This window comes from Boudabousia liubingyangii (genome assembly GCF_001907245.1).
Classification (GTDB): domain Bacteria; phylum Actinomycetota; class Actinomycetes; order Actinomycetales; family Actinomycetaceae; genus Boudabousia; species Boudabousia liubingyangii.
Genome location: NZ_MQSU01000004.1, coordinates 115,343 through 230,685, shown reverse-complemented (window position 1 = coordinate 230,685; position 115,343 = coordinate 115,343). Strand labels below are relative to the sequence as shown.

The window sequence follows — 115,343 nt, the reverse complement described above, 5'->3', positions numbered from 1 at the left end:
CCAACGTTCATCAGTGGTTCTGCTACTACCGCACGGTTTCGAGGGGCAGGGTCCGGACCATTCGTCCGCTCGAATTGAACGCTATCTGCAGCTTTGCGCTCAAGATAATATGCGTGTCGCGCAGCCGTCCACCCCGGCGAACCACTTCCATCTCTTGCGCGAACAGGCTTACCGTCGCCCACGCAAGCCGCTGATTGTCTTCAGCCCGAAGCAGTTGCTGCGCCTAGCCGCGGCCGTCTCTCCGATTGAAGACTTCACTTCTGGTTCTTTCCAGCCGGTCCTAGACGAAGTAAACACGCTAGTGACGGATCAGCGTGAGCAGGTGGATCGAGTACTTCTGTGCTCCGGCCGCTTGGCATACGATCTATTCAAGGAACGCGACCGCCTTGGCGATCATAAGACCGCGATCGTCCGACTTGAGCAGCTCTACCCGCTTCCGGAAGCAGAATTGGCTCAGGTTTTGGCTAAGTATCCGAATGCCGAGTTGGTCTGGGTCCAAGACGAACCGCGGAACCAGGGCCCTTGGTTCCACCTCGCGATGAACCTATCCCCGGAGACCTTGGGGAATCGTCAGCTACGTTTGGTATCGCGCCCCGAAGCCGCCGCCACCAGTGCCGGCACGATGCGTCTACACCAGGCGCAGGCTGCTGAACTTATCCAAGCTGCCTTCAGACGCTAAACTAAGCAGGTATGAAGTGTGCCCCAGAAAGGACTAATTAATGACTAGGTTGATTATCTTAGGAGATGAGCTGGTTAGTGCCAGTGGAGATGAACGCGGCCTAGGTTGGGTAGGACGTGCGGTAGCTCGTACCGAGTTTTCTAGTCCCACTCACGTGATTACCCTATCTGTCCCGGGAGAAACCACTACTGGACTGGCAGAACGTTGGCTACGGGAAGTGCAGCTTCGTCTTCCCAGCGACGATGAGCCGGTCTATGCGGCCGTGGGCATGGGCATTCACGACATTGCTGCAGGTATCTCGCCGGCCCGTACTCGCTTAAACCTTGCGAACGTACTGGATGGTTTGATCAAGCTCAATATTCCGACCCTCTTGGTGGGCCCGCCGCCGCTTCCCGGAGCAGACAGCGCTTCAGTCCGAGCCCTAGCGAAAATCGGTAAAGAGGTTGCTCAGCGTCGTAATGTCCCTTGGGTCAATACTTTTGATCCGCTGGTGGATCACGAGCAGTGGCGTGCTGAGTTCCAAAGCCAGGAAGCTATTCTGCCCACCCAAACCTGTTATGGACTACTTGCTTGGCTAGTCCTTCATGAAGGTTGGTACGAATGGCTAGCACGCTAAAGTGCTTAGCTAGCTACCGAGACTAAAAGCCGGGTTCCCCGTAAATGGGGAACCCGGCTTCTTTAAAGTGTAAAAACAGCTCAGGCGTTCGGACGACGACCGTGGTTAGCTGCATTCTTCTTGCGCGAGCGGCGCTTACGACCACGCTTTGACATGGCGTTCCTCCTTCAAATTGGCTGGGCCGCTGACACTAAAAGCCGTATCTGGGCGGCGACAAAGATCTTTAGGATTATCGCACATCACGACTATAGAAGCGAATGTTAGATCCGATTAAGGACCAATATCACCCCTAGTTATCGCGAAGATAGACCACGGTTTCTGAACTGGAAAAAGAGACTTGGTCATCAGAGATCGAGATTTCTTCCAAACGCGCATGCAACTTGGCTCGCAGGCCCTCTGGAGCCCGATTCATGCAAGCCGAACGAAGTAGCTGACGGAGGTGACGTTCCACATCTGCCGCATCGGCGCAGTGAGAGCATTCAACCGCATGCTGTTCGAGGATCGAAAGCTGCTTCTGGTCAAGTGCTCCCTGATCACCGTCTACGAATTCGTAGAGGCGATCAAAAAACTCTTTACAGTCTGCCGATTCGATTTCACTCATCTTTACTTCCAATCCCGTAGTCCGCTGCCAGGCCCTTTAGTTGTTCACGAAGCTGCCTTCTGCCACGGTTCAAACGTGACATCACCGTCCCCATTGGGATCTCTAAGGTCTGCGCAATTTCTTTGTACGACATACCTTCAACGTCAGCTAGGTAAACAACCATCCTTCTTTCAGCGCTGAGCGAATCTAAGGCTTCAACGATTTCTTCCGAAGGGAGCTTCGAAAGCGCCGCCGTTTCTGCCGATTCCAACAACTCCGGGTCGCGGTTGCCAGCTTGATAAAGCTGCCAGTCGGCAACCTCTTCATCCCCACTGGTCTGAGGGGCATGCTGCGCTTTGCGATAGTTATTAATGAACGTATTCTTCAGAATTCTTAGGATCCAAGCCCTAAAGTTGGTCCCCTGTTGATACTGATCGAATGCCCTAAAAGCTTTTAAATACGCCTCTTGGACTAGATCTTCAGCATCCGCACTGTGCCTAGTCAGGCGCAGTGCCGTCGAATAGAGGGTATCCAGCAGCGGTACTGCTAACTCTTCAAAAGTCCCAATCGCAGGGGGTGGAGTCTGTTCATTCATCCCCCTCAGGATAGTGCCAAAAGGACAATCCTGTCTGTCAGGTGCGATTCTTTTATCCCACAGAGCGAATTTACGGGAGCGTCCACTTTTATTTTCATCACTTTTGCGGTCAAATAGGAGTATGAATATTTTACGCACCATGATTCGTCCGTTAGTGGCCGCCCCCTTCATCGTCGAAGGCATCGATGCCATTAAGTCCCCCAAAGCCCACGCTCGTAAAGTGGAAAAAATTGCCCCCACCCTACGTCGCTTCCGTCTGGACTGGGTAGCTGATCACCCTCAGCTAGCTTCACGCGCTGCCGGCGCCGTCACCGTTTGCGCTGCCGGTGCCCTAGCCCTAGGTAAGGCACCTCGTACCGCCGCCACCCTGCTTACTGCAGTTTCCCTGCCCATCGCTTGCGCTCAGGTAGCCTCCGAAGAATCGATCTCAGAGAAGATTCAAACCGGCATCAACCGTGGAGCCCTAACCGGCGCCCTCGTGCTAGCTGCCCTTGACCGCCAGGGAGCTCCCTCGCTAATGTGGCGGGCCTCCAACTTCGCTTCCCGCACTGCCGACAAGGCTGCGGTCCAGGCTGAGCAGGTAAAGGCCGCGGCCCACAGTCAACTCGTAAGCGCCAAGAGCGCAATCGGGGTCAACTGAATCTATGCCCGCTTGGAACGCTCCCAGCGTCAATACCCCAATCGCAGGTGCACTCGCACTGCCCGGGTCTAAATCGCTGACCAACCGCTTCTTAATCCTAGCTGCGCAAGGTAGCCACGAGGTCACCATTCAGCAGCCTTTGGAAGCCCGCGACACCCAGCTCATGCAAGCTGCCCTTGGCGCGCTGGGAGCTTCCTTCGACTTTGATGATAAAACCCAAAGTCTACGGATTGTTCCAATTAATAAACATGCGGTACCCAAAGAGCTCACCATCGAGGGAGGGCTAGCTGGAACCGTAATCAGATTTCTTACCCCCCTAGCGCTGCAGTACTGCGAAAAACTCACTGTGCTAGGTGATCCCGCGGCCCGCAAACGGCCCATCCGTCCCCTGCTGAATTCACTCGCTCAGCTCGGGTACGACTTCGAAGTCTTCGAAGAACCAGTACCTGACAAGGCCGGCCCAGTCCCGCTTTTTGAGGTGCGCAAGTCCACCCCGCTTAACGCCGAAGACACCAGCCCTAACCGGGTAGATGTAGAAGCCAAAGCTTCCTCACAGTTCCTTTCCGCTCTGCTACTAAGTGCCGCCGGATGGCCCCAAGGCTTAGAAATCTGCGCCAAACGACCGATCATCTCTGGCACCCATGTCGATATGACCCTTGATTCTTTAACCCAGGCAGGCATTACCCTCCAGGTTGAAGAAACCGCCGAGTCAGTCACCTACCGAGTTGCCCCCGGCCGTCCACAACTAGATCAAATGACGGTAGAAGCAGACCTTTCCAACGCCGGCCCCTTTATCGCCGCAATCTGGGCCTGCGGCGGCAAACTTGCCATCCCCAACTGGCCCGCCCAGACCACCCAAGCTGGCGACTATTGGAGAGAGCTTTTTAGCATCCTCGGCGGAAAAGTCTCCACCGCCACCGAAGACCATGGACAAGGTGCGGTATTTACCGCCCCCGAAGGCCTTCGAACCAACGAAGAGTACCTAGAGTTTGACCTTCAAGCACACGGCGAACTAACCCCTACCCTGGCAGCCATGGCCGCCCTACGACAGGGGAAAACCAAAATTACCGGAATCGGTCATCTTCGAGGACACGAAACCGACCGCCTCGCCGCCATCGTGAATGAAGTAAAGCGCCTTGGTGGAGAAGCTGAAGCCGGAGAGGACTTCCTGCTCTTTCACGCGCCTGTCACCACTCCCGCCCAGGTACACGCCTACCACGACCACCGAATGGCTACCTTCGGGGCCATAATCGGCCTAGTTTTACCCGGAGTACAGGTAGACGATATCGACGCCACCACCAAGACCATGCCCACCTTCAAAGACCTCTGGGCCCAATTGGTAGCCCCCGCCGCGCCGGAACCCAACCTCCCAGAGAATTAGAAAGTACGGCACAGATGGCAAAGCGAGATATCGGCACCGACGACCCACGAGTTCGGGTCCGTCCGGGGAAAGGTTCCCGTCCCCGCACCAAAGTACGCCCTGACTACAGTGATGCTCCCAAAGCAACCGTAATTTCGGTAGACCGAGGACGCTTCCGCCTGGTCATGGACGAAGGGACCGCTGTTACCGCGGTCAAAGCCCGCGAACTAGGCAAAGGTGCCATCGTGGTTGGTGACCGAGTGTCAGTAAAAGGAGACGTCTCTGGTAAGCCGGATACCCTAGCTCGAATCGTGCAGGTTCAAGCCCGCAAAACCGAACTCCTACGAAGCGCAGAAGACGGTGAAACCAAGGGAAACTCAAAAGTTCTAGTGGCCAATGCCGAACTGCTCATGGTGGTGGTCGCCCTTGCTGATCCGCCGCCTCGAGTGGGCATGATTGATCGCCTACTAGTTGCCGCCTACGCTGCCGGCATGACGCCTATTATCTGTTTAACCAAAGCCGACCTTGCCTCCCCGGAAGCCTTCCGTGCCCTGTACGAGCCGCTGGGCGTGAGAATTTTTACCACGGCACTTGGTGATAGCGAGCATGCTAATCAGGACAACGCTAATGCTCTGCCTCAAAACCTTGACTATCAAGAGCTTCGAGAGTTCCTAAAAGATCGTGTGACCGTGTTAGTGGGACATTCTGGGGTTGGGAAGTCCACGCTATTCAATGCCCTGATTCCAGAGGCAAACCGCCCCGTCGGGCACGTAAATGAGAACACGGGCAAGGGACGGCATACCTCAACTTCGACCCTGACCATGCCGCTACCAGAAGGCGGCTACCTAATCGACACCCCCGGGGTGCGCAGCTTCGGCCTAGCCCACGTAACCGACGAGGGCCTGCTAGCGGCCTTTACGGACCTCTCGGAACTTGCCACGGCCTGCCCGAAAGGATGCCCCCACACAGCTACCTCGCCAAATTGCGAATTGGATGAGTGGTTAAAAGAAGCGAATCTTAGCGCAGAAGAAAAGAGTCGCCGAGAATCTCGAGTGGCTTCCTTCCGTCGCCTTTTAGAATCCCGCCAAAGCACTACCAATAACGCCTAAACATGCGGATTCTACATACATCAGACTGGCATGTAGGCCGAACTCTTCACGGCTTAGATTTAACCGAAGCCCACGAACTATTTTTCCAAAGCCTAGAACAAGACCTACGCGACCACCCCACCGATGCCCTGCTGATCAGTGGGGACCTATTTGACCGGTCAGTCCCAGCAACCGTCTCGCTTCAGCTAGTCGAAACTTGGCTAAGCAAGTTTTGCCAGCTGACCAAGGTAATCTTAAGTCCCGGCAATCATGATTCCCTCACTCGCCTAGGTTTCTTGTCTGACCTGATTCAGAATCCAAACCTGATTATCAAGGCCCATAAAGATAGCTTTGCAAAACCAACTATCTTGCAGGATGATTCGCAGCAATCGCTACTGGTCTATACCCTCCCCTATCTTGAGCCTGATCTTTGGCGGCATGAGCTTCCCAACCAGGCAGCACCAGGTGAACCACTACCTAGGACTCATAGCGCGGTTATCAGTGCGGCCCTGCAGATGATCCGTGAAGACCTAGAACAACGCCGTCAGAATGAGCCTGATATCCCCGCGATTGTGATGATGCACTTGTTCGTCACCGCAGCCCAAGGTACCGACTCTGAAAGAGATATTTCCGTTGGTGGAATCAGTGATGTACCACTTCAGATCCTGAAGACTCTAGGCGGCCAGCAGGAGGTTGATAATCTCTACTTTGCCCTTGGGCACCTTCATCGTCCCCAAACGATTGGCCAAGATGAACTAGTCCGTTATTGCGGATCACCCATTCCTTTTTCTTTTTCAGAAGCCGGGTATCGAAAGCAAGTCCCCATCGTCAACTATGCCCAAGGTTCCTTCTCTATCTCCCAGCTGGAAATCCCTCAGGTTGCACCCCTAAAGCGCTATCGGGGCGAGCTGGCAGAGATCCTTGCCCAAGTAAAGCAAGACTCGGAAGCCCAGCGTGCCTACGCGGAGGTAATTTTTACCGATGCCTCTCGACCGCCACAGGCGCGTGAACAGATTCTGGCTTTGCTTCCCGGGGCGCTGGTTATCAGGCATGAATCGACCCTGCTAGCACAAGCTGAAGCACCGCTGGCAGATCAGTCCGGACCCGACCTTCCGGAAATCGTAAAAACCTTCTGCGAAAACTACGGTGGGTTCACCCCAGATAGCACCCAGCAGCAGCTGATCACTGAGATTTACGAGGAAGCCCGAAAGGAGCTTGGAACATGCGACTGATTAATCTCAAGTTTCAAGGCATTGGGCCCTTTCCGGGAACTCACGAAATCGACTTTGAGTCTCTTGGAGCTGCCGGCTTATTCCTACTTCAAGGACCAACCGGGGCCGGAAAATCTACCATCCTAGATGCCATCACTTTTGCCCTCTACAGCCATGTGGCCGGACAAAAAGATTCTTCTACCGAACGATTGCGTTCTAGTTTCAGTGATCGAAAAGCTGAGAGCTATGTTGAACTGGTTTTCGAACTGAACTCAAAACGCTACCGAATTTATCGGACCCCTAAATATTCGCTTCCCGGACGTGCTACTCCGGTCTCTCCCAAAGCGACTTTGGAAGAACTGCATGGACAGGATTTTCTAAACCATAAGGCGCTAGCTTCTGGACAGCGCGAAGTGAACCAAGAGTTAAGCCGGATTCTGCCTTTGACGGCCGATCAATTCCTGCAGACCGTAATCCTGCCTCAGGGCAAATTCAAGAAGTTCCTTCAGTCCGAGCCGGCCGCTCGAGCAGAGGTCTTACAGAAGATTTTTGGGACTGAAATCTTTGATCGTTTCTCCACGCTCTTGCAAGAAAGAGCTAAACAAGCAGTAAATCTAAGCGCTGAAAGTCACCGTAAACTTGAGCAAGAAACCTCTGAACTAGAGCTTTCCTTCCAAACGCTACAAAACTCACTGACCGATTTTGAACAACTAATTACCAGTAGTGACATAGAGGCTTCAGTCGCTGAAGGGGAAACATATCCGCACCGCTTTACTCCCAATACGCAAGGCCTTATTACGCAAGCTCTTGATACGCAAGCTCTTGATACGCAAGCAATTATCGAGCTAATCCAAAAAATTAGCGGGTTTGGAGCTCCAGATCTTCCCTTGGGCAGTCATCAAGAAGCACGCCCGAAGTTGCTAGCCGCTTCCGCTACTTTGGAAGAAAAATTAGCAGGTTTGTCGGAAGCAGTCCGACACCATTCAAATGCCCAAGGCGATTTCTATGACCAGCTCATTGACGCACACCAAAAACAACGGTTACTGGTGCAAAACTGGGATGAGCGGCAGACAGCATCAGTACATTTAAACCAACTAGAGTCTCAAAGCGACGAGATCTCTAAGAAGCAACAACTCCTCTCACTTGATGAAAAGGCTCAGCCCGTACTCAGTTACGAGGCAGCTAAAAACGCAGACCAACAGCGTGCGGAGCAAGCCTACCGCGCCCTCGTTGATCAAAAAAGTAGCCTAAAAGAGCTCCTAGAATCCGAACTTACTACCAAGCTGGCTACAGAACTACCCCAGCCACTGATCTTTGAACCATTTAAGGTTCTTCCCCCAGTGGTCGCTACAGAAGCCCATGATTCGCAACTCCCGCCTGATCTAGAGGGTCTAAACCTACCGGGCACCGAAGATCTAAGCCGGCTGATCCAGCACTGCCAAAAGCAAGCTGATCAAATCGAGGATTTAACGGCTAAGATCGAGCAGCTTGCTGCGCACAACGCTGAGCTCACAAACGAAAACAACGATTTAAATCAGCAAAAATCAGCTGTCATGGAGGCCCAAGCCAAGCTTCCAGAACAACTTGCAGAAGCCCAATCGCGCCATGGAAAACTAAGTAAAGAAGCCGAAACCATTGCCGACCTAAAACTTACCTTAGCCACCCAACAGCAGCAGGTCCAACATTTGCTTTCCTATGAGGAACTACTGGCCCAAGAAGAGAGCATAAAATCCACGCTAGCAACGCATAATGCCCAGGCAGTTGCGGCCATGGATCGATACGCCAAAGCCTTCCAAACCTGGAGTGAAGGGGCAGCACTTCGCTTAGCCTCAGAACTTACCCCCGGGGAACCCTGTATGGTTTGCGGTTCTACCAGCCACCCACACCCCCAAACCGAGGCCAATCACCCGCAGCAAGACGAAATCACTGAATCTGAACTACAAAAGCTGCTTACCGCCCGCACCAATGCGGAAGCAACTGCCTCAACCACCAAGGCGCTGCTAGAAAAAATACAAACCGAGATTAAGACCCAAGCAAAGAAAAATGCCTTCGCTTCGGTCCCGGAAGCAACAGCAGCACTTAGCGCCACCGAAGCCAAACTAGCGGCAGCGCAAACCGCAAAAACCCAGGCAGTTGAGCACCAGGAAAAAATAGAAAACCTAACCAACCAACTACATGAGTATCAAAAACAGCTGCCCTTCGTCCTCGGCAAGCTTGAGTCAAACCAAAAACTACTTGCGCAACAAAGCAAGCAGCAAGAAAAAGACCAGGAACAGCTAAAGGAACTCGACTCCAAGTGGGGCTCGAAAGCACAGTTGCTGAAACTCGCCGAAGACCTCAAGCGGGTATCCGAACGTGCCGAACGGGCGGAGGAACAATACGAATTCGCTAGCGAGGCCCTAGTAGCGTCGAACCGGCGTTTAGAGGACTACCTAGCCCAGACGGTCTTTAAATCGCTCCCTGAGGCCAAAGAATGCCTTTTGCCGCCCGATAACCGAGCAGCTCTCAAGGCTGAGGTGGAATCCTATCAGGCCGAGCTAAAAAGCACTCAGGCAATCCTAGCCCGCCTAGCAGATGCAGATCTGCCCGCGGAACGTCCCATCTTCGTTGTCGAGGATGCTCAGGCTGCCGCCAGTGCCGCAAAGCAAAAAGCAGAACAAACCCGCACCCAAGAAGGACGCATCACAGCCGCTATAGAAGCCCTGCAGAAGGTCCTCGAGCGTCTGCTTGCCGACCATGAGCAAGTTATTCGCACCGATCAGCAGAACCTACCACTAGTGCAGCTGGCGAATCTAGTCCAGGGTAAGAAAGATACCAACCTCCAAGCCACACCACTGGTTAACTACGTCCTTATTGCCCGACTTGACCAAGTCTTAGCGGTCGCGAATCCCCTACTCTCACAGATGACAGACGGGCGCTTTGAACTGGCAAGAACGGGCAAAGAATCGGGCCAGCGTACCCGTGCTGAAGGTTTAGGCTTGGAAATCTTCGACTACACCTGTAACGCACGCCGGTCACCAAAATCGCTCTCTGGTGGTGAATCCTTCTGCGCTTCCCTTGCCTTGGCATTGGCCCTGAGCGAGGTGGTCTCTAACGAACGGGGTGGCGTAAGCATAGAGACGCTCTTTATCGATGAAGGTTTTGGCACGCTTTCTGCGGAATATCTGGATGCGGTTATGGGACAGCTATCGCAGATTACTGCTAGTGGGCGAAGTGTTGGTCTGATTTCGCACGTCAGTCAGCTAAAGGAAAGAATCCCGAACCAAGTACGAATCAGCAGATTAGCCAGCGGTGCTTCTACTTTGTCATTAAGGATTTAACAAAAGCTAGTTCGCTAACATCAAACCATTCTAGATAAACAGCCGAGAGTTCGTCCCACGCGGACTCATTTTCAACCGCGCGAGCAACCAGATCCCCCTGGGAGCTGGCATCCACATGCAAGGAAACAATCTGGGGCCAAGTAACCCTGCTCTTAAAAGTAGCAGAGCCAAATCCATCGTAGTCAAGATTGGAAATTAGGTCCTCTGCCACCTCTGCTGCGACTACCAAGCGTCTACCAAGCTTTTGGTTTGTTTCATAATCGCATGAAGCCATAGCTGCGTAATCCATGGCAATGCCTTCACAGTCCTCGTCATCATAGCCATATTCAGCCCCGAGTTTTGCCACCTTAGGTGTCATTGCGAAGACCTTAGTGGGCTCAAACTCTTCGTTTTCTAGGCTAGAAAAATCTAGTGGAATAAAAATGCGCAAAACTTCAACTTCTCTAGGAGGACTTTCTTGTAAATAGTTTATTCCGATAACCACGCTTTGGCATTCGTTGCTTGCGGCGCTGTCGCGCTTTTTCGATACCGGTTACTGCTTCCTTTCCAGTGCCTAGATTCTGAACCACCGAGGCAAGTAAGTTAAGTGCGCCAGCGAAAGGATCTTTGGGATTATGATCAAAAATTGAGATCCCCCGCAGTAAAGATTCCTCTACCTGCCGACTAAATGGGAGTATGAAAATATTTTCCTTAGCCGCAAGCGGGGCCAGTATCTTATATATTTCACCAGCCGGATCTTTTCCAGCGCTCGCTGGGGAAACCTGGTTTAGAGCTACATATTCGTCCTTGACCGGATAGTTTTTCAGTACCCGCACAAGCCTAGCGATACCTACTGGATTGGCCTTGCCAACGGTTATGCACTGATCGGCGAGATCTGCGGCGGTCTTTAGGATTTCAAGACGAGGATCAGTACTGAAATATTCGCTATCTTCCGCATATTCCCAAGCGGCAGTATCGATTAGTACCCAGTCAAAGTGTTGCTTGCAGACCTCGATCAGCGTTTTGAAATCGGAAGGCACAATTTCTTGCCAGCGATCGGCAGCATTTAAGCCAGATAGTAGATATCCTTCCGGTTGAAGCGTATGTAAAAGATCTTCCAAAGCCCGTTTATCAAGGTCATTTCTATTAGCTAAAGTGCAGGCCACGGCTATGCCTGACCACTGGGTGATGACTCCAGAGATAATGTGCAGTGAGGGTGCGGAAAGATCCGCATCGATCAAAACCGCTGACTGCCCTGAACGGCATAGTGAGCTCAGCAGCTCGATCGCAATTGTTGAACGTCCTGGAGCACCGCCGGTCCCACGGATTAGTATGCACTTGTGAACGTTCTTAGGTTCTGGCTCGTTCGCTTCTGCCGCTGGCCAGATTTCACCATTAGTAGAGTGGTTCGTATTTTGTATCGGCTTAGGTGGCGGAGGCGGGGGCAAGGTAGGTTCCTGCGGTGCGGTGGCAAGTTTCGCAGACTCCGACTCAGGCAACGGGTCACTATCGATCATTTCGCCAATTAGTGCTTCACCTGCGGAAACTGCCTGGAAGGACTTCAGCGCGGTTACGATTGCCGCAGCTTGGGGTTGGGTAATAACGAGATCGACTCCAAAGTGGTAGAGATCTGCGATCCGTTCTTCCGTGCCAATCACAAAAACTGTGGAGTTTAGCTGGTGAAAAATCTCGACGTGTTCTCTTCCAAGTTCGGGATCGTCTTGGATAAGCACTAGGTTTCCGATACCTGCGCTGGAGGCGGCAAGAGCCTCATTTAAATCGGCACATCTAACCTGCACACTGATCGTTGGTTCCGCTGCGACAGCTTTCAGGAAATCGATCTCTAGCGATCCACTCAAACAAAGAACAAGTTTTCTAGCGTCCACAGTTATTCTCCACTAGGGATTAAACTCAAGGAAGATTTACTGTTCGCAGCGCTTAACACTACTTTGATATCTGCTGCCAGGACCCCAATTTCAACCTTGTCTCCAGACACAATGCCAAAGCCTTTTTCTTTACTGGGAAGGGCCAGAATGACACTATTTTTCGCTACCAAGATAGGTTCTGAATCGGTAGCACCATTATCGCCAAGTCGGGTCTGCCAAAGGTCAACCCGGTCTCCTACCTTTATCGAGGCAGGCAGCGGCATCCCTAGGCTGATAACAATAGGTGACCTAAGCTCACTACCGACTTGGGTAGCACTCTTAGCCACTAATTCTCCCTGGTGGACAGCAGTTTTTAATACGGTATCTTTCGTTAGCTGCGCTGGTGAAAGGTAGCGCTCTGGGTTAGGTAGATTGGCTTTAACCTCAGTCAGTTTTGATGCTTCTAAAACTGTCCCGGGGGCTAGATCCACACTGGCTTCGTAGAAAACCTGCTTCTGGTTTTGGGCGGCAAACAGCCAGGCACCTAGAATTCCCGAGAGGACGATAATCAACACACCAAGCAAGAATCTTGGATCGCGGCTCAAGGAAGGCTTACCTTGCGCGAATAATGTCGTTCTTTTGAGCATCATAGAAACATTATTACAGGCAGGTACTAAAAAATCTGCCAATTTGGAGTTTTCCACAGGAAACGATTACTCTTCCCGTTAGATAGCATTTAATCCTGTTTGAGGTAGAATCGACATATGCCACGTTTTTTAACTCTAGCCGATGTCTCCGAACAGCTAAATCTAACCCCGGCTGCTACTAGAGCTTTGATCACATCAGGCGATCTGCCCGCAATTCAGGTTGGCCCCAGAAAACTTTGGCGGATTGAAGAATCTGAATTAGAAGCCTATATTCAGCGACTCTACCAAGAGAACGAACAACGAATTTCAGCTTTAAATAGCTCCCACCAGTGACATGAAGCTTACGGCTTCTCGATTTATCAAGATTTTCTTTTTCAAGCTTTCTTCAAGGATTTCAAACCAGTCCTTACCAACCGAAAGCACCCTACCGTTCCAGGTGGTATCGCCTAGGCGAAAACGCATTCTCACTTCACGCTCAGAGAGCTCACGAAGCAAGTGATTCAGACGTAGTGGAGTTGCACGTGGGACTAGGTCAACATCTTCCCTAGCTAAACCCAAAATCCCCTTGATTGCACCTAAGGGAATCAGAAAACTCTTCCCTTCAGAAAGAAACACAAACCAGTCGTCGCCCACTAAAGACATGGTTCCATTAACCACTGCATCCCCAGCTAGGTTTAAAACGAGGCTTTTACCATAGGCGCCCCGCAGGCGGTCCAAGAGGGAAATCTGCGCCAGATGGGCTTGCGCTAACTCTCCCCGAAGACCTTCGTCTTCTGCACGACGGGCAGAGCGATACCTAGATTCAAGTTCGGCAATCAGCATTTCAAGTTCCACAGCCGCAATCTTAACGGAAAAATCTACACCACAAAATTCGTATTTGATATCGTTTGACATCGTTTGATTATTTATGAGACTCTTAGGGCATGTTAAAAGTAAGTACCCAAATGTTCTACTTCAACAAAAGTGGACAGCTGAACAATGCAAGATTCGATTTCGCCGAGTCGCTTGGTAACGCGCTCCTAATCACGTTTCTTCTTGCCCTTGTTCTCCTAGCCTTCTGGCAAGGTTTTTGGGTGCTTTTAGCATTTTTCAGCCGTTGGCAGCAATCGACAGCGCTTCAGAGCCTGATTCATAAAAGAGGCACCAAACTTGCTAACCGGATTGCCGCTTTCACAATTGCTAGCTATGCCCTATCAGGGATTAGTAATCCAGCTTTTGCAACTACCTACCGGGATGACACTAATTCAAGCTCGGTTTCTAGACCCAGTGTCTCTCTATTACTCAAAGGTGAGAAGCAAACCGAATCAGACGCTCACCGTCTTAAGGGTCCAGTTTTACTACCAAAAGCAACTTCTTTAAATACCTATCGGGTTAAACCTGGGGACTCCTTATGGAAAATTGCGGAAAGCCTACTGCAAAGGAGCTCTCCCCAAGATCCCCCTTCTGCTAGAGAAGTTCAGGTTTTAGTGGAACAGATTTACCAACAAAATCTCACTGCAATCGGCTCTAACCCAAACTTAATTTTCCCAGGGACTTCCTTGGTCCTTCCCAAACAACCGACCCGCCAGAAAGGCTAAGCCATGAAAACAGCCGTAGATAATAAGAATCCGCTTGGTTTGCCACTCGGTCCCACGATTGAGGATCTCGCTAATACTTCGGCACAATCAGAAAAAGAACGAAGTCTTGCTCCCCTAGTCGCTCCTCCCCCGCCAAAGCCGGAAGGTCAGGCACCTACCATTAACCAGTGGGCCACAGCTATGGCTCGGATGGTCTTGGAGTCTATGAGTGGCATCCGACGTTTTCGACGTTTTGATCGCTGGTTAACCAGCTCAGCTGCCGATTCTCTTTGGGGCTATCATCAAGCTTGGATTAAACGCTACGGGAACATCTACAAGCTTTTCCGGCTCAGTAAGCCGCATGTTTGTCTGGTTAACGAGCAAGTAGCTGAATGCTGCATCACCTACACCATTAATGGTCGCGTTAGAGCTTTAGCCTTTCGGCTCGAAATGGTTCAGCAAAGGTGGGTTTTGGCAGCAGTTCAAGCATAGGTTTGGGGGCATCTAGAAAGATGCCCCCAAACCTATGCGAAAAGAAGTATTACTTCTTCTTGCGACGCTGCGCGCGATTGCCCTGCGGTTTATCTTCAGGGATCTCAATACCTTCTGCTCGAGCAGCCTCAGCAATACCATCAACCGATTCTGAAGGACCAGATAGTGAAACGTTCTGCGGAGTCCGATGACGAGAGATCAGCGACGGGTTAGAACTACCGCCTCCGGCAGCTGGAGCCTTACGCGAAGGATTCATAAAACCGCGGGAGTTACTCTGTTGACGGGCGGCCGCTTCCTGCGCTGCTGCTTCACGGGCCATACGTTCCTCGGTGGTTTTGAGGTTCGACACTGCCGTGAAGACCTGTTGCACGGTCTCTTCTCGGATCGCCCCCATCATAGAAGTGAACATTTGGGCGCCTTCAGAGCTGTACTCAACTAGCGGGTCGCGCTGAGCCATTGCCCGCAGACCAATACCTTCCTTCAGGTAATCCATCTCGTACAGGTGAGCACGCCACAGGCGGTCAACATTGTTGAGCAGTACGATTCGTTCAAGTTCGGCCATGGGCTGGGGGCCAAACTGCATCCGGGCCAACTCAGAAGCTTCGATCTGTTCTTCGGCCATCATGTAGGCATCCTGCAGATCATCGAGGATTGCGTTGCGAATATCCGCTGCCGAGTAGTGCTCTCCGTCCTGCGATTCCTTCAAAATTGTACGCAGCTCACGGCCGGGTTCATATAGCGAAGAAAGCGTGGTAAGGATGAGTTCTTCCTTCCATTCGCGAGGATCTTCAGAATCCAGCGCCTGCGCCACTAGACCATCAGCAAAATCCTCTAGGAAGTAGTCCATCTGACCAGACAGATCCTCGCCCTTTAGAACGCGAAGACGCTGCGAGTAGATCATTTCACGCTGCTCCGTCATGACATCGTCATACTTGAGCACGTTCTTTCGGATCTCTCGATTTCGTTCTTCCACCTGGGCTTGTGCAGAAGCAATCGCACGGGAGACTAGGCCCATTTCTAGGGGCTGATCCTTCGGGTAAGAATTCGACTGCATCAACATGCGTGCAGCGCCGTTGGCGAAGAGCTTCATTAGCTCATCTTCCATGGATAGGTAGAAGCGAGATTCGCCCGGGTCGCCCTGACGACCTGCACGACCACGTAGCTGGTTGTCGATACGACGAGATTCGTGACGCTCGGTGCCTAGCACGTAAAGACCACCCAGTTCGGAGACCTCGTCGTGTTCGGCTTTAACGGCTGCTTCTGCGGCTTCTAGGGCCTCGGGCCATGCTGCCTCGAATTCCTCTGGAGTTTCGTTTGCGGTTAGGCCTTTATCCTTCAAGTTCGCAATCGCAATATGCTCAGCATTGCCACCAAGCATAATGTCGGTACCACGGCCAGCCATGTTGGTAGCAACGGTGACTGCTCCCTTACGGCCGGCCATCGCGACTACGGCCGCTTCCTTCTCATGGTGCTTAGCGTTTAGCACGGTGTGCGGGACATGCGCTTTACGCAGCATGGCAGAGACTTTCTCGGAGTTTTCAACCGAGGTGGTACCTACTAGAACCGGCTGGCCCTTTTCGTGGCGGGCAATAATGTCCTTAATGACCGCATCGTACTTGCCTTCTTCAGTGGCATAGACCAGATCGTCCTGATCCTTACGAATCATTGGCTTATTGGTGGGAATCGGGACGACACCGATCTTGTAGGTGGAGGCGAATTCTGCAGCTTCGGTTTCCGCGGTACCGGTCATACCGGAACGTGAGCCTTCAGGGTAGAGACGGAAGTAGTTCTGTAGAGTAATCGTGGCTAGCGTCTGGTTTTCTGCCTTGATTTCGACGCCTTCTTTAGCTTCGATAGCCTGGTGCATACCTTCGTTGTAGCGACGTCCAGGTAGAACACGACCGGTGTGCTCATCAACAATCAGAACTTCCCCATCGTGAACGATGTAGTCCTTGTCGATCTTGAATAGTTCTTTAGCTTTGATTGCGTTGTTTAGGAAGCCAATTAGAGGGGTCCATGCTGCTTCGTAAAGATTGTCGAAGCCAAGTTGTTCCTCGACCTTGTCGATGCCGGGTTCTAGCACACCAATGGTGCGCTTCTTGTGATCGACTTCGTAATCAACTCCAGGTTCAAGATCTTCAACTAGGTGAGCGAAGGTTGTGTACCACTCATTGTTGGAACCATCAGCGGGTCCGGAAATGATCAATGGCGTACGGGCTTCGTCGATCAAGATCGAGTCGACTTCGTCGACGATCACGAAGTTATGGCCGCGCTGTACCAACTCTGAGACATCGGTAGCCATGTTATCGCGTAGGAAGTCAAAGCCCATCTCATTGTTGGTACCGTAAGTGATATCAGCGTTGTACTGTTCACGACGTTCCGCAGGAGTCTGGCCCGCCATAATACAACCGGTGGTCAAGCCTAGGAAGCGGAATACACGTCCCATTAGTTCGGACTGATACGAAGCTAGGTAGTCGTTAACGGTTACGACGTGGACGCCCTTACCGTCTAGGGCTCGCAAGTAGGCGGGAAGGGTAGCTACAAGAGTCTTACCTTCACCGGTTTTCATTTCAGCAATGTTGCCAAGGTGTAGAGCAGCACCACCCATGATCTGGACGCGGAAGTGGCGCATTCGAAGCGTACGGAAAGCTGCTTCACGAACCGTCGCGAAAGCCTCGACCATGATGTCGTCTAGGGTTTCCCCCTCTTCTAGGCGCTTTCGGAACTCGTCGGTCTTAGCGGTAAGTTCTTCATCGGTTAGGGCTTTGAAGTCATCTTCTAAAGCATCAACCTGATCAGCTATCAGCTCGAGCTTCTTAAGGGTCTTTCCCTCACCCATGCGCAGAATCTTATTGCCAAGTTTTGACAGCTTTTGTCCTAGACCCAACGATCTACTCCTTACAAATTGACAGACCTAACCGGCCTTCTAATACGCATATAGTCTAGCCTAGTGACAGCACTTCGCCCCACCTTTATCTATTAGCAAAGCTAAAAAGTGGGGCGAAATACTGTTAGGGCTTATTGGTTGATCTGCTACTCAGCAACAACTGCATTCAGGCGAAGCACACCATAGGTCCAGCCGTGGCGATGGTAGACCACACAGGGCTGACCAGTATCGGCGTCGATGAAGAGGAAGAACGGGTGACCAACCAGCTCCATTTGGTAGAGTGCTTGGTCAACAGTCATCCGGTCGGCTTCGTGTAGCTTTTGGCGAACAATAACGGGGGAATCGCCTAGTTGCTCTTCTACTGCTTCGCCAACCTTCAGCTCGTGCTGTTCTAGTGCTGCTTGATCTTCGACACCTTCATCTTCCGGCATTGTAATTTCGAAGGCACCCAAATCAACCGGGGTTTCTGCCTGGTAACGACGACGATGATCCTTGGCACGGTCACGCGCACGGCGTAGACGTTCGAACAGCTTCCCTACTGCTAAGTCAACGGCCGCATAGCGGTCCGCCGAGCTAGCTTCGGCGCGAATCACGGGACCCTTACCAAATACTGTAATTTCGATCTTTTCTGCCGTATCAGCCTGGCGGGGATTGCGTTCGTGGGTTAGTTCCACATTGACTGCAGTCGCCCCTGGATAAAAATGGCTGACCTTTGATACTTTCTCTTCGACGTACTCGCGGAACCGAGGATGAATTTCAGCGTTACGTGCGTTCAAGTTGATGTCCATTTGTCCCCTCCTTGGGAAAATGTTTAAATCGGCGGAATAATAACTTAGGCCTCTTTGCCTAAGAAAGAAATAGATCGAACCTCCTTTTCCCAGAGATAGTCAAAACGCCTGTGAACTGCTGTTCTCAAGCTCTCTTTGACTGTGTTCTCAATCATACAATTTTTCTTTGAGTTTCTCTCGCTTAACTCGGTTGGCGAACAAGATTTTGGACGTTAACTTCTCTATCTACGAACCCCACCTAGAGCCGCCCCCAAAAAATGAAAATCACCCCGTGTTTTAAATACTGAAACCGCACTCCGAAAAGTGCTTCCGGTAGTAATCACATCATCAACCAGCAGTAGATTTGGACTGACAACACAACTAATAAGTTCCATTTTTCTAACTCTTCGTCGAGCTTTGCCATCCTGCCCAGCTTGCCCAGATTCCCAAAGTCTAAAACGTAGGAGCTCTACCGGCAGGACCTCTAAGATTCCATGCGAATCAACCTCCAGAAGGGCACGAAGCTCCTGAGCTAAATACCACGCTAGCTCGCCCGCCACATATTGTCCCCCAAACCGTCGGCGGTATTTAGAGGGTAAGGGACAGACCAATAACGGAAAGCCCGGTTCCAAGGACTCCAAATACGGCCAGATCCGCTCCGCTAATACCGCCGCCGAACTCGCTAAATATTTCTGTGTAGAAAAAGTCGGATCATGTTTTGCCGCCAAAATGAAATCCCGGTTCGGTGTCACATATCTTCCAGCAACCTGAATGGATAAAACCCCCAAACGGCTAGCTAATTCCTTCTCTTCAAAGGCACCACGATGGGCAGATTCTAAACATGCTTCGCAGCTGGCGCTCCCCCACCCATTACAGCCGCGACAACGTGAAAATAAAGCAAGATTCATACTGAAAGTATGAATGTGAGGGCCTGGGGCGGCCTCGTCCCAAAAATTATTGTGGATAGCCTAGTAGCTGTTAATATTCCTGCACCTAGTTAGTGTAGAAAGGCCAAAGTACCCCATTAGATAAAAGCACCCAGCGACGACCATCTTGACGATACAGGCTCCCGGACTGATCGAGGAGCATCAAACCCTGGGTGCTATCCGAAGCAGCAAAATCGATCGGATTAGAAACCGCTAACTCTTCTTCTTGTACATCTCCCAGCGGCAAGGTAATCAAAGTTGACTCCGCCGACCTGCCGGTCCGCGTTAAAAGCACGGGCTCAATTGGGGACTTCCAGCCGGGCCAGATTTTGGTATCGGGAGCGAAAGCTGTAGTGGATAGAAGCCTAGTTTCAATGGGGCGCCCGGTAGTTTCACGTCGGATCAGTAGCAGCGCAACTTCCGCCTGCGACTGATTACGTCGCACGACCAGCATCCGCATCCCATCCGGGGAGACGACAATCCGTTCTACCGGCGATCCGGAACCAGGCATTGGAATCGTACTGACCTGCCCTTCTGGATTAACTAAATAGGCTGCGGGACCTAAGGTTAAATCAGGAATCCACGTCCACCCTTGCCGATCAATATCGGGAACAGTGAGGGCTTTACCGGTAAGAATATTGCGTTGCTGTGCCCCTAATTGCCCCCAGTAAAGGGCGGTATTTCCACGGGTATAGGCCAGATTTTGGTTCTTCCTTGGGTCGATTGCGATCCCCGTAAGTGGTTGTGCAGCTCCCTCTAGCTGGTTAACAAAAATCGAGTTATCACTCAGATTAATCACTTGGTTATTACGAACTGCTAGGGGAATACTGGGAGCTAGTTGTTCTCCCTTGGGAAGAGGTGACGTTAGCACCTGTCCGTTGATACTCACCGCCACATTTAGGACTGAAGATTCTTGCTTTAGCGTTCGGTCAAGTTGCCATTGGAGTAAGCTAGCAGTCACTGGATCAAGAGAACTATCAGGAGCCTGAATGCGCACTTGGGCTTCGTTTCCGTCCATCGGCACCTGATGGGAAACTAGGGTGGCTCCTGCCGGCACGGCCGTTCCGACCGCGCCTTTCAGCTCATCCGAAGGACCTGCCAATAGTAGTTCGGCGAGGTAGCTGGTAGCCTTCGCGCGTGGAACCCACCGGACATCGGGAACTAGATTCTTGGCATCAGGGGATAGGAAAAAGAGGGACTGCTTATTGTAGGCGCTGCGGAAAGTTGACTCAGCCAGAATCAGGCCCGAGGGCAGCTGGGCAATCCGCCACTGATCGTCGCTGTCTTTCGCGAAAGTGAAGTTAGCGGTTAGTTCCTCGCTTGATCCAGCTGCTTGGAAAACTCCGTTTTTGGATAGGAGTCCCCGTACGGGAACCTGAAGTTTTATGGTCGCTTCAGTTGCCTGCAGGCGGATATTGGCATCGGCAGGATAGATATGGATTTCGGCTTCTGGCTTCCAAGCTGCCGCAGCGCGGGGAAGCAGGTACTGTCGCGCACCGTCAAAACTATTGGTCAGGGCACCAGCGCGACAGGCGGCTAGGAAGCCTCTAAGAATTTCCTGGGGCTCGGCGTCTCGGCTAGGAGCTGGCGCGTTCTGAATAGATTTGCTATTGGCTACCTCTACCCCCTGAGATTGGTTAACCTTCCCAGAATGTGGAAGGGTACTGCAGGCGGTTAAGGACAGGAGCGAAAGTGATAGGCAACAGCCTAGTAACGTCGAGCGTTGAAAAATCCGGCCTTGGTTCTTAGGCATCTCCCAGCTCCTTACGATTTTCAACCGGCTCTGTTTCTACCCTCAAGGCTTCGTTAGTTGAGGCTCTAACTGCAGTCTCGGTCCAGTTTTCTGCGTTGAATTGGGTTGGGACAGCGGCGGGACGGGCGCTCCATGCGGCCATCTTGGGAACGATCGGTCCTTCCTCCCAAAGCGTGAGGGCTCTCTCTTGAAGCTGATTGCCATGCAATCTGGGAATGGTAAGCATAAATGCGGATCCCATTCCGGGCTCACCTTGAGCTTCTAGGATGCCGCCGTGTAGTCGGGCGTCTTCCTTCGCGATCGACAGGCCAAGGCCGGTGCCGCCAGTAGTTCTGGCTCGTGCGGGATCCGCCCGGTAGAAGCGGTTAAACACTTGGGCGGCCACTTCCGGGGTCATTCCAACACCGTAATCGCGGACTCGTACCGAAACAGCATTATCGGTTTCCCCGATGCTGACGATTACGGGGTTTCCCTCTGCGTGTTCGACCGCATTTAGCACTAGGTTGCGAATAATTCGTTCAATACGTTTTTCGTCCGCCTCAGCTCTCACGGGCAGTTGCGGACCGCGCAGGATTACTGGCACCTTCAGTCGTTTAGAGATTGGTTCGGCGTCGCTAATAACTTGTTCGCAAAGTTCTACTAGATCGATGAACTCGAACTCAGGGAGCTGGGCTTGCGCATCATAACGCGAGATTTCTAGGAGGTCAGCCAGCATGGTTTCGAAGCGTTCTACTTGATCGTGTAGTAGTTCTGCGGATCGTTTTGCTGGCAGGTCAAAGTCTTCGCGAGAATCGTAGATCATGTCGCCGGCCATTTTGATGGTGGTCAGCGGGGTGCGGAGCTCATGAGAAACGTCTGAAACAAAGCGTTGCTGTAGCTTGGCTAGTTCGTCGTATTCGTCAATAGTGGTCTGCAGGGACTGGGCCATTTCATTGAAGGAGGATCCTAGTACTGCTAGTTCGTCTTCGCCCTGTACTTCGACTCGAACATCGAATTCTCCTTCCGCTAGACGTTTTGCCGCGAGCGCCGTTCTTTGTACTGGTCCGAGGAGGCGATAGGTGACCATCCAGATAAGTACGCCTAGAAAGATCAAGAGGCCTATCGAACCCGCTAGAACAGAGCGTAGAAGCGATGAAACGGTGGCTTGTTCGCCAGCTAGGGAGTAAACCACGTACATTTCGTACTGGTGCACCAGGGGCAGGTTTAGCGTCTTCCCGACGACGATCCCGGGGCTCGTTCCCCCATTGCTATCGGCAAGAGTAACTGATTGCCAGAACTGTTTCTTCCCGGCGGATTTTTGGACCTCGGTGCGCAGTTCGGGAGTGATCACATCGGGAGAGAAATCATCCATGACCATTACTTCGTTAATGGCTAGAGGCCCTTGATCCGAGGGCGCTCTTAATAGGATTACCCCGACTCCCCTAGCGCCTTGGGCAGAGGTCCTCGCTTCAGAGATAACCGAGCCAGCAACCTGTTGCGCTTGATCGACGGTAGAGACTGCCGCTTGAGAGAACGTACTTTGTGCAATGGAGAAACGCACTGCAGCATCTTGCTCGATCTGACTGACACGCTGCTGAAAAACGTCATTCTTCAGGTTGACGGAAACGATCGCGAAGATCATGGCCACCACTACTACGCCCAAAAGCGATAGCAGGGCTGAGGTTCTGAGGGCAAGATTCTGTGCAAACTGTCGGTATAGCCAGTTATGCGTCAGCCATTTTCGAAATCGGCTCCAACGCTTTGAACAGCGTTTAAGGGGTGGATCTTGAGGATACTGAACGCCCTGTCCTCGTAGCAAACGAGGCATTGGCCTAGTTGTCTCCGGATCGGTATCCTACGCCCCGAACGGTCATAATGATCGTGGGGTTTTCAGGATCCAGTTCTACCTTCGAACGCAGTCTTTGCACGTGGACATTTACGAGGCGGGTATCGGCAGCGTGACGGTAGCCCCAGACTTTTTCAAGTAGCTCGTTACGTGAGAATACCTTCCAGGGTTCACGGGCCAAGGTAGTTAGCAGATCGAACTCTAGTGGGGTCAGTGCTAGCTGCTTTTCCCCGCGGAAGACCTGATGTCCAGCAACATCAATCTCTAGGTCACCAATTGATAGACGTTCGGGCTGTGCATCTTCAGTGCGGCGAAGTCGTGCCCGAACGCGAGCGATTAGTTCTTTCGCTTTAAAAGGCTTGGGGACGTAGTCATCAGCGCCAGCTTCTAGACCGGCCACGACATCCGTCGTATCAGACTTAGCAGTCAACATAACAATTGGGACGTCGGATTCTTGGCGGATACGCTTGCAGATCTCAATCCCGTCGATGCCCGGAAGCATGATATCGAGAAGAATAAGATCGGGATCGACCCGGTGGAAAGTGTCAAGTGCATAGGCACCATCTGAGCAGAAAGAAGCGTCAAAGCCTTCGGACTCTATGATGATCCCGATCATTTCGGCTAGGGCCACATCATCATCAATCACTAAGATTCGTGCACTCATGCGCTTATTTTCCCACTTCTCTGCTAGGTTTGGTCGCATCCTAGACGGCGAGTATTATCTTAATCTCTTATAAACTATAGCTTAGTCACAGCTTTCTCCCAAAGGATTCAATATGTCAAGCGACTTCATGGACTACGATCCCGCGAGTTTTGATGATCAAAACTATCAGCCCCGGGAGGAGCTGCCTCAGGATTCCCGCGCTACATTACCCATCATCCCCTTACGTCCTTTACGTTTTGGCGAGGTTGTTCGCGGTACTTTCCTAGCTCTGCTGCGCAATCCACTAGTCATCATCTTTTTGGGTCTACTAGTTGGAATTATTAACTCTCTATCTTCGTATTTGACGCAGAGCAAGCAGTGGGAGGACAAGTTTTTCAACCAAATCTGGATCCCCCTAGCAGAGGGAAAACAGACTACCAATGGGCCCGAGTTCCAAACGATTATTAAGGGTTTCTTCCAGTCGTCACTGATCAACTTCTGCGTCAGCCTATTGGTCATGGTCTTCATTTCGGGCACGATTGCCTTCGTCGTCTCACGACTGTTGTTATTTAGGAAAGCAAACCTAGGTGAGACCTTAAAGGCCACCGGCAAAGCGATCCCGGCGCTTATTTTCATCATTTTCGTACATCTTTTGATGATGGCGGCCGTTCTGGGTTCAGTATTCCTACTGACGAATTTGCTCACCGATTCGCAGGGACGACTGACCCCGGAAAAAATCGGCTTGGTTTCTCTGGCTCTCTTTGCCGCAATGATCATCATTGTGTACATCGAGCTGAAGCTTCTTTTTGCTCCCGCTGCTGCCGTGCTTGAAGGTAGTAAACCGATTGAGGCAATCAAACGATCATGGGATCTAAGCCGCGGTTTGAATCTAATCAACCTATTCACCACGATCGTTACGGCTGTTATGGCAACATTGGCAGCGTTTTTGGTGGCGGTAGTGCTGACCCTTATTCAGAATCTGATCACCCAAATGATTTCGAATCCAGCATTAGCTAGTTCGTTAGAGATTCTTAATGAGCTTCTTTTGCAGGCGGTATTCTCTCCCCTAGTTCCGATCACCTGGTGCTTGCTTTACGTAAATGCCCGGTTTATTAAGGAAGATTTCTGGCGGCAGCTGCCGCAAAAGTAGGTTTAGCCCTCACCATCGATTACTCGCAGGAAGCCCCGTTTACGTCCTGGGACCTGATTAGGCCGTGATGCGACAGTTGCAGGATTGCCGCCGGTAATACTCTGCAAATCCCGACTTGCTGAGGCGCCACCTTTGGCGGGGTGTACCTGTTTTGCTTCCTGCTCTTGATGTACTTTTTGGACTGGCGAGGAAGGCAGGTTGAGGGCCACCTCGATTACGTCGACCAGTTCTTCTGAGACTCCTTCAAAGTCTCGAATGGGGTGTTTAAAGAGGTCGGGATGCACGGTCAGTTCCCAACCTTGTGGCACCTTGTACCTCTGGGCATGCATCTGACAGAGGTCGTAGCATCCGGACCTAGCTTCTCTAGCCAAAAAGCCTATAAAGGCTGCTTGATCAGAGTAGTCGTAGGTTAGCGTGGCCGCGGCAGGGTTGGAACAGCCGGGGTTGGAACAAGTTCTGGCATATGGCACGCGCACATTCTAACTCATTTAATATTCAGGTCTGCGATATCGTTAGAACATGTCGGATTTAAAGTGGCAAGTAAACGTCTCTGCTAGCGAGGTCTCGGCTCGCGAGTTACAGCTCATCCATCGCCGGGATCGACATGGTAGAACCCAGCGAGGCCCTTTGATTGGCCCACATTTGCCCGGTTATATCTCCCGTCAAAAGCTTTTTGATGACCTGGTAGTACAACAGCTACAGAGCATCGAGACTTCGTTCCCCCAACTTAACCAAGTCGAGGTCGTGGTGGAAGAGGCTCCCCGTTCTGATCCGGCACCTTGGGAGCGTGACTCGATTCGTTTAGGAAGGGCTTTTTCTGCGGATCGCAAGGCCGGGTTACCTAGCCGCATTGTGTTATTTCGTCTACCAATTTCTGATCGCTGTGACGGGCCGGCGGGGCTTTCTGAACTTATTCGCTTGGTACTGGTTGAGAACCTCAGCGCCCTTTTCGGGTGTTCTCCAGAGGACATTGACCCAAGTATTTAAAAGCTACTGTTCCCCGGCGCGTTCAAGGGCATCCATTACCGCTATCTTCGCCCGCCACTAATGGTGCGGGTGGCCGCTACCCTAGCGGATGCTGACGCGTCCCTGTGAGCCGCTTAGGCTTCCTAGGTTAATGGTTCCCCGTAAGCTGGGGATCTCCTTGTTCATGGCAGTCAGGCTAATCAAAACCGGGTTGCTAGCTTCAATCTTGGTGCTTTCGGTCAGCGGTGTTCTTAGAACTTGGCCCGGTTCTAGGTGTTGTTCTGCCCCGTTGATTTTTATTTCTGATTTTTGCGCCAAGTTTCGGATGGTGATCTGGGTTTCGTATCCGCTAGCAATGGGAATATCCACTGCGGTGACGCCGTGAGCTGGGCTGTATATGCTCATCCCTAGGTTTTTCTTATCGCTCGGGAAGGTTCCAGAAACGATCTTGGGTCGGTTCTGGGCTTGTTCCGAGGGAGTATTGGAATGGGCTACCACCTGCGCGATGATAGGGGTTTTTGATTTCAGTTCAAATACTTGGGCTCCTATTGGAAGTCCAGCTAGGTCTAATTCCAAGACAGCCCGGGACGGCACCTTGATCTCATTTAGTCCCTTAAAGGTATCAGTCCCATTAGGGCCGATCTTTAATGATACGGTGGCTTCCTCATCACCGGGATTAGCAAGTTCAAGACGAGCAGGAGCATCCGAGAGGTCGATCCCTAGGAGTTGTAACTGCTCACTTGGCTGGGGATTTTGGGGCAGCCATTCTTGTCCCAAACTGTTTAGGCCCTGAGTCCGCTGTAGATAGACCCCGGCGGCAATCTTAGGGCCCTGTATCTTCAGCTCCAGCTGATAGGCTTCTTTGGTATTGACTAGAGAGTCAATCGAGATTTCTAGTTTCTCGTTGCCCCTTAGAGTATAAGCCTGTCCCTTTAGTAGGTCCCCCGAGGTGTTCCACGCTTCCAGGGTGATGCTACTGGAGTTAGCGGAGGGATTGACCATCATCAGGGTGGCACGTTGGCTGATCTGTTCACTGCCGGGCACGGTGAAGGAAAAATAATCTGCGGCCGGCTGACAGGCGTCTAAACTCAGGAAGGCCCCGCCTTCCGACTTATCCCAAGCAGCTCGATAGTTTAGGCTGATTATTCCAGCGTCTGAAGTTTCTAACTCGATCGGTTCGAAGACGGAGTTTTTGGGATCAACTGCTGATTTGGTTGATTCCGCCTGATAGGCCAGAATTTGATCGATTTCGGGCGCGCTGGTTGAGCCATCGGGGTTATTCCGGACCTGTGCGATATTAGCGGGCAGTGGCAAACATACTTCTTGCAGGGTACCCGCGGCTGCCTCTACCGGAATGCTTGGAACTAGACGCGTTTGAGCAGCAGGCCTGGTGGCTAGTATCCAGCCGCCAATAGTCATTGCCAATAGTACTACCAGCGCCACTAGGGCCTTGATGACCGTGACGATTCGGGTTTCTTCTCTCATCAGAGATCCACCTTCTTTCGTCTAGTAAAGATCATCATTGATAGTAGTAACAGTTCGCTGATGATGCCGGCGTAGGTCCAGATTCGTAGGCTGGGTTGGTGCCAAGTCAAAGCGTAGTTGCCAGTCTCTGAGGTTTCAAAGACGTTCGCTTGGACCTGGGGTAGCTGTTTGGCTTGCTTCCCGTTGATTGATAGTTGCCAGTGCGGGTCCGGGTTTTCCGCTAGGACTATCACTCCGGGGGTTTTCGTTTCCCCGTTTGCGGTCACGGCGTTTGCGGGTAGTCCAGTACGATTTGGGGCCTTTTCTTCATCAGACGAGGAGGTCGCTTGTACTTCGGCTTTTAGTAACTGGGGAACTTCGGGTTCCGTCCAGAGACGATAGGCCGTGTAGCCGTCAGCGCTGATTAGTTCCGCGCTACTTACACGCCAAGCGACTCCTGCCGGGGTGGGCCCAATTTTCTCTAGCCCTTTTAGGCCCTCGAGTGCGTCGTTCAGGGGATTCGAATCGGGTGCGATAACCATTTGGTCAACGGCCGCGTAGGTCAGAAGCTGAGCTAGTTCGGGGGTCTGGTGTCCGCGTAGTAGCGTGATTAGTTGCGAGTTGATCCGATCGGGTAGTCGGTTCTCACTGGTCCCCGCTTCTCGACGTCTTAGTTGAGTGAGGTCGTCAATCGTGGAGTGTTCAAGATAGGTTGGCTGAGCGAAGCGTTGCCAGGTGACTTCCAGTTGGTCATCGGTCAGAGTTTTTATCAGTAGGACTCTTGAATGACGGTCGGAGTTCTGCCCTAGTTTCGCAGAAGCCGGCACCGTAACGGTGCTTTCACGTGACATCACGGTAGAAGATGCTAGGGCCCAGCCGTCGTTGGCGAGGAAAGAAACTGGTATCAGAAACAGCAGCACGTAACTTAGTGCTTTAAGAAGCTGCACACCGGTTAGCAGCAGGTTGCTGTTTGGTTTTTTAACACGGAAGGTTGCCCAATAGCGGTCTAGGCCCCCGATTACCGCGGCGGAAAGTGAGAAGTAAGCAAGTAGCAGGTAGGGGCCAGTCCAGGTAAATACGTTGCTTTCTTGGGCAGCGATTTCAATCTGTCCAGCGTAATAGCCCGCTGCCATCCAAGAAGCTGAAATCACCATGCCTAGGGTGATCCAGCCGGTGCGCCAAGTAAGACGTAGGAGGGCCAAGATCAGCCCGAGCATCAGCATTGCAAGTGGCAATAGGCGAAGTCCCGATAGCCAGGCATGCCCATCATTCATGAGCATCTGCAGCAAACCACCGGCTTCATAACGAGCCCCATCAGGAATTCCTAAAAGCAGGCGGAAGCCACTGGGGGTTTTAAAGTCAACCGGGTGATCGATGGTCCCTAGTAGTGCCCGATAGTTACCGCTTCGATAAATCGATACTAGGTAGGGAATTGCAAACAGTACTGCCGGAATGGGTAAGAGCATTACCCGCCAAGGGCGTTTGGGAACTAAGGCCAAACCTAGTAATACAAAGAAGGGGGCCAGAAGTAGCAGGCTCGGGGTAGAGAGCATCACGAAAGTTAACGCGAAAGCTGAGATGGCCAGAAAGCGCACCTGGTAGTCGGTATTCCTAACCGCAATCTGACCGCGAACTCCCAAAACCACCTCGGCCCGGTGGCGATTGGTGCCCCGCACCAAACCCCAGACAAACCAAGGTAGCGCCATAGTCAGAACCAGTACTGAGACGCGTCCCTGTGCTGCTGAGATCCAGACTGCTGGCAGACTCAGGTATGTAAATACCATAAATAGGCGGAGCCCTACTGCCCTGGTAAAAGTTCCAGCCGCGAGGTACGCGCCGATTCCGGCAAGTAGCGGCCAGCAGGCAAGAAACGCAGTCAGGACTTGGTTCGGCGAGAGTCCTAGAAGCCAGAACGGGGCGACAACGGAAGATAAGAAGGGCAGCAAAGGATCAGCGGGGGCGGCCATGCCCATCTTGATTGGGACCCAGCCGCTCCAAGCGAAACTCCAGAAATCGGAAAGTTGTTCGGGCAGGAAGAGCCTAGCAGCGCCATTGCTATTTACCGCCGTGGAATAGGTTTTTAAGACCGTGAGTAACAGGGTCACAAAAACTACCGTGAGGGCCCCGGCTGAGGCGATTTCGCGACGCTGTTTGAGACCGCTGGCCGCCACCGGTTCTAATGCCTCTTGACTGACGTTGCGATGGCGGTTTTTACGAACTAGGTAGCGTTCTCTAAGCAGGTACCACCTTGGCACCTCTAGTCGCTTAAGGCTAGCTCGGGAAGCTTTTTTCGTCCGGAAAAGATTCGCGCGGGCCCGCAAAATAGCTTGCGGGTGGAACAGTACCTTAAATAGCGCAGCTAACTCCCCTACCGCTAGGCTCCACTGTCTGGTAGCCAATCGCAGTAGCATGCGTCCCAGTTGCCAAAATGGCAGCAAGAATAACCAGAGGACAAATTTTGCCGTCCCTAGCGCCAATAACCAGTTATGAATTTGGGCGGCTCGACGTTCTGAATAGGTACCTGAGGCGTCCAGTAGCCCCTCATGTCCCCGGTAGGACTGTTCCGCATGGAAGACGATTGCCGAGGTGGCCACGATTACCCGGTAGCCGGCAAGCCTTACCCGTCGGCCAAATTCAAGGCCAACTCCAAACGGTGATAGTGAGGGGTCGGTCCCCCGTAGTTCTGTCCAGAGTGCTTGGCTGACCAGCATGCCTGCCGTGGAAACCGCAAGGACATCTTCCATCCGGTCGTGTTGCCCCTGGTCATATTCGCCACGTAGGTGATCGAATCGGCGGGCGGTTTTGGTTGCGGAAATACCGATTTCAATTAGTTTATCGGTTTGGAAGTAGTCACGGATTTTTGGTCCGACGACTCCAACAGTCGCACCTTTTTTAGTGGCCGCTAAAAGTTCAGCTAGACATTGCGAGTCTGGGATTGAGTCGTCATGGAGTAGCCAGAGCCAATCAGTTTCGATTGGTGCTTCATTAACTGCCTTGCTGACCGCAGTGCCAAAGTCTGTAATACTTGGAGCCGAAAGGTATTTTCCGGATGATCCAGTGGGGAAGAGTTTACGAAACTCTTCTTCGGCATTGGCAGTTTCGGACAGATCTACTAACGTCACTAGTTCTGCAGTTCTGGTTTGTGACTTGAGCAGATCAAGGGTTTCGGCCAAGTATTGGCTTTCCCCTTGCGTAACTAGAACTGCGTGGACAGACTTTTCAGCCACCCAGATCACCCGGAGGCGCGCTTAAGTTTCCGACGCTCACGCTCTGATAGCCCGCCCCAGATTCCGAATCGCTCATCATTGGCGAGGGCGTACTCTAGACATTCCTGGCGGACTTCACATAGCGCACAAACATTTTTGGCTTCTCTAGTGGATCCACCTTTTTCGGGGAAGAAAGCTTCCGGGTCAGTCTGCGCACACAGTGCGTATTCCTGCCAAGCTAGGACTCCATCATCTTCGAGGAAAGCCGATTGAAATTGATCGACGACTAAATCACCGTCGCCTAGGATGTTCCACATCTGGTGCTTCCCTCCTTTATTGGTCTAGAAACTTTCTTCCACATCTCACTACATCAATAAACTACATTGATGTTATTCGATGAGCTCTAGGGTTACCTTAGTATATTTTGGTGTGCTTGGCACTCTTGAAAAGAGGTCAATTTAAGGCCGGATTACCACTTTCAGGCGATGGTTAGCCAATAAACCGCCACAAAATACCCCACTATGACATATTTCACATATCATAGTGGGGTATTTGAGTCCAGCTTTACATCTTTAGTTATGGAAGTGCGGCTCCCATGCTGCCGGAGAGGTTACACCATCCAAGGCCTCTTGATACTGGCGCGAAAGCTCAGGCCAACGTTTAACGAGTTCAGCTACCAGTCGGTTCAGACGACCATAGAGCTTACGAGCTAGCCTCGGATCTCGCTGGTAGAAGGATACGCCGGAGCCATCAGAGTTAGTTACTACTGCAGAATCTAGTTGCGAAAGTACTAGCCAGTTACTGTTACCCGAAGATACATACATTTCTGGGTATTCTCGGGATAGTTCAGTGGGTTGGTTGGCGATTCGCAAAATTCCCTTTGCGGCCATCAAGGCACGGCCCGGTAGCGACTTCGGGGTCTTCAAGGTTTCCCACTTAGGTAACTTCGATGACGAACGAGGGGCCGGCAGCAAGGTGGGGTCAGCAACTAGTTGCGCGTCCTTGTAATTGCCCCGAATCTTCCGCACTTCCGGTACTACCGTCTCGATTTCATCGTGCATATGTTCGGGTCCACGCAAGATATCCTCTAGGGCCTTAATCTGCAGTGCCAACACAGAGTACTGTTGAGAGAGGAAATGCTTCAAGGACACCAGTGACAGGTGCTTAATCATTCCCCCACCGCGGGAGAACTTAGAGTGCATTAGACCAGCTACCAGTCGATTACGGTAGTGGAAGTATGCCTGCCAGTCGACCGAGTCATCCTTATCGGTCCACGGCACGTGCCAGACAGCGGCGCCCGGTAGCGTGACAGTGGGAACACCATGTTTACCCGCACGTAGACAGTATTCCGAGTCGTCCCATTTAATGAAGAATGGTAGGGATAGACCAATTTCTTCAACTACTGAGGTCGGGATCAAACACATCCACCACCCGTTGTAGTTTGCCGGGGCTAGTGCATGAAGTTTACGGTTTACCCTTAGCGGCACCTTGTTGAAGTCAATGGCATCCGGAACCCCAGGCGTCGGTCCCCAGAGGAATTCCTTCGCTCGGACAGTTTCCGCAAAAGCATGCAGGAAGGTTCGCTGATACATCGAGAACATATGGCCACCCACGATGGTGGGGACATTCGTGTAGCTACCAAAAGCTAGGGCCCGAAGCATACCTTCAGGCTCAACTCGAACGTCATCATCAAGTAGCAGCACGAAATCAGAGTTGTTTTGTAGCGATTCGTACATACCGCGACTAAAGCCGCCCGATCCGCCAAGGTTAATCTGATCGATTACCCGTAGTTGATCTTTCAAGAGGGCTTTCGCAACCTGATAATTGTCTTCCTCAGCAACCTTCTTATTGCCCTGGTCGACCACGACGATTTCGCGTAGGACCTCACGCAGAGGTTCGTATGATGACAACTGCTTAAGCATCAGCGCGCAGTCAGTTGGACGGTTGAAGGTGGTGATGGCAATAGTTAGTTTCGGGTCTTCTAAACGTGGTTTCTCATCTACTAGCCACTGACCTTCCAACAATTCAAAATCATTCGAGTTGGCCTTTAGGTCAAACCAGTACCAACCGCCATCTAGGAAGTTATTTAATGGAAGTTTGAAATCCTTGGTCACAGAACCTGAGAGTTCGTGTGATTCTAGGCGGTAGTAATCGCCTTTGGCATTGGAACGATAAAGGATTAGAGTTCCCTGACCGGCGGTCTTAACACGCAGTGTTACTTCGCGAACCACCGTGTGGCGGCGCCAGTAGGAAGCCGGGAAAGCGTTGAAATAGGTACCAAAGGAGGTATAACCCGCGTTCTTGAACTTAGCCGAAGAACGGTCGTAGCTGACAATGCCCGGCTTGTCGAGGCTGGGCTTGCGGCCACCTTTCAAGGCACCTTCGAAGTATAACGGCTGAGTGTCTGAATCGTTTTCAGCGGAGAAAACTACCCGCTGTACCACTTTCGATGCCATTTTGTTCCTTTCCAAAAGCGATTTTTAGTAATTGTATCGCTACAGATTCTTTTTAGTTAGGTGAATTCGAAATGCTAGCTAGAGGTTTAGAACTAGTCTTCGGGGCGCAGTCGTTTGACGCCTTCTGCTGCCGGACCGTCGAATACGACCTTTCCCTTTTCCAAGACAATTGCCCGGTCGCACAGTTCTTCTACCATGTTTAGATCGTGAGAGACGATCACTAGAGATTTACCCGAGGCTCGCAGTTCGCGAATCCGATCGAGGCACTTTCTCTGGAAGGGAGCATCGCCCACCGCTAGGATTTCATCAATCAAGAAGATATCGGGGTTAGTGTGCACGGCGACTGAGAAGGCCAAACGCAGGAACATGCCGGAAGAATAGAATTTAACTTCAGTATCGATGAACTGCTCGATCTCAGAAAAAGCTACGATATCGTCGTAAGCGGCATCGATCTCGGCTTCGGTCATCCCTAAGATGGCGCCGTTTAGATAGACATTTTCACGTCCAGTTAGGTCCGGATGAAAACCAGCACCCACCTCAATGAGACCGGCGATCTTTCCGCGGACTTTAATAGAGCCCTGATCTGGCCTCATAACGCCAGAGATTAGTTTGAGCATGGTGGATTTACCGGATCCATTAAATCCGAGCAAGCCAACAGTTTGTCCCGATGGGATGTTAAAGGAAACATCATCTAGGGCGTGGAAGATATTTACCATCTCAGCTCGACGCCCGGTTAGGGCCCAAACTAATGATTCTTTAAGGGTATGGGTGCGGCGAAGTTTAAAGACTTTACTTACGTCCTCGACGCGAATGACATCATTTTCAGACTGCGCTGGGTTCACTACCTGTGATTCTTTTTCGTTCATCTCAGAGCTCCTGCGCGAAGCGGCCATCTAGGTGGCGGAAATACCAGTCGCCGATTAGTAGCATTAAGAATGAAATCAGTGCACAGATGCCTACCCACATGTACATATTTTCAGGGAGCTGAGCTACCGGTGACACTCCCCCGACCCCAGCTGTGGGGAACCAGAAAACCCGGTGGAAGATCAGCACAATGGGGGTAATCGGATTGAGCATGTAGATCCACCACCAGATGGTCCCACCTAGAATACGGTGGACATCTTGCCACTTGTACAGTACCGGGGAGGCCCACGTGACGACCATCAGAATCAGATCGACGAAGTTTTCTGCATCCCGGAACATCACGTTGATGGCACTAGTGAAAAGCCCCAATCCTAAGGCAAAAATCGAGACTAACATAAAGCCCAATATTCCCAGTCCCAGTTCATAGAATCCGGGTCGCCATCCGTAGATAAGGGCACCCAGTACTAGAATGACCAACTGTGGAATTAGGTGCACCACAGCCACGCATAGTGATGAGACGGGGAACAACTGTCGAGGAAGATAGATCTTCTTAACTAGTGGCGCATTCCAAACAATAGAACGAGTAGTGTTGTTAAAGATTTCGCTGAAATAGTTAACTACTACGACACCAGAGAATAGATAAACGACATAGTTTTCGATTGCTCTATTTTGGGCTAGGAATACACCCAAGGCCACATAGAAAACAATAAACTGCACCGCCGGTTTAGCGTAGGACCAGAGCATCCCAAGGAATGATCCGCGGTATCGAACCCTAAGTTCCTTGTGAACAAGCAGGTTTAATAGATATCGTCGCTTAAAAATTTCAGTCAGCCTAGGGCTAATCCCAGGAGTCCAAAATTCTTTCTCGATTGAAGACTTAGAAGCCATATTTTTACTTAGCGGAGTTTAGCGGTTTTCCATCCCGGAAGTGCGGGGCGACCTTATTGTCGAAAGCGGTAAGGGCCGAACCAATAGCCATGTGCATATCAAGGTACTGGTAAGTGCCTAGACGTCCACCGAAAAGTACCCCGTCTTCCTGCTCAGCCAGTCGACGGTATTCCAGCAGGGCCTCGCGGTCCTTATCCGAGTTAATCGGGTAATAGGGTTCGTCGTTAGCTTCGGCGAAACGCGAGTATTCCTTCATGATGATGGTCTTATCAGTCGGGTAGTCACGCTCCGGATGGAAGTGACGCGGCTCGATAATACGGGTGAAGGGGATCTCTGCGTCCGCATAGTTCATCACCGAGGTGCCCTGGTAGTCACCGCATTCCGGATATTCGGTTTCGAAATCAATGGTGCGCCACGATAGAGCACCCTGAGAGTAATCGAAGTACTTATCTAGCGGACCGGTGTAAATTACCGGCTTCTTACCGACTAGCGCGGACTTTGAATAAGGCTGGCTATCATCGAAGAAGTCAGTATCCGTGAGGATCTCAATATTCGGGTGCTCCACCATCTTGTTAATCCAAGCAGTGTATCCCTCAGTGGGTAGCCCCTCGTAGGTGTCGTTAAAGTAGCGGTTATCGTAGTTGTAACGCACAGGTAAGCGAGAAATAATCGAGGCCGGCAGCTCCTTAGGGTCGGTCTGCCACTGCTTACCGGTGTATTCCTTGATAAACGCTTCGTAAAGCGGGCGGCCAATCAAAGAAATTCCCTTATCGTTAAGGTTCTCCGGGTCCTTACCCGAAAGCTCCCCAGCCTGCTCCTGGATAAGCGCGCGGGCTTCCTCGGGGCCATAAGCGGCGCCAAAGAACTGGTTGATGGTGCCCAAGTTGATGGGCATGGAGTAAACCACGCCACGGTGGTTAGTGTAAACCTTGTGGACGTAGGGAGTAAAGGATGTAAAGCGATTTACGTACTCCCAGACCCGCTCGTTGGAGGTGTGGAATAGGTGCGCACCGTATTTGTGTACCTCAATACCAGTCTTGGGGTCTGCCTCAGAGTAGGCGTTACCGCCGATATGACTACGCTTTTCAACGATTAGGACCTTCAAGCCTAGTTCGTTCGCACAGCGTTCTGCGATCGTAAGACCAAAAAAGCCCGAACCGACGATTACGATATCAGCTTCCACTGGAATACCCCTTTTGGCTAGATGAAGCTTCGATTTTCATTTAAGTTACCACGCTTAGAATTGGTTTTAGGTTATTACCGTTGAGTGTCTAAGCTAGCGAGTATTACTTACTCCATATTTTTACCGCGTACTTATATAGTACTTTGCGGACAGATGCGGGAATTAAACGGTACACGCCGCGAATCAAAACATTTCTGAAATAAATCGGAATGGTGATGATTCCCTCACGAAGAAGTAGCCTCTGTAGTTTCATCTCACTCCTCAGCAACCTGAAACCACCACGTCGTTTATAGGCTCCAGAGGAGACCCGGTAACGGACTAAGACATCTGGAAGGTTAGTGCACTTTACCCCCCGATGAACCATCCGTGCGAAAAGCCAATAGTCTTCCATCAGATCCAGAGGTTCATAACCGCCGGCGCGGACGACAGCCTCGCGATCATAAACGACTGAAGGGTGGTTGAAGGGGTCACGGTATTTAATAGCCCGTTTGATCTCAGCTTCCGAACTGGGATGGCGACGAATCAGACCATCCTCCGTTGTTTCCGAATACATATCTTGAATCGCGGCACCGACTAGCTCGAATCCCTGTTCAAGCAGTGGTATTTGTTTGGCGAATCTTTCCGGTAGGGAAATATCGTCGGCATCGTGACGAGCCACAAAGCGGTGCTCACAGTGTTCCAAGCCGGTCACCAAGGCTAAAGCCAAGCCTTCATTTTTTGGCTTCTTAATAGTTAAAACTTCGGTTTGCCCCAGCTTAGTGCCACTTTCGGGCACTTCTGCAGCTAAGGACTCCCCTATGGGACCATCGACGACTATGACCAACTGATTTGGTGGTAGGGCCTGTTCAACTGTGACAGATTCTAGCGATCGCCGCAGGTATTGGGGGTCATCACCCTGATAGACCGCCATTAGCACAGAGAATTTACTAGTCATCGGCTGCTTCAATCCAAGGTAGGGCGACTGAGTCAGCAAATACTTCACGATTCGACTTTGGGGCGGTTAGGCTCTCTTTGATTCCGGCCTTGAAGGCGGCGAACAGCACCGGGCGGTTCTCTGAGGCCTTAAAAGTTTTGCCCCAGCGTCGTACTGAGGATCCGAAGTAGAGCGGGTATTCCCAGATGTGGAAGGGATTATGACGACTGAAGAGCCAGAGTTTATTTCGTACTTCGAAGCGGAAGCGCGGTCCTGGATCTGCTTGGCTATCGCCAAGTTTTAGAGTCAGATGCTTTACCACTGAAGCAGGTACGTAGAGTCCGACCCGGTTCTTTAGCAATCTGGCGGTGAATTCGAAATCGTCATTCCAAAGGAAGTAGGCCGCGCGAGGAAGCCCGATCCGGCTAATTTCCGACTTGCGTACCAAGATGGAGACAAAGGAGGCTGATCGGACCGGGATCGCTCCCGCTTGCTGGGCATGCACTCTTAACTTGCCGGCTAAACCGACACGGGGACGAGGGCGGTTCATCGGATGCTCACTGCCGTCATGCCAGACGGCTTTTGAAGCCAGCAGCGCTGGTTTACCGGGGTATGCGGATTCTGCTTTTAGCAGTTCAGCTAGGGCGGTGGGCTCGGGTACTGTGTCATCGTCCATGATCCAGACCCACTCCGCCTGCGGGTAATGGGTTTGGGCATAGGCGATGCCGGCTGCGAATCCACCGGCACCACCAGTGTTCTGGGCCAGATGGACCGGGTCAGTTACTACCGGATGAGTATCAACAACCTTCCCAGTTCCATCTGTAGAGGCATTATCAACGACGATTACAGCCGTTAAAGGTGAGCTTTGCTCCCCCAAGGCGTCTAGGCACTTGCGAAGGAGGACCTCACGATTGTACGCGACAATGACCGCTACGGTCTTCGTCGCTTCGGCTGCCTTCATGGTCAGTTCACGGCTGGCCAATAACGATCCTCGGGGTTCCGGCCCAGAGTTCAGGGTTGGTCACGCGACGTCCGTCAGCGAGGAGACGAACACCGGGTAGATCTGCCGGCTTTAGTTCGCGGTAATCGGCGTGGTCAGCCTGGACGATCGCGGCATCGACGGAATCACCTAGGTGGTAAGCTTCCCAACCGAACTTGTTGATCTCTTCGTCGTTGAACATCGGGTCGTGAACGACGACTTCAGCACCTGCTGCCTTGAGGGCGTCGACGGTTGCGAAAACACCAGAGAACGCGGTTTCCTTTACGCCCCCACGGTAGGAAGCGCCTAGGATTGCGACCTTGAGTCCCTTTAGGTCACCAAGAATTTCGGTTAGTCGGTCAACTACATACTGTGGCATGCCCGAGTTAAAGGTACGGGCGGTGCGAACGATTGAAGCGTCAGGGTCCGTGGATAGGTATAGTCGCGGGTAGACGGGGATGCAGTGGCCACCAACGGCGATGCCCGGACGGTGAATGTGACTGTAAGGCTGCGAGTTGCAGGCGTCAATCACACGTTCAATATCAATACCAACCTTGTCAGCGTAGACGGCAAACTGGTTTGCTAGGCCGATGTTTACGTCGCGGTAGGTGGTTTCAGCTAGCTTTGCCATTTCGGCGGCTTCTGCGGTGCCCATGTCCCAAACACCGTTCGGGCGGGGCAGATCCGGACGCTCATCGAACTGTAGTACTGATTCGTAGAATTCGATAGCGCGTTTGGTTCCGGCTTCGCTTAGGCCGCCGACGAGTTTCGGGTAACGACGTAGGTCTGCGAATACTCGCCCGGTGAGCACGCGCTCGGGGCTGAATACTAGGTGGAAGTCTTTACCTTCTTTGAGTCCAGAGATCTCTTCTAGAAGCGGCTTCCAACGATTGCGGGTCGTTCCCACGGGCAGAGTAGTTTCGTATGAAACGAGGGTGCCTTCGGTGAGGTGTTCGGCTAGGGAACGGGTGGCGGCGTCCATCCAAGCGAAATCGGGTTCCCAAGTTTCATCGTTTACAAAGAGGGGAACTACCAGTACGACTGCATCTGCGCCGGGGATAGCCTCGGCATAGTCGGTGGTTGCTTTCAAGCGTCCTGCGGGAACTAGTTCAGCTAGCTTTTCCGCTAGAAAGGCTTCTCCTGGGAAGGGTTCTTTGCCTTCATTTACAGTCGCTACAGTTTCTGGGTTTACATCGACGCCGATTACGTCATGCCCAGAATCAGCAAACTGTACTGCTAGAGGTAAACCAATTTTCCCAAGCGCTACTACTGCGATCCGCACGGACATACTCCTTATTTTCAGGGGAACTATATGGAATAGTTTATCTCGCTAGTGGCGCTGGCGGGTAATCGAGAAAATGCGTGTCGCAATAGTCTATTTTCCAGAGTTGAATCTTCCCGACGTGGTCGATCAGGGTAAACCCTGGTAGTCCAGTAGGAACGTTGTAGAGACCCGGCGATCGCTCACGCATGGAGATTTCTGCGAACTTGTCCTGAGGGTCGTAGTAGAAGTACTTGATGTGGTACTTGCGCAGGTACATGCAGACTCGGGGGTCGGTAGCAATTTCTGAGAAGTGCTTCCGCAGGTATCGTCCAACATAATCGTGCTTAGAGTAGTTTTGTTGTTTAAGTGCCACATCCGTGTTGTGGAGGGAGGCTAGGAGCGCCGACCCGTTCGCCGCCTCACCTAGCACTAGTTCTCCAGGTGGGATCTGCTTCGCGATTCGTTTTTGGAATGCTTCTTCTCCGGGGCTAATCTGCTGCAGACTTGGGTCGAGAATAGTTGAGTAGAGACTAGACTCTAAGGTTGCCCTTAGATTCCACGAGCCGGTTGTAAGCAGCGTGATAGCTATCGCCAATAATGAGTATTTAGCGATTAGTGACTTGGTCTTAGTCTTTTTGGTATCGGCGGCGTTTTCATTGCTACCTAGTAGTTTCAACCAGTATCGTTCAATGAATTTGTAGATACGGTCAGCCCCTAGGGCTGATAGTGGAATACCCGCGAGTGAAAGCACGCCCATCATCCGAATCGGATCGGAATACCACCAACCAGTGAAAGTGGTAAGTATTCCCATCGGAACTAGCGAAGCATAGCAGAGCAGTCCAAAGAAGAGGAATGAGGGTAAGAGGTAGTCACGACGTTTTGAAAGTAGGACGTCAACAATTCCTACAATCAACAACAGAATAATCAGGTTGAGCGGAATTGTCTGCCACCAGAGTCCGTCATTTCTTTGGTACATGCGCAGTAGTGAGAGCAGCTTGGGAAACCAAAGATTCCACGTACTGGTTTTAATTTGTGCGTATTTTAAGAAGGTCCAAGCCTGATTGAAGATTAGAGCCGTCCAGAGCCCGAACAGCACCCAAGCGGTTACGAACGAGATTTTCTGGGTTAGCTCGAGTTGCTGAGAACGCCACTTTTGCACGGTGTGATAGCAGTATTGGAGAATGCTGGGAATCAACAAAAAGAGCAGGCACACCGCTGCTGAGTAGTGGGTGAAGAAAGCTCCGGCAAAGGATAAAACAATAAGAGTTTTGGTAGCGATTCTTTGACCGGTAGTAAAAAGACCCGGGAAGTGGCTAAGGAAGGTGGCCAGGGCAATTAAACCTGGCAGTAAGCAGAGCATTAAGGCGTTGGGCCAACGGCTAAGTACGTTGGTGAGTCCAATTGGCACGGTAGGTAAGATCAGAACCAAAAGTGGAATCGCAGCCTGCGCTCTTCTTCGGTTTGGGAATAGTACCGAGCCTAAAACTACCATTCCATGTAACCAGATCAAACGTAGCGATACTAAAGCTACGTTGGTGGCAAGTAGAATTTGTGACTGGGGTGAGACGGTCGAAATCCACTGATGCCAAACCAGCGGATAGGAGATATCTTTTACGGCCACCCCGTATAGAGGTGATAAACCACCAAAGGGATAACCATCATGGTAGTGGCCGAGCACCCAGACCCCGTTTAAGTGGAAGATCGAATCTGAGTGCTGTGGGATCATGGAGAAAGTCCCCAGCCAGATAGGCATCGCTAGAAAGAGTATTGCGACGATTCCGGCGGTTACCCTTGTCCCCCAGTAAGCGAAGGGATGGGCGGCTGAACTAAGTGCCTGGAGTGGTTTAAAGGGTAGAAGGATTCTACTTAGACCAAAAACAATCGCGGTAAGCGACGCTAACAGGGCCAGCACTGTCAGGTGATTCCAAGGGATCCCCACGGCATGCAGAATTACTCCTGTAAGGGTGAGCATTAATGCCGAAATGCTGGGGGCAATGGCCAGCCCTAGTGCCCCCTTTGCACCGAAGCTCCTGATTGCTAAATAACCGGGAGCGTACAGGACGGCTAAGAGGGCAACTAAAAAAGCTCCTGTCAGTAACAGGTTCATCGCACCTCCTAGTAGCGTTAATCGCCGCTGATGGCTTTTAGGTTAAAGCTTGGACACTAAAACTTAGCACAGATAGTGCACAGAATTTAGGGTTCCGGATAGACCTAACATCTTATGGCTACTAGGAGGCACGACAAGTGGGTTAATACTCCCCTCAGGCTTCAGTCAAGGTGCCGGATTGTAGTACGTATTCGTCACCGGTCTTAGGACAACGGAGTCGCTGCGGGTCATCAGTTTCTTCAAGACGAACACCGGCTTTACCAACCCAACCGATTTGACGAGCGGGAACACCTGCCATCAGGGCGAAGTCGGGAACATCCTTGGTGACTACGGCGCCAGCTGCGATCGTAGCCCAAGCACCGATGGTAATGGGGGCGACGCAAACAGAACGAGCTCCGATTGCAGCACCCTGTTTAATGTGTACGCCCACAGGGTGCCAATCATCAGCAGACTTGATGGTGCCGTCAGCATTGATGGCACGAGGGTTGTGGTCATTGGTGAGGACCACAGCGGGACCAATGAACACGCCATCTTCGAGGTATGCGGGTTCGTAAACAAGGGCGTAGTTCTGGATCTTGCAGTTATCACCAACATGTACGCCGGTGCCGATGTATGCACCACGGCCGACTACGCAGTTAGCGCCGATCTCTGCTTCCTCGCGTACCTGAGAAAGGTGCCAGATGCTAGCAGAATCAGAAATTTTTGCGGCTTCACTAACATCCGCAGAAGGAGCAATACGTGCCATTAGAAGACCTCCAATAAGGGTTTAAACAGCGTTATCCTAGCACAGTTACCCCACCATGTTTTAAATAAAAAATTCGCAATTATGATTCCTGCGGACTTTATTTTTCCCTGAATATTAAGCTTCCGTGTGATGCGTTAATTATTGAAACTTCCCAACCTGTAAAGCCGGTTTCGAAATCGGCAATGGTATGCTTAAAAAGCATTTTCTACTTAAAAGGATAGGAATTAATGAGCGAGCAGCTGCCTTCTTTTCAGCCTCGAAAACCCCGGAAGAGACCGACATTTCCCGCCGGTCAGCCATCTGGAGATAGCTCTTCCCAGGCTAGTAATGCGCAGACCCCAGCTCGTGAACCACAGGCTGCTTCCACACCTCGCGACTCTTCTCGCTCCCCCCAGCCTTCCTCCACGCCTCGTAACCTTCCTCGCTCGAGTCAGGCTTCTGCCACGCCTCATACCCCTCCTCGCTCGACTCAGGCTTCTGCTAGTAGTAGCACCACCCCAGATGCCGAAATCCCCGTTTTTCAACCACGCGCACGGCGAAACCCCGCGTCCGCTCCGGCTAGCGCCCCTCAGCCAGTAGCTCCGGTGCGTCAAAGCACTGGCATGCCTAGGTCTCAGGGAAACGATGGCTCTAGGCCGCCGGTGAGTGGCTCACCTAGGCCAGCCGTAGCCGGTACGACCAGACCGGTAGCACGCCCGAGTTCCCCTGGACAAAGCAACCCTGCAAATCCGCGAACCTACCCGGCTGCTCCCCAAAGCGGTTCGCACGAGGGTGCGCCATCGGGCCCGCGTGGACCGCAGGCGCCGCGTCCTCGTCGAAAGAAGTCGCCCTTCCGTTGGGTGCGTCGCGTACTGCTACTGATCCTAGTACTGCTTGTAGTTTGGCCGACTTACCTTTACTTCTTAGTTTCAGGGAACCTGGATCGGGTCCCGGCTCTTTCCGAAATGGCCGAAACGCCCGGCGTCACCTACTTGGTTGCCGGTTCGGATGCACGTAGTCCGGATGGTATTCCCGATGACGGTACGGAAGGTGAACGTACCGACTCGATGATGCTGATCCACAAGGCGGATAATGGCCAGGCTGTCGTAGTATCGCTTCCTCGTGATACTGATGTTGAGGTTCCCGGTCATGGCCATCAAAAGCTAAATGCTGCCTACGCTTTTGGTGGTGCTCCCCTGTTGGTCTCTACCGTTGAGGATCTGACCGGACTCAAGATTGACCATTTCGTACTGGTTCATATGGGTGGCGTTGAGCGGATTGTGGATGCCGTTGGCGGCGTCGAGCTCTGCTATGACGCTGACGTCCACGACCCAAAGTCAGAGCTTAACTGGCAGAAGGGTTGCCATCTGGCGGATGGTAAGACGGCTTTGGCCTTTGCTCGCATGCGCTATTCGGATCCGCGGGGCGATATTGGTCGCCAGGATCGACAGCGTCAGGTGATTGCAGCGGTCGTGAAGAACGCCAGTTCCGCTTCGACTATCCTGAACCCGATTGCGACTCGTGATCTAGCTTTGGCGGCTTCCCAGGCGCTAAGTGTTGATGAAAGCACCTCACCTTTTGCCCTAGGTAAGTTGGCGTTGGCCTACCGTGCTGCGAATAAGAACGAAATGCTGGGCACCCCGCCGATTGCTGATTTGAACTACCGTAATGGTCATGGGGCGGCGGTCCTGCTTTCCCCGGCGAAGGCTGGGAAGTTCTTTGAGGACCTAAAGAATGGCACGCTTCAGAAAGAGCAGCTTAACCAGTTCACCAATGGTGACTGATTAGGTTTTTTGAAGATTAGAACATAAAGGTAGGCGGTGACTCATTGGTCACCGCCTACTATGTTTTACCTAGCTAAGTTTTGATCCGCTGTGGATGCTTAGCGTTCGATCCGGCGAGGGCCGGCCTGCCAGGCGCTCCATGCTGATTCAATGATTTCAGGTAGGTAGTGCTGGGCCTTCCACCCTAGTTCAATACCGATACGGCTGGGGTCACCGATCAACTGCGGCGGGTCACCGGCACGGCGTCCTAGGATTTCAGTTTCGAACTCTAGTCCGGTGGTCTTTGCGATTTGATCGATAACTTCCTTAACCGAGTTGCCCTGACCGGTACCTACGTTGAAGACGTGGTGTTCAGAGATTCGGTCTGAGCCTAGGTAGTCAAGTGCTGCTAGGTGTGCCTTGGCAAGATCTAGGACATGGATGTAGTCGCGAATGCAGGTCCCGTCCGGTGTCGGGTAGTCGTCACCGAAGATCTTGGGGCTTTCGCCGCGGGCGAGGCGGTCTAGCACCATGGGGATTAGGTTTAGGGTGGCCGGGTCACCTAGGTCATCCCAACCGGAGCCTGCGACGTTGAAGTAGCGTAGGCCTGCCCAGTTTAGGCCCCAAGCTCGTTCACAGTCAGCCATCATCCATTCGCCGATCAGTTTGGTTTCGCCGTAGGGGTTGATAGGCTGCTTAATGATATCTTCACTAACAACCTCTACCGGCGGCATACCGTAGACCGCAGCCGAGGATGAGAAAATCATCTTTTTGACCCCGGCAGCTTCCATGGCGATCAGCATATTTGCTAGTCCACCAACGTTTTGCTGGTAGTACCACATGGGTTTTTCTACGGATTCACCGACTTGCTTTCGGGCGGCAAAGTGAATCACGCCGGTTACGTTGTGTTCCCGCATGGCAGCTTCCAGAACCTTGGGAGCCTCAGGGGCTGAGACATCCAGTTGGAGGAGTTCTGATTTGCCAATACGTTCTTTAGTTCCGTAGCTAAGGTCGTCGACAACTAGGACTTCCTCGCCACGTTCTTGAAGTAGTCGAACTACATGTGCACCAATATATCCGGCTCCGCCGGCAACTAAAATACTCATATTAAATATGATACCGCCTACACAAAAGTGATGTAAACGCTAACGGTCAGCTAGTGCGCGTCCTTTTGCTTTTGCAAGTTCGTTTAGATCTTTGGCGTACTGCTGGAGCTGTTTTTGAATCTCGGGTTTGCCGCTGGCCCCTAGGATGCGCATGGCTAGCAGGCCCGCATTTTTCGCTCCCCCAATGGAGACCGTAGCAACAGGGATTCCCCCGGGCATCTGCACGATAGAGAGTAGAGAATCCATGCCATCAAGGTGTTTAAGGGGAACCGGTACCCCGATTACGGGTAGCGGTGTCAGAGAAGCTACCATGCCGGGGAGGTGTGCTGCCCCGCCGGCACCAGCAATAATTACCTCGATCCCCCGTTCGTGGGCGGTACTGGCCCACTCCATCATTTCTTTGGGCATGCGGTGAGCCGAAACTACTTCTGCTTGGTATTCAACCCCAAATTCTTCACAGATTTTTGCGGCTTCTTGCATGACGGGCCAGTCCGAGTCTGATCCCATGATAATTGCGACGGTCATTTGCCTAGTTACCTTTCAATACATTAACGGCGCGTTCTGCCTGTTCGAGGCAGCTTTGGTAGTCGGTGCCGGTTACAGTCACATGACCGAGCTTTCGGCCAGGTCGTACGCCTTTTCCGTAGAGATGGACGCGGGCTTCTGGCGCTACTTGAGCGACCTGGCCAATTGCGGCAGCCGGGTCAACCAAGTTGGATCCCAGTAGATTTACCATCACGGCAGTGCCACAGGACAGTTCTGGAGAAGTCAGGGGTAGATCCAAAACAGCCCGCAGGTGCTGTGCAAACTGACTGGTATGTGCTCCATCGATGGTCCAGTGTCCAGAGTTGTGGGGGCGCATGGCTAGTTCGTTGATATAGAAAGTACCCTCATCATCGCAGAGGAACATTTCAACTGCTAGGACCCCAGTAACGTCTAGTTCGGCGGCAATAATCTGGGCTGCTTCGAGCGCTTTTTCGGCAACCTTTGGATCGAGGTTTGGGGCGGGAGCGATGGCACTGTAGCAGACTCCGTCCCGCTGTTCAGTTTGGGTGATGGGCCAGCACTTCATTTCGCCAGCTCGTTTTTGCCCAGCCACTTCAGTTTCACCTGAGGGTCGGCGAGCGACCAGTACGGCTAGTTCACGGCTGAAGTTGATTTTTTGTTCTGCGATCAAACCGTAGTCCTGGCTTAGCCAATCGGCAATGTCGGATGCTTGACTGACTACTCTGACGCCTTTGCCGTCGTAACCCCCTCGGGTAGTTTTTACGACTACCTCGGGACCATATTGGTCAATAAAAGTTTCCAGCTCTGAGTTTGTTTCGATGGCTTTAAAGGCGGGTACCGGTAGCCCCAGTTCGGCGATCTTCTGGCGCATTTCTAGTTTGTCTTGCGCGTAGATTAGGGCTTCTGGACGAGGTCGCACCGGATAGTGCTTTTGGATTTCCTTAAGTACCGGGTCTGGTACGTGTTCGTGCTCAAAAGTAATGACATCTAAAGGCTCAGCAAGGACTGCTTGCACGTCATCAATTACGCGGCAGTCACCAACGGGCGCGGTGGGAACTACTTTAGCTGCAGAGCCATCAGGGGCTTCAGCTAGAACCTTAAGCTCAATATCAAGACTAATTGCTGCTTGTTGCATCATTCGGGCCAGTTGTCCGCCACCCAAGACGCTTACATGATAGGTAGTCACGGGGCTTAGCCTATCAAAAGGCCTGTGTTTCTGCCCAATTCAAGCTGCCGCTAGAACCCGAGAAGGTCATGTCGGGACATGAACAGGTTGAGGGTAACGGAGACTTAGGTGAGGTGTGAACGGCGTCTTCCAGAGACAATAAAGGCACCTTTTTCCTTCAGGGAGCTGGGAGCTGCCTGTAGGGAAACCCGGAAGGTGGGTGGCCGGCGGGTATAGAGCGTTAGGCTTCCCCCGTCTGCGGCTACTAGTTCTGCGGCGATGCCTAGCCCCAGACCGGAAGAACCTCGACCAGAAAAACCTTTTTCGAAGATCTTTTCGGCGATCTCGTCTTCAACGCCTTCTCCCTCGTCGCTAACGTCGATGATAAAGGCTTTTCCATCTTTAGCGCCGTGGGCGTGGACTCGAGTCACACCCGCACCGTATGCAAGGGAGTTTTCTAGCAGGGTCGCCAAAATCTGGCTGATTACCGCCGGGGTAGCCATAACATTGCCCTGTGAGTCATCTTGGAAAGCTAGCGTACGTTGCTTGCGAGCAAAGACCTCTTCCCACTCTTCTCTTAGCGGGGAGAAGATTTCAAGAATCGAGATGCTTTGTCCACTGCCGCCTCCGCGCTTGGAAGATTGTTTTAGTAGTACTTCGATAACTTCTGCTAGGCGTTCCGTTTGGGATAGGCAGCCTTGAATTTCGGGGGTTAACTCCGGATCTTGATTAAGGTAATCGAGTTCTTCAAGTCTTAAGGTTAAGGCCGTAAGCGGCGTACGTACCTGGTGGGAGACATCGCGAGAGAATTGACGTTCGGCTGCGATTCGGGCTGCCATTCGTTCAGAGGTGCGGGCCAACTCGGCCTGCACTAGGTCGATTTCTTCGATCCCGGACTGCTGTGCCCGGCCACGAATTTGTCCCGACCCTAGCTGTTCTGCTTGGGCGGCTAGGAAAATCATTGGGGCAGAAATCACTCGCGCGGCCCGCTTGGCCAACAGGTAGCTAATAGCCAATAGAACGGCAGCGCCCACAATCACCAAGACGTTCGCTAGAATGATCCAGCGCAGGACTGAAGTGGCATCACGTTGAGCATATAGGACTGAGCCATCGCCTAGGGCTTTGGAGACGTCGACATGGGGGAATCCCAAGGGGCTACCCACGTGAGCAATAGTATGGTTCCCTTCGTAGATTTGCAGATAACCTACTGGGCGGGTGGCGTCAGCATGCCAGTTGTTTAACCAGATTTCTTCGCGGAAGATATTCCGGGAGGAAGAGTTTAAGACTTTTGCTAGTGCGTCCATTTGCAGTTCGAATGAATACTGCTCATTGCGCCACAGCAGCAAGGAAGAGAAGAAGGCCGTCGGGATCGCGAACATGGCCACTGCAAAGAACACTGCCCCGACAGTCATGCGGACGGCGAAGTGTTGGATAGAAGTGCCCCGCTGCGAACGTTTCACAGCGGGGTTACTACGATTTCGGCGTTTAGCCATCGATCACTTAGATAGGATTCTCTTCGAAGCGGAAGCCCATGCCTCGAACCGTCGAGATGTACTTCGGCTGAGAGGCCTCATCTGCTAGCTTTTTACGTAGCCAAGAGATATGCATATCGAGCGTCTTGGAGGAGCTATTCGGATCGGTCGACCAGACCTTGCGCATTAGCACCTCCCGGGAGACGACGTTCCCAGCTTCGGAGATTAGCAATGCTAGTAGATCAAACTCCTTGGCGGTTAACTGTAGTTCTTGATTGCCCTGGTAGGCACGGTGTGCTGCCATATCAATATGAATGTCTTGGCAGGAAAGATCTGAAGGTACCGCTTCGTCGGTAACTGAGCGGCGCAGTAGAGCCCGAACGCGGGCCATAAGTTCAGCCAAGCGGAAAGGTTTAGTCACATAGTCATCCGCACCGGCGTCTAGCCCGACGACCATATCGACTTCTTCGGTACGAGCGGTCAAGATCAGAATCGGAAGCCCAAGGCCACGTGCACGAATCTGACGTGCTACATCAAGACCATCCATATCTGGCAGGCCCAGATCGAGGACCACTAGATCGCAATCTGCGACGTCCTCTAAAGCACTAGCGCCAGTCTCATGGGAAACGACCGTATAGCCTTCTCGCTGTAAAGCTCGGGCGAGCGGTTCACGAATGGCAATATCGTCTTCGACTAATAAAACTTTACTCACACCTAGATATTATCGCTAGGTCCGCTTTACGTCCACTTTACACACTAGGGGTAATCGTATTACGTCTGTTGAGCAGGTACCGTTCGACAATACCTAAACCTTGCATTGGTAAGGGTTCGATCTCTCGAAGGTAATATTCCTCTCCCCAACCGGCAGCTTCAATTGCCTGCGCCGTTTGCGCGTCGAGACAGACCCCTCCCTGTGGCGCAGAATCGACCAGTCGCGAAGCAAGATTCACCGGCGGCCCAAAAACGTCACCAGAGCGAGATACCACATAGCCTTCCACAAGGGAGGCACGGACCGGCAGGATATCTTCCGAGGCGTTAAATCTTTCGACTAAGGCGCAAACTACGTCGGCTGCCGTCTGAAGGTCATCGGCAATATAAAAGACCGCGTCACCAATATTCTTTACGATTCGCGCCCCGCGAGAGGTGATTACATCTCGCGCTAGGTATTCGAATTTCTTAATTAGACGAGCCAAGGCCATGGGTCCAAGGCGAGCTGAAGTCGAAGTGTAAGAAACCATATCGACAAAGCCTAGGGAACGACGCAGCGGATAGCGATTGGGAGCATATTCATCGCGTCCTCGGCGGGCATATTCAGCGTCGGTACGTTCCAAAAGTGAGTAGAGATGGCGACGCATCGCGTAGATGGTTTGCTTTTCCAAAAGGGGCTGCACCATTCGCATGTGGTCAAGCATGACCAGACGGGCGGAAGTATCATCTAAGGCCAACCGTCGGGCACGGTCTTCTACTAGCGCCTCAACTTGCCAAAGGGCCAGACGATCAGAGATATAGCTGTGGGCTCGCAGCATTGAGATTAAGGTACTCTCATCGATGACCTTCGACGCCAGCAACTGTTGGGCGTCAACTAGTGCGGCTACATCCTCATTAGTGAAGATTCGCTGATCGGGGTGGGTATCGGCGAAACCCATTGCGCGCCAAAAATCGGCTGCTACCTGTTCCGTAACTTGGGCTTGCTCGGCTAATTCAGCCAGCGTGTAACGTTTTTCTCCACCGATTAGGAGCTTCTGTAATTGCGCAATTGTAGACTCGGGATGGGTGCGGGACGCACGCATCTCCGAGGCGTTAATTTCGTCAAAACTTTGGCTCACGACACTATTCTAGGCCAAAATAGGAAGTATGACACATAAAAAAGGTACCTTTTCCATAAACTTGGTTTTAGCTTCCGCTTCTCCCGCGCGTCTCAATACCCTAGAAAATGCCGGAATCCAGCCAACGGTTGAAATTTCTGAGGTTGACGAGGATGCGCTTTTAGCCGCTGCCACTGACCTTTCGCCTGCCGAAACCGTAACACTACTGGCTCAAGCTAAGGCCAACGAGGTAGCCCATCGTCTCCAGATTGCAGACTCTTCCACCCCTACTGCGGTGATCGGTGCCGACTCCATGCTTTTCCTTGACGGGGTCTTGCAGGGTAAACCTCATCAACCACATAAAGCTGAACAACGCTGGCAGCAGCAAAGAGGACGCAGCGGCACTCTCTACACCGGGCACGCTCTATTCTTTAATCAGGCCGCACTAGCCTTAGGTAGCTCGGTCCCGCAGGCAGATAGCGCACTCCCCACTGGTTTCACACCAATTGAGCAGATACGAACCCCAAAGAATGCTCTAGAGCTTACGGCGGCAGCCTTTACCGGAGTCGAATTCGGACATATTTCAGATAGCGATCTAGAGGCTTACATTGAAAGTAAGGAACCGCTAAAAGTAGCTGGTGCTTTTACGATCGATGGTTTAGGCGGTGCCTTTATCGACGGTTTAACGGGAGATCCTCATTCCGTGGTGGGGATTTCGCTCCCACTACTACGAATGATGACCTATGCGGCCGGCTTACAGTGGCACTACTTTTGGGCACGCTGAAGCCAGGGTTATTGCAAGCCTGAGCGCGCTAGCCTCGAAGGCTTTAGCTGCTCTCTACGATCAAGCAGTAGGGAAGGTCTTTACCTCTGAGCCACTAAACGGTTGGGCACTTGGGCCATACGCTCATCAGTGGTAGTCAAAGCAATTCGTACGTGACGCAGGGTCTCCGAGCCGGTACCGTAGAAAGCTCCCGGGGCAACTAGAATGCCGGCTTTAGCAAACTCGGCAACCAATTCCCAAGCGTCTGTTACCCCAGCCTTGCTAACCCACAGATAGAGTCCAGCGCGACTCTCTGGGTCAACTTCGTAACCGGCAGCTAGAAGAGCTTCCCGGAGGATTTCCCGGCGACGCGCGTAACGAGCCTTTTGCACTTCCACATGGGAACGGTCGGTTAAAACCTGCGCGAAAGCAGCCTGTACTGGGCCTGGAACCATCAAACCGGAATGCTTTCGCACCTCGGTGAGGCGAGCCATCAGTTTTTTGTCTCCCGCGACTAGAGCTGCGCGGTATCCCGCAAAATTGGCTTCTTTCGAAACCGAATACAAGATTAATAGGCCGGTATTGTCACCATCCGTAACCCGCGGGTCTAGAAGTGAAGGCACGCCCTCGGGACCAGCCTCGGGGACTTCCCAAGCAAGGGTGGCATAGCATTCGTCAGCGATTACTACCGCCTGATGTTCACGTGCCCAAGCAACGATCTCACGCATCTGAGCAATCGATGCGACATAGCCGGTCGGGTTCGCAGGATAGTTAATCCAAGCCAGCTCTGCTTCGGGCCAAGTGCTGGGATCCGGACCGACTGAAATGGGCTCAGCACCAGCTAGCAAAGCAGAGATTTCATAGGTTGGGTAGGCGCAGTCAGGAATTAGTACCCGGTCCCCTGGTTCAATACCGAGCTGACCGGGAATTAGCGCCACGGCCTCTTTAGAACCCACCGTAGGCAAGGGCGGATTGTCGGCACTGAGACCAAGATTCCGATTCTTTGCCCAGGCCATTAGGGCCTGTCGAAGTTCGGGGCTACCGATTGCCGGCGGGTAGTTTGGGTAGTTGGCGTGGGCTGAAAGTGCCTGCTGGGCGACCTCGGGCGTAGGATCTACGGGACTTCCCACCGAGAGATTAATAATCCCATCTGGATGTTGTTCGGCCTGCTCTTGGAACGGCTTCAACGAATCCCAGGGAAATGACGGTAGATTCAGCTCTCGCTCGCTCAAAGGTCGTTTCACGTTAACTCTTGTTCCTTAAATAAAGCTGATTTAGTCCAGCCCGTGTTCTTGACGATATTCTTCGTTCTGCGGCGGAAGAGCGGCGATCATGGGGTCATCGAAATCTAGAACGCCAGTATTGAAGGCACCGCCGGGGCTGCCTAGGTCCTTGAAGAAGTCAACATTGGCGCGGTAGTAATCCGACCATTCTTCCGGCACGTCATCCTCATAGTAGATTGCCTCGGTCGGGCATACCGGCTCACAAGCGCCACAGTCTACGCATTCGTCTGGGTGAATGTAAAGGGTACGAGCGCCCTCGTAAATGCAATCGACTGGGCATTCAGCAACGCAGGCACGGTCTTTGACGTCAACACAAGGTTGCGCAATTACGTAGGTCATTAGCTTCCTTCCTTAAAATCTTTAAATCTAATAATACAACTAGCTTCCTAAGATCGGGGTAGCCGCTGCCGATGGCTGCGCCCCGAGGGTGGAAGAAAAGCGCATTAGGGCTTAGGGCCACAAACAATTTGGTTAGCTGGCTTGTAGGTCCAAGTCCAATGTAGGGGCTTTCCCTTTTTCCCATCGTGGGTGATTTCCCGATCAACTGAGACAGTAAAGCCCGAGTTGCCGGCGCCTGAGGGCTCGCAGTTTCGTTCAGTCCGGTATTCGGTCTTAGGAGGCACGATATCGGTCTTTTCAGAAGTGCTCTCTTTAACATCCCAATACTTGGTGGACCAGACGCGGACCGTCATCTTACCGTCTTTTAAAAACCCTTGGAAGAGGATACCGTGGGGAGTATTGTTCTTAACCTTGAGGTCTAGTACCCCACTCCAAAGCGTACATTCACGTCCCATCGGGTAGCGGCGCAGGTATTGCGAGTGAGGCTTGTGTTCCAAGATATCTAAGCCAGCAAAGAAAGCCGCATTTAGGGTGGTTACGCAGCTTTGAGATAAACCGCCGCCTAAAGCATCAATATGCATGCCATCAGAAATCACGCCTGCTTCGGTAAAGCCGGCTTCTTTAGTGATCGGGCCTAGGGCAGCTTCGAGAGAGAAAACCTCATCGGGTTTTACTAGTTTGCCCGTAATTCGCTCCATGCTAACGCGTAGGTTTTGGTCGCGACCTGGCTCCGAAGGGTAAGGAGTAGAGAACTCGGCAACGATTTCCTTGATGCCTAGTTTCTTAAGCGCTTCGGTATCTAGCTCCGGGGCTTTTTCGGCGGTTTTGAGTTCAATCTTTCGACCTTCAGCCGAGGCTGCTCGCATTAATTCTTCGGGTAAGGCCTCCGCATCTAGTTGTTGGCCCGTCTGAGATTCCACGAGTGTTGGGGCATCTAGACTCTTGAAAACGTAGTATGCATCCTTAGGCTGCGGCAGCAGTTTAGGATTCTTTTCTTTAAGCAGCTCATCAAGAGCTGACTGGTCATATTTAACTACTAGAGTTTTAGCGCCGTCTTTTTCCTCTTCCACAAAACTGGTGAATTTGGCTAGTTCTTTAGGCTCTAGGGTGACGCTCTGGTCCTTCACTTGGAGGGTAATCGGACCAGCGAATAGTTTCTCGGCGGTTTCTTGGTAGATTTTTTGCGCGGCCTCAGTAGAGATAGCTGGAGCTTCGGCTTGAGTGCCCACGGTGGCCTCTTTTTGGCCACTTAGCCATGCCTCTTGCAGCGTTTTCCAAGCTTCGTTGGCATCGACCTTTTCTCCATTCACGCCGGCTTTGACCTGAGCGCGACCATCCTGAATCACGATCTGAGCGTTTTGCGGAGCTTGCGCAAGTTCAGTTTCTACTTTTTTAAGAACGGTTTCTTTGGCCTTAGGAGACTCTTTAACTTCAAGGGAGATGTCTCCCATGCCCATGAAGTGCGCCCAAACAAGCTTAGGGTTCAAACTGAAGGTGGTTAGTTTTTGAATCGCTGGTTCAATTTCTACTTTTAGATCCAGCTCGTCGGCACTTATTGCTGTGCTTTTACCCTGCTTAGTTTTTAGATTAAGCGGCGTAGAGTTACGTTTTTCTAGCGCCTCATTCAGAGTAGAGGTGGCCGTTTTGGCGTCCATCCCCCCGATCTCAACACCTAGTGCATGTGCCTTAGCTGGCACTCGAGTTGAAGCTGTCCAAGCTAATAGCAGATAGGACAAACAGAGTACGAGAAGAATCCCAAGACCAGTAAACACATACCAGCGTCGAGTCGACGGTTTCTTAGATGCGTTGCTCTGTTCGGTTTCCAAAATTGGACCTCCAACGGGACGGGCTTTGCCGACACATTAATCTGCCTTGGGGATTTAGCCCCGTTTGGCTACTTTCTCAAAGCAGTATAGACAACCCGGAGAAGGAATGCCGAAGCTCCCCTCTCCGGGCGGGTCTATTTATGCCTTGTTTTCGCGGCGAAGTCGAGCAGCAATCTTGAAGCGTTCTTGAGATTCAAGGACGACCTTACGGACACGGATATCTTCCGGCGTAACCTCAACGCATTCATCATCAGCTGCGAACTCGAGGGATTCTTCTAGAGTTAGTCGACGCGGCGGGGTCAAGTTTTCAAACTGTTCGGCAGTTGCTGAACGCATATTGGTCTGCTTCTTTTCGCGGCAGATATTTACGTCCATATCTTCGCCGCGGGGGTTTTCACCCACAACTTGGCCTTCGTAAACCTCAGAACCCGGCTGAATAATGAAGGAACCGCGCTCTTGCAGCTGCGTCATAGCGTAGGGGGTTGCCTGTCCGGGACGGTCTGAAACTAGCGAACCAGTCAGACGACGAACAATTTCACCCTGCCAGGGCTCGTGTCCAGCCGCGATCGAGGCGGCAATACCGGTTCCGCGAGTTTCGGTGAGGAATGCGGTACGGAAACCGATGAGGCCACGTGCCGGAACCACGAACTCAAGTCGAATCCAGCCGGTTCCGTGGTTCGCCATGGTTTCCATCCGGCCCTTACGGGCGGCCATGAGCTGGGTGACGGCACCAAGGTGTTCTTCCGGGATGTCGATGGTCATGCGTTCCATCGGCTCGTACTTCTTGCCGTCAATCATCTTGGTAACTACCTGCGGCTTACCGACGGTAAGTTCGAAGCCTTCGCGACGCATCTGTTCAACCAAGATGGCTAGGGCTAGTTCACCACGTCCCTGCACTTCCCAGGCGTCGGGTCGTGAGGTGGGCAGAACCTTGAGTGAGACGTTACCGATCAGTTCACGATCAAGACGGTCCTTTACCTGTCGAGCAGTCACCTTAGCACCCTTGACGCGGCCGGCCATCGGTGAGGTGTTGATACCGATGGTCATGGAGATTGCGGGGTCGTCTACCTGAATGAGCGGTAGCGGGCGCGGATCTTCCGGATCCACCAGAGATTCACCAATCGTAATGTCTTCGATACCGGCAACGGCGACAATCTCACCGGCGTGAGCCTCAGTAGCGGGAACGCGGTCTAGCCCCTCGGTGACTAGCAGTTCGGAGATTCGCACGTTAGCGGTGGAACCGTCTTGCTTGACCCACTGAACGGTCTGTCCCTTCTTGAGGGTACCGTTGTGGATGCGCAGCAGTGCTAGACGTCCTAGGAAGGGAGAGGCGTCAAGGTTGGTGACGTGCGCCTGTAGTGGTGCTTCCGGATCGTATGAGGGTCCGGGGATCCGGTTAAGGATAGTTTCGAATAGCGGCTGCAGGTCAGAGTCAGGCAGTCCCCCGTCTTCCGGCTGGTTCAAGGAAGACTTACCGGCTTTGGCGCTCGCGTAAACTACGGGGACGTCTAGGAGTGCGTCAAGGTCGACCTCGCCACCTTCATCGTCTAGGTCCTGAGCTAGCGAAAGCAGCAGGTCGGTTGTTTCAGAGACAACTTCGCTAATACGCGAATCGGGACGGTCTACCTTATTCACGACGACAACTACGGGAAGGTTCGCAGCTAGGGCCTTACGTAGAACGAAACGGGTCTGCGGCAGCGGGCCTTCAGAGGCATCGACCAGCAGTACCACGCCGTCAACCATGGATAGACCGCGTTCGACCTCGCCGCCGAAGTCGGCGTGTCCGGGGGTATCGATGACGTTAATTACTACGCCGTCTTCCAGCCCTAAGGCTGAGGCGGCCGGGCCACGGTAGTGGACAGCGGTATTTTTGGCGAGGATGGTAATGCCCTTTTCGCGCTCTAGGTCACCAGAGTCCATTACGCGTTCACCGGTTTTTTCGACCGTATCGTGGTCTGAGAACACTCCAGATTGCCAAAGCATGGCGTCTACCAGGGTGGTTTTACCATGGTCAACGTGGGCCACAATCGCTACATTTCGCATATCCGGGCGTACTGCCATATATCTTCAACCTTACTTCAAAATAGGAAACATGCACCTTGCGTATTTAGGAGCATATTATTGGTTCATTTAGAGAATAGCGCACCTAGATAATGCACCTATCAATCAAGGTCACCGATAAGTCGCACCTCACACTGAACGCCGAAAAAAGAGAGTTTTTTTGGCAAATGCCAAGCACTTTTTATGTATTTCAGACCACATAAAATGTGATCCAGGCACTAACTGAACAAGCATTTTAAGGTTTTCTGATTTATTCTTTAAGACCAGAAGCAAGATACAAGTGGTGTATCTAGTAGCTTTAAATGTTTCTACGCAGAGAAGGGATGTTGACGTGATCAAATACGTCCTCAGGAAGTTAGCGTCCTGGACCCTGATGATTTTCATTGCCACGAATATTACTTATTTCTTGGCAAATATGTTCTTGGATCCGCGTGCCCGCTACATGGAAATGAAGCCGCCGCCCAAGGAAGAAGTCATCCTAGCCAAGCTCCAGCCGCTCAATCTAAACCCCACCGAATCTATTTTCGTCCGCTGGTGGCGCTGGATTTCCGGCATCTTCACACAGTGGGATTGGGGTAAGGATCCTATGGGCGTACCCGTCAATGGCGAAATCGCCTACCGTATTTGGGTGTCCGCCGAGCTAGTCATTGGCGCTACGATCATCGCCACGATTCTTGGTATCTCACTAGGTATTTACACCGCCTCCCGTCAGTACAAGTTTGCTGACCGCTTCTGGCAGGGCGTATCCATTGTGGCCTTGAACCTGCACGTAATCGTTGCCTCAATGCTGGTCGTATTCCTCGCCCTGTGGATCAACAAGAAGGCTGGTACCACCGTCTTCTACGTCACCGGTGCTGCAAACATCGGCGTTGAGGGTACGTGGCACAAGTTTTTAGATGCTTTAAGGCACGTGGCAATGCCTACCCTGGCACTAGTGATGGTCTCCTTCGCTGGTACACACATGCTGCAGCGTTCGCTACTGCTGGACAACATCAACGCCGACTACGTCCGCACTGCTCGCGCCAAGGGCCTGACCCGCCACGCAGCTATTCGTAAGCACGCCATGCGTACCTCAATCATTCCGGTCGCTACGCAGATCGCCTTCTCGATTCCCGGCATCTTCGGTGGTGCCATCCTGACCGAAACAATCTTCGCTTGGAACGGCATGGGTAAGTATTCCGTGGCCACTATTACCACGAATAATATCCATGGCCTAGTAGCCGCTAGCGCCTTCGGTGCCTTGCTAACAGCTATTGGCGCTACCCTAGCGGACATCGCAGTCGTTGCCCTTGACCCACGAGTGAGAGTGAGCTGATCGAAATGGCTGAAATTAACAAAGAAATCGTCGAGAGTGACGAGGTCACGCTACTCCAAACCGAGCGGAACTTAGAAGATCCGGGCGCAGGCGTGAACGAACGCCGCTCAAAGCGCACCAGCATGAAGAAGCTGTACTTCCGCCGCTTCATGCGCAACAAGGTGGCAGTGGTGGGTGTCTTCATCCTCCTAGCGCTGATCCTTTTCGCCATCATCGGCCCTTGGGTAACCGAGTGGAACTGGGAAGACCCCGACTTCATGGCCCTAGGTGAGCCGCCGAGCGCAGAACACTGGTTCGGCACTCAGATCGCCGGTTATGACCTATTCGCCCAATGTGCACACGCAGTGGGACGCTCCCTGACTATTGGTTTCTCCGTAGCTATTGCGACGACGCTGATCTCAGCTATCGTCGGTACCGCCACCGCGTACGCTGGTGCTCTTGGTCCTCGTGGTCGTTGGCTTGAAAAGGCCATGCTTTCAGTCATCAACTTCCTGCTGATCATGCCGGCCTTCCTAATCATTGGTCTAATCATCACCGGTAAGGGCGGCTCTTGGCAGCTGCTAATCCTAGTACTTATTATCTTCGGATGGATGGGTTCCGCCCGTGTTATCTGGTCACTATCGATGTCTCTTCGCGAGCGTGAATTCGTGACTGCCGCACGTTATATGGGTGTCCCCGGCATCAAGATCCTATGGCGCCACATGGTTCCCAATATTGGCTCACTTCTAGTCATTCAGATGACCTTGGGGGTACAGTCCACGGTTATGGCCGAGACCTCCTTCTCCTTCCTAGGCCTAGGCCTTAAGGCACCCGACGTTTCCTTGGGTTCCTTGCTATCTATCGGTAGCGACTCCCTAGTGTCATCACCATGGCTCTTCTATTTCCCTGCCGGCATCCTCACCATGATCACCCTAGCGGCAGCATTCGTCGCTGATGGTCTACGTGACGCCCTAGACCCGAACTCCCAAGCTGGAGGTAAAGCATGAGTAACTCAGAGACCCCAATCCTCTCAGTTAAAAATCTAACTGTATCTTTCCCCTCTGAGGCTGGACGTGTTGACGCCGTACGTGGCGTTAGCTTCGATCTTCTCCCGGGACGTTCCCTAGGTATCGTGGGCGAATCTGGCTCTGGTAAGTCCGTCTCCTCGATGGCTATCATGGGTTTGCTTCCCGAAACCGCAAAGATCCAGGGTTCGATCGAACTAGCTGGTGAAGAGCTACTTGGTAAGAGTGACCGTGAGATGTCAGCAATCCGCGGTAAGAAGATCGGCATGATTTTCCAGGATCCCTTGTCTTCGCTTACTCCGGTGTTTTCCGTAGGTGACCAAATCGTCGAGGCCATCCAGTGCCACGAAGATATCTCCACCGCCGCAGCCTACCGAAAAGCTGTTGAGCTACTAGACCTTGTCGGTATCCCGAACCCGGATCGTCGCGTAAAGAACTTCCCGCACGAGTTCTCCGGCGGTATGCGTCAGCGTGTGGTCATCGCAATGGCGGTAGCACACAACCCTGAGGTAATTATCGCTGACGAACCAACGACGGCACTTGACGTGACCATCCAGGCACAGATCTTGGATGTCCTCAAGACCGCACAGCGTGAAACCAATGCCGCGGTAATTATGATTACCCACGACATGGGTGTTGTGGCCAACGTGGCGGATGACGTCTTGGTTATGTACGCCGGCAAGCCGGTCGAACAGGCAAACGTATACGAGCTCTTCGATTCTCCTCGTATGCCCTACACCATCGGTCTACTCTCAGCTATTCCGCGTGCTGATCAACCTGGCGAAGAACCGCTAATCCCGATCGAAGGTAACCCGCCGACGGTTATTAACCTTCCTCCGGGTTGCCCCTTCGCCCCGCGTTGTCCGATTGCCACCGAAGAATGTCTAGTCGAAGAACCGGAGCTACTTCCGATTGATACCGGACACGGAGAACGTTCAGAAGGACACCGTGCAGCTTGTATTCGTAAGGGACACATCTTCCGCAAGCAGCTCGATGGTGTGGATATGTACCCCACCCCCAAGAAGGCTGAAGAATCCCTAGGACACATCCCGCGCGAGCAGCGCGAGGTGGTGCTAAAGGTTGAAAATCTTCAAAAGCACTTCCCACTGCTAAAGGGCGCCCTACTTAAGCGTCGAATCGGTACGGTTCGAGCAGTAAACGGGATTGACTTTGAACTCCGCCAAGGTGAGACCCTATCAATCGTAGGTGAATCCGGTTGTGGTAAGACCACTACCCTACTCCAGATCATGGACATGGGCGTCGAACTCACCGAAGGCAAGATCACTCTTGCGGGTCAAAACGTCGTTGAGATGTCCCGTCGTGAGCGTCGCGCTGCTCGTGAGAATATTCAGATGGTATTCCAGGATCCGATGGGCGCTCTTGACCCCCGTATGACGGTCTTCGACATTATTGCTGAACCTCTTCGCGCCTTCAAGTACGATGGCGATATTGAGGATCGTGTTGAAGAACTAATGAACACGGTGGGTCTAGATCCATCGCATGTCGACCGATTCCCCGGCGCTTTCTCTGGTGGTCAGCGTCAGCGTATTGGCTTCGCACGTGCCCTAGCGTCCAATCCAGCGGTAGTTGTCTTGGATGAGCCCGTTTCAGCACTAGACGTATCCATTCAGGCAGGCATGATTAACCTGCTCGATAACCTACGCGCAGAACTCGGCCTGTCCTACGTTTTCGTTGCTCACGACCTTTCCGTGGTTCGTCATATCTCCCACCGAGTGGCGGTCATGTACTTAGGTCGTTTCGTAGAGGTTGGCGAGGTTAACGAACTCTTCGATAACCCCCAGCATCCCTACACTAAGGCACTACTTTCCGCGATTCCGATCCCGGATCCGGAAATCGAGAAGACCCGCGAACGCATCACCCTAGAGGGCGACTTGCCGGGACCTGCCGAGGACATCTCAGGATGTTCCTTCCGCTCTCGCTGCCCCCTCTACAAGCTATTGGGTGAAAAAGAGCAGCAACGCTGCGCTAGCGAGCGTCCCGAGCTTCGCTCCACTGGCACTGATCACGAAGTGTCATGCCACTTCTATGATCATGCTGAGAGGAATCATCTCGAAAGCTAAGAGTTGACCTAATTTTGGGGGTAGTGAACTTTTGTTCACTACCCCCAAAATAATTCCCCATTAAAAAGATACAGATTTCACACTTTCATCATTTTGACTAATATTTTTTGACTATTTGCTCATTTCAGGCTTAACATTAAGCCACATCCCACATTCCATCACATCTCTAAACATGGAGTAAACACAATGAGCAAAAAATCTCTCCCTATCATTTCACTTACTGCCGCTGCCTTAATTCTGAGCGGCTGCTCGACTACCACTTCCAAATCCGACACTGCCGCCCCTCAGCCTCCCGCTAGCAACACCACTATCAAGGCTGCTGATTACCAGGCGGCAAAATATGAAGACCTAAAAAGCGGTGGTGAGCTTCGCCTTTCGATTAACGAAATTAACCCTCAGATGAATGTCGGTCACACCGACGCCAATGCCTCCACTTCCACCATTTGGTATTGGTACAACCCCCAGATCGCCCTTTTTGACGAATCCGCTAACTGGTACGCAAACCCGGACTATATTGAGAGCGTTTCCGCCGAAGTCAAAGATGGCAAAACGGTGGTCACCTGGAACATTAACCCGAAAGCTACCTTCAACGACGGCACCCCCATCGACTACCGGGCCTTCCAAGGCACTTTCAAGGTCTCCAATCTAAGCGATAACGCCTTTGCTCCTTCTGATCCGGACGGTTATAAGGATATGGAGTCCGTAGAACGCGGCAAGAACGATAAGCAGGTCATCGTCACCTACAAATTCCAGTATCCTTCTTGGCAGAAGAACTTCGAATTCCTAATTCACCCCACTGCCACCAAAGACGCACAGACCTTCAACGAGGCATACCTTAAGAACCCTCACCCAGAATGGGGCGCAGGCCCATACAAGGTCGAAAACGTAGATTTCGAAGCTGGAAATATTACCTTCACGAAGAATGAAAAATGGTGGGGCAAACCTGGCAAGCTTGGAAAAGTCACGCTCCGCGCGCTCGAAAAAGACGCAGAAATCAACGCGTTCCTAAACGACCAACTTGATGCCGTAAATATCTCAGACAAAGAACGTCTAGCGAAGGTTGACACGGTCGACAATATTAATAAATACACCGCCGTTCAGGATCGGGTCACACAGCTTGCCTTAAACGGAAAGTCTGAAGTATTCAGTGACATTAACGTACGCAAGGCTTTTATTACGGCAATTGATCGCCCCAAGCTGCTAGAAATTGTCTTCAATGGACTCAACTACACCGAAGCTCCCGTAGGCTCCTCAGTCCTATTCCCCTACCAAAAGGGATATCAAGATAACCTAGGCGAATTAGGCAAGTACGACCTTCAAAAGAGCGCTGAGTACTTAGAGGCTAGTGGCTGGAAGCGAGAAGGCGACTACTTCCAAAAAGACGGCAAAGATCTCGAAGTCCACATTCCACAGTTCAGCTCAAATGCTAGCGCTACCGCAGTATTTGGTGCTCTCCAGAGCATGACCAAGAAGGCTGGAATTAAACTCGTCATCGACACCCACAAGCCAAAGGACTTCTCTGCAGTCATTAAGGGTCGTCAATACGACGTACTATATTCAGCAATCCGCAAGTCCAACCCTTTCGGCATTGCAGATATTGAGCAGCTCTACGCCACTACCTCGACTTACAACAAGTCCGACCTTTCAAATGCTGACGTTGACAAGTTTGCTAAGCAATCCGTGCGCGCTAACACCGAGGAGGAAGCAATCAAGTACGGCAATGAGGCAGAAAAAGAGAGCTTTAAACTAGCCGGCTTCTTGCCACTATTCAACGGCCCCCACTCAGTCGCCACCAAGTCTGGTTTAGCGAACTATGGCGCAACTGGCTTCGTTAGCTTCCCGAAAGAGCTGATCGGCTGGACTAAGTAGCTTACTTCCAAATACCGACTTACGGTGCCAAACCAGCTCACTTCTGGTTTGGAACCGTAAAAAATTGAGGATTTCCAAATTATCCCCAAACATTTTGACTCCTGCGCCACACTCACACTGAGCTATTCGTCGCTTTTTTGTGAGGACCCCCCAAAAAATGTTCACATCGTGAACATTGTCAGCTAAATTTGAATAGAAACAATTAAGAAACAGGAACAAAGGTGAATCAATGAGATCCTTCTCCAAAGCGACTATCGCATCAATCGCAGCCTTAACGCTACTTCTAACCGGCTGCTCCAAGGCAGAAGTAAAGTCGGGCATCGGCTCGGCCGATAAGAAGGCCACCGTAACCGACATGAAGTCTTCTGACTATCTAGAGGCCAGCTATGATGAGCTCAAAGAAGGCGGAGAACTACACCTTTCCATTGGTGGGGCAATTAACCCCCAGCTAAATGTCGGCCACGCCGACATGGATACCGGCACTTCCGATCTCTGGCCTTGGACTAATCCACAAATCGCGCTATTCGACAAAGATTCAAACTGGTACGCAAACCCGAACTTTATCTCCAGCGTCAAGAGCGAAGTTGTAGATGGAAAGACCGTCGTAACTTGGGACATCAATCCTAAGGCTACTTTCAACGATGGTACCCCTGTCGACTACCGAGCCTTCCAAGGAATGTTTAAGGCCTTCAACGAAACCAATGATGAATACGCAGTGGCTGACACTGACGGCTACAAGGATATGGAATCCGTTGAACGCGGCAAGAACGACAAACAGGTTATTGTCACCTACAAGTTCCAATACCCATGGTGGAAGAAGAACTTCGAATTTCTAATTCACCCCGCTGCCACCAAAGATCCCAAGACCTTCAACGAAGCCTACCTTGAGAACGCTCGTCCAGAATGGGGCGCAGGTCCATACAAGGTCGAAAGCATCGACTTCAAAGCCGGCACCCTAGTACTCGTGAAAAACGAAAAATGGTGGGGTAAGCCAGCCAAGCTAGACAAGGTCACCTTCCGCGCCCTCGAGCCTGAAGCTGAAGTAAACGCCTTCCTCAACAACCAGCTGGACGCTATTGGCGTTGGTACCCAGGAGCGCCTAGCCAAGATCAAAGACATGGATAATATCTCCCAGTACACGGGCGTCCGCATCTACCAGGGTATGCTCGAGCTGAACGGAAAGTCCGATGTATTCACGGATAAGCGCGTCCGCGAAGCATTCTTCCACTCGATCAACCGACCTAAGATTGTTGAGATTGCTTTCAAGGGCTTGAACTACACCGAACCACCCCTTGGTTCCATGCTGCTTTTCCCCTTTGTCAAGGGCTATGAAGACAACGTAGGCAAAGTTGGCGATTACGATCCGAAGAAGAGCGAAAAGCTACTTAAGGAAGCCGGCTGGACCAAGAAGGATAACTACTTCCAGAAAGACGGTAAGGACCTTGAGGTACACATCCCTCAGTTCCCCTCTTCTCAGAACCGCAAGGCTCAATTTGGTGCAATTCAAGCCATGGCCAAAGAGGTTGGTATCAAGGTCGTCTTCGACGAGCATAAGCCGTCCGAATACCCTCAAATCCTAAAGAACCGGAACTTTGATGCGCTAATCACCGGCTTCGGATCCTCTAACCCCTTCGGCATTGCCGACACTTGCCAGGTCTACGGCTCCAAGTCAGTTTTGAATAAGACTGGCCTATTCTCTCAAGAGATCGATGACCTTTGCCAGAAGTCAATCCGTTCAGATGATGAGGCTACTTCGATCAAGTTTGGCAATCAGGCTGAGAAGAAAGCCCTAGAGCTTGCCGGCATTCTTCCTCTGTTTAGCGGCCCTTCAGTGGTTGCTACCCGCAAGGGCCTAGCAAACATGGGCGCGATGGGTTTTGTGCAGGTCCCCAAGGAACTAATCGGTTGGAAGAAGTAACCCTTCAACTAAAGTTTTGAACTAGAGAAAATCTAGCGAAAAGCCGAACAATTCCCCCTAGTAACGATATTAGTTACTAGGGGGAATCATAATTAAATTCACAAATCATCAATTTTCAGTAGACTTAAATAAAACTTATCGTAAAGAGCAGCTTAAGATTCTCTCTTCTTTTTTTTGCGCAAAATGCACACTCATCTAATGCAATTTGTTACAGTTTTGTAAACCGGAAAAATAGCGCTTGATAAAGCTGCAAGTAATAGTTAGTTTTGTAAACAAGAGTTAAGTAGCTACTCTTTTCAAGGCTACATTTCATTCCAATGACGGAGGAAACATGAAGCGTATAACCAGCGCCTCTATCGCGATTTTGGCCGCAAGCTCCTTACTTTTGGCAGGATGCGGATCAAGCAGCAGCAAAGAGGAAGGCCCCAAGGTCACCTCGTCAGATCTCAAGGGTGCAGATTACAAAGAAGTAAAGTACGAAGATCTTAAAGACGGCGGAGAACTTCACCTTCCACAAGGCCCTATTAACGCGCAGATGCAGCCGCTACATGCTGATGCGAACACCGTAACTCTAGATATTTTCTCTTGGTACAACCTACCGGTATCACTATTCACCGCAGACGCGAAATGGTACGCCAATCCTGAACTTATCGAGAGTGTTAAAGACGAAACCAAGGACGGCAAAACCGTTGTTACTTGGAAGATCAACCCTAAAGCCACCTTCAACGACGGCACCCCCATCGACTGGCACGCCTTCGAAACCGTCTGGAAGACCTGTAATGGCACTGATGATCGCTTCCAGCCGCAGGACACCGACGGATATCGCGACATCGAGTCAGTCAAGCCTGGCGCCGATGACAAAGAAGTAGTCGTCACCTACAAGATTCCCTACCCCTGGTGGAAGAAGAACTTCGAATACATCTTGCACCCCAAGATGGCTGATCCTGAGACTTTCAACAATGGCTACTTGGACAATGCCCATCCTGAGTGGGGTTCGGGCCCATACAAGCTTGAATCCATTGACCGCAAAGCCGGCACCGTCACCTTCGTGAAGAACGAAAAGTGGTGGGGCAAGCCCGGCAAGCTAGATCGCATCACCATGCGCGAACTAGCTGACAAAGCCGAGATTAACGCTTTCAAGAACGGACAGATTGATGTCACTAATGCGGGCACCAAGGAAACCTTGACCGAAGTAAAGAAGATGGAAAATGTGGACGTCTACACGGCCGCAGGCACCAGCTTCACCATTATGATGGCCAACGCTCGTTCCGAAATTATGAATGACAAGAAGGTTCGCGAAGCCTTCTTCCACAGCATTGATCGTCCCACCGTCCTCAAGGTTGCCTACAACGGCATCAACTACACCGAGGATCCGCTGACTTCAGCTTTGCTACGCCCCTACCAGGAAGGCTACTCCGACAACTTGGGTGAGCTGGGTAAGTACGATCCGGCTCTTGCTAACAAGCTCCTAGATGAGGCTGGCTGGGTCAAGGACGGAGACTACCGTAAGAAGGATGGAAAGCTCCTCGAGGTCCACATTCCTCAGTTCGGAACTAAGCCGACCACTTCGGCAATCTACGGAACTTTCCAAGCCATGGGCAAGGCAACTGGCTTTAAGGTCGAAATCGACACCCACCCCTATTCTGACTACATGCAGGTTATCCGGGATGGCAGCTTCGACCTCTTCTTCCAGGGATTCCCCCCAACCAACCCCTTTGGTATGGCTGACCTTTACCAGTTCTACAACTCCAAGTCACGCCTATCAAAGACTGGTTTAGGTACGCCTGAGCTTGATGAGAAGCTAAAGAAGGCAGGAGAGGCAACCAGCGAAGAGGAAGCCCTGAAGCTCAGCAACGAAGCCGAAAAGGCTGTTCTTGAGCAAGCTGGTTGGCTACCGATGTACACCGGCCCGGTTTCTGTAGCTACCAAGAAGGGACTAGCCAATACCGGTTCCATGGGATTCGCAAAGGTCCCGAAGGAACTAATTGGTTGGACCAAGTAGTTTATTATCTACTTTTTAACCTAGGTGCCTAGCTCCCCTCTATTGAGGACTAGGCACCTAGTCTCATTTGGGCAACTAGCATCAGTCCTCAAAACAGGCATTAAGATTTTATTAAATTTTACCAACCATCTAAAATCCATCAATCGTTGCATTTTCGGGAAAAAATCTACATTTCCCACCAATCAAAGTAGGCAAAATATTACATTTAAATAAAGAAATGTGTTTCAGCTTTCCTTTTTGTTAATACTTTAGTAAAGTTTTATGCATGAGTTACGCAGCTACTCACTATTGAAGCTGCAATACCACTAACATGGAGGAAACGATGAAGCGTTTAACCAAAGCCTCACTAGCAGTGCTAGCAGCCAGCTCAATGCTGCTCTCCGCCTGCTCCGGCAGCGCCGACAACAAGGATAAGAGCGGCAGCGACGCTAAGAACCCCACTAGCACCAGCGAAGCTGGCGGCGACAAGGGCGGCAACGCACTAAAGTCATCTGACTACCTAGCAGCGTCCTACGACGAGCTAAAGGACGGCGGCAACCTTACCCTAGCGGTCGGTGAAGTCACCAAGCAGATGAACCCCTTCCACGCGGATATGAACACCGATACCAGCGCCATCTTCGCTTGGTACAACCCGCAGATCGCACTCTACGATGAGAACGCTCACTGGTACGCTAACCCCGATTACATTGAAAGCGTTAAGGACGAAGTAGTCGACGGTAAGACCGTTGTTACTTGGAAGATTAACCCCAAGGCTACCTTCAACGATGGCACCCCCATTGACTGGCGCGCCTTCGAAACCGTCTGGAAGATGTGTAACGGCACTAACAACGATATTGCCGTTAATGACACCGACGGCTACAAGGATATGGAATCCGTCAAGCCTGGCGCCAACGACAAGGAAGTTGTCGTTACCTACAAGTTCAAGTACCCATGGTGGAAGAAGAACTTCGAAATGATCGCCCACCCGGCACTACAGGATCTAAACACCTTCAACACCGGTTACGTCCAGAACGCTCACCCCGAGTGGGGCGCAGGACCGTATAAGATCAAGGAAATTGATTTCAACGCCGGCCACGTAACCTTCGAAAAGAACGAAAAGTGGTGGGGACAGCCCGGTAAGCTAGACCTAGTTACCCTACGTGCACTAGATGCCCAGGCTGAAATCAACGCCTTCAAGAACGGCACTGTTGACGCTGTCGGCATTGGTAACAAGGACCGTTTGGCCCAGACCAAGGACATGAACGGCATTAGCCGTTACAAGGCTGTTTCCAAGTCCCTAGCCCTAATCCAGCTAAACTCCAAGTCTGAAGCCTTCAAGGACAAGAAGGTCCGTGAAGCCTTCATGCACGCCATTAACCGCGAAACCCTAGTTAACATCCGTTTCGCTGGCATGGACTACAAGGAACCGCCGCTAGGCTCGCTACTTCTAAAGCCCTTCCAGGATTCCTATGAAGACAACATGGGCGAGCTAGGCAAGTTCGATGCTGCCAAGGCCAATGCTCTTCTAGACGAAGCCGGCTGGAAGAAGGAAGGCGACTACCGCACCAAGGATGGCAAGACTCTAGAACTACACATCCCGCAGTTCAGCGAATCCCCCATCACCAAGGGTCTGCTAGGCGCACTCCAGAAGATGACCAAGGACGTCGGCATGAAGCTTGAACTAGACAGCTACAAGCCCACCGACTTCCAGCGCGTCATGTCAGAACGTAACTTCGACATCGTGCTATCCGGTTTCGCTCAGTCCAACCCCTTCGGTATGGCTGACGTCGGCCAGGTTTACGGCTCCGATTCCGGTCTATCCAAGACCTCTCTAGGCTCCCCGGAAATCGATGAAATGATCCGTAAGTCAACTGAAGCTGACAACGAAGCCGACTCTCTGAAGTTTGGTAACGAAGCTGAAAAGGCTGCTCTAGCCCAGGCTGGCTGGCTACCGCTCTTCTCTGGTCCTTCAATGGTGGCCACCAAGGAAGGCCTAGCTAACCTAGGCGCCAACGGCTACACCACCTTCCCCAAGCAGATGCTGGGCTGGAAGAAGTGAAATAGCTTTTAGCTAAACACCTCAAAGGGTGTGGGGCTGGGATACGAAAGTATTCCAGCCCCACACCCTTTTTGTATTGTCAACCAACGGTTACCCTCGCAAGCGAGGAGCGCAGTCACACGGCCAGCTAAAGGCAGTATTGCAAGTGAAAAGTGACCTAGATCGCGCTACGCTTTAACCATGGAAAAACACTTACACGAACTAGAATCACCCACCTCAAAAGCCCTAGTCTCAGACTACGGTGCCCAAGTTGCCCAATGGACCCCCAATAGTACTGAAACCTCCGTACTATGGACTTCAAATCTGGCAGACTTCTCTCCCTCAGCCCCCATTAGAGGCGGCATCCCAGTCATGTTCCCATGGTTTAATGCCGGCCGTTTCCCAGGCTTAGCACCCAAACACGGCTTTGCCCGTTTTGCCCATTGGAACTTTGAGGGCGAAAGCAGCGACTCTACCAGCACGACAGCCACCTGGACACTAAAAAGTGCTGATCTAGAAGGCTTAAACGGTCCTGAGCATTTCCCCTATCAGTTTGAGGCCCGCTACGAGGTTACTGTGGGAGAAGACCTAAACGTCCGCTTCCACGTAGAGAACCTAACCGATGAAGAGTTTTCTTTTGAACTTGCCCTACATACGTACTTCCGCATCGGCGATATCGAAAATGTACAGGTCGAAGGCGTTGACGGACTCGACGCTTGTAACCCGTTCCTCAGCCCGGAACACTTCTCCCAAGAAGGTCCCCTAGTGAACCCAGTGGGCATCGACCGAGTGTTCTATGAGAGCAAACCAGTTGAGATCGTCGATCCGGTGCTAAACCGCCGAGTTCGGATCTCAGCGACCAACGCCAGCAACATGATTGTCTGGAATCCGGCAGAAACAGGTGCTGCCGGTATCCCTGATATGGAAGATCAAGAATACCGGCAGATGATTTGTGTTGAAGCTGGTCGAATTTACGATCAGGCAGTCAACCTAGCACCCGGTGAGAGCTTTGAGCTCGCTTATCGGGTTCAGTGCTTACCGTTATAAGCTGCCCCGTGCCAATAGGTCCCCATCACGGCTGAAAGATCTAGTAGATCCTGCACGTGGCAGAGTTCGCGAACAGAGTGCATAGAGAGGATCGCAATACCCACATCGAAGGTCAAGAGACCCAAGCGGGTAGCTGTGATGGGGCCAATGGTGGAGCCGCAGGGCATGTCATTATTGGACACGAATACCTGTCCCTTTAGACCGGCATCAACTAGGGCCTTCTCCCAGATGCTCTCACCTAGGGCGTCAGTGGTGTAGCGCTGCTGCGCATTAACCTTAAGCATGGGACCGCCACCAAGGACCGGACGGTTGTCAGGATCGTGGCGTTCTGAATAGTTGGGATGTACTGAATGGCCGACATCAGAGGACATACAGTTAGATAGTGAAATTACCGCCCGGAAGGTCTCTTCGGTACCACCAAGCGCATCATGGGTGCGGCGTAGCACGTCTTCAAGGATCGGACCGGCTGCACCTGCACGGGTGGAAGAACCAACTTCTTCATGGTCGAAAGCAGCTAGAACGCAGATCGCGCCGTCGGCGGGACCACCGTTGGCCACTAGTTCCTCCATGGCCACCAAGCCGGCGTAAGTACCGACTAGGTTATCCATACGCCCGCCGGCCATTAATTCACCCTGTGCACCTAGGAAGTTAGGTGCTTGCGCATCTACCGTAATGAGGTCATAACCGACAATTTCAGAGGCATTGCTCAATCCCAGCTTCTCAGCAAGGAAGGAAAGGAAGTCACCTTCAGAGTTGATACCCCAAATCGGGTGCAGGTGCTTCTGAGCAGAAAGCTTCAAACCCTCATTATTGACGGTTCGATCCAAGTGGATAGCAAGTTGCGGTACTCGCATAATCGCACCAGTACGAGCCAAGAGAACTCGACCATCGCGGGTGGTGACGCGGCCGGCTAGTTCAAGATCGCGGTCCAACCAGCTATTAAATAGCGGGCCGCCATAGACTTCCACTCCCAAGTGTTTAAAACCTTCTGGAGTCGTAGCATCCGGGTGTGGCTTTAGTTTTAAACCAGGTGAATCAGTATGTACGCCAACTACACGGAAGGGGGTCTTTGGCGTAGCCCCCTGAGGAATCCAGTAAGCCAACACTGCACCATCGCGCACAATGTAGTGCCCGCCGGGGGTAGCGTCCCAAGTTTCACTTTCTTCTTGACGTCGGAATCCAGCAGCATCAAGACGTTTCGCAACCGAAGCAGCAGCATGGTAGCAAGAGGGTGAGTCAACAATAAACTGGGCAAAATTGGCGGCCCATTCGCGTGTCTTTGTATCCATAGTGCTATTGTAGCCCGCAAAGTGGGCGATTTAAACTTGCCCCTGCGCAAAAAACTGTCCCCAAGGAAGCAGACTATGAACCTTGGGGACAATCGATTAGTGGGTGTTTGTTATGCCATCCGCGCCTTTTGCTGCGGAGTTGCCGGCGAGGAAATCACCTTAGCGGGACTCTTGTCTGCACTCCGTGCTTCACGACGCTTTGCATCAGCTTCTGCTGCCTGCTGGAATGCTGCCCGTGGAGAGGTCAGAGACCCAAGGGCTACGATTTCACGTTGGAAGAGCATTGCCATCGTCCAGTCAGCAACGATCCGTGCCTTACGGTTCCAAGTGGGCATAGCCAGCATATGGTAGGAACGGTGGGCAAACCAGGCCATGGGACCACGAAGTTTCACACCCATAATCTCTGCTACGCCCTTCATCAGGCCCAGCGAAGCTACGGTACCAACGTTCTTGTGGGCGTAGTTCTGAAGTTCCTGACCTGCTAGGTGAGCGGCAAGGTTTTCGGCGAGGGCGCGTCCTTGACGGACCGCATGCTGTGCGGTGGGCGGGCAGGTAGCTTCTCCCGGTGCGTATAGGTCGGGAACGGCGGCACAGTCACCGGCAGCCCAAGCACCCTCGACAACCTCGGTGCCATCAATAACCTGAAGCTTCGCGTTGGTGATAACGCGCTCGCGTTCATCCAGCGGAAGGTCGGATTCACCAAGGACCGGATTAGCCTTTACACCAGCAGTCCAAACTAGGGTGTCAGCTTCAAACTCGGTACCGTCAGACAAGACGATATGACCGTTTTCGCAAGAGGAGAGGAACGTGTTTAGCTTTACTTCGATACCACGGTTGGTGAGCTGTTCAAGGGCGTAGCCGCCTAGCTCCTCCCCTAGCTCAGGAAGAATCCGACGGGCGCCTTCCACCATCACAAAGCGCAACTGCGACATCTCTAGGTTATCGATGCGGCGAACGGCGGCACGGGCCATGTCTTCGACCTCGCCGATAGCCTCAATACCAGCGAATCCGCCACCCACAAAGACGAAGGTTAATAGGCGTTCACGTTCAGCATCATCGAGGGTAGATGAGGCAGTTTCAATCTTGGTTAGGACGCGGTTACGCAGGTTAATGGCTTCCTCGACCTGTTTGAACCCAAGTGCCATATCGGCTAGGCCTGGAATGGGCAGTGTGCGCGGTTGGGCGCCCAGGCCAATGATGATGTGGTCGTATTCGCGCTCATAGGTGGGGTTTTCACCCTGGTGGGTTTCACCGGTTTCCGGACGGATAGTTACCTTCTTTTGGGCGTGGTTGATTCCGGCGATGGAGCCGACGACCAGTTCACAACCGGGCAGTGCGATTCGGTGCGGGGCCACGACGTGGCGAGCCTCGATATTACCGCCGGCAGCCTCAGGTAGGAACGGCTGGTAGGTCATATAGGGACGCGGATCAATCACGGTGATCTGCACGTCCTCAGGACGGAAGCGACGACGCAGATTCTGGGCCGCGATCAGGCCGATGTAGCCGCCACCGGCCACAATGACCTTAACTGGACGCTTCTGGGCCTCAGCAAGTTCAAAGTACTTGGGCTGGGTTAACTGGTAGGCTCCGTAAAGGGCGCCACCCAGACCGGCAGCCCCAAGGGCGATTTTCGCAACACTCTTTTTTCGCATATCCCAACTTTAAGGGATTTCAGGCACTTCGGGCACAAAATTGCGCGTTAAAGGGGCCACAAACAGCGAAATAAGGGTCATATTGGCCGAGGAAGCGTTAAGTTCCCACCTTTTCCTAGGGGACTAGTTAACGCCCCTAAGATGACCCATTCAAAAAACCTACCAAGCGACCTCGTCTTGGGTGGGCGGGTTAGCCCCCGCCCGCGAGACGGTCACGTCAGCAACCCTCGAGGCATAATTCAGTAACTTTTCAAGTTCTGGAATAGACAATTTGCCGATTTTCTCCTTGCCTTGCTCCCCTAGACAATCAAGCCTCCTGAGCCCATCCAGAATAGCTGCCATAAAGGAATCCCCAGCTCCTACGGTGTCCACGACTTCAACTTCTCCAGCTTGCTGCACGAGCTCATACCCTGAAGCACTAAGTAGGTAGGCTCCTGACTTACCGGCAGTTATAAAGAGCAGTTTTACTCCGTATTCAAAAATCGTTTCGGCCAGTTTCAAGCGCTGGTCCGCTTTAGTAGGATCAAGATTAAAGAACCATTGTGAATCTTCGTCAGAGAGCTTTACGACATCAACAAGAGGTAAGAGCTGCCGAAGCGCTTCCCGAGCCTCGGCGGGCGTCCCCATCAGGGCTGGACGCGCATTGGGATCATAAGAGATGACGGTCCGGGTTTTGGCCTGTTTCAGAAGCTCTAAGATCCGTTTCGAACCAGGGGCCATTAAAGCCGAAAAAGAGCCCACATGAATTAGTGCCTCAGTACCATTCAAAGTCGCGGCCGGAAGCTCCCAAGTAACATCAAAATCGTATACTGCCGAGCCATTCTCTTGAATTGTAGCCAGCGCCGAGGAAGTTTTATGCGCGGCAAAAGAAGCAGTTTGGACCTGAACCCCATTTGCTTTTAGGTGAGCTTCAATCATTTCTCCATACCGATCATGTGCTAACCAAGTCAGCAACACGGCGGGAGTACCCAAACGGGAGAGCCCCAAGGCTACATTCGCCGGGGATCCACCGGGATGTTCCGCGACATTCCCAGCTTTTTTGACGATATCGACTAGTGCTTCGCCGATCACTAGCACATCTTGTTGTTGAGTCTTATTCATCCTCGAAATCCTCACTTTCTAATTGTCAAAATTATAGTCATTTTTTGTAACCGAAACTACATTTAGCTCTCCTGTGAGCAAGAAAACAACAGCTTACTGGGCACTTTTGTTAAGTTCGGACACGCAACTTACAGAGTGTGACTAATCTTGTTTTATTTTTCAGACACACGCCATGAAATCGATGCCATACTTAATTTAACGAAGCAACTCAGCTGTGCACTCTCTCGGATTTTAGGAGAACCATGCAGTTCAATCCATCTCGACATCAGGTTAGAGCAGGTCTTGCATCTCTTTTTGCAGCCCTCTCACTAGGTGTTGCACCTCTGCTACAGGCGGGACCTTTCGCACAGGCCGCCGATACCACTGAAGGTACTGCGACAGCGAAAGCGTCTACCTCTGAGCCCACCCCTGAAAACTACAAAGTCACAGTGGAAGAGGCTGATCGGCCCGACGCAAAGCCATCACCCACAGAGGGAGCTAAAAGCAATTCGCTTTCCCCTGAAGCGCCGAATGCTAACACAGCACCATCTTCAGAAGTCGGCGCCGCTAAAACTCGAACACGCCGCGCAGCGGAAGACCCTTCCCCCGAGCCTCCCGTGCTTAAACCGGGCCAACAGGGAGTAGTTGAACGCGGAAAATCTCTAGTGACCTATCGCCTCACATTGGATCAGGCAGGTGTAGGACAGGATCCCTCTCTCCGCGGATCACGATGCATTATCAGCACTGAAAACGGGTACCCGATTGGGGATGAATCCCCGACTGACAACAATGTTTGTGCTGGTGGTTTAGCCACGTACCATATCAACCTTAATGCGAAAACCAAGGAACAAGGCATTTCGTTCAAGCTTCGCCCAGAGTGGATTCGCACCGGCACACTCTTGGGTAATGAGTCAGGTTCGATTATTTACCCTACCCACCGTCTAAACCAAGCTAAGGTTTCAGGTCTTGGCGTTTCAGTAAATCCCGATGGTAGTTGGCAGGTTGACATCCAACCTAATATGAACGTTTCAGCTGAATTTACCATCGACGTAAGTACCACTGAACCTCGCCGAACTTCAGGAAACACCTCTGGTTCATTCCAGCTTCATCTAAAGGGAACCGACTGGAACAACGAACCAATGGACACCGTGGTTTCCGATAAAGATCTGAATGTTCTTGCGATCGCCAGATTAGACCAATCAATCACTTCCACTTTTGTGGATCCAGCTGAAATTACTATCAATAACAAGCGGTATATTGGCTTAACCGCTTATTCAGATCTTACACATACATGGAATATGTCAGAGGCCTGGCTTGGTGGCGGTTACAGCACGAATGGTCAGATTTATCGTGTAGCGATGGATCAAATTAGCCGTTACACCCTTGAAATCCCAACCTCTCCCGACGGTTTACGCCTTTTCTCTGCCTCAGATGTAATTGTTCAATACGATGATGGCAAGTTTGAACGCGCTCAAGTAGACGATAATGGTAACCCCTATGTCCAGGGTCGTTATGCTAGCGGCATTTACAATCGAGTTCCGTTCAAGATTTATGTTCCTACGGAAAACTTAAGCCGTACGGAGACTAATAAACTAGTCACTCGTCTGGATGTCGTAGACAAGAATGGAAACTTCACTAAGGTCAAGGTTGAAAATGGTTCAGCCTTTGATGTCCCAGCTTTGGTCGGGCATCCCTTCCAAGGAGACAATCAAGTCGATCCAGGCAGTAATCAATCTTGTGATACTCCTACCGCCGATAAGTCTCTAGGCGTCAATTCACCTAGGGCAGGCAAGTGGGGTATGCCGAATAACAACTGCGCCAAGTTGGACGTGAATCTTAAAGTCTGCAAGCTAGGCGAAGCTGGATGCTCACCCACTTTCAAAGACGACTACCCTATTAATGGTCGTTCACTTTCGATTTTCAACAATCCCAAGTTAACCACCTTCATCCCTGATTCCTTTGTAGCCAACCCTCAGATCGAGAACCGCGCTCCCCTTTCCAACGCCTTCGTAGAACTAACGGTTTCTAACGAAGATGCGACTAATAATCCTTCGATTTGTGTTGCTTGGAAGCCTGGCACTCAGGTGATGCAGGGCGGCAGTGGCTTCGGCGCTAAAGATTTCATTTCGATTAACGGCTCCTCGTATGCTTCCCTAGTGCAGGCATTCCCCTTCGCGCAAATCTACGTCACTAGCCAGGACGTAATGGGAGCCGATAACTCTCCCGATTGCACTAATCCGGATCAGTGGAAGTTGATCTACCAACATGCAGACCCGGAGAACCCTGCGGATACCAAAGAAAATATCGAAATTGCTCCGGCAAGTGCATTTGGATCAATGAAAAAGATCTCGGGCTTTATGATTAAGCTCCCCGGAGAACCTGCTTTAACACGTCCATTGACGATTCGCTATCGTGCTTCATTGGGCGACCCGAACTTCATTATTGCCAACTCCCCTCGTCTTATCCATGAGGATAACCAAGTTAAGATCTTCTATCCGGGTAACAAAACTCCGGTAATCGTCGATCCTAATACCCCTGGATACAAGTACGAGGATGGTAAGAAGTTCTACATCACTACTAACGCCTTGCGTGTTTCTAAAGAGGTCACTTATTCGGAATGGGATGAAGAAACCCATACGGAAAAACCGGTTACTAAGGAAGTTTGGACGGACCCGTACCGAAACCATATTGTCCTTCCCTCTGCAATCGTCGGAACTAGAGGCTCTAATGCCGGTACTTTGAAAGCCAATAACGTTGGTAGCACTACCGTGGATTTCTACTCAGTACCTGCGGTCACGGTTCAAAACGGTGTTAATGTGGCCTTGAATAAGAACGATGATGATGGTAATCCTAACCAGTACATTGCTCGTTTCTACCTCTCAAAGTGTCTACGCCCGAATCTAGAGCGTTCTTCGCCTGGTGAACAGATCTTGGGACCGGAGTATACCTATGTAGGCGATGGTTACGATATTAGCGATCCTAGCGACTGTTCCATCTCGCTAAATAACTACATTGAACGCCGTTGGAGTTTAGGTGATGAGCCTAATCTAACCGACGACCCAAATAAAGACCCCTTCTTCCCCAAGGGTTGGGTGGCACAGAATTCTGCTCGTCCTTCAGTGAACTTCCAGGATTGGAATCGCCGTTTAAAGCTACCTTTGAACACTCCCCCGTGGGCATCCCCGGGCATGAAGTTTGACGTTCTTGACGTCTACCGGGTGACCGGCATGCCTTATCTCAAAGAGATCAAAGATGGGAAACTGATCTACTCTACCCCGGCAGAAACGGCTAAGCTGCCTCAGGAAAGTGCTTACGAGGTTGAAACCCCTGGGACTGCTACGCAGTCGGTTATTATCCCTTCTATTTCGGTACTTACTTCTAATAAGTCGGTTTCTGATCAGGTGGTACCGATTGAAGGTACTTTCCGTCATGAGGTTACGGTCATGAACTCGACGAATACGCCGTTTGGTTCTGGCCAGCTTATTGACGTTCTTCCCTACCGTGGGGATCATCGTGAAACTGACTACTTTGGCGAGTACTGGCTGAAGCAGATTCCTTCGATGACTAAGACCTCTGATGAGTCACTTGATGAAGAATCAACCCCGAAGATCTACTACACCACCGACGATCCAACAAAGGTTTCGATGTGTCCGACGAATGCGGATGAGAACGATATTGCGATCTGTAAGGGTCGTGCTAAGCGCGCCATCGATAAGACCCCGACGCTGGATACGAATTGGCAGTTGCTGACTCAGGAGGCTATCGAGGCCCAGGATCAACCTGGGGCAAAGCATATTACTGCCTTGCGTTTCGATATTCCGAAGATGTTGAGTGAAAATACCTATACCTTTGGGTTAACTTTCCAAACTTGGGCAAATCACAATGCTGACCGTTACGTGAATAGTTTTGGTACCACGTCTATTCATATGTCTGGCTTTGCGCCCGGACAGTCTTCGATTCCCGACCCTGAAAAAGTCTCTACTAAGGCTTACGCATCACTGATTTCTGGCCGGGTCTATTTAGACCGTAAGCGCACTGGTGACTTTACCGATGGAGACCTACCTCTTGAGGGATACAAGTTGCGCCTTCTGCATATGGACGGCACTCCGGTTTTAGGTGCTCCTTGTACCCCGGCACTGACTGCTGATGGCCAGGATTCTGATGAAGACCACTGTATGGCTCTCACTGAACCTGGTCCGGATGGGACCCCGGTAATTATTCGTAACACTGAGGGTCAACCAATGGGGCGCCAGGAGATCATTCAAGTTACGGATGCTTCGGGTGATTACCAGTTCTACACAGTTCCTAAGGGAGACTTCAAGATTGAACTGATTTTGAAGAACAAGCGCGAACGTGTACTTCAGGCTGGTACGGAACAAGGCAATACGTTTATTGAAAACGTAGTTGTCAAGGGCATTCCTTCCTTCCAGAACGGTGGACGAATGGAAAATGTCCAGCATAATGACTTCGGCCTTGTCGTAGTTGCAGACCTAATAGTGAAGAAACTTGACGGGAATAACGACCCGGTCAGGGGAGCTGAGTTTAAGGTCTTCAATGACAAGGACGGAAATGTTGGCGGGTTGTATACCTCGCCAACAATCGAGGGTGTAGAGCTGCCTAATGATGGTCAGCCTGCCGAAGCAGCAAGTGAGTTTACTTGGCGTGATCTGACGCCAGGCACTTGGTATTGGCTAGCTGAAACAAAGGCACCAACCGGTCATGAACTGATGGCACAGCCGGTGCGGTTTAAGCTCTCGCCCCAAGGTGAAGTTACCTTTGGTGATGGTCTCTCTGATTTCATCACCAAGGACAAGGGCCTAGGGGCAGATAAAGTGCCCTTCGGTGTGATCAAGGTTCGCGACGTGGAGGCTGGACATCTGCCTGCTTCTGGCGGTCGCGGGATCATCTGGGCACTTACCGCCGGCAGCTTGCTGCTTGGTGCCGCCATCGTATTGCGTCGCCGTTCGGCTATGCGCAACTGAAAACAGTGAAAACAAACGAATCTATGGAGGATTCTTCAATGAAAACCAATAAGAAGTTGCACCAGCTTTGTGCTGCAGCGGCAGTTCTAAGCATCGGCGCCCTAGGTTTCTCAACCTCGGCTATGGCAGTAGAGCCAGGCCCGGACGCCAGCACCACCGAGGGCACCGTCGAGGGCACCATCCCTGCTACCCTGCCTGCTCTAAACCAGAGCACCAACCTACGCGTTCACAAGCATGAACAGCCCACCCCCGCCGGTGCGGAAGGTAACGGTACCAAAAAGAACGCCCCCACCACCAAGGCAATTGCTGGCGTGACCTTCAAGGTCCAGAAGCTTACCGCTTTTGATCTGACCACTAACGAAGGCTGGGTAAATGGCTCCAAGGTTGCCGAAAAATTCAACGAAAACCACGACACTTCCCTTCTAGGTGCTCTGGATGAAACAGGTACAAGTAAAGTTACCGATGCTGATGGCGTTGCTTCCTTCGACGCTCTGACTCCCGGCTACTACCTTGTTTCTGAAGTTGGTACCAGCAAGTCCCCCGCTGGTTCACTAGTTCCGGCGAAGCCCTTTGTGGTAGCGCTACCGCTGACCAACCCCGATGACACCACTAAGTGGCTAGATACCGTTCATGTCTACCCGAAGAACGAAGTTATCAAGATCGAAAAGGGTCTAGCTGATGACAAGGTTCAGTTGGGTGGAGACGTCACCTATACCCTTACTTCCTCCGTTCCGTTGAATATGAACGGCAAGTACGTTGTCGTTGATACGCTCTCTGAGTCAGCTAAGCTAAAGACCGGTGACGGTGATATCACGGTCACTGCTGCCGGCGTTAATTTGACCGCTGACGATTACACCCTTACGAAGGAAGATCACAAGCTGGTCGTTACTTTCAACGACTCAGGCCTTACAAAGCTAGCTGCAGAGCGTACCACCAATGCTGACCTAAAGGTTGTCGTTACCCTTAAGGCTACCTTGGAATCATTCCCGGCAGATGGCAACATTGACAATGTTGCTTACCTTGCCCCCTCGGCTGACTTCAACGAAAACGACCTAAGCCGTCTACCTTCCTCAGAGAATGCTAAGAAGGAGACCCCAGAGGCACCCTACGATGACAACAATGCGGTCAAAAAGCCTGCAGTTCCTTCTAACAAGGTTACGACCAAGCTAGGCCAGGTCAAGGTTATTAAGTTCGAGGCTGGTGCCGAAGGTACCAAGCTAAAGGGCGCGGAATTCAAGTTGAACTACTGCGATGATATGAACACGAACCTGACCGTGGGCACCGCCAATACCTTCACCACCGGTGAAAATGGCGAAGTCACCATCCAGGGTCTACAGCTAACCAACTTCGCAAACAACGCGGCTGTGGGTGAGGATCGCAAGTTCTGCTTGACTGAAACCAAGGCTCCTGATGATCACGAACTTCTACCCGAAGCAATCCGCTTCACCCTGAAGGACGCCAACCAGACCGCTCCCCTAGAAATCAAGGTTCCGAACACCAAGAAGAACGGTGGCTTCAACCTCCCGTTGACCGGTTCTAACGGCCTAATCACCCTAGGTGTTGCTGGCGCTGCTCTAGCTGGTGGTGGTGCGCTACTAATCGTTGCTCGTCGTCGTAACAATCACTGAGCAAAACTGAACCTATAGGTTCTTATTCCCCCTGCCTCAACCGGCAGGGGGAATATTTTGTCTAACCAGACACCGAAACGCCGCTCTGAAGTGCCCAACGATTAGGACTTTGGTAATGTAGAAACTCTTAGGAAAACGATTTCAGAAATGACAGACTTTTCCACCGAAGCACCAAAATCACTTGAGAGGTAACCCTTGATCCGGAAACGCTCCGTTAAAAAACTCTTTGCCGCTTCAGTAGGTATTTCGCTAGCATCAGCTGGGGTACTGACAGCAACTGCCGCCGGCCCTGACCTAGATCCAGAGACTTTGCCGAAAGCATCTGAAACGATCATGCCCATTGAACCAGTCAATGCCACTCATCAGCGTCTTGAGGTGATGTATTTCGATGGCACCGATCATGGCGACGAGTACCCCGAAGAGTTCCGTAAGATTTGGCAATTCCGCGGCAAGGACATTACCTTCACGATGAAAAATGGTAAAGAGGTTAATGCCTCCTACACCTACTTCGTTGCTTGGAAAAAATACCATGAACATTTGGATTCACTGCCTGAAGGCCGCGAAAAGGAAATGGTAAAGGCTTTCCAGAGCTTCTACCCTACTACCTACAGCTGGCGTGATGGAATCAACCTGCTCAACTGGAGGTTTATAGAGTCCTCAAACACGGGTGAGCTTTCATTCGTCGATGCGGGAATCTACCCATTCCAACCGCAGGACACCATTCACGTCGTACGCAACTATGTGGTCAAATTTGGGCCCAACTCCGGAGTCCAGAACACGGTTTTGCGCCCTAAGGCTACTTTCTGCCGCGTTCAACCAGATGGCACCTATGATTGGGCCGATCCTTGCGACCCTTACTTCTATATTCCGGCAACCAATGTTTTGCTAGATAAGGAACCCGTTCCTGAATATGCGGATGCTCAATCTCAGTTCACCGACTACGATCCGATCATGAAACGCTCCGGTGTTGTTCCAGTGTGGATTAAGGCTTGGGACCGTAACACTGATGCACCGGAAGTCAACCGTCTACTCCAGTACGATTTCCAAATTCCTGATGGTGAAGTAACCGGTATCTACGACACCAATGACATGCACACCGTTGGCTACGGCATGTCCGCGGCAGTAATCCATAGTTTTCAACGCTACTGGCGTGTACCCGAAGTTGAGATTCACGATGTTTCCGATAAGCAGTACCGTGAACTCCTTGGTTATACCCCGGAAGCTCCCTTCGAAGAGCGCTTAACAAAGACAACCGGCAAGATTTTCCCTGGTACAGGAGATAAAGAAAATTTTGCTATGCCTCCCCAGCTTAAAGAAGGCACTTACACTGCTCTACCTCTTGAAGATCTTGCCAACTCCAAGCCCGATTTATTTAAGAATCGCGTTTGGCTCAAGGTTTACCACAAGGATACTGATTACGCTTCAGGCGACCGTATCTACGATTTCATCCAACCTAACTATCGTTCGAGCCTAGATCAAGCCGCTTGGGAAGAAGTCCGAAATAAGCAGATCCCTGGCTATGTATATGTAGATACTGATATCCCGAATCGTCAGCTAACTTTCCGTTTCTTTGTTGATCCGGAAGCGCCGAAATTGATGCTTCGCCAACAGTACTACCGTACTTACCGTGCGATTCCTTCTGCTCTAGAATTGGAAAAGGTATCAACTAAGGATGCCAACCTACACCTTGAAGGCGCCAAGTTCGAACTTTGGAATGCCAACCACGACAAGAAGCTAGTCGAGGATCTATACACCTCCAATGCTGACGGCAAGATCACTTTCTACCAAGGAGATCTAAATGAACTGTCCCCCGAGGCCATCAAGAAGCTCCCCTATGCTGACCAGGATGGCTTGATAAAGACCGACCAAGGTCTTCTATTCGAACCTGGCCGGTACGCTCTGAAGGAAGTTGCAGCTCCCAAAGGCTACCAACTAGAACCAGACACTTTTGTCGATGTTGAGGTAAAGCCCAATACTGAAGATCAGGCCGTTCGTTTAGTTTCCACAAAGGCTGAAAATACTCCAGAACCAACCCCGGAGCCCTCACCTGAACCTAGCCCAGAGCCTTCCCCGGAGCCCTCACCCGAGCCAACTCCCGAAGCAACACCTGAGCTACCTCCGGTAAACCCAACCCCCGAACCTTCACCTGAGCCCAGCCCAGAGCCTTCCCCGGAGCCCTCACCCGAGCCAACTCCCGAAGCAACACCTGAGCTACCTCCGGTAAACCCAACCCCCGAACCTTCACCTGAGCCCAGCCCAGAGCCTTCCCCGGAGCCCTCACCCGAGCCAACTCCCGAAGCAACACCTGAGCTACCTCCGGTAAACCCAACCCCCGAACCTTCACCTGAGCCCAGCCCAGAGCCTTCCCCGGAGCCCTCACCCGAGCCAACTCCCGAAGCAACACCTGAGCTACCTCCGGTAAACCCAACCCCCGAACCAAGCCCTTCCAGAGAGGTACCCACTCTTCCGATAACCGGAAACTCCTCCCACCCTGAGGAACCATCCCTTGCACGAACCGGTGCGGACGCCCTCGGCCTATTGGCGACCGGCGGAATCCTGCTACTGGCAGGTGCCGCAGCTTTGGGTTACGGCTACCGACGTCGTGAACTCTAATAATCACGGCCTCTGATAACTGAATCAAAATGTAGAAATGGTGAGTCTTTTGGGCTCACCATTTCTACATTTGCGAAAGAAAAAAGCAATTTCCAAAAGACACTAGAAGTGTGACGCGGCTTTCAATATACTGGCGACTGTCGGGAAATACTCGACCTTCATCGAAAACCTCGAAGGAGACCGCATGAGCTTGCGCGTAAAACGAAGCCTAGTGGGGGCCACCGCCACCCTAGCCCTCCTGATGACTCCGATGGTTGCCAACGCTGCTGGAAACGGTACTGAAACCGGTACCGCCACCACCGAAGGACAACCCACCGTTTCCGAAAAGACCCCAGAAAAGTCTGCCACTCCGGAAACTAAGACCACTCCTGAAAGCCCAACTGCAACCACTGAAACCCCGGAACCCCAAGCGCCTGCCGGTAACAGTGAAGATACAGTTACCCTAAACCTCTACAACCTGACTGACATCCACGGCCACATTGAACAGGTCAAGAAACGCAAGTCAGACGTTGTAGCTGAAGCCGGCGTGGCCTCGGTAGCCTGCTACATGAATAAAGCTCGCCAAGCTGATCCGAACTCAGCCCTAACCCTGCTAGGTGACAATATTGGCGCCTCGCCGTACACCTCCGGCGTACTCTACGACAATCCCACCATTGCCGCTCTAAACCTACTCAAGCCCATTGCCTCCACCATCGGCAACCACGAGCTCGATCTAGGCCAAGATGCTTTCCGTGCTCGCATTGACGGCACCAGTGCCCTAGTAAACGGTAAGAAAGTAGACTTCACCAAGGTTGATTTCCCCTACCTAGGGGCTAATGTCGACGGCTTTGGCAAGTATCTAAAGCCCTACCAGATCTGGACCTCACCCAGCGGTGTTAAGGTCGCCTACATCGGTGCCATCGCACAGGATGTCCCCTACAAGCTCAGCCCTGGAACCACCAAGGGACTAACCTTCAACGACCCGATCCCGGTCATCAATAACCTAGCTAAAAAGCTAAAGGACAGCGGTAAGGCTGACGTTGTGATCGCCATGCTCGATGACGACGTTAAGAATAACTACCCGAAGATGGGATCCTACGTTGACGGACTCATGGGCGGCGACACTCACGTCCCCTACTCCTTCACCTGGGTCAAGGGCGCGGATGGTAACTACCTATCCGCAGACGCCTCCGGCTCCTACACTGATAACCTAGCGAACCTACAGGTCGTCTATAACACCAAGACCAAGAAGGTAGTCTCCTCGAAGGTCATTATGATCCCGGCGGCGAAGGTCGCAGAGTGTGGTCAGGATCCGGCCGTTGCAGCACTGGTCGAAAAGGCCTCTGCAGCTGCAAAAGAAGCGGGTAATGAAGTAATCGTCAACAACCTTGCCGGCGACTACAATCGCGGTATCTTTGGCGATAAGGGCCCCGGTTCAAACCGCGGTACCGAATCCACCCTGGGTGATCTAGTTGCTGATGCGATGCGCGGCTCGATCCTTGACGAGAATCAGAAACCGGTCGATATTGGCGTCATTAACGCGGGCGGTCTACGTGCCGACCTAATCCCCAATGACAAGGTAGTCACCTATCGTGATACCTACGAAGTTATGCCCTTCAGTAACCAGCTGGGCTACGTGAAGATTACTGGCGCGAAGTTCAAGGAAGCCCTCGAACAGCAGTGGAAGACGAACCTCAACACTCAGAACTCTCGCCCCATGCTAAAGCTAGGACTATCTGAAAACGTCAAGTACACCTATGATCCGACCCTACCTTTTGGTCAGCGGATCACCTCAGTGATAATCGATGGTAAGCCGCTTGATATGGCGAAGCTTTACACTGTCGGTTCTGTTACCTTCCTCCTTGATGGTGGCGATGGTTTTACGGCTCTTACCTCCAATGGAAAGGCTAAGACCAACGGTGTCCTAGATCGTGATGCGTTCAACCAGTATCTACGTGAAAACTCCGCCAAGCTACATCCGGCCATGGTCAAGCGCTCGATTGGTGTATTCGGTTTGGCCTATGAAAAGATGCAAACCCTTGATTCAAAGCTGCAGGTAAAACTACGCGGTCTATCCTTCACTGAAGGCCCAGGACGTCCCGACCAAGTGACCGTTCACCTAGGCAAGAATCAGGTAACGGCAAAGGTCAACAATGACCTTGCTGATAGCAACGCCAATAACGAGTCCGCCATCATTACCACCGATGGTGCCGGTCAGGCCGTCGCTGACTTCGAAGTTGCCGCACTCTGCAAGAGTCTGGGCAGCTCTAAGGGCACCCTACCGCTATCCGTCAGCTTCGACAAGGACGGCAAGACCTACCAGTACCTAGTTGATGGTCAGCTAATGTTGAACCTAGACTGCGCTCGAGGCGCTGAAACCAGCCCGAAGGAGCCGACCAAGCCGTCCCAGCCGGGAACCAGCCCGAAGCAGCCGATTAGCGGCACTCCGGTAAGTGGACACGCCCCGGGTAGTGGACACGGTTCCGTACCCGGAAAGGGAAACCTGGCTGAGACTGGTTCGGACGCAACCTCGCTGCTTACTCTAACTGGCATCCTGCTTCTTGCCGGAGCTGGTGCCTACGGCATTAGCCGTCGTAAGCGCGTTGCCTAGGTTATAAACCCGCTAGTTTAAATCGGATGATTTAACTAGAAACTATTTTGTGGGGAGCCCCAAGGGGCTCCCCACAATGCATTTGGCCTCTAAAATCCGCGAAAGATAAAGCGAGTCTGGGCTGATATTTAGTGCGATGGTCCGAAGGGCGAATAGCCCTGACGGTCGATTAGCGCCCCGAAACCAGTTTTAACATTCCAGAAAGTAATCCCCGTTTTCTCTGAGGCGACCACGTAGTCACCGTAGTACCACACGGTTCCATAGGGAAGAATTTGCCCTGCCGGGATCCCCTCAACTCCCCCCTTCCAGGTGGGCGCATCGGTTTTTTGTCCCAATCCAACTGGTCCCTGATCTGAAAGCCCAATCGCTACTACCCCTCCCATATGTGGGTTATAGTTCGGGTCCATCTTTGGCTTCCAGCCACCCACTACGCAGAGAATTCCCCGATAGTTAATCTCGCATCCGATGTTCTTTGAAGGACTACGTAGGGTCGCGTAACCTCTACCGACCGTTTCGATGGGCTTGGCGTCTTTAGGCCTAGGCCCACCCGCACACGGATGCCCTCCCTTTACGTAGCGTGGACAATCCGAATAATCGGGCTTTTCATCACCCGGTTTTTGAGCCTGCGAATCACCGTTTGTGCTTCCCTGCCCGCTGCGAACCATCACATAGCTTTCAAATTTCTCAGGCATTAGGCGACCGACACCGTTGCCAGGAAGAGCTAGGATCCGGTCCTTGCTTTGATCTGAAGCGACCGTTCCCTGGGCGAAGCCGGCGGGGAGTTTCATTGGGACCCCGGCCGGGTAGAAAATCAGAACCGAACCATGTGCCCCATACTGCTTATCAAAAACCCACTGGAACAGTACGCTGCCCTTGGGTAAGTCACCATCATCTACCGGTCCCCCACGGTAGTCACCATCAGGATCCATAATCGACTTGAAATCATGCTTCGTGATCTGGGCAAATTTCCTGCCGTCAGGGTAGGTCCATAGGATCTTATCCCCGTTGATTTCAAGCTTCCCACCATCTGTGCTCTTCCAAGTCCCTGCAGCGGAAGAATAGTCGCCCATGGCGATCCCATTGGCATTAAAGTGCTGTGGGATAATGATCTTCTTTTGTTGCTCTGGTGTTGCCACTGCGGGTGCAGCGGTAGGCGCCGGAACCTTGGGGGCCGTTTCTTTTTCGGTGGTCTTACCGGCGCTAACGGTCGGTTCTGGACTACTTACCACCGGCGCTTCTACTTTCGAACAAGCGCTCAAGGCCGCGGCGCACACTGAAAGTACTGCTAGGGCCGTAATCGAAGAATGTTTCATGATCTTAGGTTCCTTGAAATCCACGTTGATTCAGATACAAATCATCATAGGACGTTACGAATGCTTAGTCAGTAAAGTTTTCAAAACCGTAATCTTTGAAGGCTCTCCGTACAAATGAGAAGCGCATCAAAAATCCCCCGCTTTGACAAGCGATTATGTGTCAAAACGGGGGATGCGTTGCTATGGTCTTATAGCAAAGAAAGTGCTGTTTTAGCGGGGCTTTAGACGTTAAAGCGGAACTCCACTACGTCGCCGTCCTGCATGATGTAGTCCTTGCCTTCCATCCGGACCTTACCGGCAGCCCGAGCCTCACTGATAGAACCGGCAGCTAGCAAGTCAGCGAAAGAGACGACCTCGGCCTTAATGAAGCCCTTCTGGAAGTCCGTGTGAATAACGCCGGCAGCCTCGGGGGCGGTAGCGCCCTTCTTGACGGTCCAAGCGCGTGCTTCCTTAGGTCCGGCAGTTAGGTAGGTCTGCAGTCCAAGGGTGTCGAAACCGACGCGTGCCAGCTTATCGAGGCCCGATTCCTCAACTCCAGCGTCGGCGAGCATCTCAGCAGCTTCTTCCTCATCTAGTTCGACTAGCTCAGATTCAAACTGGGCGTCGAGGAAGACAGCTTCAGCCGGTGCGACTAGCGCCGAGAGGCGATCCTTTAGGTCCTGATCTTCCATACCGTCAGCATCCATGTTGAAAACGTAGATGAACGGTTTGGTGGTCATTAGTTGGAAGCTCTTTAGCGCGTCAGCATCAAGTCCGGCCTTAGCGGCGTGCGCGTAGAGTAGCTTGCCGTCTTCCAGTAGCTCTAGCGCGGCCTTTGCGGTGTCGAGGTAGACCGGTTCAGTCTTCTTGCCGCGAACCTCTTTTTCTAGGCGCGGGATGGCCTTTTCGAGGGTCTGAATATCCGCCAGGATAAGTTCGGTGGAGATGGTTTCAATATCGGCTGCGGCGTCAACCTTGCCGTCCACGTGGACTACGTCAGGGTCCGCGAATGCGCGAGTTACCTGGCAGATCGCGTCTGCCTCACGGATATTGGCTAGGAACTGGTTACCTAGGCCTTCACCTTCAGAAGCACCACGAACGATACCGGCGATATCAACGAAAGAGACCGTTGCGGGGACAATGCGTTCTGAGTGGAAAAGCTCTGAGAGCTGGTTCAGACGCTCGTCCGGTAGCGGCACTACGCCGACGTTCGGTTCAATGGTCGCGAAGGGGTAATTCGCTGCTAGTACGGTTGCGCGAGTTAGCGCATTAAACAATGTTGACTTGCCAACGTTGGGCAGTCCTGCAATTCCAATAGTTAAAGCCACAGGAGCATTCTACGCTAAGGGCGGGGAGACTGTATTGCTGACGGTCAAAAATCACGTCCCCGGCACTGGCGTTACCTGCGCTTGGGGACGTTTTCTGACGAACTACTCTGATTGGTGGTTCAGATTTTTGAAGTTCCGGTCAGCGTGGACTTCGACCTCACCGGCAGCTTTCAGGTCGGCGCGGAGGTTCTTAGGCAGGGAGAAGGTAATCTTCTCTTCCTTGGTGACTACCGTTTCGACATCCTGGTAGCCGTGGTCGGAAAGCCATTGGAGAACTTCCCGGACTAGGATTTCAGGCACGGAGGCGCCGGAGGTGACGCCAACGGTTTTTACGCCTTCGAACCACTCAATTTCGAGTTCATCAGCACCGTCAACACGGTGACCATCCTTGGCGCCGTTTTCGAGGGCTACCTCTAATAGACGGACCGAGTTTGAAGAGTTACCAGACCCTACCACGATCATCATGTCGCACTTGGGGGCCATGACTTTTACGGCTCCCTGCCGGTTCTGGGTGGCGTAACAAATATCGTCCGAGGGCGGGTCGTTCAGGTTCGGGAAGCGTTCCCGCAGGCGGCGGACCGTTTCCATCGCTTCATCTACGGAAAGGGTGGTTTGGGAGAGCCAAATTACCTTATCGGGGTCGCGGACTTCGACCTTGTCGACCTCGTCGGGGTTGGCCACGATCTGGATGCGTTCAGGGGCGTGCCCGTAGGTGCCTTCGACTTCCTCGTGGCCAGGGTGGCCGACGAGGACGATGTCGTAGTCTTCTTTGGCGAAGCGGACAGCTTCCCGGTGCACCTTGGTAACCAGCGGGCAGGTAGCGTCGATTGGCAGTAGGGAGCGTTCGGCAGCTTCTTGGTGGACGGCGGGAGACACGCCGTGGGCTGAAAAGACGACGCGTGCGCCCTCGGGAACCTCATCGGTTTGGTCGACGAAAATCGCGCCTTTTTTGGCTAGCGACTGGACCACAAACTTATTGTGGACGATTTCCTTACGCACGTAGACGGGAGCCCCGTATAGGTCGAGGGCGCGTTCCACGGCTTCTACTGCCCGGTCTACGCCGGCACAGTAACCACGAGGAGCAGCTAGCAGGATCTTCTTTCCGGATTCGCTCATAACCAATAGCCTAAAGCAAGCGGGCTTTTCAGGCAGGTTAAAGGATTTAGATTCCGCTGCTGGCGCTTAGATACTACTCAAGCCAGTAGGTGGTGCTGCTCATCCAGAAGGAACCCGCGCCCACCTCGTAATACTTCTCAGTGGTCTGTTCCCAGCCATTGACTAGCTGCAGGAAGAGTCGACCGTCCTGGTACTGCCGATACCCGACGACTAGCACCCAATGCCAGTTAAACAGGCCGTCAACTAGCAGAGCTGCCTGAATTAGATTGTTTCGCACCCCAAATTTGAGGGCTTTAAGGTTACGGCTGGTCTGGCTGTGCATGGGTATGCCCCGTTGCCGATAGAAGATCCGAACTTTGGGGACCAGCATGGCGACCGGGCCGTTGTTGACGATTCGGTGAAGGGCTTGGAAGGTCGCTACGCGGTCATCATTAACCAGTAGCTGTTTAGCTCCCCGATGCGCGTGGTAGAGGGCAATATTTGTTGCGGCCACGGCGGCGCAGTGGTTTTTGGCTAGGTCTGATACTTCCGAGGTGGTCATCCAGGCTACTGAGCTCGCATCATCAATGGTGCGGGCAATATAGCGTCCTTTAGGTAACTGATGTGGGCTTAGAAAGCCGTAGTCGCCGTCTCCAAGTAGGAACATGTTTGCCTCACCTCCATTCTCTTTTATCTTTCTAGTCCTTTTAACGTTCTAGGATCGCTATGGGCACTTTATCAAGCATTAGCGCTCAGGTTCCGATGAGATGTGAAGAATATGGGTATCCTTCACGTGACTTATCCCTAAGTATTATCCCCAACTAGGCTTATCCCAAATGCAAAATCTCAAAGTGGAAAAAGGTGGCCGAAAATGTCATGGTTATAACCATGGAAAGTACCCTTGCCCCTACCGCCGCGCAAACCACCAGAGAAAATCCCTGGCCCCTGCGCCTACTCAGCCAAAAAATGAAGGGCTACATTGAAAAGATGTCGCCCGTCTGGGTAGAAGGCGAAGTAGTAGAACTTAAAGTTCGCCCCGGTAACAAGATGAGTTTCCTAGTCCTAGGCGATCTTGAAAGCGATGCCAGTATTAACGTTGCCCTCTGGGCTAATGCCATTGCACCGGTAAAAGATGGGCTCACCCCCGGTTCAAAAGTAGTCGTGAGGGCCAAACCCACCTTCTGGGAACGGACCGGTTCCCTACAGTTACAGGGGGCAGAAATCCACCTACGAGGGTTAGGCGATCTGCTAGCTAGGATTGAACTGCTCCGTCAACAGTTGGCCGCCGAAGGACTATTCGCCGCCGAACGGAAGCAGCCCCTCCCTTTCCTACCACGAAAGATCGGCCTGATTTGCGGTCAGGGCGCCAAGGCAGAACAAGACGTCATCGTTAACGCTCGACTACGGTGGCCCGGTGCAGTGTTCGAAACTCGATACGCCAATGTTCAAGGCGATCACTGTGCTCCCACTGTCACCGCTGCCTTACAAGAGTTAGATCAAATCCCTGACGTTGACGTCATTATTATTACCCGCGGTGGGGGTGCCGTCGCAGACCTACTCCCCTTCTCTGACGAACGGATTGTTCGGGCTGCCGCCAATGCCAAAACCCCGATCATTGCGGCAATCGGCCACGAGACCGACTGTCCCCTGTTGGACCTGGTAGCCGATTACCGGGCCTCAACCCCCACCGATGCCGCCCGAAAAGTAGTGCCAGATCTTGAAACCGAAAGGGCCGGCCTACAGAGCACCCTAGACCGGGCGCGACAAATGCTCCTAAAACGTCTTGCCTACGAGCAGGAAGGCCTAAAGAACCTCCTCTCACGTCCCTCTCTGGCCTCCCCAGAGGGGATCATCAATAACCAGCTGCAGCTAATCCAACAAACCAAAATCCAAGTTAACGAACGCTTAAGTAAAAAACTTGAACTAGCGGCCTCGGAACTAGTAGGTCTGAAGGGCAAACTAAAAGCCCTTTCGCCGCAAGAAATCCTCAACCGGGGTTATGCGGTGATCCGTAAACCCGATAAGTCAGTCATAACCGACGCTAGCGAGCTCTCCAAAGGCGCGCTGATTGAAGGTATGTTGGCCCAGGGCAGTTTCGTGGCCCAAGTGATCGGAGCCCAAGCAAAAAATATTGGACGCTAAAGCCCAGCTAACCAGTAGCCCAGAATCCCAAAGCGGAACCCCAAGCACTAAAACAAGTACCACTTACCAGCACAAGAAAAAAGCAGAACGAAGGAAGAAAATGGCAAATCTAAACCCAGAATCCAACGAGGCCCAAAGCCAGGACAATGCCACCAAGGACCTACAAAACCTCAGCTATGAGGAAGCCCGCGCGGAGCTAATCGAAACGGCTCGGCAACTAGAATCACGAGATATCGAACTTGAAGTGGCACTCAAGCTCTGGGAACGGGGACAGGAACTAGCAAAAGTCTGCGAAAACATCCTACGCGATGCCCAAAACCGCGTCCAGAAAGCCCAAGACGACGCTGCGAAAGCAGAATAATACGCACTAGGCGGGGAGGCAACAAAGTTTAGTTAACGTCCCATCCGGCGTTCACGCTGCGAATAGTCACGCAGAGCGCGCAAGAAGTCCACCCGTCGCATATCAGGCCAGTAGGCTTCACAAAAATAAAACTCTGAGTGCGCCGACTGCCAAAGCAGGAAACCAGAAAGTCGCTGCTCCCCCGAGGTACGGATGACCAGATCCGGATCAGGTTGACCTGAAGTGTAAAGATTAGCGGTAATCTCAGCCTCAGAGACCTCTGCGGCCGCTTGTGCCAGATCCTGACCAGCCTCTAGACGACGAGCCAACAAGCGACGAACCGCCTGCGCAATCTCTTGCCGGCCACCATAGCCGACCGCCACATTCACCTGTAGTCCCTTGAGATCGGCAGTCGAATCAGTGGCTTTAGCGAGTTCCTCGGCAACCTCAACCGGCAGGGCCGAAGTATCGCCCACCAGTTGTAAACGCCACCTCTTAGAACCAGCCATTTTCTTAACCGAGTCGACGATAATTCCCAAAAGTGCTTTTAGTTCTTTCGGATCACGTTCCAGGTTATCCGTCGAAAGCATCCATAAGGTAACCACCTCAACGTCAACAGACTCAGCCCAGCCTAGGAACTCGATTATCTTCCGGGCGCCTTCCCGATGTCCCGAAGCCGTATCGAAACCCGCCGCCTTTGCCCAGCGTCGATTTCCATCTAGGATCACGCCAATATGCCGTGGAATCACACCTTGATTGGTGATCTCACGCAAGAGGCGACGCTCATAGGCATCATAAAGCAGCGACTGGAAAGCCATCTTTTTCTTCCTTCCAAAGAATTGACGGTACTCACATTCTAAAACCTGAGCAAAGATTACGCGCACTAGTGCACCCGAGTAGAATGAGAATATGAGTACCCAGCCAGAATCCATCCCCCCGAACCACACTCTGCTCCCAGATGATTATGAGTTGAAACCGGTACTAAGAGGCTGGATTCACGCCATTTCCGCACCCCTAACTCTAGCGGCCTGTATTGTGCTTCTGGTCTTGGCACCAACAACCGGCAGGAAGATCGCCTGTGCAGTTTATTTGGCCTCTACCCTAATGCTCTTCGGCACTTCAGCCGTTTATCACCGTGGAACTTGGGGAGTTAAAGGCGATGCGATCCTGCGGCGAATGGACCACTCGAATATTTTCCTTCTAATCGCCGGTACCTATACGCCCATTGCCGTGGGATCACTTGATACCTACAATGCAACCGTACTCTTGAGCATTGTCTGGGGTGGGGCCTTCATTGGAATCCTCATGCGGATCTTTTGGCTAGAAGCACCACGCTGGATTTACACCAGCATTTACGTGATTCTAGGCTGGGTTGCGGTCTGGTACCTATTCCCGATTGCCCATTCAGTGGGTTGGGCTGTGGTCTGGCTACTAATCGCCGGCGGACTCACCTATACCCTTGGCGCCGTTTTCTATGGCTTCCGTTGGCCTGGCCGATACGCGCTCATATTTGGTTTCCACGAGTTCTTCCATACCTGCACCGTAGCCGGCTGGACCCTAATGTGCGTCGCTGCCTACATTGCAATCCTGAGCTAAATACAGCCCGAAAGCCTAGCTTGAGTTAGGATAAGGGCATTAATCTGACCTAAAACTCAGACCTAAAAATCTGAACTAAGCAAAGAAAAGAAAGACTATGACCGAAAAACGCTGGATTGACCAAGGCTCCTACGACAAGCTTCAGGCTGAACTAAAGTTCCTCACCGAAGAAAAGCGTCCTGAAATCGTACGTAAGATTGATGAAGCTCGCCAGGATGGCGATCTAAAAGAAAACGGCGCTTACCATGCCGCCCGCGATGAACAGGCCATGAACGAAACCCGCATTCAGCAGCTTGAAGAACTACTTAAAAACTGCGAGGTTGGGGAAGTACCCGAAGATGACGGCGTTGTTGCCCCCGGCATGGTAGTCAAAGCTAAAGTCGGTCCGCGTCAGATGGAATTCCTGTTAGGTCTGCGCGAAGCCAATGACGATATTGCCCTTGAGGTCTACAGCCCCGAGGCTCCTCTAGGCAAAGCTCTTTTGGGCGCCAAGGAAGGCGATACCGTTGATTACGCGACCCCCTCTGGTAAGACCCTGAAGGTGAAGATTGAAAGCGTAAAGCCCTACCAAGGCTAAGACTAATCCGGAATAAGATTTCGCCCCGATAGTTTTCACTATCGGGGCAAAATCTTTAGCTAAGTCAGGGAAGTTGTTATCGCTCATTCCCCTATTGAGCTATCAGGCAGGCAGGGCTTCGTTACTTTCCTCGCCATCTTCGAACTTTAGCACTAGGCCCAGTTCTTCATCGGTAGTATTCGAGTGATTCTCAAGTGCCTTAGCCGAGTTAGCGCGGTTGATCGCTTCATTAGCGAAAGCCATCACCGGAACGACGAACAGCGCACCAGTTACACCTGCAAGGTACCCACCGGCGGCGACCCCTAGGACCACCGCTACTGGGTGCAAGGCTACGGCAGAAGACATCAACATGGGCTGTAGGACGTTACCTTCGGTCTGTTGGACTACCAGTACTACGACCACCATGATGATGGCGGCAGTGGAGCCAACATCTACCAGTGCGACTAGCACCGCTACTGACCCGGCTACGATCGCACCGAGAATTGGGATAAAGCCCATCATGAAGGTCAGCAGTGCAATGGGCACCCATAGGCTAACACCAACAAAGTAGGCACCTAGGCCGATACCGACAGCATCGATGGCCGCCACTAGGACCTGTACGCGAGCCCAAGCACCAACGGTGCTCCAGCCGGCAGCGAAGGATTCATGGATCGGGCGGCGGGCAATGCGCGGGAACAGGCGAACACACCAAACCCAGATCTGCTTGCCGTCCTTCAGGAAGAAGAACACACAGAAAAGAATGGTGATCATGGTGGCCATGGAGGACGCAATCGAGGAAGCGGCAAAGAAAGCACCAGAGGCAATGGAGGAAGCGTTAGACTTCACGGCGGTGACGATCTGGGCGCTGGCTTGGTTCAGCCAGTTCGTAACCTGCTGCTCCTGCAGCCCTAGCGGACCCTTTGAGAGCCAGTCAGTGAGCTGGCTAAAGCCGGCGGCGGCCTTGGTCGCAAGGTCGGGGGCATCGGTAGCAACTTGACTGATTGAAATGGTGAGGACCAAGCTGGCAATGCCAGTACCGATTAGCAGTGCCAAAATTGCCGCGAGTCCCTTAGGCAAGTGCAGCTTACCGTTCAAGAACTTAACGAGCGGCATTAGTACTGCGGTGAAGAGCAATGAGATAGCGATCGGAATGACCACCATGCTGAACTTTACGATCAGTTGCAGCATCACCCAGGCTACCCCACAGATAGCCAAGATTCGCCAAGCCCAAGCACCCGCTACCTGGATACCCCAGGGCAGAGTATCTTTGACGCGCAAACCAGAGGCAGAAACTAGTTCCCCTTCCTCATTAGGCCGTGCGGGACGACGAGAGGGCAGAAACTTTTCCTTCTTCTGCTTCTTTTCTTTCTTCTCACGTGATTTTGTCACGTCGTTACCTTTCGGGTTTAGAAAAACCGTTAGTATTTTAGACAGGTCCTTAAACGACCAGTTGTTTTTCTAGTTTAAGGGCATTAAGTCCGATTTCCATATTTTACCGGCATCCAGGAGGTAATCCCCATGAGTCAAGAAACGATCTACTTCGCTATGGGATGCTTTTGGGGAGTAGAAAAAGCCCTCAAACAGCTCCCGGGAGTACATGACACCGAAGTTGGCTACATGGGTGGACACGCCCCGACCCCCAGCTACACGCAAGTTTGTACCGGGTTAACCGGGCACGCAGAGACCGTTCGTGTTCAGGCCGACACTGATGCCATCGATCAACTGTTGCAATTCTTTTTTGAGAATCACGATCCGACTCAGGTTGATGGGCAAGGAAACGACCACGGAACGCAATACCGTTCAGTAATTTTTACTACCACCGAGGACGCTTTCAAAGCTGCCCAGAAATGGCGCGAAATAGCCCAAAATAAACTTAGTGCAGCTGGTTATGGGCCGGTCACCACCACGATTTATGGCCCCTCTGAAGTACCCGAGTTTTGGCCGGCCGAAGAATACCACCAGGATTATTTAGAAAAGAATCCTGATGGCTACTGTCCGGTGCATGCCACCGGTATTAAGTGCGGTTAAAGCCCTAACGGACTAGCCGTTCCTGGTTCTGTCCCCATTCGGATTCAATCCTTGCCATTCCATCGGGGATAAAAGCTTGGGAACGAAGAAAATCCCAGGTGACGCGATCGGCTGTATGCACCCAAGTCTGGGCCGGGCCTAGGGCGGGAAGTACGTAGTCTAGTAAACGCTGACGGATCTGACGAGCAACGCTATTACCAGCTACCGGTGCTGGTGAATCTGCACTTGGGATTTCTTGGAATGAGGTAGCAGCTGTCTCCCACAGGGGACGGAAATGTGGTTCTGTCGGGGCTTCGTCATGAAACCCAAGTTCCGTTAGGGCCAGCTCATCGACCCATAGTCCAGCTAGTTCGTGCTCTCGTACGGCGACGATTGAGCGTCCGAGTTGAGAAGTGTAGGTGACCGCTGCAGAGCCGACGATTCGTTTATTCATGACTGCTACTGCTACCCGGTTACCGTGCGGGATACCTTCAATCAGTCGATCCCATTTCTCGATAGTAGCTTGTGCCTCGGTTTGGAGATCTGAGCTATTTCCAATTGGTTTGCTAGCCAGACCAGTAGCTGCTTGGTTCGTCGCATTAGCGGGCTTTAGCAGGCTTTCTAAATGGCGGAACTCGGCTAGGCCGGCCACAACTGCGTCTTGCGGTTGGGCCGGCCTAATCGTTAGTCCGAGTTCAGACATTTGCGACTTCTTAAGCTTGATTAAAGAATCAGAGCTTACCAACAATGTCGGTGACGAAGACTAGGGTGTCTCCACCCTTAATGCCGGCCTGCGGCACGCCACGGTCTCCGTAGCCCAGTTCAGACGGGATTGATAGTAGGACTCGGGAGCCAACGCGCTGACCGACTAGTCCGTCGTCCCAGCCGCGAATGACCATGCCTACGCCAACCTGGAAGACTAGGGGCTGACGACGATCGAAAGAGTTGTCGAATACCTGACCGTTCCAGACCTGGCCTAGGTAGTGGGCGGCGATCTGGTCACCGGGCTCGACTACCTCGCCGTCTCCTTCAGAGAGGACGGTGACGACTAGTTCCTTAGGAGCTTCTTCTTCGAGGAACTCTAGGACGGGCTTTTCCCCGAAGGGCTGTTCAACTTTTAGCATATTTTCCATGTCTCTAAATATAAAGCAAATATCCGCCCCCAGCTTTAGGAGGCGGATATTTACACGCTAAGAAAAGTTCCTAGCTTGAAGTTGTTCACGACTAACTATTGCTAATCCGAAGCAAAGCTACCGATCAGACTTTGGTTAGTCAGAGCTGGCGACCTTCAGTCGCGGCTAGAAGCGATGATTGCTAGGTAACGTAGTAGCTGAACGTACAGCCAGATTACGGTTAGCATAATGCCGAAGGACAGCAACCAAGCCGACTTCTTGGGTAGTCCCGCCTGAGCGGCACGCTGTACTGAATCGAAGTCACCGATGAGGCTAGCGCCACCAACTAGAACCACGAAGACAGCCAGCAGACCAGCTAGGGGGAAGCCAGCAATCGTCATGCCTTCTAGGCCCCAAGGATTATCGATCACACCGGTCATGGTTAGGATTAAGTCAAGGACCTGAAGAACCAAAATGCCAATGATACCGATCAGGGCAAACTTCTGTACTTTTGAGGAGTTCCGGACCTTACCGCTGCGGAATAGCAATAGCGTCACAGCGAAAACCACACCGGTAGCAATTAGTGCCTGGCCAACCACGCCGGGAGCCTCGGTTTCGAACATGAGCGACACCGCGCCCAGCATTAAACCTTCAGCGACCATGTAGGTGCTGATTAAGCCCGGGTTGGTGGAAGATTTGAAAATAATGATAAAGCCAAGTATCAGAGCGACGAACGCACCGCCTACGCCTAGCATGAGACCAAGCTGCGGGCTGGTCAGCGTCAAGTACCAAGAGACCACCGCACTAATGACGGTTAGACCAAGCAGGAGGCCGGTCTTTACGATCACGTCATCTACGGTCACCGCATCGGCACCATAACCAGTGCGGTCGTAAGCCATATCGAAACCTGGCTGCTGCCCCGTCTGGTAAGGCTGGGGTTGGTACTGCGGTTGCTGGTAAGCAGTTGAACCGTAACCGTACCCGGTATCACCCTGAGGTGCGTAGTCTACGGATCCCTGCGGTGCGGCCTGCCCCTGCGGGGTGTAGCCAGGCATTGCCGGGTATCCATTGGGGGTGCGGGCGTAGCTAGCCTTTTCCGCCCCAACGGCGATTTTATCTAGTACAGGATTTGCCATTCGCTGTCCTTTCAGTGAAGTACCTGCCTCTAAATGTCATACAGGTATCTAATACAACTATTAACTAATTTTACAAGATTTGTATTCCACCCAGACGGAGGGGGCAGGTTTTATGGTTAGAGTGAACAAAAAATGCCGACTAAATTGGCAAAATTTCAATAGTTAGAGTGGTACCCCCAGTGGGACTCGAACCCACAACACATCGATTTTAAGTCGATTGCCTCTGCCAATTGGGCCATGGGGGCGCATGCGAACATGCAGGGCACAACTATACCTAAAGCGGGTGGAGATGTCCACCACGTCAAGCGCGAAATTAGTGCGAAAACCACTACAAATTTACTAGAATAGTAGTCCCTAGAAAATTGTAATCAACGGAAAGCAAAACTAGAACTATGAGTTCACAGAAGCGCGCAAAGATCCCCTACAAACAGCAGGGTATTAGAAAGAGTTCACGCTTCAACAGTCCCGCGTTGAAGGGTGTGGGAAGGCCGCACACGCTGCAGAGTTCGCGCCGCCGCCTATACTCCACTACCCACTCCACCCAGGAAACTTGGTGGCGTCGAATTCGCCGCGGAATTAACAACATTCCCCACGCCCTAGAAGACGAAACCAAAGCAGGCCTCCTGCTGATGGCTTCGGCACTTGCGGCACTGATTATTGCCAACTCCCCCTGGCGTCATATTTACGAGGCCGTTTCGGAGTTCCACTTTGGCCCCGAGTCCTTGCATCTAAACCTTTCAGTTGCTCACTGGGCTGGCGATGGTCTACTGACGATCTTCTTCTTCGTGGTTGGTCTAGAACTCAAGACCGAATTTGTCACCGGTTCACTCCGTGATCTTCGCGAAGCAGCTTTGCCCATGTTGGCGGCCGTTTTCGGCATGATCGGACCGGCGCTACTTTACGTAGTAATCCAGTTTGGATCTGAGGACCCAGCTTTCCATGGTTGGGCCATTCCAACCGCTACCGATATTGCCTTCGCGGTAGCAATTTTGGGAATCTTTGGTCGCGGCTTACCCCCAGCGGTCCGCACCTTCCTACTGACCTTGGCAGTAGTTGACGACCTGCTGGCGATTATCGTGATCGCAGTCTTCTACACCTCCGATATTAACTTTATGGCCTTGGGCCTATCGCTACTGTTCGTAGCCTTCTTCGCCCTGCTGGTGAATCGTCGGATTACCTACTGGTGGCTGCTGATTCCTATTGCGTTAGTGGCTTGGGCTGCAATGCATGCTTCTGGCGTGCATGCGACTATTGCTGGCGTCTTGATGGGTCTATCCGTACCTGCGGTCCGTCGTGCTCGTGAGCCCCAGATGACTCACGCTTTCGTAGAGAAGCTACACCCGTGGTCTGCTGGTTTGGCCCTACCGCTATTCGCCTTCTTCTCTGCCGGCGTCAACATTGTTGATTCCTCCGGTATTATGTCCACCCTTACCGATCCGGTCACTGTGGGTATTATTATCGGCATGCCGATCGGTAAGATCGTGGGTGTCTTCGGTTCGGTTGTCATCTTGACTCAGTTCACCAGCCTCCACTTGGGCAATGGTGTGGGCCGTCGCGACATCCTACCGATCTCCGTTCTTTGCGGTATTGGTTTCACCGTTGCACTGCTTATTTCCGGTTTGGCCTTCCCGCCGGGTTCAGAGCACGTGGAGCACGGCAAGCTGGCGGTCCTGATGGGTACCATCATCTCCGCTACTCTCGGTTCTTACTTGGTATCCAAGCGCGCCAAGCGCCATATTCGCCACTGAGCCGCTCACTTCTAGCTACACTTTGGGCCCCAGCAAATCTGCTGGGGCCCAAAGTTTTTTGACTGAGGATATATCAGAAGAGACTGTCGGACTCTCTCAAGGCACTTAGTAGGACGTTACCTGTTCCTTTAAGCGACTAGGAGGACCGTGGGCCTCCCCTACTGTGGGGTCTGTCCAAGCTGGGCCGCTGCCAGCGTGATCCCGTCTAGGATGTCGTGTTCACTGGTAACGACCGGGTTGAGTTCCTGGCCCGCTTCCTCTCTGGCTGCTAATAAACGCTCTACAATCAGCTGCCAGATTAGCGCTCCCGCGGCGATCACATCACGTCGTCCCGGATGCATGAAGCCCATCTGGGCTTTCGCTTCCTCAGAGGCCTGACGCAGCCCTTCGCAGGCTTTAATCACGTCCTGCGGGGAAAGCTGTGTGCCATCGATCCGCTGCGGGTCGTATTTTTCTAGCCCTAGGGCATATGCCGTAATCGTAGTAACCGAACCGGCTAGACCCACTAGGGTGTTGATGGATGAAAAGTCTACGACTTGGTCTGCTTCATCCAATAGGCCATTGATGAACTCTTTGGCTTCTTCGACGCGGCCATCTTTTAAGAAGCGCTCGGTAACGCGGACGCAACCCATATCGGTTGAAATGGCCGCTTGAGCAGTTTCGGTTCCGCGGACAAACTCGGTTGAGCCACCGCCGATATCCACCACTAGTAGTGGACCGGTTAGCGAGCTGCCCACCCCGGAGAGAGCCCCAGAGAAGGAGAATTGGGCTTCCTGGTCACCAGAGATGACTGCCGGTTCAATCCCTAGACGAGCTTTAACCCCCGACACGAAGTCAGCAGCGTTTTCGGCATCGCGCGAAGCGCTAGTGGCCACGAAAAGCGCCTTCTGGACGTCGTATTCGCGGATCTTCTGAGCGTATTCCTCTACGGCCGCAAACGTCCGTTCTAGGGCTTCTGGAGCCAATCGTCCAGTCTTATCTACGTCTTGCCCCAGCCGCACGACTTTCATTTCACGGACTAGATCTTTAAGGGTGCCGTCTTCTTGCTGCTGGGCGATTAGTAGGCGAATTGAGTTGGTGCCGCAGTCAATGCCAGCGAGGATGCTCATAGTTCTGCCCCCGGCTGCAAGGCGGCTTTGGCGGAAGCTAGAAGGCCCTCAGGAACTTCGACTTCTTGGTAGGCTTCAGGGGCTTCCCAGAGTTCAAAGATGGTCATTAGTTTCAGGGCCCAGTCGCCAACCGGGTTGACGCCGGGTCCGGCAGCTAAAGCGTGTCCGACGAGGGCGTGTAGGCACTTGACACGTTCAGGCATACCGCCGGCGGAAACGCCTGAGATTTCGGGGACCTCACCGAATTTAGAACGAGCGTCAATATAGGCTTGGTGTGCTTTGGCGTAGGCGCTCTTCCAGGCCTCATCCTGTTGAATCAGGGCTTGCATTTCGTCCATTAGGTGGCGTGCTTCTAGGGTAGAGCAAGCTTTTACGGGTCCCGGGTGGGTCAGGTAGAAGGTAGTGGGGAAAGGGGTGCCGTCTTCTAGCCGAGGACGCGTCGTCACTACCAGGGGCTCTCCCTGACGGTTTCGGGCAGCGATCTCGATGACGCCCCGGGGAACCCGTCCAAGTTGGTTTTCTAGGGCAGCTAGGTCAGTTTCGGTTACCTGGTGGTTCATTCTTTTCCTTTGGGCAAGAGACGAGTTTTAGGAGTTGTCTTTAGGGCTAGTAGTTTTCTTCGACGTTCGGGGACTTAGCTGATTTCACCAGTCCTAATGCCGGGTCGATTCTATTCCGGACTTGGTTTAGCTTCTGGGGTTGAGTTCGCGGGCTGCGGTTCTGGGGTCGGGGTGGTGACTGTGGTGAGCTTGGGGCTGGCCCCGGCAGCGGCAATAGATTCAGAAAGCGTGAGGAACCAGGGGCGAACCGGACCTTGGAAGGGGGCTTCGACAGTTTTTTGGTTCAGGAACTTTGAATCAGGATCAATCACCACGTATTGGGTTTGTCCGGGGCGAAGGTAGCCTAGTCGTTCACGGGCTTGTGCCGCTACGTAGTCCGGGTCATCCCAGCGGGCCAACATTTCTTTAAGCTCTGCTTGTTTTTCTTTTTCTGCTTCAATTTGGGCTAGCATCCGACGATTCGATTGCTCTTGTTGCAGAAGCTGTTTAACTGGAGAGACCAAGAAAGCGGCCAAGACGATTAAGACTAGGACGATACTGAAGGCCCGGTAGGAGATCTCTCCCCGCGAGGTTTTTAAGCCAGTGCTGGTGGCATAGGTGATCGGCGCCTTTTGTCGGCTTCGTGTGGCCGGCGATCCGGTGGGCCGATTGCTGGTAGCGCTGGCTTTTTCGGGGCTTCGGGAAGGGATACTGGAAGAGCTGGATCGTTTGGGGATACGAACCTTCGGGGTAGGAAGGTTTCGTCCGCGTGAGGGCTGCTCTTTCATGCTTTAGATTTTCGCCTATTTAGTGCTTGAGTGCGAGTGGAAAAATCCCGGTGAATAAAATATGACGCTGGAGCGGCTACCCATTGGTAGCGCTCCAGCGTCATGATTCGCGCTGAGTACTCTATTCGCCGTTATGGAAACCATTCAAGAGAGAGAAGACGGTTTCCTTAAGGTTTTGTGGCGTTAGAGTCTAAAGCTCAGAACTTGGCGCGGGGGAAGGCGGAACGGCCAGCGTAAACTGCTGCCTCGTCTAGGTCTTCCTCGATGCGTAGTAGCTGGTTGTACTTGGCAACGCGCTCTGAACGGGCCGGAGCACCGGTCTTGATCTGGCCGGAGTTGGTGGCAACGGCTAGGTCAGCGATGGTGGTGTCTTCGGTTTCACCGGAACGGTGAGAGGTCATGGTGCGGTAACCGTTGCGGTGTGCTTCTTCCACGGCGTCTAGGGTTTCGGTTAGGGAACCAATCTGGTTTACCTTAACTAGAAGGGCGTTAGCGGCGCCTTCTTCGATGCCCTTGCGTAGACGCTCGGGGTTGGTGACGAATAGGTCGTCGCCAACTAGCTGGACGCGGTCACCAATGGCCTTGGTTAGCTGGGTCCATGCATCCCATTCGTCTTCTGACAACGGGTCTTCGATGGAGACTAGCGGGTACTTGGAGATTAGCTCTTCGTAGTACTTCACCATGTATTCGGTGTCGCGCTCTTCGCCTTCGAACTTGTAGGTCTTGGTTTCGGTGTTGAAGAATTCGGTGGAGGCAACGTCTAGGGCTAGAGCAATGTCAGCACCCGGGGTGTAGCCAGCCTTTTCGATAGCTTCAACGATGAGGTCTAGAGCTTCAGCGTTGGAGTCTAGGTTCGGGGCGAAGCCGCCTTCGTCACCTAGACCGGTGGATAGACCGCGTTCCTTGATAACGGACTTCAGGGTGTGGTAGACCTCTGCACCCCAGCGTAGAGCTTCACGGAAGGTCGGAGCGCCGATCGGGGCGATCATGAATTCCTGAATGTCAACGTTGGTGTCAGCGTGAGAACCACCGTTTAGGATGTTCATCATGGGGACCGGTAGAACGTGAGCGTTCGGGCCACCTAGGTAACGGTATAGGGGTAGACCAGCGGAGTCAGCAGCGGCCTTAGCAACGGCTAGGGAGACGCCTAGGATGGCGTTTGCGCCGAGCTTGCCCTTATTGTCGGTGCCGTCTAGGTCGATCATGGCTTCGTCGATCGCGCGCTGTTCAGAGGCTTCGATGTCGATTAGTTCCGGAGCGATGGTGTCAATAACAGCTTCAACAGCGTCTTCTACACCCTTGCCCTGGTAACGGTCCTTGTCGCCGTCGCGACGTTCGACTGCTTCGAAAGCACCGGTGGAGGCACCGGAGGGAACTGCAGCCTGAGCCAGAGTACCGTCTTCTAGAAGGACCTCAACCTCGACGGTGGGGTTACCACGAGAGTCCAGAATTTCACGAGCGCCAATAGCTTCAATACGTGCCACGCTATCTCCTTTTGTTAGGGTGCACACCCGACCTGATGCCGGGCAATACGTCTTTTTTCGGCGGGTTTGCCGAATCTGTAAAAGTGCCCATAAATCCCCCGAAGAGGTCTCAGAGCACAGTTTGCTGTGACCCCTTCATTCTATTCCACTGTGTGGGTCAGGTTATAGCCTTAAAGTCCCTTGTTCGCTGTACGGATAGAAACTAGCCTTCCCACGCCAAGATATTGACGACTACAGATTCAATCCACTCAATTAGAGCCTCATCGGTCACCGGTTTACCACCGACCTTCGCGGTGGTAGGAGCCGGAATCAAAACCTGGCGGACAGCTGCCTTCTGTACCGAGCCCGGATGCAGACGCTGCAGCCTAGCCGACTGTGCTGCCCCCAGCTGTACCGGGCTGAAGCGAAGGTACTTACCCTGCGTGACGACCTCGGCAATCCCCTTTTCGGCCAGCAACTGACGGAGGGTCGCCAAAGCGAAAAGTCGTTCCACGACCTTCGGGATCGCCCCGTAACGGTCAAGCAGTTCTTCGCGCACCGAATCCAGCTCTTGGGGACGCTTCGCGGCGGCAATCTTCGCATAGGTTTCCAAGCGCAAGGCCTCGCCCGGAATATAGGTGGGCGGAATATGCGCATCGACCGACAGTTCCACCTTCACTTCCGGACGCGACGATTCGACCTTCTGGCCGCGGAAATCAGCTACGGCCTCGGCCACCATGCGAACGTAAAGGTCAAAACCCACCCCCGCGATATGGCCAGATTGCTGTCCACCCAGGAGGTTACCGGCGCCACGGATCTCAAGGTCCTTCATGGCCACCGCCATGCCCGCACCCAAATCGGAATGCGTCGCAATGGTCCGCAGGCGCTCGTGCGCGGTACTGGTGAGGACCTTATTTTCTGGGTAGAAGAAGTAGGCGTAGGCGCGTTCGCGAGAGCGACCCACGCGGCCTCGGAGCTGGTGGAGTTGAGACAGGCCCATCGCGTCGGCCCGGTCCACAATCAGGGTGTTGGCATTAGAAATATCCAAGCCGGTTTCCACGATGGTAGTACAGACGAGGACGTCGAACTCACGGTTCCAGAAGTCGACGATCACCTTTTCTAGTTGGTGCTCGTTCATCTTGCCGTGGGCCACGGCCACGCGGGCCTGCGGGACTAGATCCTGGATTTTGGCGGCCAGACGGTCAATGTCCTCGACCCGGTTGTGGACGAAGAAGACCTGGCCATCGCGCATCAGCTCGCGCTTAATGGCTGCGACCATTTGCTTGTCCTGCCAGCGACCCACATAGGTGAGCACCGGGTGGCGTTCTTCCGGCGGGGTCTGCAGCATGGACATTTCGCGAATCCCGGTGACCGCCATTTCAAGGGTACGCGGGATCGGGGTGGCCGACATGGCCAAGACGTCCACATTGGCACGAATCTGCTTTAGGGTTTCCTTGTGTTCCACCCCGAAGCGTTGCTCTTCGTCAATGATGACTAGGCCTAGGTCCTTAAAGCGCACTTGGCCGGTTACTAGTGAGTGGGTTCCGATGACCACGTCAATCTTGCCGGTCAGCAGGTCGTCTTTAACCTTCTGGGCCTGAGCGGGAGTAGAGAATCGGGAGAGGGATTCGACGCGCACAGGGAAGCCCATGAACCGCTGGGTGAAGGTCTCGAGGTGCTGCTGGGCCAGCAAGGTAGTGGGGCAAAGTACGGCCACCTGTTTCCCGTCTTGGACCGCTTTGAAGGCCGCGCGGACGGCCACCTCGGTCTTGCCATAACCGACGTCGCCGCACAGGAGGCGGTCCATCGGGTAGGGCTTTTCCATATCGGCCTTGACCTCGGCAATGGTTACTAGCTGGTCTGGAGTTTCCGGATACGGGAAAGCATCTTCCAGTTCCTGCTGCCAGGGGGTATCAGGGCTGAAGGCAAAACCGGGGCTGGCGGTACGGGCGGCGTAGAGGCGAACCAGTTCGGCCGCGATTTCCTTAACGGCCTTGCGGGCCTTGGACTTGGTTTTTTCCCAGTCGGCGCCACCCATCTTGTTTAGGGTGGGGGCGTCGCCACCGGAGTATTTGCTGACTCGGTCTAGGGAATCAGTGGGGACGAAGAGTCGATCGTTGGGGTGGCCACGTTTCGAGGACGCATACTCCACTACTAGGTAGTCGCGGGTTACCTGGTTAGCCCCGCGTCCGGTAGTGCGGGAGACCATTTCTACGAAGCGTCCTACGCCGTGCTGTTCATGAACGATGTAGTCCCCGGCTTTGAGGGCAAGGGGATCTAGAGTTTGCTGTTTGGCGCGGCGGGCGGGGCGTTTCCGCTGAGCGGTGGCCACTCCACGACGGCCGGTAAAGTCCTGCTCGGACATAACTGCCAGTCGGGCGCGCTCTAGTACGAAGCCCGGGCCCACTAGTCCGGGTAGTAGGTAAACTACCGGGTCATTAAAGGCGGCCGGCGAAGATTTCAGTACGCGCGCCGGCAAGCTCCCCTCAGAGAACACTTCCCCTAGGCGCTGCGAGCTGCCGGCCCCCTGAGTGGTGACCAGCAGGGTCCAGTCTTGGGAAAGGAGTTGTTTAAGATCTTTAATCGCGCCGGGCAGGTCACCGTGGTAAGGGTTTACATCCCGCGCGTGCAGGTTAAGGGTGGTCTCACCGGGGTCTAGGAAGTAGGCAAAGCTAGCCGAGGTCTCTTCGTCCAGGGCACCTAGGTCGACGTCAGCAGACATCTGTTCCAGGTCGTTACCGGCAGCGAGTTCCCCTCCCCCGCTAAAAGGTGGGACGGCTAGCCAGCCGAAGCCGGCGGCCTCGGCAGCTTTTCGAGAGGCATCGAGGGTGGCGTAGGTGGCGGCCCGCCACTGGGCGGGGACCTTACCGCCCTCAGCGGCATTATCCCAAGCGGCTGCCAAAAACTCTTCGGTGGTGGCCACTAGGTCCACGCAGCGAGAGACGATCTTTTCCGGGTCACAAAGTAGTAGCTGGGTTCCACCTGGGAGCAGATCCCAGAAGGGAGTCAGCGAGTCATTCAACAGGGGTGCTAGGGCTTCCATTCCCTGCACGTAGGCTCCCTGGGAGACTTGCTCCAGCATTTCCGCAAGTGCCGGGTAGGCCGGGATGGCCGCTTCAGCGCGTTTTTGTACCTCGGGAGTAAGCAGAAGTTCCTTTACCGGGCCCGCCCAGAGGCCATCAGTGGCCATGCCGGTGGTTAGCTGATCAGAGAGCGAGAAGTAGCGGATTTCATCGACCTCGTCACCAAAGAACTCCAGGCGCAGGGGCTGGTCTTCGAGGGGCGGGAAAATATCGACGAGGCCGCCGCGAACCGCAAACTGGCCGCGTCCGGTAACTAGCTCGGCACGTTCATAGCCCAGCTGGGCTAGACGTTCGATTAACGCTTCAAAATCGTAGGAATCACCGACTTTTAGTCGGACCGGTTCAACCTGGGCAATATCTGCCAATACGGGTTGTAGCCATGCGCGGGCGGAGGTTACCAGCACCTTGGGCATGGCCCCATAGGGGTCGGTAGCATCCGGGTGGGTGAGCCGACGAAAGATGGCCGCGCGCTGGGCCATGGTATCGACCCGGGGTGAGAGGCGTTCGTGCGGCAGGGTTTCCCAAGAGGGCAAGATACTGACACCGGAGGTATAGGCCTCCAACATTTGAGCGAACTCTTCGGCCTGACGCCCAGAAGGCAGCACCACTACGGTCAGGTCGCGACGGCCCGAAACACCCGCCGTGAGTACCGGCCAGAGGCCCTCGGGCGCGATCACGGTCCCGGCTGGCTGACCGGGTTGCCCAAGGTTAAGCGCTTGCGCGAACTGTTCGTCTTCTAGGAGGAAGTCTAAGAGGCCCAGGAGTTTCAAAACGTTCCTATTCCCTGTCTTTCGTATTAGGTAAGTATTGGCGAAGGTGAGCTCGGGGTGAAGCTAGGCACGCGCGTGCAAATCCTGCTGTGCGGTTAAGAAACCTTTAAGGACTACGTCCGCGGCGGCCTCGGCAGCTTGGGCAATGGTAGTCGCCCATTCGGGACGTTCTTTCCCGGGAAGGTCACCAAGGACAAAGTCTGCGGTATCCATCCGGCCCGGCGGACGCCCGATGCCCACGCGCAGGCGCAGGTAATCCTTGGTTCCCAAGGCCGAAGTAATAGAACGCAGACCATTATGTCCGCCTTCTCCCCCGCCCTTTTTTAGGCGCAATTCATGAGGTGGAATATCTAGTTCATCATGAATAACCAGCAGGTGATCGGGGTCGACCCCATAAAAATCAACGAGTGCCTTGGTGGGTCCGCCAGAAACATTCATAAAGGAATCTAATTTGGCCACCGAAACGGCCGGCCCCGGAATACCGCCCGGCAGAAACCCCAAGCGGCCTGCAGCAACCTGTGCTCGGGCTTTGTGGCGGGTAAAACTGGTGTTCATCTCATCCGCGAGCGCGTCAGCCACCATGTGGCCAAGATTGTGGCGGTTTAAACGATACTGGTTGCCGGGATTACCCAGCCCAATGATTAACCAAGGGGAATCAGACATACCTCTATTATGGCTGCCGTCGACGATTGATGAGACCTAGGGCGGCAAAAGCCACAGTTTTGCGCTAGCCTCGGGGCTGGGACACAGCCTGCGGGCACGTCAACTAGCTGCGCCAACTGCTGGCCCTCTTGTCTAGCCCAGTTTACGTCTGAAGTAGGATTCGCCCCTGATCCATCCGGAATAGTCGGTCGGCAGCAGCATCTGCGAAGGGACGATCGTGGGTGATCACCAAAATGGTCATGCCGCTTTGCGCTAGATCCTTGATCATCTGAACGACCCTGCCGGTGGCAGCCTCATCCAGCGCCGAGGTGGGCTCGTCAAAACACAAGACTTTAGGTTCAAGCGCGCAGGAGCGAGCAATTGCGACCCGCTGCTGTTGCCCGCCAGAGAGTTCCCCTGGATAGGCATCCATCCGATCTGCCAGCCCCATTTCGGTTAACAGTTTGCGGCCGCGCTCCTGGGCTAGCTTCGGGTCTTCCCCGTAGGCATAGATCAAAGCTTCAGTCACGTTTTCTAAGGCAGTTCGGTGTGGGAACAGGTTGAAACCTTGGAATACCATTCCCACTTGCCGGTGCCAGTCCGCGTCCTTAGTGACGCTCCCCCGCTCAATCCCATTAACCCAGATTTCACCAGAATCGACAGTTTCGAGGCCGGCAATACAACGCATTAGCGTGGTCTTGCCGGTGCCAGATGGCCCCCAAAGGACTCCGACCTCTCCGGCGCTCAAACTTAGGTCGCAGTCGTTTAGTACCTGAGTTGCCCCGAAGCTCTTATTGACTTGCTTGACTTCCAGTTGCACCTGGGAGGCGCTTGGAGTGGCGAAGTTTGATTCGACATTATTCATTAGTTCTTCCTCCTCACGCGTAGTAAGCTAGGCGCTTTTCGAGGCGCTGCAGTATATAGGTTAGGGCAATCACTAGGATCAGGTAGGCGCCGGCAGAATAGAGCAGCGGCATAAGTGAGGCAGTCTTATTCATCTCGATCTGGGTGACGCGCAGAATGTCATTCACGCCCAGTGCGTAAACCAGCGAAGTATCCTTAACCAAGGTGATGACTTCATTAGAAATCGGCGGTAAGACCCGCTTTACAACCTGAGGCAGGATAATCCGACGGTAGGTGGTGGCGGTAGAGAAACCTAGGGTCCGAGCCGCCTCGAACTGGCCTTTCGGGATGCTTTCTAGGCCCCCTCGGTAGATCTCTGCGAAGTAAGCCGCGTAGTTGAGGACAAACGCGATATAGACCGCGGGCATGCGATCGAAGACTAGTCCCACTGCCGGGAGGCCGAAGTAGATGAAGGTCATCTGCAGCAGCAGCGGGGTTCCGCGTAGGACCGTAATGTAGACCTGTGCTAGCCAGCGCAGGGGCGCAAGTCTAGAGAGCCTTGCGAGTGCAATTAGTAACCCCAAGGGCAATGAAGCAACCAGGGTGATAGTGAAGACTTCAAAGACTATCAGGAGACCCTGATAGAACATGGGGTTACTAAGCATCATCAGTTAAACCACTTCTTGGTGATGGTCTCGAGGGTGCCGTCGGACTTGGCTTTCTCGAGGAACTTATTTAGTTCTTCCTTTAGGCGGGTATCGTTCTTACGTACGCCGACTACGTATTCTTCATCGCCGAAGTTTTCGTCTAAGACGCGGAACTTATCTGCGCCCTGCTGCTTGGCGTAGTACTTGAGAAGGACGGCGTCACCGACGATGGCATCTACGCGACCTACCTGTAGGTCACGGAGGGCCTGGTCGTAGGTCGGGTAGGCGGTAGGCTGGCCGTTTTGGATCCCGGCGGTGAAGTCTTTATCGGCTAACAGGGCTTCTTCACCGGTGGAGCCAGCTTGGGTGGCGACGTTCTTGCCGTTCAGGTCAGCCTTGGTTTTGACGGGCGATCCAGCCATGACCATGATGACCTGTTGGTTGTTCATGTAGGGATTGCTGAGCCCGACTTTCTCTGCGCGTTCGGGTGAAGATGAGTAGCCATTCCAGATGGCGTCAATCTTTCCGGAGTTTAGTTCAGCTTCTTTTAGGTTCCAGTCAATGTTTTGGAACTGAACTTTTTTCCCGAGGCTTTCTGCGAAGGCCTTGGCCAAGTCCACGTCGAAGCCTTTGGTCTCTCCGTTGTCATCGAAACCCATGGGGACGAAGGTATTGTCGAAACCAATTACTAGGGTGTCTTTATCCAGGGCGGAGCCTGCGGCTTCCGCTGAGCTTGAGTTAGCGCCTGCGGCGGAGTTTCCACTTTCCGCACTGGAGCAGGCACTCAGGCCAAGCGTGGCAATGCTTAGGGTGGCAGCTACGACGAGGCCGCGCTTGAGGTTAGGCTTGGAAGCTTTGCGTGTGTTGCGGATGACGGACATGATTCTTTCCTTCAGTTTTAAGTTGATTTTGCTCGTTCCTGAGCGACAGGAAACATATTAATGTGTTAACACATTAATACGCAAGCTGAATTGTGCTAGCTCACAAAAAAGTCCCACCTCCTTTCAATAGGAGGTGGGACCGTGAAGGATTAAATCAACCCTGTTCAATGAGTTTTAAGGCCGCCTGATAACCACCAGCACCGGTGGACAAGTGGCGCGCCACTCGCCCGACTGTGGTTACTGAAACACCAGTCTCAGCGGCGATGACCCGATAGCTAAGCCCTTCTTGCAAAGGCTGAACTACGCGCCAGCGATCAGACATGGCTTCCAATTCGGCTGGCGTACACAGATCCTCAAGGAAGGCTTTTACTTCCAGTTCGGATTTCATCTTGGCTAAAATCTCAACTAGCTCACTAAAGCCAGGCAGTTCCCTCGATTGAGGTCGCTTCATTACTTCACCCGTCCAGCTGGCGCCGAAGGCAAGGCCCGGAGGAATGCCGGTTCGTTGAATCCAGCTTCCTGATATGCCTGAGCAATGGCTTCAGCTACTTCTTCTACTCGTTCTTTATCAACAAGGGCGATCGCCGAGCCGCCAAAACCGCCACCGGTCATGCGGGCACCGTGCGAGCCTTCGCGACGAGCAACATTAACAGCCAGATCGAGTTCTGGGCAAGTTACCTCATAGTCGTCACGCAAGGAGTCATGAGAAGCATCAAAGAGGTACGCGATATGATCGAGAACTTCACCTTCCAGCGGACCGGAGCGAAGCGCGGCAATTGCCTCGTGGGTGCGTTCGATCTCGGTGACCACATGGCGAACCCGCTGCACCTGAACCGGGTCAGAAAGCTTCTCAAGGGCATCGTCAAGTTCATGGAAATCAACATCTACTAGCTGATTAACTCCCAACACTTCTGCGGCAGCTTCGCAGGCATCACGACGAGCCTTGTACTGTCCGTCATTTAGGGAGTGCGGTGCCCGAGTGTCAATAACCAGCAACGCTAGGCCGGCCTTCTCTAGTTCGAAAGGAACTAGGGCGGTTGAGTTATCGCGGCAATCCAATTCTAGGGCAGCACCCTCTGCGCAACGTAGCGAAGCAGACTGATCCAAGCCACCGGTGGGGGCACCAGCAATCTGGTTCTCCGCCGCACGGCAGACCTCAACCAGACGGGCGCGCCCCTCATCATTGGGATTTTCGACCGTGCCGGCTAGACCCAGGTTGAAAATCTCATCAAGCGCCACGGCGGTAGCGCATTCCAATGCCGCCGAGGAGGACAAGCCACCACCGCGAGGAACACAAGAGAAGAGCGCCAAGTCAAATCCAGAGATTGGACCGATTCCAACCTGTTCCATTGCCCAGGCTACACCTGCCAGGTAAGCGGTCCAATCGGTTAATTCACCTTCGGTTCCCCGTGGGCCCATCTTGTCTAGATCAACTTCCACGAAACCTTCCGGCACAAAGCGGTCCGTAAAGTGCATCAGTCGATCTTCACGGGGGGCGACGGCCACGAAAGCGCGATGCGGAAGCGCGATCGGCAAGCACATGCCACCGTTATAGTCGGTATGCTCACCGATCAAGTTAACGCGACCGGGAGCCGACCAGACTCCCACCGGCTCATAGCCATAACGTTCTTTGAATAGGTCCACGGCAGCCTGGGCGCCAGATTCAAGCGACTCAGGTGCCAACCACTGTAATTGGGCCATTTTTCCTCTTTCTATCGGTGGTAACTAGTTCAGTCTTCCCAGACTTCCCGCAGACGCGCGGCGATGCGCTCCGGGGTGGTGTCGGAAATCCAGGCGAACATGCCTGATTCAGAACCAGCCAAGTACTTTAGTTTATCGGGGCTGCGCTGGATGGAAATCAACTGCAAGTGCAGACGTAGATCCAGCTGGGCTTCACGCGGGGCCTGGTGCCAACCAGCCACATAGGGCAGGTCAACCGGAGAACCATCAGCTGCCACGTGGAACTTGTTTCCAGCTCGTAGCATCTTAAGGTAGAACTCAGATAGATCAGCCTTTTCTTCTTCCGTCAGAGAGGGCAGATCCGGCACCTGACGCTTTGGCGCAAGGTGCATTTCAACAGGCCAGCGGGCGGCCGAGGGCACGTACAGCACCCAGTGTTCGCTCTGGGCAACGATACGCTCACCCGACTCAAGTTCAGCTTCCAGCACGGCAGAAAGTAGATTCTTACCGTGAGACTGACGGTAGGCCTTAGCCTGACGCATCATCTTTTCAGTGTAAGGAGTGATGTAGGGGTAGGCGTAAATCTGGCCATGCGGGTGGTGCAGGGAAACGCCAATGGCTTCACCATGGTTTTCGAATACGAAAACCTGCTCAATACCAGGCATCTGAGACAGTTCACGAGTCCGGTCAACCCAGGCTTCAATAACGGTCCGCATGCGCTTGGGGCCCATGGAAACAAGGTTTTCGTCTAGGCGCGGCCCAAAGCAAATTACCTCACAGCGACCAGCAGCCGGACGCTCTGGGAACAGGTGGTTATTGTCTAGGTAACGAACCTTGTCGGGCACTCCCGGAACCTGCATTAGAGAGGCGAACCGGTTTTCGAAAACGACGACATCGTAATCGGTATCCGGAATTTCGCCGTCTTGGTACTCAGCGCCCTCGCGAGCAGGAGCAAAGGGGTTCGCATCAGCCGGCGGCATGAAAGTACGGTTCATGCGGTGAGCGGCCATGGGAATCCAGTCACCCGTAAGGACGTCATAGCGCATGATGGGGCCGGTGAAAGGAGTTTCCGTCCCATCAGGTCCGGGAACCGGAGCAAAACGATCCGCTAGCGGACGAGGATCATCTAAACGTCTAGTAGCCTGTCCAGAAACATAGGGTTCAGAATCATCGAAATAGAAAAAATCGCGACCATCTGCAAGTTTCGTAGCGGTCTTGCGCACCGATGCCATAGTAACTCCTTAGGTTATGCAGTTGAGATGCTTCGGTCGGTACCGGGTCAGCTAATCTTCGACACAGAAAACCAGCATGTGACCTGTCCCTCTCTATAGATTCCATCTTAATGCCAAAGAACACTAATTCGCTAATGCAAGCAGACAGCGAAAAACTCAACTTCCTAAGGATAGAAGTCCAGCCACCTAGATATAAAACCGATAAAATGACGATATGCGTCCATTAAGTAAATCCCAGGTGATCGAGCGGCTCCAGCCCTACCTACATAAGCGCCAAATCCCCGGTTACACTGCCGCCATTCGCGACGGCGAGCACTGCCTAGAGATTTCTGATGGACAAATTGATTTAGAGTCAGGAAAAACCGCTGATCCAGATTCAATCTACCGCATCGCGTCTCTAACCAAACCCATCGCCGCCATTCTGACACTACAAGCCCAGGAAGATGGCTACCTAGAGTTGGGTACCCCGATTTCGGACTTCATCCCTGAATTCGCACTCACTCCGGTACTTACCGACCCGAAAGCCAAGGTCAAAGTCAAGCTTGGCTCCGATGGCAACCTGGAAGTCAAGGGAGACCTAGAGACACAGCGTAAACCCATCACGGTCGCCCATCTAATCACCATGACCGCGGGCTTAGGCTACCTACCTCGCACCGACTTAGAAGCCGCCTATACCGAAGCTCAGTTCACGGGCCAATACCAGCGTAACCTGAGCGAAGCTGAAGTCATTACCCGCTTCTCCCAACTGCCTCTAGCAGCCCAGCCCGGCGAATACTGGACCTACAACTACTCATTCGATGTCCTAGCCACAGTACTGGCCAGAGCTACCGGAAAAACCCTGCCGGATCTCATTGAAACTAAAATCCGTCAGCCCCTGGGTCTAAGCTACCTGTCATACCTCATTAATGACCCCGAGTTAACCACCAGCTACTACCGTCGTGGCGAAGGAAAACTGGAACTAGTCGACCCTCGTTCAGGTGACTATCTACGCCGCCCCACCTTCTGGCCCCTGCGAACCGGCTTAATGACCACCGCTAGGGACTACACCGCCATCTTGGCAGACCTACTTAAGCCAGAACCAAGGTTGCTTTCTGCGTCCTCGGCACGGCTATTCCAATCCGGCCAACTACCCGAGGGCGCTGCCAGTCGCTATCCCCGCCCCGCCGAAACCTATGGATACGGGGTGGGTATCTCTACCGGACGATACGGTTACCCGGCGGGAGTATTCGGCTGGTCCGGCTCAACCGGCGTAAAAGCCCAAGCAGACCCGCGCACCGGACGAGTGGCCGCCCTGTTCACCCCACAACAGGTAGGCAGCGACCCCAGCTTTGACCCGTGGTTCCCGGACTTTTTCGATCTGGTTTTTAATCGCTCCTAGCAACCGGCCGGGATGGCCAAAATGGACCAGTCAGTTTTGGCCATTCCGGCGCCTACTTCGAGCGCGCGAGTACCCCGGGAAAGCCCTAAAATATAGACACCTCAAATAATGCCAAGAATATCCGCGACGTAGCGTAAGGACTAGTACTAATGGCCGAACTTCAAATCCCAGAACTGCTTTATGGCGCTGACTACAATCCTGAACAGTGGGATGAACAAACCTTCGAAGAAGACCTAAAGCTAATGCAAGAAGCTGGCGTCAATATGGTCAGCTTAGGAATCTTCTCTTGGGCCAAGCTAGAACCCGAAGAAGGCCGCTACGACTTCGATTGGCTCGTTGGCTACATGGATCGACTCCATGAGACCGGAATCATGGTCGACCTTGCCACCGGAACGGCTTCGCCGCCCGTCTGGTTAGCTCGCAACTACCCCGAAACCCTACCTATGAACGCACAGGGACAAGTACTGGGCTTTGGTTCCAGACAGCAGTATGTCCCGGCCAGCCTGATCTTTAGGGAAAAGTGTGCTGGTCTAGTGCGCGCCCTCGCGGAGCGCGTGAAGGACCATCCGGCTCTAAAACTCTGGCACGTCTCTAACGAATACGGCTGCCATATCTTCGAATCCTTCGACCCCGTTACGATCCAGGCCTTCCAAACCTGGCTGGCGAAGCGATACCAGAATATTGAAGCCCTCAATCACACTTGGAACACCAACTTCTGGTCCCAGCACTACCAGGACTTCTCACAGGTGGGGGCACCCGACTCCCTACCAACCTTCCATAACCCAGCACATCGTCTAGATTGGCGACGTTTCAGCTCAGATATGTTGATCGAATGCCTCGAAAACGAGGTTCAGGCCCTCCGTGAAGTCACCCCGGAAATTCCTATCACCACCAACTTCATGGGACTATTCCCGCCCATCGATTACTGGAAGATGGCCCAGCATTTGGACCTAATTTCGGACGATACCTACCCGGATCCAACGGATCGCAACAGTGCCCTTCGGGTTGCCATGGACGGGGACCTAATGCGCTCTCTAGGCGGCGGAAAACCGTACCTGCTCATGGAACAAACCACTGCGGGCGTGCAGTGGCGACCGGAAGGCAATGCCGTTAAGCGACCGGGAACCCACCTACTCTGGTCCACCTCCAGACTGGCCAGCGGAGCC

93 protein-coding genes, 1 tRNA gene and 1 pseudogene (2 of these 95 running past the window's edge) are annotated in these 115,343 nt (G+C 52.7%); 34 read left to right on the top strand and 61 right to left on the bottom strand.

All coding sequences use genetic code 11. The features are described from left to right. A protein-coding gene (locus tag BSR28_RS07780) for a multifunctional oxoglutarate decarboxylase/oxoglutarate dehydrogenase thiamine pyrophosphate-binding subunit/dihydrolipoyllysine-residue succinyltransferase subunit (RefSeq protein ID WP_233120636.1) crosses the window boundary here: on the top strand, positions 1–679 show its 3' end. It extends 2,930 nt beyond the left edge of the window; 679 of the gene's 3,609 nt are visible here — the last part of the coding sequence; its start codon lies beyond the left edge, outside the window; the stop codon is at positions 677–679. Positions 680–719: 40 nt separating this feature from the next. Next, the gene (locus BSR28_RS07775; protein ID WP_073709499.1) at positions 720–1,295 is read left to right on the top strand and encodes a GDSL-type esterase/lipase family protein; all 576 of its coding nucleotides are present in this window, start codon (positions 720–722) and stop codon (positions 1,293–1,295) included. 80 nt (positions 1,296–1,375) lie between these two features. On the opposite strand, the gene BSR28_RS09290 is transcribed toward BSR28_RS07775, so the two are convergent. The 3 genes from BSR28_RS09290 to BSR28_RS07765 form a co-directional block, all read right to left on the bottom strand. Beyond that, a complete protein-coding gene (locus BSR28_RS09290; protein ID WP_382427732.1) occupies positions 1,376–1,450 on the bottom strand; it encodes a 50S ribosomal protein bL37 in 75 nt (24 codons plus the stop codon). Between the two features lie 134 nt (positions 1,451–1,584). Further along, on the bottom strand, positions 1,585–1,896 hold the full coding sequence (rsrA, locus tag BSR28_RS07770; RefSeq protein WP_073709500.1) for a mycothiol system anti-sigma-R factor: 312 nt from the start codon (positions 1,894–1,896) through the stop codon (positions 1,585–1,587). Continuing rightward, positions 1,889–2,470: a sigma-70 family RNA polymerase sigma factor gene (locus BSR28_RS07765; protein ID WP_073709555.1), complete on the bottom strand. Its 582-nt coding sequence runs from the start codon at positions 2,468–2,470 to the stop codon at positions 1,889–1,891. The genes rsrA and BSR28_RS07765 overlap by 8 nt, the downstream gene beginning before the upstream one ends. Before the next feature lie 121 nt (positions 2,471–2,591). Here BSR28_RS07765 and BSR28_RS07760 point away from each other — a divergent pair, with 121 nt between their 5' ends. The 5 genes from BSR28_RS07760 to BSR28_RS07740 are packed head-to-tail and all read left to right on the top strand — an operon-like array spanning position 2,592 to position 10,089. Then, complete coding sequence (locus BSR28_RS07760; RefSeq protein ID WP_073709501.1) at positions 2,592–3,110, top strand: DoxX family membrane protein; 519 nt, start codon at positions 2,592–2,594, stop codon at positions 3,108–3,110. A 4-nt stretch (positions 3,111–3,114) separates the two neighbouring features. Further along, a complete protein-coding gene (locus BSR28_RS07755; RefSeq protein WP_073713857.1) occupies positions 3,115–4,491 on the top strand; it encodes a 3-phosphoshikimate 1-carboxyvinyltransferase in 1,377 nt (458 codons plus the stop codon). 14 nt (positions 4,492–4,505) lie between these two features. Then, positions 4,506–5,579: a ribosome small subunit-dependent GTPase A gene (rsgA, locus tag BSR28_RS07750; RefSeq protein WP_073713856.1), complete on the top strand. Its 1,074-nt coding sequence runs from the start codon at positions 4,506–4,508 to the stop codon at positions 5,577–5,579. A gap of 2 nt (positions 5,580–5,581) precedes the next feature. Then, positions 5,582–6,790 (top strand): exonuclease SbcCD subunit D, encoded by a 1,209-nt coding sequence (locus BSR28_RS07745; RefSeq protein ID WP_073709504.1) that lies wholly within the window; start codon positions 5,582–5,584, stop codon positions 6,788–6,790. Beyond that, positions 6,781–10,089, top strand: coding sequence for an AAA family ATPase (locus BSR28_RS07740; RefSeq protein WP_073713855.1), 3,309 nt, complete (start codon positions 6,781–6,783; stop codon positions 10,087–10,089). Before BSR28_RS07745 ends, BSR28_RS07740 begins: the two co-directional genes overlap by 10 nt. Here the strand turns inward: BSR28_RS07740 and BSR28_RS07735 are convergent. The 3 genes from BSR28_RS07735 to BSR28_RS07725 are packed head-to-tail and all read right to left on the bottom strand — an operon-like array spanning position 10,067 to position 12,637. Then, entirely contained in the window at positions 10,067–10,519 is a 453-nt protein-coding gene (locus BSR28_RS07735) for a DUF6912 family protein (RefSeq protein ID WP_073713854.1), read from the bottom strand. The two genes, BSR28_RS07740 and BSR28_RS07735, sit on opposite strands and share 23 nt — an antisense overlap. Positions 10,520–10,532: 13 nt before the next feature. Further along, the gene (locus BSR28_RS07730) at positions 10,533–11,954 is read right to left on the bottom strand and encodes an AAA family ATPase (protein WP_073713853.1); all 1,422 of its coding nucleotides are present in this window, start codon (positions 11,952–11,954) and stop codon (positions 10,533–10,535) included. Between the two features lie 2 nt (positions 11,955–11,956). Then, complete coding sequence (locus BSR28_RS07725) at positions 11,957–12,637, bottom strand: CpaB family protein (protein WP_143237649.1); 681 nt, start codon at positions 12,635–12,637, stop codon at positions 11,957–11,959. A 60-nt stretch (positions 12,638–12,697) separates the two neighbouring features. Here BSR28_RS07725 and BSR28_RS07720 point away from each other — a divergent pair, with 60 nt between their 5' ends. Continuing rightward, on the top strand, positions 12,698–12,913 hold the full coding sequence (locus BSR28_RS07720; RefSeq protein WP_073709509.1) for a helix-turn-helix domain-containing protein: 216 nt from the start codon (positions 12,698–12,700) through the stop codon (positions 12,911–12,913). On the opposite strand, the gene BSR28_RS07715 is transcribed toward BSR28_RS07720, so the two are convergent. Then, entirely contained in the window at positions 12,893–13,474 is a 582-nt protein-coding gene (locus BSR28_RS07715; protein WP_073709510.1) for a hypothetical protein, read from the bottom strand. The two genes, BSR28_RS07720 and BSR28_RS07715, sit on opposite strands and share 21 nt — an antisense overlap. Positions 13,475–13,503: 29 nt before the next feature. Between BSR28_RS07715 and BSR28_RS07710 the strand changes: the two genes are divergently transcribed. Together BSR28_RS07710 and BSR28_RS07705 are read left to right on the top strand one after the other, a co-directional pair. Further along, positions 13,504–14,157, top strand: coding sequence for a LysM peptidoglycan-binding domain-containing protein (locus BSR28_RS07710; RefSeq protein ID WP_083563222.1), 654 nt, complete (start codon positions 13,504–13,506; stop codon positions 14,155–14,157). 3 nt (positions 14,158–14,160) lie between these two features. Beyond that, on the top strand, positions 14,161–14,628 hold the full coding sequence (locus BSR28_RS07705) for an Rv3235 family protein (protein ID WP_073709512.1): 468 nt from the start codon (positions 14,161–14,163) through the stop codon (positions 14,626–14,628). Between the two features lie 363 nt (positions 14,629–14,991). On the opposite strand, the pseudogene secA reads toward BSR28_RS07705, so the two are convergent. The 6 genes and pseudogenes from secA to mtrA form a co-directional block, all read right to left on the bottom strand. After that, positions 14,992–17,467: pseudogene (secA, locus tag BSR28_RS07700) on the bottom strand (preprotein translocase subunit SecA); the annotation flags it as partial. A gap of 194 nt (positions 17,468–17,661) precedes the next feature. Next, positions 17,662–18,303: a ribosome hibernation-promoting factor, HPF/YfiA family gene (gene hpf, locus BSR28_RS07695; RefSeq protein ID WP_073709513.1), complete on the bottom strand. Its 642-nt coding sequence runs from the start codon at positions 18,301–18,303 to the stop codon at positions 17,662–17,664. 221 nt (positions 18,304–18,524) lie between these two features. Next, positions 18,525–19,190 carry a ComF family protein gene (locus BSR28_RS08990; protein ID WP_125899210.1) on the bottom strand — a complete coding sequence of 222 codons (666 nt, stop codon included), beginning with the start codon at positions 19,188–19,190 and terminating at the stop codon, positions 18,525–18,527. An 85-nt stretch (positions 19,191–19,275) separates the two neighbouring features. Further along, positions 19,276–20,961, bottom strand: a complete 1,686-nt coding sequence (locus BSR28_RS07690; protein ID WP_073713850.1) for an LpqB family beta-propeller domain-containing protein — start codon at positions 20,959–20,961, stop codon at positions 19,276–19,278. Continuing rightward, entirely contained in the window at positions 20,954–22,768 is a 1,815-nt protein-coding gene (gene mtrB / locus BSR28_RS07685) for an MtrAB system histidine kinase MtrB (protein WP_083563220.1), read from the bottom strand. The genes BSR28_RS07690 and mtrB overlap by 8 nt, the downstream gene beginning before the upstream one ends. A gap of 4 nt (positions 22,769–22,772) precedes the next feature. Further along, positions 22,773–23,450 carry an MtrAB system response regulator MtrA gene (gene mtrA, locus BSR28_RS07680; protein ID WP_073709557.1) on the bottom strand — a complete coding sequence of 226 codons (678 nt, stop codon included), beginning with the start codon at positions 23,448–23,450 and terminating at the stop codon, positions 22,773–22,775. Positions 23,451–23,562: 112 nt separating this feature from the next. Here mtrA and BSR28_RS07675 point away from each other — a divergent pair, with 112 nt between their 5' ends. Further along, positions 23,563–24,579, top strand: a complete 1,017-nt coding sequence (locus BSR28_RS07675) for a hypothetical protein (protein ID WP_073713848.1) — start codon at positions 23,563–23,565, stop codon at positions 24,577–24,579. 2 nt (positions 24,580–24,581) lie between these two features. Here BSR28_RS07675 and BSR28_RS07670 read toward each other — a convergent pair whose 3' ends face one another. Beyond that, on the bottom strand, positions 24,582–25,049 hold the full coding sequence (locus BSR28_RS07670) for a DUF3499 family protein (RefSeq protein ID WP_073713847.1): 468 nt from the start codon (positions 25,047–25,049) through the stop codon (positions 24,582–24,584). Positions 25,050–25,098: 49 nt separating this feature from the next. Between BSR28_RS07670 and BSR28_RS07665 the strand changes: the two genes are divergently transcribed. Continuing rightward, on the top strand, positions 25,099–25,566 hold the full coding sequence (locus BSR28_RS07665; RefSeq protein WP_083563216.1) for a metallopeptidase family protein: 468 nt from the start codon (positions 25,099–25,101) through the stop codon (positions 25,564–25,566). An 81-nt stretch (positions 25,567–25,647) separates the two neighbouring features. Here BSR28_RS07665 and BSR28_RS07660 read toward each other — a convergent pair whose 3' ends face one another. The 12 genes from BSR28_RS07660 to BSR28_RS07605 form a co-directional block, all read right to left on the bottom strand. Further along, a complete protein-coding gene (locus tag BSR28_RS07660; protein WP_073713846.1) occupies positions 25,648–27,030 on the bottom strand; it encodes a DUF5719 family protein in 1,383 nt (460 codons plus the stop codon). Continuing rightward, positions 27,030–30,236, bottom strand: coding sequence for a glycosyltransferase family 2 protein (locus BSR28_RS07655; RefSeq protein ID WP_158020336.1), 3,207 nt, complete (start codon positions 30,234–30,236; stop codon positions 27,030–27,032). The genes BSR28_RS07660 and BSR28_RS07655 overlap by 1 nt, the downstream gene beginning before the upstream one ends. Before the next feature lie 5 nt (positions 30,237–30,241). Then, the gene (locus BSR28_RS07650) at positions 30,242–30,532 is read right to left on the bottom strand and encodes a WhiB family transcriptional regulator (RefSeq protein WP_073709520.1); all 291 of its coding nucleotides are present in this window, start codon (positions 30,530–30,532) and stop codon (positions 30,242–30,244) included. A 255-nt stretch (positions 30,533–30,787) separates the two neighbouring features. Next, positions 30,788–32,671: a glycosyltransferase gene (locus BSR28_RS07645; RefSeq protein WP_073713844.1), complete on the bottom strand. Its 1,884-nt coding sequence runs from the start codon at positions 32,669–32,671 to the stop codon at positions 30,788–30,790. Positions 32,672–32,763: 92 nt separating this feature from the next. After that, positions 32,764–33,537 (bottom strand): ABC transporter ATP-binding protein, encoded by a 774-nt coding sequence (locus BSR28_RS07640; protein WP_073709522.1) that lies wholly within the window; start codon positions 33,535–33,537, stop codon positions 32,764–32,766. A 1-nt stretch (position 33,538) separates the two neighbouring features. After that, entirely contained in the window at positions 33,539–34,423 is an 885-nt protein-coding gene (locus BSR28_RS07635; protein WP_073709523.1) for an ABC transporter permease, read from the bottom strand. A gap of 4 nt (positions 34,424–34,427) precedes the next feature. Continuing rightward, the gene (glf, locus tag BSR28_RS07630; RefSeq protein ID WP_073713843.1) at positions 34,428–35,606 is read right to left on the bottom strand and encodes a UDP-galactopyranose mutase; all 1,179 of its coding nucleotides are present in this window, start codon (positions 35,604–35,606) and stop codon (positions 34,428–34,430) included. A 103-nt stretch (positions 35,607–35,709) separates the two neighbouring features. Next, positions 35,710–36,540: a glycosyltransferase gene (locus BSR28_RS09210; protein ID WP_073713842.1), complete on the bottom strand. Its 831-nt coding sequence runs from the start codon at positions 36,538–36,540 to the stop codon at positions 35,710–35,712. After that, positions 36,533–37,501 (bottom strand): glycosyltransferase, encoded by a 969-nt coding sequence (locus BSR28_RS09205; RefSeq protein ID WP_143237647.1) that lies wholly within the window; start codon positions 37,499–37,501, stop codon positions 36,533–36,535. Before BSR28_RS09205 ends, BSR28_RS09210 begins: the two co-directional genes overlap by 8 nt. Then, positions 37,488–38,780 carry a nucleotide sugar dehydrogenase gene (locus BSR28_RS07615; protein WP_073709560.1) on the bottom strand — a complete coding sequence of 431 codons (1,293 nt, stop codon included), beginning with the start codon at positions 38,778–38,780 and terminating at the stop codon, positions 37,488–37,490. Before BSR28_RS07615 ends, BSR28_RS09205 begins: the two co-directional genes overlap by 14 nt. Before the next feature lie 40 nt (positions 38,781–38,820). Beyond that, on the bottom strand, positions 38,821–40,869 hold the full coding sequence (locus BSR28_RS07610; RefSeq protein ID WP_073713841.1) for a DUF6541 family protein: 2,049 nt from the start codon (positions 40,867–40,869) through the stop codon (positions 38,821–38,823). Between the two features lie 154 nt (positions 40,870–41,023). After that, a complete protein-coding gene (locus tag BSR28_RS07605) occupies positions 41,024–41,614 on the bottom strand; it encodes an acyltransferase (protein ID WP_073709527.1) in 591 nt (196 codons plus the stop codon). A gap of 602 nt (positions 41,615–42,216) precedes the next feature. Here BSR28_RS07605 and BSR28_RS08885 point away from each other — a divergent pair. Beyond that, positions 42,217–43,377 (top strand): LCP family protein, encoded by a 1,161-nt coding sequence (locus BSR28_RS08885; protein WP_143237645.1) that lies wholly within the window; start codon positions 42,217–42,219, stop codon positions 43,375–43,377. Positions 43,378–43,475: 98 nt separating this feature from the next. Here BSR28_RS08885 and galE read toward each other — a convergent pair whose 3' ends face one another. The 6 genes from galE to BSR28_RS07570 form a co-directional block, all read right to left on the bottom strand. Then, positions 43,476–44,462 (bottom strand): UDP-glucose 4-epimerase GalE, encoded by a 987-nt coding sequence (gene galE, locus BSR28_RS07595; RefSeq protein ID WP_073709528.1) that lies wholly within the window; start codon positions 44,460–44,462, stop codon positions 43,476–43,478. A gap of 39 nt (positions 44,463–44,501) precedes the next feature. Beyond that, positions 44,502–44,987 (bottom strand): 5-(carboxyamino)imidazole ribonucleotide mutase, encoded by a 486-nt coding sequence (gene purE / locus BSR28_RS07590; protein WP_073709529.1) that lies wholly within the window; start codon positions 44,985–44,987, stop codon positions 44,502–44,504. Positions 44,988–44,991: 4 nt separating this feature from the next. Next, positions 44,992–46,155 (bottom strand): 5-(carboxyamino)imidazole ribonucleotide synthase, encoded by a 1,164-nt coding sequence (locus tag BSR28_RS07585; RefSeq protein ID WP_073709530.1) that lies wholly within the window; start codon positions 46,153–46,155, stop codon positions 44,992–44,994. A gap of 104 nt (positions 46,156–46,259) precedes the next feature. Continuing rightward, on the bottom strand, positions 46,260–47,594 hold the full coding sequence (locus BSR28_RS07580) for a sensor histidine kinase (RefSeq protein WP_158020335.1): 1,335 nt from the start codon (positions 47,592–47,594) through the stop codon (positions 46,260–46,262). Positions 47,595–47,634: 40 nt separating this feature from the next. Continuing rightward, entirely contained in the window at positions 47,635–48,318 is a 684-nt protein-coding gene (locus BSR28_RS07575) for a response regulator transcription factor (protein WP_073709531.1), read from the bottom strand. A 37-nt stretch (positions 48,319–48,355) separates the two neighbouring features. Then, the gene (locus BSR28_RS07570; protein WP_089024685.1) at positions 48,356–49,432 is read right to left on the bottom strand and encodes an adenylate/guanylate cyclase domain-containing protein; all 1,077 of its coding nucleotides are present in this window, start codon (positions 49,430–49,432) and stop codon (positions 48,356–48,358) included. Between the two features lie 28 nt (positions 49,433–49,460). Between BSR28_RS07570 and BSR28_RS07565 the strand changes: the two genes are divergently transcribed. Further along, positions 49,461–50,195, top strand: a complete 735-nt coding sequence (locus tag BSR28_RS07565; protein ID WP_073709532.1) for a Maf family protein — start codon at positions 49,461–49,463, stop codon at positions 50,193–50,195. Positions 50,196–50,275: 80 nt separating this feature from the next. On the opposite strand, the gene dapC is transcribed toward BSR28_RS07565, so the two are convergent. The 4 genes from dapC to typA all read right to left on the bottom strand — a co-directional run bounded on the left by dapC (position 50,276) and on the right by typA (position 55,683). Further along, complete coding sequence (gene dapC, locus BSR28_RS07560) at positions 50,276–51,418, bottom strand: succinyldiaminopimelate transaminase (RefSeq protein ID WP_233120635.1); 1,143 nt, start codon at positions 51,416–51,418, stop codon at positions 50,276–50,278. 30 nt (positions 51,419–51,448) lie between these two features. Then, on the bottom strand, positions 51,449–51,796 hold the full coding sequence (gene fdxA, locus BSR28_RS07555; protein WP_073709534.1) for a ferredoxin: 348 nt from the start codon (positions 51,794–51,796) through the stop codon (positions 51,449–51,451). 104 nt (positions 51,797–51,900) lie between these two features. Continuing rightward, positions 51,901–53,451, bottom strand: coding sequence for a VanW family protein (locus BSR28_RS07550; protein WP_073713839.1), 1,551 nt, complete (start codon positions 53,449–53,451; stop codon positions 51,901–51,903). 309 nt (positions 53,452–53,760) lie between these two features. Then, the gene (gene typA / locus BSR28_RS07545; RefSeq protein WP_073709536.1) at positions 53,761–55,683 is read right to left on the bottom strand and encodes a translational GTPase TypA; all 1,923 of its coding nucleotides are present in this window, start codon (positions 55,681–55,683) and stop codon (positions 53,761–53,763) included. Positions 55,684–56,014: 331 nt separating this feature from the next. Here typA and BSR28_RS07540 point away from each other — a divergent pair, with 331 nt between their 5' ends. From BSR28_RS07540 to BSR28_RS07505, 8 genes are all read left to right on the top strand, one after another. Continuing rightward, entirely contained in the window at positions 56,015–56,998 is a 984-nt protein-coding gene (locus BSR28_RS07540) for an ABC transporter permease (RefSeq protein ID WP_073709537.1), read from the top strand. Between the two features lie 5 nt (positions 56,999–57,003). Beyond that, positions 57,004–57,984, top strand: coding sequence for an ABC transporter permease (locus tag BSR28_RS07535; protein ID WP_073709538.1), 981 nt, complete (start codon positions 57,004–57,006; stop codon positions 57,982–57,984). Further along, positions 57,981–60,083, top strand: a complete 2,103-nt coding sequence (locus BSR28_RS07530; protein WP_073713838.1) for a dipeptide ABC transporter ATP-binding protein — start codon at positions 57,981–57,983, stop codon at positions 60,081–60,083. The genes BSR28_RS07535 and BSR28_RS07530 overlap by 4 nt, the downstream gene beginning before the upstream one ends. 186 nt (positions 60,084–60,269) lie before the next feature. Continuing rightward, positions 60,270–61,952, top strand: coding sequence for an ABC transporter family substrate-binding protein (locus BSR28_RS07525; RefSeq protein WP_073713837.1), 1,683 nt, complete (start codon positions 60,270–60,272; stop codon positions 61,950–61,952). Positions 61,953–62,181: 229 nt separating this feature from the next. Continuing rightward, the gene (locus BSR28_RS07520) at positions 62,182–63,870 is read left to right on the top strand and encodes an ABC transporter family substrate-binding protein (RefSeq protein ID WP_073709541.1); all 1,689 of its coding nucleotides are present in this window, start codon (positions 62,182–62,184) and stop codon (positions 63,868–63,870) included. A gap of 331 nt (positions 63,871–64,201) precedes the next feature. Next, positions 64,202–65,872, top strand: a complete 1,671-nt coding sequence (locus BSR28_RS07515; protein ID WP_073713836.1) for an ABC transporter family substrate-binding protein — start codon at positions 64,202–64,204, stop codon at positions 65,870–65,872. 322 nt (positions 65,873–66,194) lie between these two features. Next, positions 66,195–67,910: an ABC transporter family substrate-binding protein gene (locus tag BSR28_RS07510; protein WP_073713835.1), complete on the top strand. Its 1,716-nt coding sequence runs from the start codon at positions 66,195–66,197 to the stop codon at positions 67,908–67,910. Positions 67,911–68,090: 180 nt separating this feature from the next. Further along, on the top strand, positions 68,091–68,936 hold the full coding sequence (locus BSR28_RS07505; protein ID WP_073713834.1) for a D-hexose-6-phosphate mutarotase: 846 nt from the start codon (positions 68,091–68,093) through the stop codon (positions 68,934–68,936). Here BSR28_RS07505 and BSR28_RS07500 read toward each other — a convergent pair. The 3 genes from BSR28_RS07500 to BSR28_RS07490 form a co-directional block, all read right to left on the bottom strand. Beyond that, positions 68,918–70,225 carry a M18 family aminopeptidase gene (locus BSR28_RS07500; RefSeq protein WP_073713833.1) on the bottom strand — a complete coding sequence of 436 codons (1,308 nt, stop codon included), beginning with the start codon at positions 70,223–70,225 and terminating at the stop codon, positions 68,918–68,920. The genes BSR28_RS07505 and BSR28_RS07500 overlap by 19 nt on opposite strands. A gap of 110 nt (positions 70,226–70,335) precedes the next feature. Next, positions 70,336–71,877: an NAD(P)/FAD-dependent oxidoreductase gene (locus BSR28_RS07495; RefSeq protein WP_083563209.1), complete on the bottom strand. Its 1,542-nt coding sequence runs from the start codon at positions 71,875–71,877 to the stop codon at positions 70,336–70,338. Positions 71,878–72,036: 159 nt separating this feature from the next. Next, on the bottom strand, positions 72,037–72,978 hold the full coding sequence (locus BSR28_RS07490; protein WP_073713832.1) for a carbohydrate kinase family protein: 942 nt from the start codon (positions 72,976–72,978) through the stop codon (positions 72,037–72,039). Positions 72,979–73,622: 644 nt separating this feature from the next. On the opposite strand from BSR28_RS07490, the gene BSR28_RS07485 reads away from it, so the two are divergent. The 4 genes from BSR28_RS07485 (at position 73,623) to BSR28_RS07470 (ending at position 84,770) form a co-directional block, all read left to right on the top strand. After that, the gene (locus tag BSR28_RS07485) at positions 73,623–77,939 is read left to right on the top strand and encodes a SpaA isopeptide-forming pilin-related protein (protein ID WP_143237643.1); all 4,317 of its coding nucleotides are present in this window, start codon (positions 73,623–73,625) and stop codon (positions 77,937–77,939) included. A 38-nt stretch (positions 77,940–77,977) separates the two neighbouring features. Further along, entirely contained in the window at positions 77,978–79,567 is a 1,590-nt protein-coding gene (locus BSR28_RS07480; protein ID WP_073713830.1) for a SpaH/EbpB family LPXTG-anchored major pilin, read from the top strand. Positions 79,568–79,762: 195 nt separating this feature from the next. Next, entirely contained in the window at positions 79,763–82,180 is a 2,418-nt protein-coding gene (locus BSR28_RS09070) for a prealbumin-like fold domain-containing protein (protein ID WP_073713829.1), read from the top strand. A gap of 184 nt (positions 82,181–82,364) precedes the next feature. Beyond that, a complete protein-coding gene (locus tag BSR28_RS07470; protein ID WP_143237641.1) occupies positions 82,365–84,770 on the top strand; it encodes a bifunctional metallophosphatase/5'-nucleotidase in 2,406 nt (801 codons plus the stop codon). A 128-nt stretch (positions 84,771–84,898) separates the two neighbouring features. Here BSR28_RS07470 and BSR28_RS07465 read toward each other — a convergent pair whose 3' ends face one another. From BSR28_RS07465 to BSR28_RS07450, 4 genes are all read right to left on the bottom strand, one after another. Then, a complete protein-coding gene (locus BSR28_RS07465; protein WP_073709805.1) occupies positions 84,899–86,083 on the bottom strand; it encodes a hypothetical protein in 1,185 nt (394 codons plus the stop codon). 221 nt (positions 86,084–86,304) lie between these two features. Continuing rightward, positions 86,305–87,390 (bottom strand): redox-regulated ATPase YchF, encoded by a 1,086-nt coding sequence (gene ychF / locus BSR28_RS07460; RefSeq protein WP_073709804.1) that lies wholly within the window; start codon positions 87,388–87,390, stop codon positions 86,305–86,307. Positions 87,391–87,492: 102 nt separating this feature from the next. Further along, complete coding sequence (locus BSR28_RS07455) at positions 87,493–88,506, bottom strand: 4-hydroxy-3-methylbut-2-enyl diphosphate reductase (protein ID WP_073709803.1); 1,014 nt, start codon at positions 88,504–88,506, stop codon at positions 87,493–87,495. A 73-nt stretch (positions 88,507–88,579) separates the two neighbouring features. Continuing rightward, positions 88,580–89,152: a hypothetical protein gene (locus BSR28_RS07450; protein ID WP_073713828.1), complete on the bottom strand. Its 573-nt coding sequence runs from the start codon at positions 89,150–89,152 to the stop codon at positions 88,580–88,582. Between the two features lie 221 nt (positions 89,153–89,373). Between BSR28_RS07450 and xseA the strand changes: the two genes are divergently transcribed. Together xseA and BSR28_RS07440 are read left to right on the top strand one after the other, a co-directional pair. Then, positions 89,374–90,627, top strand: a complete 1,254-nt coding sequence (gene xseA, locus BSR28_RS07445) for an exodeoxyribonuclease VII large subunit (RefSeq protein WP_233120634.1) — start codon at positions 89,374–89,376, stop codon at positions 90,625–90,627. A 100-nt stretch (positions 90,628–90,727) separates the two neighbouring features. Next, the gene (locus BSR28_RS07440) at positions 90,728–90,988 is read left to right on the top strand and encodes an exodeoxyribonuclease VII small subunit (RefSeq protein ID WP_073713827.1); all 261 of its coding nucleotides are present in this window, start codon (positions 90,728–90,730) and stop codon (positions 90,986–90,988) included. Positions 90,989–91,020: 32 nt separating this feature from the next. Here the strand turns inward: BSR28_RS07440 and BSR28_RS07435 are convergent, their stop codons facing one another. Beyond that, positions 91,021–91,785, bottom strand: coding sequence for an isoprenyl transferase (locus BSR28_RS07435; protein ID WP_073709800.1), 765 nt, complete (start codon positions 91,783–91,785; stop codon positions 91,021–91,023). Positions 91,786–91,876: 91 nt separating this feature from the next. On the opposite strand from BSR28_RS07435, the gene trhA reads away from it, so the two are divergent. Both trhA and greA read left to right on the top strand, forming a co-directional pair. After that, the gene (gene trhA / locus BSR28_RS07430) at positions 91,877–92,563 is read left to right on the top strand and encodes a PAQR family membrane homeostasis protein TrhA (protein ID WP_073713826.1); all 687 of its coding nucleotides are present in this window, start codon (positions 91,877–91,879) and stop codon (positions 92,561–92,563) included. A 97-nt stretch (positions 92,564–92,660) separates the two neighbouring features. After that, positions 92,661–93,140: a transcription elongation factor GreA gene (greA, locus tag BSR28_RS07425; protein ID WP_073709798.1), complete on the top strand. Its 480-nt coding sequence runs from the start codon at positions 92,661–92,663 to the stop codon at positions 93,138–93,140. Positions 93,141–93,242: 102 nt separating this feature from the next. Here the strand turns inward: greA and BSR28_RS07420 are convergent, their stop codons facing one another. Then, positions 93,243–94,508: an AI-2E family transporter gene (locus BSR28_RS07420; RefSeq protein WP_073713825.1), complete on the bottom strand. Its 1,266-nt coding sequence runs from the start codon at positions 94,506–94,508 to the stop codon at positions 93,243–93,245. Positions 94,509–94,637: 129 nt separating this feature from the next. Between BSR28_RS07420 and msrA the strand changes: the two genes are divergently transcribed. Continuing rightward, on the top strand, positions 94,638–95,147 hold the full coding sequence (gene msrA, locus BSR28_RS07415; protein ID WP_073713824.1) for a peptide-methionine (S)-S-oxide reductase MsrA: 510 nt from the start codon (positions 94,638–94,640) through the stop codon (positions 95,145–95,147). A gap of 4 nt (positions 95,148–95,151) precedes the next feature. Here the strand turns inward: msrA and BSR28_RS07410 are convergent, their stop codons facing one another. The 4 genes from BSR28_RS07410 to BSR28_RS07395 form a co-directional block, all read right to left on the bottom strand. Continuing rightward, entirely contained in the window at positions 95,152–95,829 is a 678-nt protein-coding gene (locus tag BSR28_RS07410) for a hypothetical protein (RefSeq protein WP_073713823.1), read from the bottom strand. A 28-nt stretch (positions 95,830–95,857) separates the two neighbouring features. Continuing rightward, a complete protein-coding gene (locus BSR28_RS07405) occupies positions 95,858–96,259 on the bottom strand; it encodes an FKBP-type peptidyl-prolyl cis-trans isomerase (RefSeq protein ID WP_073709794.1) in 402 nt (133 codons plus the stop codon). Between the two features lie 155 nt (positions 96,260–96,414). Beyond that, positions 96,415–97,374, bottom strand: coding sequence for a Bax inhibitor-1/YccA family protein (locus BSR28_RS07400; RefSeq protein ID WP_073713822.1), 960 nt, complete (start codon positions 97,372–97,374; stop codon positions 96,415–96,417). A 168-nt stretch (positions 97,375–97,542) separates the two neighbouring features. After that, positions 97,543–97,619, bottom strand: a tRNA-Leu gene (locus BSR28_RS07395). A 147-nt stretch (positions 97,620–97,766) separates the two neighbouring features. On the opposite strand from BSR28_RS07395, the gene nhaA reads away from it, so the two are divergent. Next, positions 97,767–99,122, top strand: coding sequence for a Na+/H+ antiporter NhaA (nhaA, locus tag BSR28_RS07390; RefSeq protein ID WP_083563205.1), 1,356 nt, complete (start codon positions 97,767–97,769; stop codon positions 99,120–99,122). Between the two features lie 158 nt (positions 99,123–99,280). On the opposite strand, the gene BSR28_RS07385 is transcribed toward nhaA, so the two are convergent. The 12 genes from BSR28_RS07385 to galT all read right to left on the bottom strand — a co-directional run bounded on the left by BSR28_RS07385 (position 99,281) and on the right by galT (position 112,799). Further along, entirely contained in the window at positions 99,281–100,231 is a 951-nt protein-coding gene (locus BSR28_RS07385; protein ID WP_073713821.1) for a Ppx/GppA phosphatase family protein, read from the bottom strand. Next, positions 100,228–100,791 (bottom strand): DUF501 domain-containing protein, encoded by a 564-nt coding sequence (locus BSR28_RS07380; protein WP_073709791.1) that lies wholly within the window; start codon positions 100,789–100,791, stop codon positions 100,228–100,230. Before BSR28_RS07380 ends, BSR28_RS07385 begins: the two co-directional genes overlap by 4 nt. A gap of 110 nt (positions 100,792–100,901) precedes the next feature. Then, complete coding sequence (locus BSR28_RS07375; RefSeq protein ID WP_073713820.1) at positions 100,902–101,558, bottom strand: FtsB family cell division protein; 657 nt, start codon at positions 101,556–101,558, stop codon at positions 100,902–100,904. Positions 101,559–101,755: 197 nt separating this feature from the next. Next, positions 101,756–103,042, bottom strand: a complete 1,287-nt coding sequence (eno, locus tag BSR28_RS07370; RefSeq protein WP_073709789.1) for a phosphopyruvate hydratase — start codon at positions 103,040–103,042, stop codon at positions 101,756–101,758. A 202-nt stretch (positions 103,043–103,244) separates the two neighbouring features. Beyond that, on the bottom strand, positions 103,245–106,874 hold the full coding sequence (gene mfd / locus BSR28_RS07365; RefSeq protein ID WP_073713819.1) for a transcription-repair coupling factor: 3,630 nt from the start codon (positions 106,872–106,874) through the stop codon (positions 103,245–103,247). A gap of 63 nt (positions 106,875–106,937) precedes the next feature. Further along, positions 106,938–107,537, bottom strand: a complete 600-nt coding sequence (pth, locus tag BSR28_RS07360) for an aminoacyl-tRNA hydrolase (RefSeq protein ID WP_073709787.1) — start codon at positions 107,535–107,537, stop codon at positions 106,938–106,940. Between the two features lie 142 nt (positions 107,538–107,679). Then, positions 107,680–108,381 carry an amino acid ABC transporter ATP-binding protein gene (locus BSR28_RS08875; protein WP_083563203.1) on the bottom strand — a complete coding sequence of 234 codons (702 nt, stop codon included), beginning with the start codon at positions 108,379–108,381 and terminating at the stop codon, positions 107,680–107,682. Positions 108,382–108,394: 13 nt separating this feature from the next. Further along, on the bottom strand, positions 108,395–109,027 hold the full coding sequence (locus BSR28_RS07345; RefSeq protein ID WP_073713818.1) for an amino acid ABC transporter permease: 633 nt from the start codon (positions 109,025–109,027) through the stop codon (positions 108,395–108,397). Continuing rightward, positions 109,027–109,887 carry an amino acid ABC transporter substrate-binding protein gene (locus BSR28_RS07340; RefSeq protein WP_073713817.1) on the bottom strand — a complete coding sequence of 287 codons (861 nt, stop codon included), beginning with the start codon at positions 109,885–109,887 and terminating at the stop codon, positions 109,027–109,029. Before BSR28_RS07340 ends, BSR28_RS07345 begins: the two co-directional genes overlap by 1 nt. Positions 109,888–110,041: 154 nt before the next feature. Continuing rightward, positions 110,042–110,338 carry a YerC/YecD family TrpR-related protein gene (locus BSR28_RS07335; protein WP_073713816.1) on the bottom strand — a complete coding sequence of 99 codons (297 nt, stop codon included), beginning with the start codon at positions 110,336–110,338 and terminating at the stop codon, positions 110,042–110,044. Further along, entirely contained in the window at positions 110,338–111,588 is a 1,251-nt protein-coding gene (gene galK / locus BSR28_RS07330; RefSeq protein ID WP_073713815.1) for a galactokinase, read from the bottom strand. Before galK ends, BSR28_RS07335 begins: the two co-directional genes overlap by 1 nt. A 29-nt stretch (positions 111,589–111,617) precedes the next feature. Then, on the bottom strand, positions 111,618–112,799 hold the full coding sequence (gene galT / locus BSR28_RS07325) for a galactose-1-phosphate uridylyltransferase (RefSeq protein WP_073709782.1): 1,182 nt from the start codon (positions 112,797–112,799) through the stop codon (positions 111,618–111,620). Between the two features lie 214 nt (positions 112,800–113,013). Here galT and BSR28_RS07320 point away from each other — a divergent pair, with 214 nt between their 5' ends. Together BSR28_RS07320 and BSR28_RS07315 are read left to right on the top strand one after the other, a co-directional pair. Further along, positions 113,014–114,177, top strand: a complete 1,164-nt coding sequence (locus tag BSR28_RS07320) for a serine hydrolase domain-containing protein (RefSeq protein WP_083563201.1) — start codon at positions 113,014–113,016, stop codon at positions 114,175–114,177. A 149-nt stretch (positions 114,178–114,326) separates the two neighbouring features. Next, positions 114,327–115,343: the 5' portion of a beta-galactosidase gene (locus BSR28_RS07315; protein WP_073713813.1), read on the top strand. The gene runs 1,116 nt beyond the window's last position; only the first 1,017 of its 2,133 coding nucleotides appear in the window; the start codon lies at positions 114,327–114,329; its stop codon lies beyond the right edge, outside the window.

What these genes read in the sequence shown, in the direction of transcription:
- BSR28_RS07340 (WP_073713817.1), bottom strand. Translation starts at nt 109,887, where the DNA reads ATGTCCGTCATCCGCAACACACGCAAAGCTTCCAAGCCTAACCTCAAG.
- BSR28_RS07320 (WP_083563201.1), top strand. Translation starts at nt 113,014, where the DNA reads ATGCGTCCATTAAGTAAATCCCAGGTGATCGAGCGGCTCCAGCCCTAC.
- BSR28_RS07375 (WP_073713820.1), bottom strand. Translation starts at nt 101,558, where the DNA reads ATGAAAGAGCAGCCCTCACGCGGACGAAACCTTCCTACCCCGAAGGTT.
- BSR28_RS07665 (WP_083563216.1), top strand. Translation starts at nt 25,099, where the DNA reads ATGTCGGATTTAAAGTGGCAAGTAAACGTCTCTGCTAGCGAGGTCTCG.
- BSR28_RS07660 (WP_073713846.1), bottom strand. Translation starts at nt 27,030, where the DNA reads ATGAGAGAAGAAACCCGAATCGTCACGGTCATCAAGGCCCTAGTGGCG.
- BSR28_RS07605 (WP_073709527.1), bottom strand. Translation starts at nt 41,614, where the DNA reads ATGGCACGTATTGCTCCTTCTGCGGATGTTAGTGAAGCCGCAAAAATT.
- BSR28_RS07405 (WP_073709794.1), bottom strand. Translation starts at nt 96,259, where the DNA reads ATGGAAAATATGCTAAAAGTTGAACAGCCCTTCGGGGAAAAGCCCGTC.
- BSR28_RS07455 (WP_073709803.1), bottom strand. Translation starts at nt 88,506, where the DNA reads ATGAGCGAATCCGGAAAGAAGATCCTGCTAGCTGCTCCTCGTGGTTAC.
- nhaA (WP_083563205.1), top strand. Translation starts at nt 97,767, where the DNA reads ATGAGTTCACAGAAGCGCGCAAAGATCCCCTACAAACAGCAGGGTATT.
- BSR28_RS07775 (WP_073709499.1), top strand. Translation starts at nt 720, where the DNA reads ATGACTAGGTTGATTATCTTAGGAGATGAGCTGGTTAGTGCCAGTGGA.
- mtrA (WP_073709557.1), bottom strand. Translation starts at nt 23,450, where the DNA reads ATGAGTGCACGAATCTTAGTGATTGATGATGATGTGGCCCTAGCCGAA.
- BSR28_RS07745 (WP_073709504.1), top strand. Translation starts at nt 5,582, where the DNA reads ATGCGGATTCTACATACATCAGACTGGCATGTAGGCCGAACTCTTCAC.
- BSR28_RS07410 (WP_073713823.1), bottom strand. Translation starts at nt 95,829, where the DNA reads ATGTCTGAACTCGGACTAACGATTAGGCCGGCCCAACCGCAAGACGCA.
- BSR28_RS07640 (WP_073709522.1), bottom strand. Translation starts at nt 33,537, where the DNA reads ATGAACGAAAAAGAATCACAGGTAGTGAACCCAGCGCAGTCTGAAAAT.
- msrA (WP_073713824.1), top strand. Translation starts at nt 94,638, where the DNA reads ATGAGTCAAGAAACGATCTACTTCGCTATGGGATGCTTTTGGGGAGTA.
- BSR28_RS07505 (WP_073713834.1), top strand. Translation starts at nt 68,091, where the DNA reads ATGGAAAAACACTTACACGAACTAGAATCACCCACCTCAAAAGCCCTA.
- BSR28_RS09210 (WP_073713842.1), bottom strand. Translation starts at nt 36,540, where the DNA reads ATGACTAGTAAATTCTCTGTGCTAATGGCGGTCTATCAGGGTGATGAC.
- typA (WP_073709536.1), bottom strand. Translation starts at nt 55,683, where the DNA reads ATGGCAGTACGCCCGGATATGCGAAATGTAGCGATTGTGGCCCACGTT.
- BSR28_RS07760 (WP_073709501.1), top strand. Translation starts at nt 2,592, where the DNA reads ATGAATATTTTACGCACCATGATTCGTCCGTTAGTGGCCGCCCCCTTC.
- BSR28_RS07635 (WP_073709523.1), bottom strand. Translation starts at nt 34,423, where the DNA reads ATGGCTTCTAAGTCTTCAATCGAGAAAGAATTTTGGACTCCTGGGATT.
- BSR28_RS07650 (WP_073709520.1), bottom strand. Translation starts at nt 30,532, where the DNA reads ATGTGGAACATCCTAGGCGACGGTGATTTAGTCGTCGATCAATTTCAA.
- hpf (WP_073709513.1), bottom strand. Translation starts at nt 18,303, where the DNA reads ATGGACATCAACTTGAACGCACGTAACGCTGAAATTCATCCTCGGTTC.
- rsgA (WP_073713856.1), top strand. Translation starts at nt 4,506, where the DNA reads ATGGCAAAGCGAGATATCGGCACCGACGACCCACGAGTTCGGGTCCGT.
- BSR28_RS08990 (WP_125899210.1), bottom strand. Translation starts at nt 19,190, where the DNA reads ATGAATCTTGCTTTATTTTCACGTTGTCGCGGCTGTAATGGGTGGGGG.
- BSR28_RS07480 (WP_073713830.1), top strand. Translation starts at nt 77,978, where the DNA reads ATGAAAACCAATAAGAAGTTGCACCAGCTTTGTGCTGCAGCGGCAGTT.
- galT (WP_073709782.1), bottom strand. Translation starts at nt 112,799, where the DNA reads ATGGCATCGGTGCGCAAGACCGCTACGAAACTTGCAGATGGTCGCGAT.
- BSR28_RS07550 (WP_073713839.1), bottom strand. Translation starts at nt 53,451, where the DNA reads ATGGACGCCAAAACGGCCACCTCTACTCTGAATGAGGCGCTAGAAAAA.
- BSR28_RS07690 (WP_073713850.1), bottom strand. Translation starts at nt 20,961, where the DNA reads ATGCCTAAGAACCAAGGCCGGATTTTTCAACGCTCGACGTTACTAGGC.
- BSR28_RS07500 (WP_073713833.1), bottom strand. Translation starts at nt 70,225, where the DNA reads ATGGATACAAAGACACGCGAATGGGCCGCCAATTTTGCCCAGTTTATT.
- BSR28_RS07645 (WP_073713844.1), bottom strand. Translation starts at nt 32,671, where the DNA reads ATGGCATCGAAAGTGGTACAGCGGGTAGTTTTCTCCGCTGAAAACGAT.
- BSR28_RS07495 (WP_083563209.1), bottom strand. Translation starts at nt 71,877, where the DNA reads ATGCGAAAAAAGAGTGTTGCGAAAATCGCCCTTGGGGCTGCCGGTCTG.
- xseA (WP_233120634.1), top strand. Translation starts at nt 89,374, where the DNA reads ATGGAAAGTACCCTTGCCCCTACCGCCGCGCAAACCACCAGAGAAAAT.
- BSR28_RS07345 (WP_073713818.1), bottom strand. Translation starts at nt 109,027, where the DNA reads ATGATGCTTAGTAACCCCATGTTCTATCAGGGTCTCCTGATAGTCTTT.
- BSR28_RS07715 (WP_073709510.1), bottom strand. Translation starts at nt 13,474, where the DNA reads ATGTCAAACGATATCAAATACGAATTTTGTGGTGTAGATTTTTCCGTT.
- BSR28_RS07435 (WP_073709800.1), bottom strand. Translation starts at nt 91,785, where the DNA reads ATGGCTTTCCAGTCGCTGCTTTATGATGCCTATGAGCGTCGCCTCTTG.
- BSR28_RS07705 (WP_073709512.1), top strand. Translation starts at nt 14,161, where the DNA reads ATGAAAACAGCCGTAGATAATAAGAATCCGCTTGGTTTGCCACTCGGT.
- BSR28_RS07450 (WP_073713828.1), bottom strand. Translation starts at nt 89,152, where the DNA reads ATGTTCCTACTTGGAGACGGCGACTACGGCTTTCTAAGCCCACATCAG.
- BSR28_RS07465 (WP_073709805.1), bottom strand. Translation starts at nt 86,083, where the DNA reads ATGAAACATTCTTCGATTACGGCCCTAGCAGTACTTTCAGTGTGCGCC.
- BSR28_RS07740 (WP_073713855.1), top strand. Translation starts at nt 6,781, where the DNA reads ATGCGACTGATTAATCTCAAGTTTCAAGGCATTGGGCCCTTTCCGGGA.
- pth (WP_073709787.1), bottom strand. Translation starts at nt 107,537, where the DNA reads ATGTCTGATTCCCCTTGGTTAATCATTGGGCTGGGTAATCCCGGCAAC.
- BSR28_RS07510 (WP_073713835.1), top strand. Translation starts at nt 66,195, where the DNA reads ATGAAGCGTTTAACCAAAGCCTCACTAGCAGTGCTAGCAGCCAGCTCA.
- purE (WP_073709529.1), bottom strand. Translation starts at nt 44,987, where the DNA reads ATGACCGTCGCAATTATCATGGGATCAGACTCGGACTGGCCCGTCATG.
- galE (WP_073709528.1), bottom strand. Translation starts at nt 44,462, where the DNA reads ATGAGTATTTTAGTTGCCGGCGGAGCCGGATATATTGGTGCACATGTA.
- BSR28_RS07470 (WP_143237641.1), top strand. Translation starts at nt 82,365, where the DNA reads ATGAGCTTGCGCGTAAAACGAAGCCTAGTGGGGGCCACCGCCACCCTA.
- BSR28_RS07385 (WP_073713821.1), bottom strand. Translation starts at nt 100,231, where the DNA reads ATGAGCATCCTCGCTGGCATTGACTGCGGCACCAACTCAATTCGCCTA.
- galK (WP_073713815.1), bottom strand. Translation starts at nt 111,588, where the DNA reads ATGGCCCAATTACAGTGGTTGGCACCTGAGTCGCTTGAATCTGGCGCC.
- greA (WP_073709798.1), top strand. Translation starts at nt 92,661, where the DNA reads ATGACCGAAAAACGCTGGATTGACCAAGGCTCCTACGACAAGCTTCAG.
- rsrA (WP_073709500.1), bottom strand. Translation starts at nt 1,896, where the DNA reads ATGAGTGAAATCGAATCGGCAGACTGTAAAGAGTTTTTTGATCGCCTC.
- BSR28_RS07440 (WP_073713827.1), top strand. Translation starts at nt 90,728, where the DNA reads ATGGCAAATCTAAACCCAGAATCCAACGAGGCCCAAAGCCAGGACAAT.
- BSR28_RS07335 (WP_073713816.1), bottom strand. Translation starts at nt 110,338, where the DNA reads ATGAAGCGACCTCAATCGAGGGAACTGCCTGGCTTTAGTGAGCTAGTT.
- BSR28_RS07520 (WP_073709541.1), top strand. Translation starts at nt 62,182, where the DNA reads ATGAGATCCTTCTCCAAAGCGACTATCGCATCAATCGCAGCCTTAACG.
- BSR28_RS07610 (WP_073713841.1), bottom strand. Translation starts at nt 40,869, where the DNA reads ATGAACCTGTTACTGACAGGAGCTTTTTTAGTTGCCCTCTTAGCCGTC.
- BSR28_RS07535 (WP_073709538.1), top strand. Translation starts at nt 57,004, where the DNA reads ATGGCTGAAATTAACAAAGAAATCGTCGAGAGTGACGAGGTCACGCTA.
- BSR28_RS07525 (WP_073713837.1), top strand. Translation starts at nt 60,270, where the DNA reads ATGAGCAAAAAATCTCTCCCTATCATTTCACTTACTGCCGCTGCCTTA.
- BSR28_RS07765 (WP_073709555.1), bottom strand. Translation starts at nt 2,470, where the DNA reads ATGAATGAACAGACTCCACCCCCTGCGATTGGGACTTTTGAAGAGTTA.
- BSR28_RS08875 (WP_083563203.1), bottom strand. Translation starts at nt 108,381, where the DNA reads ATGAATAATGTCGAATCAAACTTCGCCACTCCAAGCGCCTCCCAGGTG.
- BSR28_RS07720 (WP_073709509.1), top strand. Translation starts at nt 12,698, where the DNA reads ATGCCACGTTTTTTAACTCTAGCCGATGTCTCCGAACAGCTAAATCTA.
- BSR28_RS07380 (WP_073709791.1), bottom strand. Translation starts at nt 100,791, where the DNA reads ATGAACCACCAGGTAACCGAAACTGACCTAGCTGCCCTAGAAAACCAA.
- BSR28_RS07710 (WP_083563222.1), top strand. Translation starts at nt 13,504, where the DNA reads ATGTTAAAAGTAAGTACCCAAATGTTCTACTTCAACAAAAGTGGACAG.
- trhA (WP_073713826.1), top strand. Translation starts at nt 91,877, where the DNA reads ATGAGTACCCAGCCAGAATCCATCCCCCCGAACCACACTCTGCTCCCA.
- BSR28_RS07400 (WP_073713822.1), bottom strand. Translation starts at nt 97,374, where the DNA reads ATGGCAAATCCTGTACTAGATAAAATCGCCGTTGGGGCGGAAAAGGCT.
- mtrB (WP_083563220.1), bottom strand. Translation starts at nt 22,768, where the DNA reads ATGCCTCGTTTGCTACGAGGACAGGGCGTTCAGTATCCTCAAGATCCA.
- BSR28_RS07530 (WP_073713838.1), top strand. Translation starts at nt 57,981, where the DNA reads ATGAGTAACTCAGAGACCCCAATCCTCTCAGTTAAAAATCTAACTGTA.
- fdxA (WP_073709534.1), bottom strand. Translation starts at nt 51,796, where the DNA reads ATGACCTACGTAATTGCGCAACCTTGTGTTGACGTCAAAGACCGTGCC.
- BSR28_RS07565 (WP_073709532.1), top strand. Translation starts at nt 49,461, where the DNA reads ATGACACATAAAAAAGGTACCTTTTCCATAAACTTGGTTTTAGCTTCC.
- BSR28_RS07755 (WP_073713857.1), top strand. Translation starts at nt 3,115, where the DNA reads ATGCCCGCTTGGAACGCTCCCAGCGTCAATACCCCAATCGCAGGTGCA.
- BSR28_RS07515 (WP_073713836.1), top strand. Translation starts at nt 64,202, where the DNA reads ATGAAGCGTATAACCAGCGCCTCTATCGCGATTTTGGCCGCAAGCTCC.
- BSR28_RS07490 (WP_073713832.1), bottom strand. Translation starts at nt 72,978, where the DNA reads ATGAATAAGACTCAACAACAAGATGTGCTAGTGATCGGCGAAGCACTA.
- BSR28_RS08885 (WP_143237645.1), top strand. Translation starts at nt 42,217, where the DNA reads ATGCCTAGGTCTCAGGGAAACGATGGCTCTAGGCCGCCGGTGAGTGGC.
- BSR28_RS07675 (WP_073713848.1), top strand. Translation starts at nt 23,563, where the DNA reads ATGTCAAGCGACTTCATGGACTACGATCCCGCGAGTTTTGATGATCAA.